104 protein-coding genes and 1 pseudogene (2 of these 105 running past the window's edge) are annotated in these 113,127 nt (G+C 62.5%); 67 read left to right on the top strand and 38 right to left on the bottom strand.

All coding sequences use genetic code 11. The annotated features are described in order from the left end of the window. The 6 genes in view from KYK29_RS08700 to KYK29_RS08675 are tightly spaced (at most 56 nt apart) and all read left to right on the top strand, a layout consistent with a single transcriptional unit that may run on beyond the window. Positions 1-501, top strand: the final stretch of a protein-coding gene (locus KYK29_RS08700; RefSeq protein ID WP_254690490.1) for an ABC transporter substrate-binding protein. 1,047 nt of this gene lie to the left of the window's left edge; 501 of the gene's 1,548 nt are visible here — the last part of the coding sequence; its start codon lies off the left edge, out of view; its stop codon occupies positions 499-501. After that, positions 502-1,482 (top strand): ABC transporter permease, encoded by a 981-nt coding sequence (locus tag KYK29_RS08695; protein ID WP_254690489.1) that lies wholly within the window; start codon positions 502-504, stop codon positions 1,480-1,482. Further along, positions 1,479-2,327, top strand: coding sequence for an ABC transporter permease (locus KYK29_RS08690; protein ID WP_254690488.1), 849 nt, complete (start codon positions 1,479-1,481; stop codon positions 2,325-2,327). The genes KYK29_RS08695 and KYK29_RS08690 overlap by 4 nt, the downstream gene beginning before the upstream one ends. Next, the gene (locus tag KYK29_RS08685) at positions 2,324-3,151 is read left to right on the top strand and encodes an ATP-binding cassette domain-containing protein (protein ID WP_254690487.1); all 828 of its coding nucleotides are present in this window, start codon (positions 2,324-2,326) and stop codon (positions 3,149-3,151) included. The genes KYK29_RS08690 and KYK29_RS08685 overlap by 4 nt, the downstream gene beginning before the upstream one ends. Next, on the top strand, positions 3,148-4,050 hold the full coding sequence (locus tag KYK29_RS08680; protein WP_254690486.1) for an ABC transporter ATP-binding protein: 903 nt from the start codon (positions 3,148-3,150) through the stop codon (positions 4,048-4,050). Before KYK29_RS08685 ends, KYK29_RS08680 begins: the two co-directional genes overlap by 4 nt. A 56-nt stretch (positions 4,051-4,106) precedes the next feature. Continuing rightward, the gene (locus KYK29_RS08675; protein ID WP_254690485.1) at positions 4,107-5,264 is read left to right on the top strand and encodes an amidohydrolase; all 1,158 of its coding nucleotides are present in this window, start codon (positions 4,107-4,109) and stop codon (positions 5,262-5,264) included. Between the two features lie 18 nt (positions 5,265-5,282). Here the strand turns inward: KYK29_RS08675 and KYK29_RS08670 are convergent, their stop codons facing one another. Further along, complete coding sequence (locus KYK29_RS08670; protein ID WP_254690484.1) at positions 5,283-6,032, bottom strand: putative outer membrane beta-barrel protein; 750 nt, start codon at positions 6,030-6,032, stop codon at positions 5,283-5,285. Positions 6,033-6,276: 244 nt separating this feature from the next. Here KYK29_RS08670 and KYK29_RS08665 point away from each other — a divergent pair, with 244 nt between their 5' ends. The 4 genes from KYK29_RS08665 (at position 6,277) to KYK29_RS08650 (ending at position 10,110) form a co-directional block, all read left to right on the top strand. Next, the gene (locus KYK29_RS08665; RefSeq protein WP_254690483.1) at positions 6,277-7,533 is read left to right on the top strand and encodes an MFS transporter; all 1,257 of its coding nucleotides are present in this window, start codon (positions 6,277-6,279) and stop codon (positions 7,531-7,533) included. A 65-nt stretch (positions 7,534-7,598) separates the two neighbouring features. Then, complete coding sequence (locus tag KYK29_RS08660) at positions 7,599-8,384, top strand: YggS family pyridoxal phosphate-dependent enzyme (RefSeq protein WP_254690482.1); 786 nt, start codon at positions 7,599-7,601, stop codon at positions 8,382-8,384. Further along, on the top strand, positions 8,381-9,217 hold the full coding sequence (gene pdxY, locus KYK29_RS08655) for a pyridoxal kinase (protein ID WP_254690481.1): 837 nt from the start codon (positions 8,381-8,383) through the stop codon (positions 9,215-9,217). The genes KYK29_RS08660 and pdxY overlap by 4 nt, the downstream gene beginning before the upstream one ends. After that, on the top strand, positions 9,214-10,110 hold the full coding sequence (locus tag KYK29_RS08650; protein WP_254690480.1) for a dihydrodipicolinate synthase family protein: 897 nt from the start codon (positions 9,214-9,216) through the stop codon (positions 10,108-10,110). Before pdxY ends, KYK29_RS08650 begins: the two co-directional genes overlap by 4 nt. Positions 10,111-10,115: 5 nt before the next feature. Here KYK29_RS08650 and KYK29_RS08645 read toward each other — a convergent pair whose 3' ends face one another. From KYK29_RS08645 to KYK29_RS08630, 4 genes are read right to left on the bottom strand one after another with little or no spacing between them, the layout of a single operon-like run. Next, entirely contained in the window at positions 10,116-11,987 is a 1,872-nt protein-coding gene (locus tag KYK29_RS08645) for a hypothetical protein (RefSeq protein WP_254690479.1), read from the bottom strand. Between the two features lie 3 nt (positions 11,988-11,990). Next, positions 11,991-14,531 carry a phosphotransferase gene (locus KYK29_RS08640; protein ID WP_254690478.1) on the bottom strand — a complete coding sequence of 847 codons (2,541 nt, stop codon included), beginning with the start codon at positions 14,529-14,531 and terminating at the stop codon, positions 11,991-11,993. After that, the gene (locus KYK29_RS08635; protein ID WP_254690477.1) at positions 14,528-15,373 is read right to left on the bottom strand and encodes a glycoside hydrolase family 16 protein; all 846 of its coding nucleotides are present in this window, start codon (positions 15,371-15,373) and stop codon (positions 14,528-14,530) included. Before KYK29_RS08635 ends, KYK29_RS08640 begins: the two co-directional genes overlap by 4 nt. After that, entirely contained in the window at positions 15,363-16,442 is a 1,080-nt protein-coding gene (locus KYK29_RS08630) for a GNAT family N-acetyltransferase (protein ID WP_254690476.1), read from the bottom strand. Before KYK29_RS08630 ends, KYK29_RS08635 begins: the two co-directional genes overlap by 11 nt. 415 nt (positions 16,443-16,857) lie before the next feature. On the opposite strand from KYK29_RS08630, the gene KYK29_RS08625 reads away from it, so the two are divergent. After that, positions 16,858-17,757 (top strand): POTRA domain-containing protein, encoded by a 900-nt coding sequence (locus KYK29_RS08625; protein WP_254690475.1) that lies wholly within the window; start codon positions 16,858-16,860, stop codon positions 17,755-17,757. Here KYK29_RS08625 and KYK29_RS08620 read toward each other — a convergent pair. Next, positions 17,741-18,040 carry a hypothetical protein gene (locus KYK29_RS08620; RefSeq protein WP_254690474.1) on the bottom strand — a complete coding sequence of 100 codons (300 nt, stop codon included), beginning with the start codon at positions 18,038-18,040 and terminating at the stop codon, positions 17,741-17,743. The two genes, KYK29_RS08625 and KYK29_RS08620, sit on opposite strands and share 17 nt — an antisense overlap. Positions 18,041-18,761: 721 nt before the next feature. Between KYK29_RS08620 and KYK29_RS08615 the strand changes: the two genes are divergently transcribed. From KYK29_RS08615 to KYK29_RS08585, 7 genes are all read left to right on the top strand, one after another. Further along, a complete protein-coding gene (locus KYK29_RS08615) occupies positions 18,762-19,550 on the top strand; it encodes a glycosyltransferase family 2 protein (RefSeq protein ID WP_254690473.1) in 789 nt (262 codons plus the stop codon). Positions 19,551-19,559: 9 nt separating this feature from the next. Further along, positions 19,560-20,492, top strand: a complete 933-nt coding sequence (locus KYK29_RS08610) for a glycosyltransferase family 2 protein (RefSeq protein ID WP_254690472.1) — start codon at positions 19,560-19,562, stop codon at positions 20,490-20,492. Beyond that, on the top strand, positions 20,489-21,742 hold the full coding sequence (locus KYK29_RS08605; protein WP_254690471.1) for a glycosyltransferase family 2 protein: 1,254 nt from the start codon (positions 20,489-20,491) through the stop codon (positions 21,740-21,742). Before KYK29_RS08610 ends, KYK29_RS08605 begins: the two co-directional genes overlap by 4 nt. Positions 21,743-21,744: 2 nt before the next feature. After that, positions 21,745-22,575 (top strand): polysaccharide deacetylase family protein, encoded by an 831-nt coding sequence (locus KYK29_RS08600; RefSeq protein WP_254690470.1) that lies wholly within the window; start codon positions 21,745-21,747, stop codon positions 22,573-22,575. Beyond that, on the top strand, positions 22,575-26,948 hold the full coding sequence (locus KYK29_RS08595; protein ID WP_254690469.1) for a tetratricopeptide repeat protein: 4,374 nt from the start codon (positions 22,575-22,577) through the stop codon (positions 26,946-26,948). The genes KYK29_RS08600 and KYK29_RS08595 overlap by 1 nt, the downstream gene beginning before the upstream one ends. A gap of 146 nt (positions 26,949-27,094) precedes the next feature. Continuing rightward, on the top strand, positions 27,095-27,874 hold the full coding sequence (locus KYK29_RS08590) for a GlxA family transcriptional regulator (RefSeq protein WP_367880987.1): 780 nt from the start codon (positions 27,095-27,097) through the stop codon (positions 27,872-27,874). Positions 27,875-28,157: 283 nt separating this feature from the next. Continuing rightward, positions 28,158-29,387 carry an MFS transporter gene (locus KYK29_RS08585; protein WP_254690468.1) on the top strand — a complete coding sequence of 410 codons (1,230 nt, stop codon included), beginning with the start codon at positions 28,158-28,160 and terminating at the stop codon, positions 29,385-29,387. A gap of 204 nt (positions 29,388-29,591) precedes the next feature. On the opposite strand, the gene KYK29_RS08580 is transcribed toward KYK29_RS08585, so the two are convergent. Beyond that, positions 29,592-29,744: a hypothetical protein gene (locus KYK29_RS08580; protein WP_254690467.1), complete on the bottom strand. Its 153-nt coding sequence runs from the start codon at positions 29,742-29,744 to the stop codon at positions 29,592-29,594. A gap of 369 nt (positions 29,745-30,113) precedes the next feature. On the opposite strand from KYK29_RS08580, the gene KYK29_RS08575 reads away from it, so the two are divergent. From KYK29_RS08575 to KYK29_RS08515, 13 genes are all read left to right on the top strand, one after another. After that, positions 30,114-30,869, top strand: coding sequence for an amino acid ABC transporter ATP-binding protein (locus KYK29_RS08575; RefSeq protein ID WP_254690867.1), 756 nt, complete (start codon positions 30,114-30,116; stop codon positions 30,867-30,869). Further along, the gene (locus KYK29_RS08570) at positions 30,869-31,510 is read left to right on the top strand and encodes an amino acid ABC transporter permease (protein WP_254690466.1); all 642 of its coding nucleotides are present in this window, start codon (positions 30,869-30,871) and stop codon (positions 31,508-31,510) included. Before KYK29_RS08575 ends, KYK29_RS08570 begins: the two co-directional genes overlap by 1 nt. After that, positions 31,507-32,157, top strand: a complete 651-nt coding sequence (locus KYK29_RS08565; protein ID WP_254690465.1) for an amino acid ABC transporter permease — start codon at positions 31,507-31,509, stop codon at positions 32,155-32,157. The genes KYK29_RS08570 and KYK29_RS08565 overlap by 4 nt, the downstream gene beginning before the upstream one ends. Positions 32,158-32,188: 31 nt before the next feature. Next, positions 32,189-33,031: a substrate-binding periplasmic protein gene (locus KYK29_RS08560; protein WP_254690464.1), complete on the top strand. Its 843-nt coding sequence runs from the start codon at positions 32,189-32,191 to the stop codon at positions 33,029-33,031. 159 nt (positions 33,032-33,190) lie between these two features. Next, a complete protein-coding gene (locus KYK29_RS08555) occupies positions 33,191-33,922 on the top strand; it encodes an aspartate/glutamate racemase family protein (protein WP_254690463.1) in 732 nt (243 codons plus the stop codon). Positions 33,923-34,041: 119 nt separating this feature from the next. Next, positions 34,042-34,650, top strand: coding sequence for an SDR family oxidoreductase (locus KYK29_RS08550; RefSeq protein WP_254690462.1), 609 nt, complete (start codon positions 34,042-34,044; stop codon positions 34,648-34,650). Continuing rightward, positions 34,640-36,316 (top strand): thiamine pyrophosphate-dependent enzyme, encoded by a 1,677-nt coding sequence (locus tag KYK29_RS08545; RefSeq protein WP_254690461.1) that lies wholly within the window; start codon positions 34,640-34,642, stop codon positions 36,314-36,316. The genes KYK29_RS08550 and KYK29_RS08545 overlap by 11 nt, the downstream gene beginning before the upstream one ends. Continuing rightward, on the top strand, positions 36,313-38,391 hold the full coding sequence (locus tag KYK29_RS08540) for a hydantoinase/oxoprolinase family protein (RefSeq protein WP_254690460.1): 2,079 nt from the start codon (positions 36,313-36,315) through the stop codon (positions 38,389-38,391). Before KYK29_RS08545 ends, KYK29_RS08540 begins: the two co-directional genes overlap by 4 nt. Before the next feature lie 2 nt (positions 38,392-38,393). Further along, positions 38,394-40,013 carry a hydantoinase B/oxoprolinase family protein gene (locus KYK29_RS08535; protein ID WP_254690459.1) on the top strand — a complete coding sequence of 540 codons (1,620 nt, stop codon included), beginning with the start codon at positions 38,394-38,396 and terminating at the stop codon, positions 40,011-40,013. Continuing rightward, positions 40,010-41,215, top strand: coding sequence for a pyridoxal phosphate-dependent aminotransferase (locus KYK29_RS08530; protein ID WP_254690458.1), 1,206 nt, complete (start codon positions 40,010-40,012; stop codon positions 41,213-41,215). Before KYK29_RS08535 ends, KYK29_RS08530 begins: the two co-directional genes overlap by 4 nt. Before the next feature lie 11 nt (positions 41,216-41,226). Continuing rightward, complete coding sequence (locus KYK29_RS08525; RefSeq protein ID WP_254690457.1) at positions 41,227-42,045, top strand: NAD-dependent epimerase/dehydratase family protein; 819 nt, start codon at positions 41,227-41,229, stop codon at positions 42,043-42,045. Continuing rightward, positions 42,042-43,247: an NAD(P)/FAD-dependent oxidoreductase gene (locus KYK29_RS08520; protein ID WP_254690456.1), complete on the top strand. Its 1,206-nt coding sequence runs from the start codon at positions 42,042-42,044 to the stop codon at positions 43,245-43,247. The genes KYK29_RS08525 and KYK29_RS08520 overlap by 4 nt, the downstream gene beginning before the upstream one ends. 65 nt (positions 43,248-43,312) lie before the next feature. Beyond that, the gene (locus KYK29_RS08515) at positions 43,313-44,236 is read left to right on the top strand and encodes a LysR substrate-binding domain-containing protein (protein ID WP_254690455.1); all 924 of its coding nucleotides are present in this window, start codon (positions 43,313-43,315) and stop codon (positions 44,234-44,236) included. 165 nt (positions 44,237-44,401) lie between these two features. Here KYK29_RS08515 and KYK29_RS08510 read toward each other — a convergent pair whose 3' ends face one another. Continuing rightward, positions 44,402-44,647, bottom strand: a complete 246-nt coding sequence (locus tag KYK29_RS08510) for a hypothetical protein (RefSeq protein WP_254688919.1) — start codon at positions 44,645-44,647, stop codon at positions 44,402-44,404. 164 nt (positions 44,648-44,811) lie between these two features. Between KYK29_RS08510 and KYK29_RS08505 the strand changes: the two genes are divergently transcribed. Further along, positions 44,812-45,048, top strand: coding sequence for a tautomerase family protein (locus KYK29_RS08505; RefSeq protein ID WP_367880978.1), 237 nt, complete (start codon positions 44,812-44,814; stop codon positions 45,046-45,048). 145 nt (positions 45,049-45,193) lie between these two features. Here the strand turns inward: KYK29_RS08505 and KYK29_RS08500 are convergent, their stop codons facing one another. From KYK29_RS08500 to KYK29_RS08455, 10 genes are all read right to left on the bottom strand, one after another. Then, on the bottom strand, positions 45,194-46,009 hold the full coding sequence (locus KYK29_RS08500) for an enoyl-CoA hydratase-related protein (RefSeq protein WP_254690454.1): 816 nt from the start codon (positions 46,007-46,009) through the stop codon (positions 45,194-45,196). 40 nt (positions 46,010-46,049) lie between these two features. After that, entirely contained in the window at positions 46,050-48,107 is a 2,058-nt protein-coding gene (locus KYK29_RS08495) for an acetate--CoA ligase family protein (RefSeq protein WP_254690453.1), read from the bottom strand. Beyond that, positions 48,107-49,222, bottom strand: coding sequence for an acyl-CoA dehydrogenase family protein (locus KYK29_RS08490; protein ID WP_254690452.1), 1,116 nt, complete (start codon positions 49,220-49,222; stop codon positions 48,107-48,109). The genes KYK29_RS08495 and KYK29_RS08490 overlap by 1 nt, the downstream gene beginning before the upstream one ends. Then, positions 49,219-50,415 carry an acyl-CoA dehydrogenase family protein gene (locus KYK29_RS08485; RefSeq protein WP_254690451.1) on the bottom strand — a complete coding sequence of 399 codons (1,197 nt, stop codon included), beginning with the start codon at positions 50,413-50,415 and terminating at the stop codon, positions 49,219-49,221. The genes KYK29_RS08490 and KYK29_RS08485 overlap by 4 nt, the downstream gene beginning before the upstream one ends. Before the next feature lie 213 nt (positions 50,416-50,628). After that, entirely contained in the window at positions 50,629-51,258 is a 630-nt protein-coding gene (locus tag KYK29_RS08480; protein WP_254690450.1) for a 3-oxoacid CoA-transferase subunit B, read from the bottom strand. 20 nt (positions 51,259-51,278) lie between these two features. Further along, positions 51,279-51,977 carry a CoA transferase subunit A gene (locus KYK29_RS08475; RefSeq protein ID WP_254690449.1) on the bottom strand — a complete coding sequence of 233 codons (699 nt, stop codon included), beginning with the start codon at positions 51,975-51,977 and terminating at the stop codon, positions 51,279-51,281. A 203-nt stretch (positions 51,978-52,180) separates the two neighbouring features. Further along, positions 52,181-52,891, bottom strand: coding sequence for an ABC transporter permease subunit (locus KYK29_RS08470; RefSeq protein ID WP_254690448.1), 711 nt, complete (start codon positions 52,889-52,891; stop codon positions 52,181-52,183). Continuing rightward, on the bottom strand, positions 52,891-53,568 hold the full coding sequence (locus KYK29_RS08465; protein WP_254690865.1) for an amino acid ABC transporter permease: 678 nt from the start codon (positions 53,566-53,568) through the stop codon (positions 52,891-52,893). Before KYK29_RS08465 ends, KYK29_RS08470 begins: the two co-directional genes overlap by 1 nt. Positions 53,569-53,607: 39 nt before the next feature. Continuing rightward, positions 53,608-54,387: a substrate-binding periplasmic protein gene (locus tag KYK29_RS08460; protein WP_254690447.1), complete on the bottom strand. Its 780-nt coding sequence runs from the start codon at positions 54,385-54,387 to the stop codon at positions 53,608-53,610. 131 nt (positions 54,388-54,518) lie between these two features. Beyond that, positions 54,519-55,325, bottom strand: coding sequence for an amino acid ABC transporter ATP-binding protein (locus tag KYK29_RS08455; protein ID WP_254690446.1), 807 nt, complete (start codon positions 55,323-55,325; stop codon positions 54,519-54,521). Between the two features lie 304 nt (positions 55,326-55,629). Here KYK29_RS08455 and KYK29_RS08450 point away from each other — a divergent pair, with 304 nt between their 5' ends. Further along, positions 55,630-56,427 carry a 3-hydroxybutyrate dehydrogenase gene (locus tag KYK29_RS08450; RefSeq protein ID WP_302795443.1) on the top strand — a complete coding sequence of 266 codons (798 nt, stop codon included), beginning with the start codon at positions 55,630-55,632 and terminating at the stop codon, positions 56,425-56,427. Between the two features lie 104 nt (positions 56,428-56,531). On the opposite strand, the gene KYK29_RS08445 is transcribed toward KYK29_RS08450, so the two are convergent. Together KYK29_RS08445 and KYK29_RS08440 are read right to left on the bottom strand one after the other, a co-directional pair. After that, the gene (locus KYK29_RS08445) at positions 56,532-57,419 is read right to left on the bottom strand and encodes a beta-keto acid cleavage family enzyme (protein WP_254690445.1); all 888 of its coding nucleotides are present in this window, start codon (positions 57,417-57,419) and stop codon (positions 56,532-56,534) included. Between the two features lie 193 nt (positions 57,420-57,612). After that, positions 57,613-58,533 carry a LysR substrate-binding domain-containing protein gene (locus KYK29_RS08440; RefSeq protein WP_254690444.1) on the bottom strand — a complete coding sequence of 307 codons (921 nt, stop codon included), beginning with the start codon at positions 58,531-58,533 and terminating at the stop codon, positions 57,613-57,615. Positions 58,534-58,677: 144 nt separating this feature from the next. Between KYK29_RS08440 and KYK29_RS08435 the strand changes: the two genes are divergently transcribed. The 12 genes and pseudogenes from KYK29_RS08435 (at position 58,678) to KYK29_RS08380 (ending at position 69,397) form a co-directional block, all read left to right on the top strand. After that, complete coding sequence (locus KYK29_RS08435) at positions 58,678-59,628, top strand: 3-hydroxyacyl-CoA dehydrogenase NAD-binding domain-containing protein (RefSeq protein WP_254690443.1); 951 nt, start codon at positions 58,678-58,680, stop codon at positions 59,626-59,628. Continuing rightward, positions 59,628-60,074, top strand: a complete 447-nt coding sequence (locus tag KYK29_RS08430; protein WP_254690442.1) for an acyl-CoA thioesterase — start codon at positions 59,628-59,630, stop codon at positions 60,072-60,074. The genes KYK29_RS08435 and KYK29_RS08430 overlap by 1 nt, the downstream gene beginning before the upstream one ends. A gap of 62 nt (positions 60,075-60,136) precedes the next feature. Next, a pseudogene (locus KYK29_RS08425) lies at positions 60,137-60,304 on the top strand (IS3 family transposase); the annotation flags it as partial. 108 nt (positions 60,305-60,412) lie between these two features. Next, entirely contained in the window at positions 60,413-61,543 is a 1,131-nt protein-coding gene (locus KYK29_RS08420) for a LacI family DNA-binding transcriptional regulator (RefSeq protein ID WP_254690441.1), read from the top strand. A 141-nt stretch (positions 61,544-61,684) separates the two neighbouring features. Beyond that, complete coding sequence (locus tag KYK29_RS08415) at positions 61,685-63,019, top strand: extracellular solute-binding protein (RefSeq protein ID WP_254690440.1); 1,335 nt, start codon at positions 61,685-61,687, stop codon at positions 63,017-63,019. Positions 63,020-63,080: 61 nt separating this feature from the next. After that, on the top strand, positions 63,081-64,013 hold the full coding sequence (locus tag KYK29_RS08410) for a carbohydrate ABC transporter permease (RefSeq protein ID WP_254690439.1): 933 nt from the start codon (positions 63,081-63,083) through the stop codon (positions 64,011-64,013). Next, positions 64,006-64,830: a carbohydrate ABC transporter permease gene (locus KYK29_RS08405; RefSeq protein ID WP_254690438.1), complete on the top strand. Its 825-nt coding sequence runs from the start codon at positions 64,006-64,008 to the stop codon at positions 64,828-64,830. The genes KYK29_RS08410 and KYK29_RS08405 overlap by 8 nt, the downstream gene beginning before the upstream one ends. 27 nt (positions 64,831-64,857) lie before the next feature. Next, on the top strand, positions 64,858-65,622 hold the full coding sequence (locus tag KYK29_RS08400) for an SDR family NAD(P)-dependent oxidoreductase (RefSeq protein WP_254690437.1): 765 nt from the start codon (positions 64,858-64,860) through the stop codon (positions 65,620-65,622). Between the two features lie 57 nt (positions 65,623-65,679). Continuing rightward, positions 65,680-66,798 carry an ABC transporter ATP-binding protein gene (locus KYK29_RS08395; protein WP_254690436.1) on the top strand — a complete coding sequence of 373 codons (1,119 nt, stop codon included), beginning with the start codon at positions 65,680-65,682 and terminating at the stop codon, positions 66,796-66,798. 30 nt (positions 66,799-66,828) lie between these two features. Continuing rightward, positions 66,829-67,599 carry an SDR family NAD(P)-dependent oxidoreductase gene (locus tag KYK29_RS08390; protein WP_254690435.1) on the top strand — a complete coding sequence of 257 codons (771 nt, stop codon included), beginning with the start codon at positions 66,829-66,831 and terminating at the stop codon, positions 67,597-67,599. 111 nt (positions 67,600-67,710) lie between these two features. Continuing rightward, the gene (locus KYK29_RS08385) at positions 67,711-68,580 is read left to right on the top strand and encodes a D-psicose 3-epimerase (RefSeq protein WP_254690434.1); all 870 of its coding nucleotides are present in this window, start codon (positions 67,711-67,713) and stop codon (positions 68,578-68,580) included. 169 nt (positions 68,581-68,749) lie between these two features. Next, positions 68,750-69,397: a nucleoside/nucleotide kinase family protein gene (locus KYK29_RS08380; protein ID WP_254690433.1), complete on the top strand. Its 648-nt coding sequence runs from the start codon at positions 68,750-68,752 to the stop codon at positions 69,395-69,397. A gap of 124 nt (positions 69,398-69,521) precedes the next feature. On the opposite strand, the gene KYK29_RS08375 is transcribed toward KYK29_RS08380, so the two are convergent. Continuing rightward, positions 69,522-70,214 carry a DUF899 domain-containing protein gene (locus tag KYK29_RS08375; protein WP_254690432.1) on the bottom strand — a complete coding sequence of 231 codons (693 nt, stop codon included), beginning with the start codon at positions 70,212-70,214 and terminating at the stop codon, positions 69,522-69,524. A 2-nt stretch (positions 70,215-70,216) separates the two neighbouring features. Then, positions 70,217-70,567, bottom strand: coding sequence for a hypothetical protein (locus KYK29_RS08370; RefSeq protein WP_254690431.1), 351 nt, complete (start codon positions 70,565-70,567; stop codon positions 70,217-70,219). A gap of 55 nt (positions 70,568-70,622) precedes the next feature. On the opposite strand from KYK29_RS08370, the gene KYK29_RS08365 reads away from it, so the two are divergent. Together KYK29_RS08365 and KYK29_RS08360 are read left to right on the top strand one after the other, a co-directional pair. Beyond that, positions 70,623-71,843, top strand: coding sequence for a helix-turn-helix domain-containing protein (locus tag KYK29_RS08365; RefSeq protein ID WP_254690430.1), 1,221 nt, complete (start codon positions 70,623-70,625; stop codon positions 71,841-71,843). Positions 71,844-71,927: 84 nt separating this feature from the next. Continuing rightward, on the top strand, positions 71,928-72,572 hold the full coding sequence (locus tag KYK29_RS08360) for a Vgb family protein (protein WP_254690429.1): 645 nt from the start codon (positions 71,928-71,930) through the stop codon (positions 72,570-72,572). A gap of 42 nt (positions 72,573-72,614) precedes the next feature. On the opposite strand, the gene KYK29_RS08355 is transcribed toward KYK29_RS08360, so the two are convergent. Beyond that, on the bottom strand, positions 72,615-73,337 hold the full coding sequence (locus KYK29_RS08355) for a FadR/GntR family transcriptional regulator (protein ID WP_254690863.1): 723 nt from the start codon (positions 73,335-73,337) through the stop codon (positions 72,615-72,617). 33 nt (positions 73,338-73,370) lie between these two features. Continuing rightward, positions 73,371-76,427, bottom strand: coding sequence for a D-2-hydroxyglutarate dehydrogenase YdiJ (gene ydiJ / locus KYK29_RS08350; RefSeq protein WP_254690428.1), 3,057 nt, complete (start codon positions 76,425-76,427; stop codon positions 73,371-73,373). 98 nt (positions 76,428-76,525) lie between these two features. Here ydiJ and KYK29_RS08345 point away from each other — a divergent pair, with 98 nt between their 5' ends. The 3 genes from KYK29_RS08345 to KYK29_RS08335 are packed head-to-tail and all read left to right on the top strand — an operon-like array spanning position 76,526 to position 78,809. Further along, a complete protein-coding gene (locus tag KYK29_RS08345) occupies positions 76,526-77,275 on the top strand; it encodes an SDR family NAD(P)-dependent oxidoreductase (protein ID WP_254690427.1) in 750 nt (249 codons plus the stop codon). Further along, positions 77,268-78,008 carry an SDR family oxidoreductase gene (locus KYK29_RS08340; protein ID WP_254690426.1) on the top strand — a complete coding sequence of 247 codons (741 nt, stop codon included), beginning with the start codon at positions 77,268-77,270 and terminating at the stop codon, positions 78,006-78,008. Before KYK29_RS08345 ends, KYK29_RS08340 begins: the two co-directional genes overlap by 8 nt. A 12-nt stretch (positions 78,009-78,020) precedes the next feature. Then, entirely contained in the window at positions 78,021-78,809 is a 789-nt protein-coding gene (locus tag KYK29_RS08335; RefSeq protein ID WP_254690425.1) for a pyrroline-5-carboxylate reductase, read from the top strand. Between the two features lie 163 nt (positions 78,810-78,972). On the opposite strand, the gene KYK29_RS08330 is transcribed toward KYK29_RS08335, so the two are convergent. The 7 genes from KYK29_RS08330 to KYK29_RS08300 form a co-directional block, all read right to left on the bottom strand. Beyond that, complete coding sequence (locus KYK29_RS08330; RefSeq protein WP_254690424.1) at positions 78,973-80,037, bottom strand: aldose epimerase family protein; 1,065 nt, start codon at positions 80,035-80,037, stop codon at positions 78,973-78,975. A 140-nt stretch (positions 80,038-80,177) separates the two neighbouring features. Further along, entirely contained in the window at positions 80,178-81,662 is a 1,485-nt protein-coding gene (locus KYK29_RS08325) for an MFS transporter (protein ID WP_254690423.1), read from the bottom strand. Positions 81,663-81,759: 97 nt separating this feature from the next. Next, complete coding sequence (locus tag KYK29_RS08320) at positions 81,760-81,885, bottom strand: hexameric tyrosine-coordinated heme protein (RefSeq protein WP_254690422.1); 126 nt, start codon at positions 81,883-81,885, stop codon at positions 81,760-81,762. 381 nt (positions 81,886-82,266) lie between these two features. Continuing rightward, on the bottom strand, positions 82,267-83,316 hold the full coding sequence (locus tag KYK29_RS08315) for a threonine aldolase family protein (RefSeq protein ID WP_254690421.1): 1,050 nt from the start codon (positions 83,314-83,316) through the stop codon (positions 82,267-82,269). Beyond that, positions 83,306-84,337: a succinylglutamate desuccinylase/aspartoacylase family protein gene (locus tag KYK29_RS08310; protein ID WP_254690420.1), complete on the bottom strand. Its 1,032-nt coding sequence runs from the start codon at positions 84,335-84,337 to the stop codon at positions 83,306-83,308. The genes KYK29_RS08315 and KYK29_RS08310 overlap by 11 nt, the downstream gene beginning before the upstream one ends. Positions 84,338-84,478: 141 nt before the next feature. Continuing rightward, complete coding sequence (locus KYK29_RS08305) at positions 84,479-86,041, bottom strand: ABC transporter substrate-binding protein (RefSeq protein WP_254690419.1); 1,563 nt, start codon at positions 86,039-86,041, stop codon at positions 84,479-84,481. Positions 86,042-86,085: 44 nt separating this feature from the next. Beyond that, a complete protein-coding gene (locus KYK29_RS08300; RefSeq protein WP_254690418.1) occupies positions 86,086-86,751 on the bottom strand; it encodes a GntR family transcriptional regulator in 666 nt (221 codons plus the stop codon). Between the two features lie 432 nt (positions 86,752-87,183). On the opposite strand from KYK29_RS08300, the gene KYK29_RS08295 reads away from it, so the two are divergent. From KYK29_RS08295 to KYK29_RS08270, 6 genes are all read left to right on the top strand, one after another. Beyond that, entirely contained in the window at positions 87,184-88,371 is a 1,188-nt protein-coding gene (locus KYK29_RS08295; RefSeq protein WP_254690417.1) for a sugar ABC transporter substrate-binding protein, read from the top strand. A gap of 147 nt (positions 88,372-88,518) precedes the next feature. Next, positions 88,519-90,003: a sugar ABC transporter ATP-binding protein gene (locus KYK29_RS08290; protein WP_254690416.1), complete on the top strand. Its 1,485-nt coding sequence runs from the start codon at positions 88,519-88,521 to the stop codon at positions 90,001-90,003. 108 nt (positions 90,004-90,111) lie between these two features. Next, positions 90,112-91,143 (top strand): ABC transporter permease, encoded by a 1,032-nt coding sequence (locus tag KYK29_RS08285; RefSeq protein ID WP_254690415.1) that lies wholly within the window; start codon positions 90,112-90,114, stop codon positions 91,141-91,143. Between the two features lie 16 nt (positions 91,144-91,159). Further along, positions 91,160-92,056 (top strand): sugar phosphate isomerase/epimerase family protein, encoded by an 897-nt coding sequence (locus tag KYK29_RS08280; protein WP_254690414.1) that lies wholly within the window; start codon positions 91,160-91,162, stop codon positions 92,054-92,056. Positions 92,057-92,442: 386 nt separating this feature from the next. Next, a complete protein-coding gene (locus KYK29_RS08275) occupies positions 92,443-93,033 on the top strand; it encodes a YqaA family protein (protein WP_254690413.1) in 591 nt (196 codons plus the stop codon). A gap of 90 nt (positions 93,034-93,123) precedes the next feature. Continuing rightward, positions 93,124-93,588, top strand: coding sequence for a nucleoside deaminase (locus KYK29_RS08270; RefSeq protein WP_254690412.1), 465 nt, complete (start codon positions 93,124-93,126; stop codon positions 93,586-93,588). A 156-nt stretch (positions 93,589-93,744) separates the two neighbouring features. Here the strand turns inward: KYK29_RS08270 and KYK29_RS08265 are convergent, their stop codons facing one another. Then, a complete protein-coding gene (locus tag KYK29_RS08265) occupies positions 93,745-95,076 on the bottom strand; it encodes an acetamidase/formamidase family protein (protein WP_254690411.1) in 1,332 nt (443 codons plus the stop codon). A gap of 246 nt (positions 95,077-95,322) precedes the next feature. On the opposite strand from KYK29_RS08265, the gene KYK29_RS08260 reads away from it, so the two are divergent. Together KYK29_RS08260 and KYK29_RS08255 are read left to right on the top strand one after the other, a co-directional pair. After that, a complete protein-coding gene (locus KYK29_RS08260) occupies positions 95,323-96,390 on the top strand; it encodes an AI-2E family transporter (protein ID WP_254690410.1) in 1,068 nt (355 codons plus the stop codon). A gap of 153 nt (positions 96,391-96,543) precedes the next feature. Beyond that, on the top strand, positions 96,544-98,631 hold the full coding sequence (locus KYK29_RS08255) for a putative bifunctional diguanylate cyclase/phosphodiesterase (RefSeq protein WP_254690409.1): 2,088 nt from the start codon (positions 96,544-96,546) through the stop codon (positions 98,629-98,631). A 97-nt stretch (positions 98,632-98,728) separates the two neighbouring features. On the opposite strand, the gene KYK29_RS08250 is transcribed toward KYK29_RS08255, so the two are convergent. The 6 genes from KYK29_RS08250 to KYK29_RS08225 all read right to left on the bottom strand — a co-directional run bounded on the left by KYK29_RS08250 (position 98,729) and on the right by KYK29_RS08225 (position 105,281). Continuing rightward, positions 98,729-100,090, bottom strand: coding sequence for an esterase-like activity of phytase family protein (locus KYK29_RS08250; protein ID WP_254690408.1), 1,362 nt, complete (start codon positions 100,088-100,090; stop codon positions 98,729-98,731). A gap of 101 nt (positions 100,091-100,191) precedes the next feature. Beyond that, positions 100,192-101,496: an ABC transporter permease gene (locus tag KYK29_RS08245; RefSeq protein ID WP_254690407.1), complete on the bottom strand. Its 1,305-nt coding sequence runs from the start codon at positions 101,494-101,496 to the stop codon at positions 100,192-100,194. Positions 101,497-101,509: 13 nt separating this feature from the next. Beyond that, positions 101,510-102,175 (bottom strand): ABC transporter ATP-binding protein, encoded by a 666-nt coding sequence (locus KYK29_RS08240; RefSeq protein WP_254690406.1) that lies wholly within the window; start codon positions 102,173-102,175, stop codon positions 101,510-101,512. Positions 102,176-102,177: 2 nt separating this feature from the next. Further along, the gene (locus KYK29_RS08235) at positions 102,178-102,636 is read right to left on the bottom strand and encodes a hypothetical protein (RefSeq protein ID WP_437437237.1); all 459 of its coding nucleotides are present in this window, start codon (positions 102,634-102,636) and stop codon (positions 102,178-102,180) included. Between the two features lie 79 nt (positions 102,637-102,715). Further along, the gene (locus KYK29_RS08230; RefSeq protein ID WP_254690405.1) at positions 102,716-104,467 is read right to left on the bottom strand and encodes an alkaline phosphatase; all 1,752 of its coding nucleotides are present in this window, start codon (positions 104,465-104,467) and stop codon (positions 102,716-102,718) included. Between the two features lie 151 nt (positions 104,468-104,618). Beyond that, entirely contained in the window at positions 104,619-105,281 is a 663-nt protein-coding gene (locus tag KYK29_RS08225) for a winged helix-turn-helix transcriptional regulator (RefSeq protein ID WP_254690404.1), read from the bottom strand. Between the two features lie 89 nt (positions 105,282-105,370). On the opposite strand from KYK29_RS08225, the gene KYK29_RS08220 reads away from it, so the two are divergent. From KYK29_RS08220 to KYK29_RS08180, 9 genes are all read left to right on the top strand, one after another. Continuing rightward, on the top strand, positions 105,371-106,099 hold the full coding sequence (locus KYK29_RS08220) for a DUF1428 domain-containing protein (protein WP_254690403.1): 729 nt from the start codon (positions 105,371-105,373) through the stop codon (positions 106,097-106,099). Then, complete coding sequence (locus KYK29_RS08215) at positions 106,096-106,770, top strand: glutathione S-transferase family protein (RefSeq protein ID WP_254690402.1); 675 nt, start codon at positions 106,096-106,098, stop codon at positions 106,768-106,770. The genes KYK29_RS08220 and KYK29_RS08215 overlap by 4 nt, the downstream gene beginning before the upstream one ends. 28 nt (positions 106,771-106,798) lie before the next feature. Continuing rightward, positions 106,799-107,596: a VOC family protein gene (locus tag KYK29_RS08210; RefSeq protein ID WP_254690401.1), complete on the top strand. Its 798-nt coding sequence runs from the start codon at positions 106,799-106,801 to the stop codon at positions 107,594-107,596. Between the two features lie 41 nt (positions 107,597-107,637). Next, entirely contained in the window at positions 107,638-108,117 is a 480-nt protein-coding gene (locus KYK29_RS08205) for a VOC family protein (RefSeq protein WP_254690400.1), read from the top strand. Positions 108,118-108,211: 94 nt separating this feature from the next. Further along, on the top strand, positions 108,212-109,369 hold the full coding sequence (locus KYK29_RS08200) for an ABC transporter ATP-binding protein (RefSeq protein ID WP_254690399.1): 1,158 nt from the start codon (positions 108,212-108,214) through the stop codon (positions 109,367-109,369). Positions 109,370-109,394: 25 nt separating this feature from the next. Next, positions 109,395-110,531 carry an ABC transporter substrate-binding protein gene (locus tag KYK29_RS08195; protein ID WP_254690398.1) on the top strand — a complete coding sequence of 379 codons (1,137 nt, stop codon included), beginning with the start codon at positions 109,395-109,397 and terminating at the stop codon, positions 110,529-110,531. 82 nt (positions 110,532-110,613) lie between these two features. Further along, positions 110,614-111,435, top strand: coding sequence for an ABC transporter permease (locus KYK29_RS08190; protein ID WP_254690397.1), 822 nt, complete (start codon positions 110,614-110,616; stop codon positions 111,433-111,435). Between the two features lie 38 nt (positions 111,436-111,473). Beyond that, positions 111,474-112,274: an ABC transporter permease gene (locus KYK29_RS08185; protein WP_254690861.1), complete on the top strand. Its 801-nt coding sequence runs from the start codon at positions 111,474-111,476 to the stop codon at positions 112,272-112,274. Positions 112,275-112,321: 47 nt separating this feature from the next. Further along, on the top strand, positions 112,322-113,127 hold the 5' portion of the coding sequence (locus tag KYK29_RS08180) for a LacI family DNA-binding transcriptional regulator (protein ID WP_437437236.1). The gene runs 184 nt beyond the window's last position; 806 of the gene's 990 nt are visible here — the first part of the coding sequence; its start codon is at positions 112,322-112,324; the stop codon falls past the right edge of the window.

Raw genomic sequence — 113,127 nt, 5'->3', positions numbered from 1 at the left:
GGCTATACGGCCGACAATCCGCTGAAGGTGAAGCTGCTCGTGCACAAGCTGCCGGGCTGGGACCAGATGCACCAGATCATGCAGCAGGACCTGCTGGCGATCAACGTGCAGGCGGAGATCGAGACGCGCGAGGTCGCGGCCTTCTTCGACCATATGTCCGTGGTCAACGAAAAGACGGATGGCGAACCCGCCGTCTGGACCATGGGCATGTCCGGCGTCGATCCCGATTATCTCTATTTTCTCTGGAAGCGCCCCGGCTTCGTCAACATGGGCCTCAACGAAGACCTCGACGCCTTGCTTGAAGAGCAGCGCAGGCTTTCGGGCGACGCCCGGGCGGCCAAAATCCATGAGGCCGAGAAGTATCTCATGGAAAATGCCTATGCTATCCCGCTTCTGTCGCCCGGCTGGGGCTGGCTGATGGCATCCGGCGCCAAGGTCGACGGCTTCAAGATGGGCTTCATGGTCTCTCTGCTCTTCAACGACGTCACCGTCGCGGAGTGAATGCAACTCCCGCTCCGCCGGAAGGTGGAGCGGGATTTCTGGGAAAATCGGCTCCTGATGCTGTTCTTGATCTTGAAAAGGGCGCTGGTCGCCTTTCTGACCGTCCTCGTGGTGATCGTCCTTTCGGGCGTGCTGATCCATGTCGTGCCGGGCGATCCGGTCACCGCCATGATGGCGCAGTCGGTGACGGCGACGCCGGAGGCGATGGCGGAAATGCGCGCGCGCCTCGGCCTCGACCTTCCCGTCTGGCAACAGGTGGGGCTCTACGCCTGGCATGTCCTGCAAGGCGATCTCGGCACCAGCATCCGCAGCAGCGAATCCGTCGCTCAACTGCTGCTCCAGCGCCTGCCCAACACCTTTTCGCTGGCCGTGTCCGGTCTGGTGATCGCGCTTGCGATCGGCATTCCGCTCGGCTTCCTGGCGGCCGTCAACCGCGGCCGGCTGGCCGATACCGCCGTCATGGTCATCGCGGTGCTCGGCGTATCGATCCCGGCCTTCTGGCTCGGGCTGATCCTGATGCAGGTCTTCTCGCTCAAGCTCGGCTGGCTTCCCGTCGCCGGCTCCGGCTGGCGCAACATCATCCTTCCGGCCTTCACGCTCGGGCTCACCTATTGCGCGCTCGTCGCCCGCATGACGCGGTCCGCGCTCATCGAAGTGCTGGCGGAGGACTATATCCGCACGGCGCGCGCCCGCGGCCTTCGCGAACGGCAGGTGCTTCTCGTGCATGCGCTCCGGCCGGCGCTCATCAGCATCGTCACGGTCGTCGGTCTCGTCTTCGCTTATCTGCTCGGAGGACAGGTCATCATCGAAAACGTCTTTTCATGGAACGGCATCGGCCGTCTTGCGGTACAGGCCATGCTGGAACGGGACTATCCCATGATCCAGGGTTTCATTGTCGTCTTCGCCACGTCCGTGGTCATCGTCTCGATGCTGATCGACATCCTCTACGGTTTCCTCGATCCGCGCATGAGGCAGAAATGACCAGCACGACCGTAACCGCCGCTACACTGCGTTCCCTGCCGTTCACCGTCATCCTTGGAACGGGGCTGGCGCTCCTCATCATCGCGGCTGCGCTGCTGGCGCCCTATCTGGCGCCCTTCGATCCGATGCGGATGGCAGCGGGGCCGCGGCTGGCCGCCCCGTCGGCGGCACATCTTTTCGGAACCGACGAATTCGGCCGCGATCTCCTGAGCCGTGTCCTGATGGGCGGCCGCCTGTCGCTCGGCATCGGTGTCGCCGCGGTCGTCAGCGGCCTTGCCATCGGCGGCCTGCTCGGCCTGCTGGCGGCCTTTTCCGGCCGCCTCGTCCAGGCCGTGCTGCTGCGCGTCATTGACGTGCTCTATTCGTTTCCCGATACGCTGATTGCGCTTGCGCTGGTGGCGTTCCTCGGACCGGGCATCGAGAATGCCACACTGGCGATCGCCATCAGCCTCGTGCCGTTCTATGCCCGCGTCACCTATGGCCTTGCCGCCGCCGAACGCGCCAAGCCCTATATCGAAGCCGCACAGCTGGCGGGCGTCCGCCCCGGACGGCTGGTGCGCGTGCATGTGATGCCGAACATCGGCCAGAGCCTGATCGTCATGGGCACGCTCGGCTTTTCCTCGGCGATCCTTTCGGCCGCCGGCCTCTCGTTTCTCGGTCTCGGCGTGCAGCCGCCGTCGCCGGAATGGGGCGCGATCCTTGCGTCAGGCCGCAACTACATCACCAAGGCGCCGTGGATCCTTCTCTTCCCGGGGGTTGCGATCTGCCTCACGGTCCTGTCCTTCAACCTTATCGGCGACAGTCTGCGCGACCTTGTCGATCCCCGTAGAAAGGGTCGCCCATGAGCAGCCCCTATCTCAGCGTTCGCGACCTTTCCATTTCCTTCGGAAGCGGCGAATTCCGCGCGGTGCGCAACGTCAGCTTCGATCTTGCAAGGGGTGAAATCCTTGCGCTGGTCGGGGAATCCGGTAGCGGCAAGAGCCTGACGTCGCTTTCCGTCATGCGGCTCCTGCCCGAAGCGGCTCGCATGACCGGGCGTATCGAGATCGAGGGCAGGGACATCGCGGTTCTGCCGCCCCGGCAAATGGAGGACGTTCGCGGCGCGAAGATCGGAATGATCTTTCAGGAGCCGATGACGTCGCTCAATCCGGTGCTGACGATCGCCCGCCAGATGACGGAAGGTCTCATCCGCCACAACGGCCTCTCCCGCCGGGAGGCGCTTGCGGCCGCAGCGACCTGTCTGGAGGACGTGGGCTTTGCGGAGCCGGACCGGGTGCTGCGGCAATATCCGCATCAGTTGTCCGGCGGGATGCGGCAGCGCGTGATGATCGCCGCGGCGCTGGCCCTCAAGCCCGGTATTCTCATCGCCGATGAACCGACGACGGCCCTCGATGTGACCGTGCAGGCGCAGGTGCTCGACCTTCTGGTCGACCTGAAGTCGAGATACGGATCCGGCATCCTGCTGATTACCCATGATATCGGCGTCGTTGCGGAAACGGCCGACCGCGTCGCGGTCATGCGCGGGGGCCAGATCCTCGAAACCGGAACGGTGGACGAGGTTCTGGGCGCACCCACGCACGAATACACCCGGGCGCTGCTCGCATCGCATCTGACCGTGGAGAAGAGCCTGCGCCTGCGGAAGGATGAAACCGGGGTAGCCACATCATGACGTCGACCGCCATCCTCGAAGTCCGGGACATCCGGAAGACGTTCACAGCGAGCGGACGCACGGTTCATGCGCTGAACGGCGTTTCCCTCAGCCTCGAAAAGGGCGAAACGCTGGGGATCATCGGCGAAAGCGGCTCGGGCAAGTCCACGCTGGGCCGCATCGCCGTTGGCCTCGATACGGCAACCAGCGGCAGCCTCCTCGTCGAGGGCGAGCGTCTCGACGTTCTTTCGCCGTCGCTTCGCCGCGAGAAGCTGCGCAAATGCCAGATGATCTTCCAGGATCCCTATTCCTCGCTTAATCCGCGCCTGACCGTCGGACGGCAGATCGGCGAGGGACTGTTTGCGTCGGGCGTTTCCGACTGGCGGGAGATCAGGGGCACGGTCGCCGACCTTCTGGAGAGGGTCGGCCTGAAACGGGAATTCGCCGAGCGTTATCCGCATGAATTTTCCGGCGGCCAGCGCCAGCGCATCGCCATTGCCCGCGCTCTTGCGCCCGGTCCCGAGATCGTCGTCGCGGACGAGCCCGTGTCGGCGCTCGACGTCAGCATCCAGGCGCAGATCCTCGATCTGCTTGCCGAGATCGGGCGGGAAAGCCTCCTGTCCTATCTCTTCATTTCCCATGACATGGCGGTTGTCGCCCGGCTGTGCGACCGTATCGCCGTCATGCATCGGGGGCGCGTGGTGGAAAGCGGGCCGGTCGCCGCGGTCATCGAGAATCCTCAGCATCCCTATACGCGCAACCTGCTGGATGCGGTTCCGCGGTTCGGTCGCCGGCGTGCCGGCGGAAAGCCAACGCCCGTCGAATTGCCGAGACATGAGGATGGCGATGCCTTCGTCGCTGTTTCGGAGGGGCATCTCGTGTTGCAGGCCGGCGGTTTGCGCGCGGCGAAAACGGTGTGAGATCCTGACGGATCGGCAACAGAATGATCGAACGGCAGGACAAAGGAGCAAGTCCCATGGTGACGGCGGATCTCGTCAAGAAGGCTGTCGCGTGGCGGCGCCATCTCCATTCCATTCCGGAACTGGCGTATGAGGAGCACGAGACCTCCGCCTTCGTCGCGGGGCTGCTGGTCGAATTCGGGCTGTCGGTGGAGACGGGATATGCCGGAACCGGCGTTGTCGGTTCCTTGAAAAAGGGCGTTTCGGAGCGCGCTATCGGCCTGCGCGCCGACATGGATGCGCTGCCGATCCTGGAGCGTGCGGAAATCGCCTATCGCTCCACGAAACCCGGCCGGATGCATGCCTGCGGCCACGATGGGCATATGGCCATGCTGCTGGCCGCCGCCGCCATGGCGCACAGCCTCGATTTCGACGGCACGGTTCGCTTCATCTTCCAGCCGGCCGAGGAGAATGAGGGCGGCGGCCGGCGCATGGTCGAGGAAGGCCTCTTCCGCAAGCTTCCGGTGGACATGGTGTTCGGCCTGCACAACTGGCCGCAGTTGCCCGTCGGGGCGTTCGTTGCCGGCGACGGGCCGATCATGGCCGCATTTTCCACATTCGACATCGAAATCACGGGAAAGGGCGCCCATGGCGCCATGCCGCATGAAGGCGTCGATCCGATCGTTGCGGGCTGCGCCGTCGTGTCGGCGCTGCAAAGCGTGGTGAGCCGCAACGTCTCGCCTCTCGACACGGCGGTGCTCTCCGTTACCCAGATTCACGCCGGCGACGCCTATAATGTCATTCCGGATCGCATCGTCATCCGGGGGACCGGACGGTGGTTTTCCGAAGAGGCGGGCGACAGTCTGGAGACGCGGTTGCGGAAGATCGCCCGCGACGTCGCGCAGGCCCACGATTGCCTGTGCGAGGTGCGCTATCAGCGCCGCTATCCCGCAACCGTCAACGATGCGGCGGCGGCCTCCCGGGCGCGGGCGGCGGCCGGTTATGCCGGGCTTGTCGTCCAGCCGTCATTGCCGAGCATGGCCTCCGAAGACTTCGCTTTCATGCTGGGCGCCGCCCCGGGCGCATACGGCTGGCTCGGAAGCGCCAAGGAAGACGAAAATCCCGGCCTCCATTCGCCCCATTTCGATTTCAACGACGCGGTCATCGAAAACGGCGTCAGATATTGGACGGGCCTTATCGACACCTGTCTGGCGCGGCCAACCGCCGGGGCGTGACGCTGCCGGATTGCCGCTTCAGAAGCGCAATCGTAGGGAAGCCTCCAGATTGGCGCGAAATACGTCATCGATCCTGTAGGGATTGATCGAGGTCACGCCGAGATTGCCGCTTCTCGTGTCGCCCGTTTCGAATCCATTGCTGTAGCTTGCCGTCGCATTGAGGCCCAGGATGGTATTCTGTGTGAGGTTGTGGTGGATTCCGGCGCCGATCTGCGCTGCGGGGCTGATCCGGGTGTGATCGGCCACATTGGCAAGGTACAGCCCGGACCCCTTGTCTGTTTCCACCACGCTGGACAGTGTGTTGACGGAGAATCCGAGCCCCGCGCTGGCCCTGAAGACGGTCGTGTCGGAAAGAGCGAAATCGTAGGCGAGGTTTCCCATCACCTCATGGCTGGTGGCGGTGCCCTTGAAGCCCGAGGAAATGCCGAACACCGGGAAATCCACATCCCAGCCGATGCCACCTCTGATGTGGTTATAGCTGACGAAGACAGACAGCGGAGAGGTGAACCTGTAGCCGGCATGCCCGCCAAAGCCCGCCGTTCCTCTGAATTTCACATTATCGACCACCCCGCCGCCGGCGAAGGGTGCTCCGCCATCGGTTGTGCTCGAGGAGCCGAACGCCTTTCCGCCGCTTGCGGCCAGCCCCGCGAAAAAGCCGCTATCGTCGGCAGATGCCGTTGCAGGCAACAGAAATCCGATGGTCGCTGTACAAACCCACAGCCTGAAAGACATGCCGCGCTCCTCATAGGTCAAGCCTTTCATGGTCATGCCCGACTATGGTTAACAAAGGCCTGCGCGCTGCCGTTGAGCCGCCAGCCGGTCGCGCTCGGGAAAAACGATGGCCGCTTCGGCTTCCCTGAGGGTCCGTTTTGCAAGGGTCGTGTAAATCGCCGCGTACCGATTTCCGCTCGACCGCACCAACCGGCTGTTTTTATGCTGGCCGGTGTGATTATAATCGCCGGCAGGATCATGCGGCGCCATTCCGCAGACAACCCCACGGGGCAAGCCAGAATTGAACCAGTCTCTTTCTTCCGCTACGCAGCCGCGCACCTATCTGGCGGTTCTTGTCGTTCTTGCGCTGACGCATCTGCTCAATGATCTGATCCAGTCGCTCATTCCGGCGGTCTATCCGATCATCAAGGATGCCTATGCGCTCGATTTCGTGCAGATCGGGATCATCACGTTCACATTCCAGATCGCCGGCTCGCTGTTGCAGCCGGTCATCGGCTATGTCACCGACCGGCGGCCGATGCCCTATTCGACCATCGTCGGAATGACGTTCACGCTCGTCGGCCTGGCCAGTCTCGGCTTCGCGTCAAGTTACGAGTTCATCCTCGTCTCCGTGGCTTTGATCGGCATCGGTTCGGCGATCTTCCACCCGGAGGCGACCCGCATGGCGCGCCATGCCTCCGGCGGCCGGCAGGGACTTGCCCAGGGGATCTTCCAGGTCGGTGGCCAGGCGGGCGGTGCGCTCGGCCCGCTGCTCGCGGCCTTCATCATCGTGCCGCATGGCCAGACGAGCCTTGCCTGGTTCACGCTGGCGGCGCTGCTCGCCATGGTCCTGATGACCTGGACGGCGGGCCAGCAGGCGGTGATCGCCAGGCATATCGCCGCCCTGAAGGCTTCTCTTTCCGAAAGTGCCGCGAAAACCCGGCGGCATTCCAAGGCGACCGTCCTGTTCGGATTGACCATCCTGACATTGCTGATGTTCTCGAAAATCGCCTACACCGAGAGCTTCCGGTCGTTTTATACCTTCTACCTGATCGAGCGGTTCGGGGTTTCGATCCCGACGTCCCAGATCATGCTCTTCGTCTTCCTCGTGGCGCAAGCCGTCGGAGTGCTGATCGGAGGCATCGCCGGCGACCGGATCGGCCGTTACCGCATCATCTGGATATCGGTGCTCGGCCCGCTGCCGTTCACTCTCCTGCTGCCCTATGCGGATTTCTTCTGGACCGGCGTGCTGACGGTGACGATCAGCCTGATCATCGCGAGCGCCTTTGCCTCGATCCTGATCTACGCCATCGAACTGATGCCGGAGCGGATCGGGCTGATCGGCGGGCTGTTCTACGGCCTCAATTTCGGGCTTGCGGGAATTGCAGCGGCCATTCTCGGCGGGCTCGCCGACAGCATCGGCATTGAAAATGTCTACTGGTTGTGCGCGTTCCTGCCGCTGGCGGGTCTTCTGACCTGGTTTCTGCCGCGCATAGAAGACGGCCCCGCCGCTAGACCTCCTCCCGCAACAGATGGCGAGCGACATGAAGTCCCCTGAAACCCACCGTCTACGCCGTGCCTCGCCGTTCCGGCGATCCCGGCTTCGCAATTTTGGCCTGCACGATGACCGTTGATGAGACGATGCTCTCGCCGGAGGATATTGCGCGCTTCGGCTCCGACCCGTCCGGCCTCTTTCGCGCCAATCTGGCTTCGGTCGAGGAGCGCATCGCGCGCGCCTGCGCGCGGGCCGGTCGTGAGCGTGATTCGGTCCGGCTGCTGCCGATCACCAAGACGGTGCCGGCCCATATCCTGCGTCATGCCCATGCGGTCGGCATAACCTCGTTTGGCGAAAACAAGATCCAGGAGGCGATGACCAAGCGTGAGGCGCTGAACGATCTCGCGATCGACTGGAACATCGTCGGGCACCTCCAGACCAACAAGGTCAAATATCTCACCCGTTTCGCCCGCGAATTCCATGCGCTCGACAGCCTGAAGCTTGCCGGGCTTCTCAATACGCGACTGGACCGCGAGGATCGTTTTCTCGACGTCTATGTGCAGGTCAATACCTCCGGGGAGGAAAGCAAGTTCGGCCTGCATCCCGACGCGCTCCTGCCCTTCGTCGATATGCTCACCCGGTTTCCGCGGCTGCGGCCGCGCGGACTGATGACGCTGGCCCTGTTTTCTTCCGATATGGCGAGGGTGCGGCCATGTTTCGTGCGGCTCCGCCGCTTGCGCGATCAGGCGGTCAGGCTTCATCCGGGACTGTCCGGCCTCTCCATGGGCATGACCGGCGACTTCGAGGAGGCAATCGAGGAAGGCGCGACCGTCGTGCGGGTCGGACAGGCGATCTTCGGCAAGCGTCCGACATCCGATGATTTTTACTGGCCGGGTGCGGGTGGCAAACCATGATCGATGTGATCTCGATCCAGAGTCAGGTCGTCTACGGCCATGTCGGCAACAGCGCCGCCGTCTTCCCGATGCAGGCCAATGGCCTGGACGTGGCCGCCGTGCCGACGGCGCTTTTGTCCAACCATCCACATTACCCCACCATGCATGGCCGGATTCTGGAGCCCGAATTGGTCGAAGGGCTGTTGCGCGGGATCGAGGAACGCGGGGTCATTGAAACCGCAAGGGTCATCGTGACAGGTTATCTCGGTTCTGTGGCGAATGCTGCGGTTGTCGCGGACTTCGTCGAACGGGCCAGGAAGCGGAATCCGGCGCTGATCTATGTCTGCGATCCGGTCATGGGCGACGACGATCTCGGCGTCTTCGTCGACGAAGGATTGATCGGGATCTTCCGCGACCGGCTGACGCCGATGGCCTCTGTCATCACGCCCAATCAGTTCGAACTCGAATTGCTGGCCGGAAAGAAAGCGCGTTCGGTCGAAGGGCTGGACGAAGCCATGCACGTCCTTGCCGGACGCGGCAGCGGAGCGGCAGCCGTCACCGGTTGCGTGCTTGACGATACGCCGGCCGGATCGGTCGAGACGGTGGCATGGACGCCCGGGCATCTTGCCCGTGCAGCGGTTGCCCGCCTTCCCATCCGCCCCTGCGGCACGGGAGATCTTTTCACCGCCCTGCTGATTGCAAGGCTTCTGAACGGTCTCGGATTGCAGGAGGCGAGCGCTGCGGCGACGCAGGAGATACGGGCGGTGCTTGCGCGCACCCATGCAGTCGATGCGCAGGAAATGCGGATTGTCGGCTTTCCCTTCGCTCCGGCAACGGGAGTGGTTTCCTCATGACGTTTCTGAGCGGGCTGTCCGCATTCCCGATCACCCCCGCCGACGATGCCGGCCGGGTCGATACCGCGGCCCTGCGCGGTCTGGTGCGCCGGCTCGTCTCGGCACGGGTGGATTCCATCGGCCTCCTGGGCAGCACGGGCATCTATATGTATCTGACCCGCGAAGAACGGCGACGGGCAATCGAGGCTGCGCAGGAAGAGGCCGCGGGCGCTATGCCGGTCATCGTCGGAGTGGGTGCGCTCAGAACCGACGACGCCATAAAACTCGCACAGGACGCCAGGGGTATCGGGGCGGCCGCCGGCCTGTTGTCGCCGGTCTCCTATACGCCGCTGAGCGACGAAGAGGTCTTCGAGCATTTCTCGGTCGTTACGCGTGAAAGCAGCCTGCCCATCATCATCTATGACAATCCGGGTACGACGCATTTCCGTTTCACGCCGGAACTGGTCGCCAGACTTGCCAGAGTCCCCGGCATCGCCGGCATCAAGAACCCTGCCGATGAGCCTGCAAGGACGGCGCAGCATCTGTCCGTGCAGCGGGCCGCCGTTCCGGCCGGCTTCTCCATCGGCTACAGCGCCGACTGGAACTGCACCGAGGCGATGCTTATGGGCGCGCATACGTGGTACAGCGTTCTCGGTGGGCTGTTTCCAAAAGCCTGCTTGCGGATCGTGCGCGCTGCACAGCGCGGCGAAACCGATGCGGCCCGTCGCCTCGACGATGAACTGGCGCCGATCTGGGATCTGTTCAAACGGTATTCGAGCCTGAGAACGATCTATGCCCTGATCGATATGCTGGATATCTGCCGGATAAATCCTCCCCGCCCCATCCTTGCGCTGTCTGAGGCGGCCCGTAAGGAGATCGCGGCTGTTCTGACGCGAATGCCCGGGCTTGAATAATGCGTTCAATGCGGCCGCAGGCCGAATGGATCAGTGATTTCCGGCAATAGCCTGAACACCTTTGCATTTGCCGAAGCGCGCACGAGCAGGAAACGGGGAGAAGTGAGCAACGCCTCCTCTATGGCTTCGATCTGTCCCGGCCGCATATTGCCACTGGCATCGAGATAGACTTTCTGGCTGCGGGTCAGGATCACATAAGCGTCGCTCCAGCGCGGATCGCCCATCCAGCGGGCGAGAACGCCATCGGGGTCGGCTGCGATCCGGTCCTTCGTATCGGTGCTTTCTTCGGAAAGCGGCAGATAGGAAAAATTCTCGTAGTTCATGAACTGGGAGGGATAGCTTCGGGCCCCTTCGATCAGCAGGGAGCCGGGCGGGGCAGTCGAATAGAGCCATTCGGCCGTCGCCACCTCGTCCGGCGTGAACCGGTATTCCCGATCCTTGCCGTTGTTGGCGAAGAGAAAGCCGACCGCCGACAGGAAGCAGGCGATCGCAAGAAGCGGCAGGACAACGGCGGGGCGGCCGTTTTTCGGGGAAGGGAAGAAGATCGCCGCGGCGAAGAACGCCAGGAACGGCGACGTAAAGAGATAGACGCGAAAGACCGCTTCCCCGCCATAGGCTACCGCCATCAACGGGGCAGGCACGATGAACAGGGAAAAGGCCGTCAGGTCCCAGAAGCCTGCAAGCAGGCGCCGGAGTCCGCCGCAAAGCGCGACAAGGACGATGGATGCCGACAATATGCGCCCGATCAGCACCACCCATGCGCGATCCGGGCTGACGACGGCGGTGCGGGCAAGCTTGGCGGTCGCCTCCGATAGCGCTCCGATCGCCGACAATTCATTCTGGATCTGCTCGTAGACGAAGGGGGCTGCACCCCACAGCAGCCACAGCAACTCCGCGACAAGGGCGAAGATAAGGTAGCCCGGCGCAAGCCAGCCGAGCGCGGTGAGTGCCGCGGCCGCGAGAATGACGACCAGCGGCGTCAACTGATGCGTGACGACGATGGCGAGGATGATCGCCAGCGCCAGCACGGCGGCGAACACCCGCGTGATGGCTGCGCTTCGGCCAATCCGTAGCCCGGCCGTCCCGGCGGCGGGGATGATCCGGTTCAGGAAGGCGGGCCGCCTTGCCGACCAGGGGATGTCGACCCGGCGCAGCGGGCCGAGGAACAGGGCGAGCAGGGCGAGATAACCCAGGAAAGTGAAGCCCTGTGGTGAGAAATAATCCTGTCCGATCCAGTTGGCGACGATGAAGAGCCAGCCGGCCGTGAACAGGTGCCGCCGGTCGCTTGTGAATTGCCGCATCAGCAGCAGAAAGACCGCCAGAAGCAGGAGCGTCAGCACGAAGGGCGTATATTGGACGACGGCGGCGATATCCGTCGCGCGCGCGCCGGCATGTTTGCCGATCCAGGCCGTGACGACGAAGAGCCCGGGCCAGTTGTGATAGGCCGCAAGGAACGGCGCTGTGGGGTCCACCGCACCGTGACGCTGGATGTAATCGACGATGCCGAGATGCTTCCAGGCCCAGGAATAACGCAGGATCCCATAGACGAGGGGCGGCGTCGCATGAAGGATGCCGACGAGCGCCACGAGATAGAGACAGGGCAGAACGCCGGTCGCGCGCCCATAGCTCATCTGCCAGGCGAAGCCTGCGCAGATCAGCGCCAGCGACAGATAGAAAAGCGGCGGCAGAACGGAAACCAGACCGAGATCTGTCATCCGGTCGGGATCGATCGCTGGAAGGGCGCTGCTCCATGCAAGCAGGGCAACGCAAAGGCCCGCGAGCAAGACGCCACTTTCCCATCGCGTCCGGCGCCGCGATACGGGGTCGATCTTCGAAGGAGCGATATGGTCGCGACCGGAGGACAGGCCCTCGTACATGTCTTACCCCTTGCTCGCACGGTTGGCGGAGATGCAATGCGCGGGCCCGGTTTGTGGCGCGCGCCGGTGGCTTTTCCGCGTCCTGTACCAGCGTATTGCGATAGCTTGCGGCCGGCTGTCGAGGCGCTCGCCATACCACGCCAGTACGAGATCGAGATTGATCGCGATCCAGAGTGTCTTCTCCGTGAAGCCTCCGGCCTTGCCGAGGTTGGTGACGACATGCCGCCACCACGCGAGCCCGCAGAGAGCTCGGATGACGCCGGCGTCCATGACGCCGCCATATGCCCCCTTCATCGCCTCCTGCAGCGGCCGCATTGCTTGCTCCTCCTCCGGCGACAGCCTCGGGTCCTCCAGCATCCGCCGTACGACAAACCCCAGTTCCTCGCCGCTGCGCATCGCCCGCGCGGTCAGCAGCAGGAACATTGCGTCGATCGCCGGTGGCGCATCGGGCGAGGCGGCCTCCCAGTCGATTATGGCGGCCAGCCGCACCTTCGGTTCCCTTGTGTCGGCGGTGTCTGCGGCAAAAAGCAGATTGCCGGGGAAAAGGTCGCCGTGGCCGAGCCCGAGGCGCAGGGTGCGGCCGGCCCAGAAGCGCCGCTGCCGATCGTAAAAGACGGCAAGCGCTTCGGTGCGGGCGGTGCGGTCCAGCAGGAGAAAGCGGGCTCCGCCGGCGTCGTCCATGCCTCGACCAATCCATCGCTGAAGCCAGCTTTCATCGATGGTCCGCAAGGTGGCGGTGCGCGCATGCATGTCGCCTGCCGTCTCGATCGCGCGTTGAAGCCCCTGAAAATGCCGTTTGGGATCGGCCAGAAATGCCCGCCCGTCCTCGCCGGGCCAGGCTTTCTCGGCAAGGCTGAGGCCGGAGCCGTCACGGGCGGCGGCGACGATCCGTGAAAGCGGGACCGGAAGGCCGGTAAGTGTGGGGTTTTCCGCCAGCGCCCGGCTGTGACGCATGTGCCGGGCGAGGGCCGCGCTTCCTTCCGGCGAGGTCGCGGTCTTGAAAATCAGGCGGGCCTTGTTTCCGGCGAGCCGGAAGATGCCGGTCCGTACATCGCTTTCGCGGGGAAACTCCCGAACGCTTCCCGGTTCGGCAGCGCCAAGCCCGGTCGTCGTGCAGAAACCGGCGATCTCTGTTTCGAGCGGCGGCAGGGCGGCGTCATGACGGGGCGCAAGATTGCCGCGAAGGCGCGCCAGCGCCGACAGGACATGCAAGGCAAGTTCGATCCGGCCGGAGCGGCCGAGCCGGAGTGACAGATCGACCAGCAGGCCCGTTGCGACGAAGCAATGGGCGACAAGCCAGGCAACCGCCATGCCGGTCGCGCCATGCGAGGCGACGAGAGGCGTGCCCAGACCGAGCACGATAGCCAGCGTCGTCACCTGCGCGACGGCGACGGCCTCCGTCCGCCCGGTCGCCCGGGCGACTGCGAGGATGAGCGTGACGAGGCTCCACGGCAGGCAGGAAAGGGCCAGCACGCGCAGCAAGGCAGGGCTCGCCTCGGAATACTGCGCGCCGAGAAGCATCAGCAGCAGGGGTGCGCCGATGAGCAGGATCAGCACCAGGCCGACCAGCGGCGCCATGGTATAGAGGAGGGCCTCGATGGCCAGCCGATGTAGCTTGGCACGATCGAAAGCGGCTTCGGCGAGCAGGGAAATGCCCATCGACCGGCTGATGAGATAGGCGCCATAGGCGATCTCCCAGCAGATGTAGTAGATGGCGAGACTTGCCGCGCCGCCCTGATGCAATACGACGAGCGGCGCAACGCCCATCGCCACCATGGAAGCAAGGGTGCCGGCATAATCCCAGCCGAAGAAATGCGCCATGGCGCGGCGGCCGGGCAGGCTGCCTTCTGCACCGGAGCGGTGCCGCGGCAGGAAGCGGAAGAAGATCAGCCAGTTGATTGCGGCCAGCAGGAGCGGAAGCGGCAGAATCCAGGCCGCGTAAAGGCCCGAACCCAAGAGGGACGAACCGGCAAACACGGCGAGTAACGCGAGCTTGGCCGCCGAATAGAACATGTTTTCGAGCGGCACCACCGTCGCCCTGCGCAGGCCGGCCAGCACGCTGTCCTGTAGCGCGAAAATTGTCCAGGCCATTGTCGCGACGATGAAAGCGGCGGCCGAGAGCGGCTTTTCCCGCAGGAAGTCGAGTTCAGCCACGAAATACGCAATGAAGATGACAGTGACGGTCGAGAAGATCGCGGCCGCGGTGGCCGCGAGGGCGTAGGCGGTCAGCACCAGCCGCAGGGCGCTCGCCCCCGCGGAGGGCAGGTAGCGATTGAGGAGATTTCCGAGATTGAGCTGCGCGATATTGCCGATCGTCAGCATGGTGGAAATCAGCGCCGCCCCGACCCCTACCTGTTCAGCGCTGTAAAAACGTGCCGCCAATCCCCAGAAGAAGAGGCCGAGCACCGATGTGAGGCCGGCGCTGGCAATCAGCGCATAGCCGTTGCGCAGCAGCGAAGAGTTCTCCGCGGCCAGCGTATTGTTCCATATCCGGCGGAGGAATGACGGCGGTCCGGCGGCGGCTTCCTGTCTGCGCGGCGTCATTGTCGATCGTCCCGCTGCCAGATGCGGATATAGTCGATGAGATATTCGGCGGGAAACGTTGTTTCCGTCGATGGCGCGCCGGGCCATTCTCCCCCGACGGCCAGATTGATGAGAACATACATGTCCTCGGCGGAAATAGTTGCGGCCTCGGCATGACGCCAGACCTCCTTGCCGTCGAGATACCAGACGATGCTGTCCGGATCCCAGGTAAGACTGTAGACACGCCAGTCCCGGGTCAGATCCTCCGTCTCGACGTCCTTGCCGATACTGAGTTTCTCGCCGAGGCCGTCGCGGTAGTGATAATGCATGCGAAGGGTCGTCGCCGTGTCGCCCAGGACCTCCATGATGTCGATCTCCGGTCGCGACTCCCGGGTTTCAGGCAGCAGCCAGATCGCCGACCACAGGCCCTTGCCGGCCGGCGCCTTCGCCCTGACCTCGATATGGCCGTAGCGGAACCGGACGCGGGAGGGCCGTGGCAGTTCCTCGTAGTCGCGGCCGGTGGTGACCATGCCGGACGTATAGTCGAATATACGGCCTTCGAAGCCGGTGACCGGTTGCGGCCTTGCGGTAAGACGCAGCATCCCGTCGGCAAGCGAGACGTTTTCCGGCCGATACCATTGTAGTTCGTTGTTGCCGAGATTGGTGCAGCCGTCCTTGTTCCACCAGTAGCATGTCGTCCATTTTTCCCGGTCGAGATCCGGTTCGTCGAACTCGTCGGCAAAAAGCAGCCGCCAGGAGCCATCCTCCGCGAGGGGAAGGGGATCGGCCGCCAGGACTTGAAGTGGCGGAGCGATCAGTGACAGTACGGCCGTTGCAACGGCCGCTGGCCAGTTAGGATGCATCACGGAACCCCAGAATGCGTTTGACGGCGCTGCGAGCGAAATCGTCGACCCGGGCGAGCGGGACCCGTTCGTAACGATATTCCGCGTAGGTGACGGGGACGGCTCCGAAACGGGATTTGAACTGGGCAAGCGAGGTGGAATTTCCCGTCTCTCCCATATGGTAATGGGTGCTGCCCTGACGACAGGCCTCTTCGATGGCGGTTGCCTGAAGCAGGTATGCGGCGCGGCTTTCACCGGCGATCGCTTCGTCGATCGCCCCCCGCGTATAGTGCGCCTGCCGCCCCGCCAGCACGAGGATTGCCGCGACCGGCTGCCGGTCGACACGGGCGACATAGAGCCGGAACCGTTCGCCCAGACGATCCGCCATGATCGCGAATTTCGATCGGGGGTCCCGCCGCCGGCCGCGGATGCGCGCAAGAACGACAGGCTCATGCTGCTTGCGTGCCCAACGGGCGAAGGAAAGCTCCAGCAGGCCCCGAAATTCGTCGATCAGGTGGCTGGCGTTGCCGGACTCGATCTCCACGCCGTATTTCTCGGCGCGGCGGATATTGGTTCCGGCATTGGAGCGAAACCGGCGGCGCACGGCATCGACGCCGCCTGAAAGGTCGACGACATGGGCCAGCCGGGCGATAGGGTCCCAGCCGGGCCTTGCGGCGGCGGCCCATAGATCGGCGGCAAGCGGATTAGGCCGGATCTTGATGCCGAGATAGGGCAATGTCTCGAGATGGGCGAGGATGGTTGCAAGCTTCTCCGGCGTGAGCGCGCCGCCGGCGAGCACGCCACCGAAGCCCCATGCCGGTGGCGGCGACCAGGCGTAACGCAAAGGCCCGAGACCTTTCGTGAACAGGGGAAGCAGCGCGGTGTCGTTTGCGTCGAACTCGTAGGCCTGCGGGCTGGCGTGAAAACCGCCGGCCTCGGCCACGGCTTTCGCCCAGTCGGGTGACTGGCTCGCCACGGACGAGGGGTCGTTGCGATGAAGATCACGCCAGATCGCGTCGATCGCCGACCCGTCGTCACCCGGGGGCGCGGCAAGGGCTTGTGTATAGGCTAATGTCGTATCCGGGGTCATGCAGCCGATCCAGTGTTTTTGTTTCTTGGTCAGGCATGAGGAGTCCCTGCATTCATAAGACGAATTGAAAGAAATTGAAATGCCATGTTTGAATTTTTGGAATAAGGATTAATATGCATTCATGTGGCGATATGGATATTATGTTATCTGTGGAAATATATTGTATATCTTATAGATATGTTATGTATAGTATATAATATATTAAAATCACACTGATGATTAATTATTGATTATTTTAGTATATATATGAATACAATAAGTGAATTTACGGGGTTTTTGTCTAAAAAAGGAAGTGATTCATGTCTCTTTATGGAGAAATGGAATGATAACCGTAAGAATTATTGCTATCCTGATATTGTTTTTCTCGGCGACCGTTTCTGTGGGCGCTTCGGTGAGGCTCGATACAAGCAGGGTGATGTCGCCTGACATCGCGTCTGCGCTGCGACAGGCCTATCAGCTGCCGACCCTGATCGGCGGAGGGGCGGCCGATGGAGCCTCCGAGATGGTGAGCGCTGCCGTGGAGCGGGAAAGGACGCGGCTGCAAAGACTTCTGGTGGACCTTGGCTATCTCGACGCGGAAATCCTCGTCACGCATACCGATGCGGCAATCGTCCTGCGACCGGTGCTCGGCCAGCGCTATCGGGTTACGGCCGTCGAATTGCGGGGGGTCCGCCAATCGGAGCTCGAACGCAAGGTGGTCGACGATCTCGCCGTGATCATCAGCGATTTCGTCGGGCAGCCGGCGACGGCTCGCATCGCCGGGCAATTCGGGCGGCGTATCGTCCAGACCGTCGGTGCGCGGGACTTTGCCCTGGCCGGGCTTGGATCGGTCGGCTGGTCGCGCTCCGATGGCGCGGGGGTTACCGCCGTCGTCGAGCTCGATATGGGGCTGCCTATGCGTTTTGGTTCCGTTGTCTTCAGCGGCTTGCAGCGGCTACAGGAAGAAGATCTTCACCGTCTCGTCCCCTTCAGGCCCGGCGACCGTTACGAACAGGCGCAGATCGAGGTGCTGCGCGATCGCCTGGAGGCGCTGAATGCCGTGAACCGGGTGAATATTTCCATCGAGGCGGGAGAGGGCGGCGTACTTGCCGTCGATACGCGATTGCGCGAGGCGCCGGCCGACCTCTCCGCTCTACGCAAGGCAGGGCCGTTCGGCCTTGCCAGCGGCATCGCAGCCCTGGCCGGGCTGGCGCTCGCCCGGATCGCGGCCGCGGCGGGAGCGCCGCGCTTGCGCCCGCTTGCCCGGGTCAATATCGCCTGTGTCCTGACGTTCGCGGCGCTGGCGGCGGAGCGGCTGGTCAGTTTCCTCGCTTGAAGAAGCCATCGCCTGCCGATGGCGGGGCTTTATCCGGGATCAAGGGTTGGCTATCGGAGAGAAGGGTCCCCATCACCAGGGAGCCTTTGACCGGCATGCGTTGACGGGACGCAGTATCGAGAAGGGCATCGATGCGAGCCTTGACCTGTTGCAGGCGGTCGAGCGCGGCCGCCTCCGCCTTCGCCAGTTGTGCTTTCTCGGTGTCCGACAGCAGGATCCCGGGCCGCTGCATCGCGGTTCGAGCTTCCTCCAGCGCGCGGGAGCGGGCCTCCCATTCGCTCATCAATTCCATCCACTCCCGAACGGGATCTTCGGACGGCAATCTTCCGGCTTGCTCTTTCGATTGCAAATCCGCCTCGCTTGTCTCTGGGCGACCGGTATGGCTCGGCAGGGTCGTGCCAGAGGTGGATAATATGCGATTTGAGGCTCGAACGCCATGGATCGCGCGCTTTGTTCACAGCGCTTTACGCCTGTTCGCCGCCGTGACGGAGGGCAGGAGACGGGGAGGGGCAGGCCGGCCCGGATGCGGGTGTAGGGATCGATTCTGGAGTGATTGGTTAAGGGTGCTGCAAAGAAAGAATAGTTACGAACGCGAGAGCCGGGATTGTACTGAAACCCTGAGGCGAATAGAAATAAATGTACAATCGCGCCTTCCTGAATGAGAAATCATATCAGTATAATAGTTTTATCAATCTTATTTTTAATGAAAATGGTATAAATATTCCTATATGAAGTTTTCACACAAACTAAAAATTTCTCAAATTTATTTGAAATTAATTGATTGGAAAGCCTGCAATGTATTTAAATAATACACTGTATATTAAGCACAGGATTTATTTGTTTGATATGGTATTTATGAATATTATTTTGTTTACAAATTCTTAATATTGTAATAAATCTGTGCTCCATCAAAAAACCAACCACTAACAGCTGGAGGCGTGCAATGCGCTCCGGGGCGGCAGCTATTACTGTCGTTTGGTTGGGGCGGGAGGAGTTAAAACAAAATGAGCCACCAGTCCCAATTTACCTTCAAGACTGCCCGTTCCGGGGCGAGCAACCGCGCCATGTCCGTGCCTCGTATCAGCGTCATCGTGCCGACGGTGAACGAGGCGAAGAACCTGCCGCATGTCCTGCCACGCATTCCGGGCTGGATCGACGAAGTCATCCTTGTCGACGGCAACTCCAACGACGGCACGATCGCCGTGGCGCGGGAGCTGATGCCGCAGATTATCGTCATAGAACAGCCCCGGCTCGGCAAGGGGGCGGCACTTGCCGCCGGCTTTGCCGCCGCCAACGGCGATATCCTGATCACGCTCGATGCCGACGGTTCGGCCGATCCGGAAGAGATGGCCGGTTTCGTGGGCGCCTTGCTGGCCGGCGCCGATTTCGTCAAGGGGTCGCGCTTTCTCCAGGGCGGTGATACGCGCGACATGGAATGGTATCGCCGGCTTGGAAACTGGGGTCTTCTGCAACTGGTGCGCCTGCGCTTCGGCGGCCGTTACAGTGATCTTTGCTATGGCTACAACGCCTTCTGGCGCGATGTCCTGCCGCATCTTCGAGTCGAATCCGCGACCGGTTTCGAAATCGAGACGCAGATGAACATTCGCGCGTTGCAGGCCGGGTTGTCCATCGCGGAACTTCCCAGCAGGGAGCGCCTGCGTATCCACGGCGTCAGCAATCTGCGAACCTTCCCCGATGGCTGGCGGGTTCTCAAGACAATTGTCCGGCTCGGGCTGAACCAGCCCGGGGCCACCCGTCCAACAGTCGGAAACCATCCACAGCAAGCCCGTTGAGGCCGCGTCATGCTTTCCACCACAGTCGTGATTTGCGCTTATTGCGATGAGCGTCGCCGTCAGCTCGATGATGCGATCCGCTCGGTTCTCGACCAGACGCGACGGCCCGACCGGGTCGTCGTCGTCATCGACCACAACCAGGGCCTGCTGCTGGATATCCGTGCCGCTTTTGCGGATATTTCCGTGGTTGCAAATACGGGCAAGCCGGGTCTCTCCGGCGCCCGCAACACGGGTATCCGCCATAGCGGCACCGATATTGTCGCCTTTCTCGACGACGATGCCGTCGCGGACCCCGATTGGCTCGAACGGCTGGCGGCTCATTATGCCGACGCCGCCGTCATCGGCGTCGGAGGCAAGGTGACGCCGCTCTGGCAAGCCGGCCGTCCGCGCTGGTTTCCGGAAGAATTCCAGTGGGTCGTCGGTTGCAGCTATCGTGGTTTGCCGGACGCTCTCAGGCCGGTGCGCAACCCCATCGGCTGCAACATGTCATTTCGTCGGGAGGTCTTCGCCAGCTTCGGCGGCTTTCGTGAAGGCATCGGCCGTACCGGTCAGGACGGTGCGGGCTGTGAGGAAACGGAGCTGTGTATCCGCCTGCGACAGCAGATGCCGGGTTCACATATCCTCTATGACCCGGCGGCCGTCGTCCATCATCATGTGACGGCGGGCCGGTCGCGCTGGACCTATTTTCGCAGGCGCTGCCTTGCGGAAGGGCGATCGAAGAGCGCGGTGGTGCGGGCCATTGGCAGCGGCGATGAACTGGGGGCGGAACAGGTCTATGTCCGGCGCATTCTGCCGGCCGGCATCCTGCGCGGCCTTTTCGATACCGCCGTGCGGCTCGATCCGTGGGGCCTGCTGCGGGCGCTTGGCATCGTCGCCGGCCTCGCCTTCACCACGGCTGGCTATGCGTCTGCAAAATTCAGCGGCGGAAGGAGATTGGCATGAGCGGCATGATCTTTCGCCCCATTAAGGTCCTCAGTCTCGATATCGACCGGCCGCTGTCTCCGATCGATCTGACGCGGGCGGGCGATATCGCCTATGGCGGCATCTTCTGTCTTGTGAGGTCCGGCGCGCAACCGTTGGCGATTGTCGAGATGGATCATCCCGGCCCGGCCGTAATGCCGGAAGAATTGCGCGCCGCCATCGGTTCCCTTCAGCCCTTGCCGTTCCCGCCGGCCGGCCGGGCGTCGGCGCGCGAGCACACCGCCGTCGTCATCGCGACCCGGGACCGGCCCGTCAGCCTCGACCGTTGCCTCGTCTCGCTTTTCGAACAGACGCGTATTCCTGACGAGATCGTCGTCGTCGACAACGCCCCGGCGTCGGCGGAGACCGCGGCGCTTCTGGCGACCCGTTATCCCGGCCGTGTGCGCCATGTGCTGGAACCGACGCCCGGCCTTGGTCGTGCCCACAACACGGGCATGCGGCATGTCTCCAGCGACCTTGTGCTCTTCACCGATGACGATGTGGTGCTCGACCGGCACTGGGTGGCCGCCATGACGGAACCGATGGAGGAGGACAAGGCGGTGGGCTGTGTCACCGGCCTGATCCTTCCGGCCGAACTCGAGACCCGGGCGCAGGTGTGGACGGAACGGCACGGCGGCTTCGGCAAGGGCCTGTACCGCCGGACCTACGATCTTCAGGCGAACCGCCCGGATGGACCGCTTTTTCCATTCACGGCCGGCCAGTTCGGATCGGGCGCCAATATGGCGTTCCGCACCAGCGCATTGCGCAGCGTGGGTTGTTTCGACCCCGCATTGGGCGCCGGAACGCGGGCACGCGGCGGCGACGATCTCGCAGCCTTCTTTTCCATCGTCAACGGCGGTTATCGTCTCGTCTATCAGCCGCAGGGCATCGTCTGGCATTATCATCGCCGCAGCGAGGACGGGATGCGTCGTCAGGCCTATTGCTATGGCATGGGACTTGGCGCCTATCTGATGAAGATCGCGATGGACGATCCGCGCCGTTTCCTCCGTCTTGCGGCCGCCTTTCCGGCTGGGCTCCTGCATATCGCCGGGCCTGCGTCGGAGAAAATCGCGCGTCTGCCTGCGGATTATCCGCGCCGTCTGGTCTGGATGGAGCGTCTCGGCATTCTCGCCGGCGGGCCGGGCTACCTGCGTAGCCTGGCGCAGCGCCGGCGGGACGATCGGCCGCTCGGCCGGCTTTCCGGCAGCATGCCGGCCAACAGGGGGGCCTGAGGATGTCGGCAATTCCTATCCTGCTTTATCATAGCGTCGGCGAGGAGTGCGCGTCGCCCTACCGACGCTGGCTGGTATCGCCCCGGGAATTCGCAGCGCATATGGATGTAGTGGCGGAGCGGGGATATCGTCCCATTACCGTTCACGAACTCGCGCTGTTGCGGCGAAGCGGTCAACCCGTCCCGGAACGGACCTGTCTCGTTACCTTCGACGATGGCTTGCAGGATTTCACCCAGGGCGCGCTGCCGATCCTTGTCGCCCTCGGTTTTTCCGCCACCCTTTTCGTGGTTTCCGGCCTGGTGGGCGAAACGGGCCGCTGGCTGAGCGGCCTGGGAGAGGGTGAGCGTCCCATGCTGGATTGGCAGGAATTGCGCGCCCTGCACGACGCCGGGATCGAGATCGGCGCCCATACGGTCGGCCATCTGGAACTCGACACGCTGTCGCGGGCGCGGGCGACCCGCGAGATTCGCGACAGCAAGCACATGCTCGAGGACGGTCTCGACCGGCCGGTCACGACCTTCGCCTATCCGTATGGCTACGCGTCACGGGTGACCCGCCGGATCGTCGAGGACGCGGGGTATCTGGCGGCCTGCCGGGTGCGTCATGCGCTCAGCGACGAGGCGGAGAACCTTTTCGCGCTGTCGCGCATCATCGTCACCAGCGATATCCTGCCGGACGATCTGATCGAACTCATGGAGGGGCCCGAACTTCCCGTCGCTCCCGCGACGGACCGGATCGTCGCCATCGGATGGCGGGCGGCCCGGCGCGTCAAAGCGCTTCGCCGCACGTTGCCCCGCTCGCGTCAACAGGCCGTTGCGGAAGAGGTCGACTGATGCGTGCGCGGAGGACGATGGGGCTTCTGGCTGCTGTCCTCCTCTGGAGCACGACGACACTCGCCATGCCGCTTGAAACCACGGCCTTCACGGACCCGTTGCACGGCGGCCTTTCGCAAAACCGACCGTTTCCGGCGTTGCAGCCGGCCCTGGGCCGCACCCTTTCGCAATTGGCCGATCTCTACGTCGACCGCCGGATCGACAAGGCGAAGGTCGCGCAACTGCTGGAGAGTTACGAACGCCGGCTGCGCGCCGCCGGGCCGGATACGATCATCGCCGTTTCCGCGCCGGGCATGGCGAGAGATAGCGGCGACCCCGTCCCGGAACGACCGGACGGCAATCGCGCGCGCGCGCTTTACGAACAGGCGATCGCCTATGGCTATCATGGCGCGCTGATCGGACTTGGCGAACTCTATCTGCAGGGGGATCTCCTGCGTAGGGACGAGGCCAGGGCCTTTGCGGCCTTCAGCGCGGCCGCGAAGGAAGGAAGCGCGGAAGGCGCGCTACACGTTGCGGAACTGACCATTCGGGGTGCCGGTACGACCCGTGACGTTGCGAAGGGGACAGCCATGCTGCATGCCCTTGCCGATAGTGACAGGATCGGCGTGCTGAACGCACTCGGCGAGCTTTGTCTTTCCGGCCGGGTGCCGGTGCAGCGCGAGCTTGCAGTCGGCGCATTGCAGAAGGCCGCGGCCCTCGGCTCCGACAGGGCGCATTTGCGGCTCGGCGATTTCTATTCCTCGCAGGACGCGCTGCCCGTCGATTATACGCTGGCGCTCGATCATTATCGCCAGGCGGCGGGCCAGGGGAATATCGAAGCGAGGATACGCCTTGCGGAAATGAGGGCGCGCGGGGAGGGAATGGCCCAGGACCTCCGGACCGCGACCGCGGAATTGCAGACCCTTGCCGATCGCGGCGAGGCCGCCGCCACAATCGCTCTCGGGGACATTTACGCGGCGGGGCCGCAAATGCAGTCCGATCCGGATCGCGCTGTCGCTTATTACCGGCAGGCCGTTGAACAGGGGAGCGTTCGCGGCATGCTGCGTCTTGGTGATTTCTATTCCGGAGGAGGCGCGGCACTGGCCGATTACGCCGTCGCGCTCGACTATTACCACCGTGCGGCGGAGAAGGGGGATATCGGGGCGAAGATACGGGTCGCGGAGATGCAGGCCTGGGGGCAGGGCGTCCGCCAGGACGCTGCCGCTGCGAAGACCGCGCTGAACATCCTCTCGGCGAAAGGGGAACCGGGCGCTTCGCTTGCGCTCGGCGATCTCTATCGGAAGGGCCCGGCGACCGTGCCGTCGGATTCGCAGCTCGCGCTTGCCTATTATCGCCAGGCCGTTTCGCAGGGCAGCGTCACTGCGCAGTTGCGTCTCGGTGACTTCTATTCCGAAGGAGAAACGGCAAAGACCGATTATCCGCTTGCACTTGCCCATTACCGCGACGCGGCGGAAAAGGGCAATATCGCCGCAAAGGTCCGCCTTGCCGAAATGAAGACGAAGGGGCAGGGAATGCCCCGGGACATCGCCGCCGCCACGGCCGAGCTGAATATCCTCTCCGCGCGCGGTGAAGCCTATGCCTCGCTGGTTCTGGGCGACCTTTACGCAAAGGGCGACGTGGTGCCGCCCGTTCTGCCGGTGGCGCTCGATTACTATCGTCAGGCCGTGGCGCAGGGCAGCGTCACCGCGATGCTGCGCCTTGGCGATTTCTTCTCCCGGCAGGAGACGGTTCTGGCCGATTATCGCCAGGCGATCGAATATTACCGTGCGGCGGGGGCGAGGGGAAATGTGATCGCCAAGGTCCGGCTTGCCGAGATGAAGGCTCGCGGCCACGGCTTCGCGCAGAATGCCGGTGGCGCGAAAATCGAGCTTGGAGAGCTTGCCGCGCTGGGCGAGGCGGATGCCTCTCTTGCGCTTGGAGACCTCTACGGCAGATGGGGAACCTTTTCCGCCGCCACGCCGGCGCTGGCGCAATATTATTATCGACAGGCTGCGACCCGGGGCAGTGTCACCGCGCTGCTGCGGCTTGGTGATTTTCATTCCGACAGCAGCCTGTCGTCCGTCGATTATCCGGGTGCGATCGAAAATTATCGCCGCGCGGCGGAGCGGGGGAATGTGGAAGCAAGGATCCGCCTTGGTGAAATGAAGTCGCGTGGCCAGGGTTTTGCGCAGGATGTAGCCGCCGCCCGGCGGGAACTGGAAACGCTGGCCATGGCGGGCGAAGGGGGAGCCTTTCTCGCCCTCGGCGATATGTACGGCAGGGGGGAGGTCGTTCCGGTCGACCGGGATCTGGCCCTGCGGTATTACGGAGAAGCCGCATCGCATGGAAGCGTCACGGCGCTGCTGCGGCTCGGCGATCTCCACCGCTCGGCCGCCCCCGGCGAGGCGTTCGCCGCCTATCGCACCGCGGCTGATCGGGGCAGCCTCGACGGGCGGCTGCGGGTCGCCGAACTCACGATCCGCGGTGAGGGCACGACGCGGGACATCGAGGCTGGAATGGCCGAGTTGCGCGCTCTTGCCGACAGCGACAGCACCGGTCTTCTCGAGACGTTGGCCGAGGTTTGTCTCTCCGGCCGGGTGACGATGCGTCCGGAACTGGCCGTCGCGGCGCTTGACAAGGCGGCGCGCCTCGGCTCGGTCAGGGCGCGTCTGCGGCTCGGCGATCTCTATTCCGAAGGCGAATTTCTGCCGGTCGATTATCCCCGGGCGCTGGATCATTATCGACAGGCCGCCGCTCTCGAAAACACCGAAGCGAAAATCCGTCTGGCGGAAATGCAGGCGGCCGGGCAGGGGATCGCGCAGGATGTGCCGGCCGCGCTTGCGGAACTGCGATCCCTTGCCGACCGTGGCGATGTCACGGCGGCACTTTCCCTCGGCGATCTCTATGGCAGGGGGCAGGTGCTGCCCGCCGACCCGGAGACCGCGCGACGGTATTACCGGCAGGCGGCCCGGGCGGGCAATGCCGTCGCGATGCTGCGCCTCGGCGATGGCGACCGCCGGACGGACCCGGCAAAGGCTTTCGCCGCCTATAGCGCGGCTGCGGAACGGGGAAATCTCGAAGGCAGGCTACGCGTCGCCGAACTGACTATTCGCGGGGAAGGCACAGAAAAAGACATCGATGCGGGGATAACGGCCCTTCGGGCGCTGGCCGGCAGCGAAAATCCCGGCTTTCTGGAAACGCTGGCCGATCTCAGCCTGTCGGGGCGGGTGCCGCTTCAAGTCAGGCTTGCGGTGGATGCGCTCGACAAGGCGTCACGGCTCGGCTCCAGCCGGGCGCATCGGCGTCTTGGCGATCTCTATTCGGCGGGTGAGGACGTGAAGGCCGATTACGCTGCGGCGATCGGCCATTATCGGCAAGCCGCCGGGGAGGGCGACATGGATGCCCGGGTCCGCCTTGCGGAAATGAAGGCCTATGGGCAGGGTCTGGAGCAGGATCCGGAGGCTGCGCTGGATGAATTGGCGGCACTCGCCGCCGCCGGAGCGATACGAGCCTCCCTGGCGCTCGGCGATCTCTACGGCAGGGCGCAGGTCATCCGCATCGATCCGGCGCGGGCCGAAAAATACTATCGCGAGGCGGCCTCGCAGGGCAGTATTTCTGCCATGCTGCGACTCGGCGACGCCTATGGTGACGGCCGTTTCGGCAAGCGCGACCGGGCGCAGGCCGCACGCTACTATCATATGGCCTGGGAGGCCGGCAGCTCCGGCGCGGTGCTGTCGCTGGGCCGTCTTGAGGCCTCGACCTTCCCCCGTCGGAGTGCTGCGGCCGGCGTCGAAAAACTGCAACACGCGCTGCGGGAAAACGTCGTCGGCGCACCCACCGCGCTTGCCGAAGCGCTGTTCTATGGCTACGGAATAGCACGTAATGGCAAAGAGGCTCTCGCGCTCCTCCACCGGGCGGCGACAGAATGGGACCGCAGTGCGCTGCTCGACCTCGTTGCGGCTTATCGTGACGGCAAGCGGGATGGCAGGGTGCGGCTCGTGCGCAAGGATATCGCCAAAGCGAAAGCGCTGTTGCTGACGTCTGCCGATATGCTCTCCGAACCGACTGCCAGTGTCCAGGGCTTCCTGCTGGAAGCCGCCGTTGCGAGGCTGAAGACTTTCCCGCGCCTTGAAAAGCGCCTTGCGGATCTGACGCAACCGGAGCGCCGGCGCGTCGTCCGGGCTTTGCCGAAGACCAACGCCAATCTGTTCGCCTATGTGACGAAAGTCCGTTTCCGCGAACAGGGCGTCAAGGCCGGCCGGCCCGACGGGCGGCTCGACCGGCAGCTCATCGCGGCGATTACACGGCACTGCCGAACGCTTCTGTCCGCCCGGCAGTGCGGCCGCGGCCCGTTCACACCCCGCGTCGTGGAAACCGTCTCGCAGATGTTTTAGGCCGGAACGGCGATCCGGCCATTACCGGCCGTCGGCGGATGACGACTGCGCGACATAAGCCTCGGTATCCGTGATCGTCGCATAGGCGAAGCCGAGCGCCGACATCATGGCAGCCTGGACGGAGGCCGCCGCAACGGCTCAATGATATCGGTTCCTCCACGCGCGCCGGGCCGGACGTCCTGATCCTGCCGCCCAGTCTGGATGGGCCGGCAACGGCCGGGACCGCCGCGCCCTATGTCGATTGGCTGCGCGGTCGCCACGCCGAAGGCGCCATTCTCGCTTCGGTCTGCGCCGGTGCGTTCCTGCTTGGAGAGACCGGCCTTCTCGACGGACGGCCATCGACGACGCACTGGATCCTCGAAGACCAGTTCCGCGATCGCTTTCCCCGCGTGCCGGTCGATGTGGACCGGCTGCTGATCGATGGCGGTCAGATCCTGACGGCCGGCGGGGTCATGTCCTGGACCGATCTGTGCCTGCGGCTGGTGGAACGCCTGCGCGGCGCGGAGGTGATGACCCAGACGGCAAGGTTCCTGCTGGTCGACCCGCCGGGGCGCGAGCAACGCTATTACAGCATCTTCCCGCCGCGGACGGGCCATGGCGACACAGCGGTTCTGGAGGTCCAGCGCTGGCTTCAGGAAACCGAAGCGAAAGATATTTCGCTGGAGACGCTGGCGACAAGAGCCGGGCTCGAACGGCGCACGTTCCTGCGCCGCTTCCGCAAGGCGACCGGCATGACGACCTCGGAATACGGGCAGCGGCTGCGCGTCAGCAGGGCCTGCGAACTGTTGCAGTTCAGCGGTCTCACGGTCGAACAGATCGCATGGGAAACTGGCTATGGCGATCCGGGGTCCTTCCGCAAGATCTTCGCCCGGTTCATCGGGCTGACACCGGGCGAGTATCGCCAACGCTTCGGCCACGCCTCCTGAGGGTGCGCGACGAATATCACCGCGCCCCGGCATGTTCACGCGGCCGTTGGCTGATCCCTGCGCTTCGCCGGATAGCCGGCTTCGCCGAGCGTCCTGACGGTCGTCGATACATTCTTGAACCGCGCCGGTGCTTGACCCGCACTCCAGCCGCTATCGGGAGGTAGCCCGAAAACTCCACCTTCCGGCGGCCCACGGAGTGTTGTCGGATCACCGCAACTTGATGAAAAGCTGAAAACAGGAGAAGCATCGGGATCATGTTTCTTGATAGAGCGACAAAAATCCCTTGAGAGCACTTCTTCCCACCGTCTCCGCGCTGTTGTTGTCCATTGGCATCTTAGTCACGGGGAATGGCCTTCAATGGACACTGATACCAGTCAGGGCAAGCATTCTGGCTTTCGATCCGATAGAGATCGGACTGCTCGGTTCCTCCTATTACCTTGGCTTCGCGCTCGGTTGCATCCTCGGCGGCCGCGTCATCCAGCGTGTGGGGCATATTCGTACGTTTACCGCGCTCACCGCGATTGCGTCGACGGTGGCGATGCTCCACGCGCTCACCAGCAACCCGATGGCGTGGTGGGCTTTGCGGTCGATAACCGGCTTCTGTTTCGCGGGGCTGTATCTCGTTATCGAGAGTTGGCTGAACGAGCGTGCGACCAACGATAATCGCGGTCTGGTCATGGGGATTTACACCATGATCAACCTGTCGGTGACGATCGTCGGACAAATGATGCTGACCCTTGGCGATCCGGCGGATTTTCCGCTCTTCGCATTGGCTTCGATCCTGATCTCGCTCGCCGCGGTTCCAGTCGCGCTTACCGCGGCCCGTCCACCTGCCCGCCTGATGGAGTCGCGGCTGCGACCTGTCAAATTATATACCGGATCGCCTGTCGGGGTGGTCGGCGTCTTGCTTGCCGGCGTTGCGACCGGTGCGTTCTGGTCGCTTGGCCCGGCCTATGCGATCGCATTCGGCGCGAACACGTCCGAGATCGCGATCTTCATGTCCATCACCGTTTTGGGCGGCGCGCTGGTGCAATGGCCAATCGGCCGGCTCTCGGACGCCTTCGATCGGCGGATCGTTGTCATCGGGCTCTGCGGAATAGGCGTGTTCGCCGCGTTGATTCTGGCATTGGCCAATATTGAGGAGCGAGTGGTCACCGCAATTCTGGTCGCCGCCTTCGGCGCCTCCGCCATGCCGCTCTATGCGATTTGCGCGGCCCACGCCTTCGATCATATCGAAACGCAGGATACGGTGGAAACCTCATCCGGCCTGCTCCTCGCCAACGGAATCGGCGCCATTGCCGGCCCGATTGCGGCGGCTTTCTTCATGGGACCCCTTGGGCCGGGCGGGCTGTTCATTGCCACGGCAGGCGCGCATCTCATGCTGGCCGCTTTCGTTATCTGGCGGATCAGGACAAGTCACCCGGTGCCGAGGGAAGAGCGCAGCGAATTCGACCTTTCGACTACCGCGCCGACGATGGTCGCACTGATGCCGCTGGAAAAAGAGAGCGACTGAACAAACCGCATTCTCCATTGAAGCCTATAGCGGTTCCGGTTTTCACAAAATCGGCAGAACCGCTCTATCTTATTGTTTTAGCCGCATTTCCGGACGCAAAGCCGTTTCACACTTTTGCTGGAAATGCTCCAGGTGGCCGGTTCCTATTCAGCGGCGGGGCTGACGCAGCCCGGCCCCATGCAAATCATTGAGACGGCCTGACCTTCATCGACTTTCCTCCGGCTCGTGGCGCAGGAGCACCTGGCGCGGTTCCTCCGCCCTCCTGATCGTGTCGCGGGAGATCAGGCTGCCGTTCCCGCCAACGAACCTGCCACCGATCATCGCGCCGCAGTCGACGAACGTGACGGCGTCTGGCAAGGGCCTTTGCCTTTCGACCCGTTGACGATGACAGGCGCATGGGGATGGCCGAGGCGACGACGCCCGGCAAGGACCTCGCGATCGTGGATTTTGCCACGGACGTCGCCATAGGGAGGCAAGAAATTCTTGCCGTTCTGCCAATTTTCTTGATTTGGGCCAGGCCCGCCTTCCTGCACAGTGACGCTGGAAAATAGGCGTTCATCGGTAACGGTCCCCCAACGGACTCCAGGGCTTGCGGGGCGTAGATCACGCGATCTCGTTTTGATCTGTCTGTGAATTTGCCGGTCCCGTCGATGTGGGCTGGCCACCGACCGTCGATGAGGCGTTGCGATGTCAGGGGAACAAGCATTGAGCACACTGAGCGAAAACATGCCGAAACAGCCTTTGGTTCACGTTTCGGAGCTGAAAAAGAGCTTCGGGTCGCTGACGGTGCTGGATCGGATCGATTTCGACGTTGCGCAGGGCGAGGTGCTTGCCATCATCGGTCCGAGCGGGTCGGGCAAGAGCACGCTGCTGCGTTGCATCAACTTCCTGGAGACCCCCGACGAAGGCCGAATCCGCCTGGCGGGCGTCGAAATCGATGCCGGGCGTCATCCGGGGCAGAAGCAGGTCCTGCAGCTTCGGCGTCTGGCCGGCATGGTCTTCCAGTCCTTCAATCTGTTTCCGCATATGACGGTCCTCGAAAATGTCAGCCTGGCGCAAAAGCGGGTGCTGACGCGCTCCCAGTCCGAAGCGGATGCCCGGTCGATGGAGCTTCTCGATCGGGTCGGTCTTTCCGACAAGGCCAGGGAATATCCGTACCGCTGTTCCGGCGGTCAGCAGCAGCGCATCGCGATTGCCCGCGCGCTGGCGCTCAATCCGAAAGTCATGTTGTTCGACGAGCCGACCTCGGCGCTCGACCCGGAGCTGGGTCTGGAGGTTCTCTCGGTCATGCGTGAACTGGCGCAGGACGGCATGACGATGATCGTCGTGACGCACGAAATGCACTTCGCTGAAAGCGTCTCGGACCATGTGATGATCATGGCGGACGGCCGCATCATCGAATATGGGCCGAGCGCCGAAATCATGCGCAACCCCCAATCCGCTCGCGCACAACGTTTTCTGCATGCAGTGAGGGATCGCTGATGGCCGAGATTGCCGCTCAGGTCCTTCTCGGGCTTCCCTGGACCATTGCCGTAACCGCCCTGGCATTGGCGATCGGACTGGTTCTGGGCATGCCGGTAATGCTTGCGCGCCGTAGCCGCTGGCCGTGGTTGAGGTTCCTTACCGGAAGTCTCATCACACTCGTGCGAAGCATTCCGCCCATTGTCTGGTTGTTCCTGATTTTCTTCGGTATCGGCAGCGGCTACTTCAAGATATCGCCCTTCGCTGCCGCCGTCGTCGGGATGGGCCTGATATCGTCCGCCTATATGGCCGAGATCTACCGGGGCGCCCTGCTGTCGATCCATTCGGGCCAGATGGAAGGCGCCTCGGCGCTTGGGCTGCATCCCGTTCGGGTCTGGATCGATGTCGTCGCGCCCCAGTTGTTCCGTGTGGCGCTGCCGGCAATGGCCACGTTTGCGATCGGGCTTCTGAAAGACAGCGCGGTCTCCTCGACGATCGGCGTGCCCGAACTCACCTTCCAGGCCAATGCGCAATCCATGGCGACCTACCGGGGCATGGAAGTCTTCAGTTTCGTCGCTGCCGTCTACATCGCGCTCAGCGTGCCGGTGGCATGGCTCTCGCGTATCCTCGACCGCCGCCTGCGCGCAAAGGTGTCAAGATGAACGTCCTTTTCGAACAAGCGGGAAACTGGCTGCCGCACCTCTGGAATGGTCTCAAGCTCAGCCTCGGCGTTACGGTCGCAAGTCTGCTGATCGGGTTGCCGCTTGGATTTCTGCTGTCGCTGGGCGTGATCTCGCGCAGCAGGGCGGTCCGCTATGGTGCGCTTGCCGTCGTTGAAATCGGGCGTGGGGCGCCGTCGCTGGTGCTGCTTCAATTCGCCTATTTCGGCCTGCCGTCGACGGGCCTGGTATTCTCGTCGTTTGCCGCAAGCGTCGCCGCCCTCAGTTGGTCGACGGCGGCCTATTCGAGCGAGATCATCCGCGCCGGGCTCCAGTCCGTCCCCGCGGGACAGAGCGAGGCGGCTCTGGCGACCGGGATGACGCGGCTCGACACGATGCGTTTCGTCGTCCTGCCCCAGGGACTGCGCATCGCGATCCCGGCGCTTCTTGGATTTGCGATCCTGATCTTCCAGACGACGTCGCTGTGTTTTGCAATCGCGCTGCCGGAGCTGACCAGCCGCGCCTACGAAATTGGGACGAACACGTTCCAATACCTGCCCGCATTGACACTTGCAGGCCTTCTCTATCTCGCGGTCTGTGTGCCCGCGACCCTGATCGTGAGCTGGGTCGAGGCACGGGCGGCGTCTTAATCGGCCATCACAAACGGAAAAGGGGAATTTCATGAACAATATCACCAGCCGCTCGGCGCTCTGCATGCTCGTCGCTGCTTCGGGCGTGGCGTTTGCAACCAGCTCGAATGCGCAGGAATGCACGCCCAAGCACGCTTTCAAGACGGTCGAGGAAGGATATCTCACCGTATCCGCACCGACATTCCCTCCCTTCTCGATCCCGAAGGGAGAAAACGAGGTCAGCGGTATCGACGGTGATATCGTCACTGCGATCGCTGAAATGGAATGCCTGAAGATCAAGGTCACGAAGGTGGAATATGCCACGGCTGTCCCCTACGTTTCCTCCGGCCGCACCGACGTCGCCATCGGCAACTACTATCGCACCGAGGCGCGTGCCGCAGTCGTTGCGATCTCCGACCCGCTGTATCTCGATGAAATGGGGATCTTCTCCAGGGACGGGATCAGCAAGATCGAAGACCTGAAGGGCCATTCCGTGGGCACGGTTCAGGGCTATCTCTGGGTGGATGAACTGAAAGCGATCCTCGGCGAGGACCTGAAGCTCTACAACAACTACGTCGCTCTCTACCAGGATCTCGATACCGGCCGTATCCAGGTCGCCATCGACGGCCTCGGCGTCGGCGCCGCGGCACAGCAGAGCGGCAGCGCGCTGAAGGGCATCCAGCTCAAAGTGGCGGAGAAGGACGAACGCGTTCAGGCTTCGGTGAATGCCGCACAGGCGGGTCTTCCGCTGTCGAAGGACAACGCCGATCTGCTTGCCGCGGTGAATGCGGACCTGGCGGAAATCCGGTCCTCCGGCAAGCTGGTCGAGATTCTCGAGAAGTCCGGGCTTCAAAGGAGTGCGGCCGACGTCGGCGAACCGCGCCTGATCAAGTAACCGCAAGGGGCGCTCGCTCACGTCAATCGGGCGAGCGCCCGCATCTGCACCGGCCAGTCCCGACATCGTGCGAGCGACAAATATCGCGCGCGCGGGACGGCGCATGCCGGAATTGCTCTTTCCCTTTTGTCAGGGCCGGTGGTCTCACAAGGCTGAACGATGATTTATACGACACGATCGAGAAGGCAGAACTGGACCGGTGAAACCGTTGGCATCATGGTGCTGGACTGCGAGTATCCCTATATTCCCGGCAACGTCGCCAATGCGACGACCTTCTCCTTTCCCGTTCGTTACGCCGTTGTGGAAGGGGCCGACAATCACCGCCTCATCTTTGACCGGGACCCGGCGCTTCTGGATCTGTTCATCGCCGCGGCCCGGAAGCTGGAGGCGGAGGGCGTGAGGGCGATTACCGGTGCTTGCGGGTTCATGGCGCTGTTCCAGAAGGAGATCGCCGCGGCCGTCGACATACCGGTCTTCATGTCCAGCCTGTTGCAGGTTCCCTTCATCCATACCATCACCGGAAAACGGGTCGGGATCATCTCGGCCGATAGCGCGAACCTCACGGAAGAGCATCTTGCTAAAAGCGGGATTGCGCGCGAAACGCCGCTGGCGGTCGGCGGAATGGAAAATTGCGAGGCCTTCAGGCAGGCAATATTCTTCCCGGATGGAACGCTCGACGATGATGCCGTGAGAGAAGGTGTCGTCGATGTCGCGACCGGCTTGCAACGCCGGCATCCCGACCTCGGCGCCATTCTCCTCGAATGCTCGGATCTTCCGCCCTATGCCCACGATGTCCAGAAGGCGACGGGTTTGCCGGTGTTCGATTTCATCACGATGATCGACTATGTCCACGCGTCGCTCGTCCGCAACCGCTATGCCGGATGGGTCTGAACGCGCCTGTCGACAGGGCCTGCGAGAAACAAGAAGAACTTGTCTAAGCGCACCAATTTCTTCGTTTCGTGCACGGGCATCCGCAGGCATCGTCTAACCCGCCTCATGGAGTTCGTGTGATGATGAAAGCACTGGTTACGGGGGCGACGCGTGCTCCCGGACGCGCGATCGCAACGACACTGGCAAAAGATGGTTGGGAAGTGCATGCGCTCGGCCGCGATCGTATCGCGCTTGACGAGATGCGTGGCGAGTACGGGATCGTGCCGCTGGCCATGGACCTGACGGATCGCGAATACGTTCGCGTCGTTACGGAAGGCCTGGAGCCGGATGTTCTCGTCCATGCAGCACTCCGATGGCCGGAGGAAACCCGTTTTCTCGCTCTAGCGGAAGCCGACGTCGACATGGCTCTCGAAGTCAATCTGTCCGCCACCGTGCATATCACGCGTGCCGTCCTGCCTTCGATGATCGAACGCGGTCGCGGAGTGCTCGTCATGCTCTCCGTGGATGACCGTGACGCGAAAAGCACAATCGAACGGACCGCAGCAGGGGCGCTCGACGGGTTCTCGCGGGCTCTTGCCGACGAACTCCGGGGCAGCGGGGTATCCGTTCATCGCCTCTCTTCGGGAAAGTCGCCATTCCAGCATTTGGGCGCACAGGTTCTTGGCCTGTTGTCGACATCCGGCTTTCAATCTCAAATCATGAAACAGGGACACGGAAATGGAACGTAACGGAGGGCAGTTGCTCGTCGAGTGCCTCTTGGCGCTGGGGGCGACGAAGAGCTTCGGGGTGCCGGGGGAAAGCTATCTCGCCGTGCTCGACGCACTGCACGACACCGGGGGGCGCCTCGACTATGTTCTGTGCCGCAATGAAGGGGGCGCGGCTTACATGGCGGCTGCCTATGGCAAGCTGACCGGCCAGCCCGGCATCTGCTTCGTGACCCGCGGCCCCGGCGCCACCAATGCCTCGATCGGCGTGCATACCGCCATGCAGGATTCCGCGCCGATGATCCTCTTTGTCGGCCAGGTCGGAACCGACATGAAGGGTCGCGAGGCGTTTCAGGAGGTCGATTACAAGGCGGTCTTCGGAACCATGGTCAAATGGGCCGTCGAGATCGATCAGGTCGAGCGCATCCCGGAAATCCTGTCGCGCGCCTGGACGCTTGCGGTTTCGGGCCGTCCCGGCCCGGTCGTGATCGCGCTGCCGGAGGATATGCTGACCTCGCTCACCGGGATGGCGTCGCTTTCCGGTCCCGTCGAGATCGCCGAGCCCGCGCCGTCGGCTACGGCCATGCTGCGCCTGCGTGAAATGCTGGCGGGCGCGGAACGTCCCGTCGTTCTCTACGGCGGCTGCAACTGGGCCGAAGGCTCGATGGCCGCCGTCCAGCGCTTTGCCGAAGCGTCCGACATCCCGGTCGTTTCCGTCTTCCGCTACCAGGACCAGTATGACAACGCCTCGCCGACCTTCTGCGGCGAAGCCGGCGTCGGCATGGTTGCGTCCGTGAAGGAACTGCTGCGCGAAGCCGATGTGATCCTCGCGATCAATAACCGCTTCGGAGAGAATTCCACGGACGGCTATACGCTGTTCGACGTGCCGCAGCCGCTCCAGCGGATCATCCATGTCCACGGCTCGGAACTGGAGATCGGCAAGGTCTACCGGCCGGCGCTCGGCATCCATGCCGGCCCGAATGCCTTCGCGCAGGCGCTGGGCACTTTCGAACCCGTCAAGGGCGGGTGGGCGGAATGGCGGGCCAGGGGACGCACGGCTTACGAAAAGGGCTTCGATCTTCCCGACCTGCCGTCACCGGTCGACATGGGCAAGGTCACGGCCCATCTGAACGATGTCCTGCCGGAGGATGTGATCCTGACCAACGGCGCGGGCAATTTCACGGTCTGGCCCAATAAATTCTTCAAATTCGGGCCGAAGGCGCGCCTTCTCGCCCCGCAATCGGGCGCGATGGGCTACGGCGTTCCGGCGGCCGTCGCCGCCAAGGTCGTCCATCCCGAGCGCACCGTCGTCTGCTTTGCCGGCGACGGCGACTTCCAGATGAACTGCCAGGAACTGGCGACCGCCCTTCAGCATGGGGCGCAGCCGATCATCCTGCTCGTCAACAACGGCATCTACGGCACGATCCGCGCCCATCAGGAGCGGCATTACCCGGAGCGCGTCTCCGGCACGACGATGGTCAATCCGGATTTCGTGGCGCTGGCGAAATCATACGGTTTCCATGCCGAGCGCGTGGAAGCCACAGCGGACTTTCCGGCCGCATTCGAGCGCGCCCGGGCGTCGAAGACCGGCGCTCTCCTCGACCTTGCCATTTCGCCTGAAGCGCTGAGCCCGCGCCAGACATTGAGCCAGATGCGCAAGGCCGCCCTTTCTGCAAAGGAAACCGCATGACACAGCGTCACGACATCCGCCTCGGCGCCGATATCGGCGGCACCTTTACCGACATCGCGCTCGATGTGCGCGGCAAGCTCTTCTCCACCAAGGTGCTGACCAATTATTCCGCCCCCGAGCAGGCGATCCTCGATGGTATCGGGATCGTCGTCCGGGATGCGGGCATCACACTGCGCGATATCGACATCGTTATCCACGGCACGACGCTCGCCACCAATGCGCTCATCGAGCGCCGTGGCGCCAGGACGGCGCTCGTGACCACGGAGGGTTTCCGCGACGTCATCGAGATGCGCACGGAAAACCGTTTCGAGCAGTACGATCTCAGCCTCGTCCTGCCGAAGCCGCTGATCCCGCGCGAGGACCGCTTCCCGGTCAAGGGCCGCATCGACGCGCAGGGCAGGGAGCTTCAGGCGCTCGATGAAGCGGCGCTGGAAGCGCTTGCCGACGTTATCGAGGAACGCGGCTTCAAGGCCGTCGCCATCGGTTTCATCCATTCCTACATGAATCCGGCGCATGAGCAGCGCGCCCGCGAGATCCTGTCGAAGAAACTCTCGATCCCGATCTCGATTTCGGCGGAAGTGTCGCCGCAGATGCGCGAATTCGAGCGTTTCAATACGGTTTGCGCCAATGCTTATGTGCGGCCGCAGATGGCGGACTACCTCTCGCGCCTACAGGTGCGGCTGAAGGAGATGGGCGCGGAATGCCCGGTCTTCATGATCCATTCCGGTGGCGGGCTCATCTCGGTGGAGACGGCCTCCGAATTCCCGGTCCGCCTCGTCGAATCGGGACCTGCCGGCGGAGCGATCTTCGCCGCCGACATCGCCCGTCGCTTCAGCCTCGACCGCGTGGTCTCCTACGATATGGGCGGCACGACGGCGAAGATCTGCCTGATCGAGGACTACCAACCCCAAACGGCGCGCACCTTCGAGGTCGCCCGCACCTATCGTTTCTGCAAGGGCTCGGGCATGCCGATCTCCATTCCGGTGATCGAGATGATCGAAATCGGCGCGGGCGGCGGGTCCATCGCCTGGGTCGATGCCATGGGCCGCATCCAGGCCGGTCCGGAATCGGCAGCCTCGGAGCCAGGTCCGGCCTGCTACCAGCGTGGCGGCGAACGGCCGGCGATCACCGATGCCGATCTCGTGCTCGGCAAGCTCGACCCCGATAATTTCGCCGGTGGCAAGATCAGGCTTTCGGTCGAAAACGCCAGTGCCGCGATCGCGCGCGATGTGGGCGAGAAGCTGAAGCTCGCCCCCGAGGCCGCGGCCTTCGGCATCGTCGAGGTGGTGGATGAGAACATGGCCAATGCGGCGCGCGTCCATGCGGTCGAAAACGGCAAGAATATTTCGGACAACATCATGATCGCCTTCGGCGGCGCTGCGCCTTTGCACGCGGCTCGTCTTTGCGAGAAGCTCGGTGTGAACCAGTGCCTCATTCCGCAAGGTGCGGGCGTCGGTTCGGCCATCGGCTTCCTCAAGGCGCCGTTCGGCTATGAAGCGCTTGCCTCCAAGATCATGCGTCTGTCGACGTTCGATGCCGCGGCGATCAACGTCATGCTCGACGACCTGAAGGCGACGGCCGAAGGCTTCGTGCGCGCCGGAACGGATGGCACGATCGTGCGTGAAGTCACCGTGTTCATGCGCTACGCAGGCCAGGGTTGGGAAATCCCCGTGCCGCTGCCCGACCGCGCCTTCACGGGTGCGGATACGGTGATGATCGAAGCGGCCTTCAAGGAGCGATACGCGCAGTTCTTCGGCCGTGCGGTCGAAGGTCCGGAAATCGAATTCGTCACCTGGTCCGTCAAGGCGCAGGACGTTCGCCCCGACGGTGAGCGCTTTGCCCTTGAAACGGGCGGCGCCCCGATGGCCGTACCCGCGACGAGAGCCGTCTTCGATCCGGCTTCGGGCAAAACACTGGAAACAGCGATCGTGCCGCGCGACACGCTGTCGCCCGGTGCATGCGTGACGGGTCCCGCCGTCATCGTCGAACGGGAAACTTCGACGATCGTCACGTCGCCGTTCGATGCCGTCATCCAGATCGACGGCACCATTCTTCTCGTGCGCAAGGATCAGTGATCATGAGCGATATCAATGAAATTCGCATGCAGGTCATGTGGAACCGCCTGATCTCGGTCGTCGAGGAACAGGCGCTGACGCTGCTGCGCACCGCGTTCTCCACGTCCGTCCGCGAGGCGGGTGACCTTTCGGCCGGCGTCTACAACGCGAAGGGTGAGATGCTGGCGCAGGCCGTCACCGGCACGCCGGGCCATGTCAACACCATGGCCGAGGCGGTTCTGCACTTCATCGCCGAAATCCCGCGCGAGGAGATGTATCCGGGCGATACCTACGTCACCAACGATCCGTGGAAAGGCACCGGCCACCTGCACGACATCACCATGGTCTCGCCCTCGTTCAGGGGCGACGAACTGATCGGTTTCTTCGCCTGCACGGCGCATGTGGTGGATGTCGGCGGGCGCGGCTTTGGGGCCGATGGCAAGTCGGTCTATGAGGAAGGCATCCAGATCCCGATCATGAAATTCGCCGAACGCGGCACGGTGAACCGGGATCTCCTGAAGATCCTGCGCCTCAATGTGCGCGAGCCGAACCAGGTGATCGGCGATTTCTATTCGCTCGCCGCCTGCAACGACGTCGGCCACAAGCGATTGATCGAGATGCTGGATGAGGTCGGCTACGACAATCTCGATACGCTCGGCGATTTCATCCTGTCGCGTACGCATGCGGCGACGATGGAGCGGATCGCCGGCCTGCCGAAGGGGTCATGGACGAACGACATGCTGACGGACGGCTATGACGAGCCGATCAGGCTTGCGGCCGAGGTCTCGATTACCGATACGGGCGTCAACGTCGATTTTTCCGGCACGGACGCCATGAGCCGCTGGGGCATCAACGTGCCGCTGATCTACACCAAGGCCTATGCCAGCTACGCGCTGAAATGCGTGGTGGCGCCCGATATTCCGAACAATGCGGCCTCTCTCGCCGTCTTCAATGTTTCCTCGCCGGTCAATATCCTCAACGCGGAGCGGCCGGCGCCGGTTTCGGTGCGCCATGTCATCGGCCACATGGTGCCGGATCTCGTGCTCGGCGCGCTGGCCAAGGCGCTGCCCGGCAAGATTCTCGCCGAGGGCGCGGCGGCCCTGTGGAATATTCATATTTCGGCCCGCCCGCTTGCCGGAACGTCCGGGCGGCGCGCGGAGGTGCTGATGTTCAATTCGGGCGGCATGGGTGCGCGGCCTTGTATTGACGGCCTGTCGTCGACGGCGTTTCCTTCGGGCGTGCATACCATGCCGATCGAGGCGACCGAGCATACCGGCCCCATCGTCGTCTGGCGCAAGGAACTGCGTCCCGATTCCGGCGGCGCGGGCAAGTATCGCGGCGGCCTCGGCCAGATTATCGAGATCGCGCCGGCGGAGGGCCATGAGTTCGACTTCTCGGCAATGTTCGACCGGATCGCGACACCGCCGCGCGGGCGCGATGGCGGCGAGGACGGCGCACCGGGTTCGGCAAGGCTCGACGATGGAACGACGGTGCGCTCCAAGGGCTGGCAACATGTGCCGACGGGCCGCCGGCTGGTGCTGGAACTGCCGGGCGGCGGCGGGTTCGGAAACCCGGCCGAGCGCTCGGCCGAAGCCAGGGCCGAAGACCTGTCCAAGGGTTACGTGACGGAGAAGAAACGATGAGCCATATCGCCAGCCGGCTTTCCGCCGTGAAACCTTCCGCCTCCATGGCCGTCTCGCAGGCCGCCAGGGATCTGGCGGCGACCGGGGTGGACGTGATCGACCTCGGCCTCGGCGAGCCGGACTTTCCCGCTCCCGCCCACGTCACCGAGGCCGCGTTCGAGGCGGCGCGCAAGGAGCGCATGCTCTACACCGCCTCGCTCGGCACGATGGAACTGCGCAAGGCGATCGCCGCCAAGTTCAGCCGAGAAAACGGCCTCGATTATGCCATCGACGAGATCGCGGTCGCCAACGGGGCCAAGCAGATCATCTTCAACGCGCTGATGGCGACCGTGGAGGAGGGCGACGAGGCGATCCTGCCCGCCCCCTATTTCGTCTCCTATCCGGAAATGGTGAAGCTCTTCGGCGGCGTGCCCGTCACCCCGGCCTGCGCGGCCGAGAACGGGTTTCGCCTGACGCCGGAGGTGCTGGCGGCGGCGCTTACCGAAAAGACCCGCTGGCTGTTCCTCAACATGCCGGGCAACCCGTCGGGCGCGGTCTATAGCGAGGCGCAGTTGAAGGCGCTGGGCGCGGTGCTCGCCCGGTATCCCAAGGTCATGATCCTCTCGGACGAGATCTACGAGCACATCATCTTCGACGGCCGCACGTTCGTTTCCTTCGGCGCGGCCTGCCCGGAATTGCGCGATCGCTCGTTGATCGTCAACGGCATGTCCAAGGCCTATGCCATGACCGGCTGGCGGGTCGGCTATGCCGCCGGCCCGAAGGACCTGATCAGGGCGATGGCGACGATCCAGAGCCAGTCCTGCACCTCCGTCTCCGCACCGGCGCAGATCGCCGCCAAGGCAGCACTGGAAGGCCCGCAGGATTGCGTCGCGGCGTTTCGCACGGCGTTCGAGCGCCGCCGCGATCTCGTCGTCGCGGGCATCGCGAAAATCAATGCGCTCAGCCTCGACCCGCCGGAGGGCGCCTTTTATGCCTATATCGGCTGCGCCGCGCTGATTGGCGCCCGGACTCCCGCCGGCCGGATCCTGGACGACGATGTCGCGGTCGCGAAATATCTTCTCGACGAGGGGCATGTGGCGGCCGTTCCGGGCACTGCCTACGGTCTGTCGCCCTTCTTCCGCATCTCCACCGCCACCTCCGAGGCGATCCTGAGCGAGGCGGTGCGGCGCATCGCTGCGGCCGTTGCCAAACTCGAATTCTGATGGAAGCAAGAATGTCCAAACCCTACAAGACCATTCTGATCACCGGAGCCGCCGGCCGTCTCGGCCGGGAACTGCGCCGCGGCCTGGCCCCGTTGGCCGACCGTCTGCGTCTGGCCGATATCGATGAAATCGGGGATTTGCAGCCGAACGAGGAGGCGATGGTCTTCGATCTCGCCGACGAAGCCGCCGTGATGAAGGCGGTGGAAGGCGTCGATGCCGTCGTGCATTTCGGCGGCATTCCGCTGGAACGGCCCTGGCAGGATATCCTCGACGCCAATATCCGCGGCAGCTACCACATCTACGAAGCCGCCCGGAAGCATGCCGTCAAGCGCGTCATCTACGCTTCATCGGTCCATGCGATCGGATATCACACGCTGGAAGCCCATATCGACACCGATGCGCCGGTCCGGCCCGATAGCCTCTACGGCGTTTCCAAATGCTTCGTCGAGGCGCTGAGCCGCTTCTACTGGGACAAGTTCGGGCTGGAGAGCGTGTGCCTGCGCATCTTCTCCTCCTTCCCCGAGCCGGCGGATCGCCGCATGCTCTGGTCCTGGCTGTCCTTCGAGGATTGCATCCGCCTCGTCACCGCCGGCCTGACGGCGCCGTATGTCGGCCACACGATCAGCTTCGGCCTCTCCGACAATGCGGTGAAGCCGGTCGACAATTCCAGGGCCGGCCATCTCGGCTATGTGCCGCAGGACAATACCGAGCGCTTCCGTGACAAGGTCGAGGCGGAGAAACCGCCGGCCGATCCGAAGGCGCCGTCCACCGTTCATCTCGGCGGATGGTTCGTCGATATCGGCCATCCCAATGACGAGGCATCGAAATGAAAGACCAGTACGACGTCGTTATCGTCGGCGGCGCGGTGATCGGTTCCGCCGTTGCCTATTATCTTGCGGCCAACCCCGACTTCGACGGGTCTGTACTCGTCGTCGAAAGGGACCCGAGCTATCTGACGGCGGCGACCGCGCTGTCGTCGTCCTCGATCCGTACGCAATTCTCCAACCCGATCAACGTGAGGATCAGCCAGTACGGTTCCGAAGTCATCCGCAATTTCGGCGAGATGATGCAGGTGGGCGATGACAGGCCGGATCTCGGCTTCCACCCCGGCGGCTACCTGTTCCTCGCCAATACGGCCGAGCAGGTGCAGATCCTGAAGGAAAACCATGAGGCGCAGATTTCCTGTGGCGCCGATGTCGTGCTCTGGGGCCGCGACGAACTGGCGAAGGCCTTCCCGCATCTGGCCGTGGGCGATATCGAACTGGCCTCCTACGGTCGTTCCGGCGAGGGCTGGTTCAACAATACCGGCCTGATGTACGGCTTCAGGAACAAGGCCCGCTCGCTGGGCGTCGATTATGTCACGGACGAAGCCGTGGCCATCGGCCGCGACGGCGACAGGGTGACGTCGGTGACGCTGAAATCGGGCGCGGTCGTCAAAGCCGGCACGGTCGTCAACGCCTCCGGTCCGCGCGCGGCGCTCACCGCGCGCATGGCCGGCCTCGATATTCCGGTCGAGCCACGCAAGCGTACCCTGTTCGTGTTCGATTGCGCCCGCACGCCCGAGGGAACCGCAAACGTCAATCAGGGACGCCTTCCGCTGATGATCGATCCGTCCGGCGTGTTCTGCCGGCCCGAAGGCCGCTTCTTCCTGGCGGGTTGCCCGCCGGTGGAGGATCCGGCCACCGATTGGGATGATTTCGAGCCGCGCTATGAGGAATTCGAGGAGATCATCTGGCCGGCTCTGGCCGAACGCTCGCCGGCTTTCGAGGCGATCAAGGTCGTGAACCAGTGGGCGGGCCACTACGATTTCAACACGCTGGACCATAATCTGGTCGTCGGCCGCCATCCCACGGTGCGCAATTTCGTCTTCGCAAACGGGTTTTCCGGCCATGGCCTGCAACAGGGGCCTGCGACGGGGCGGGGTGTGTCCGAATTGATCGCCTATGGCGAATATCGCACATTGGACCTGACGGAAGTCGGCTATGAGCGGATCGTGGAGAACCGACCCTTCCTCGAAAAGGCTGTGATATAACGGCCGCCGGCTCTTAATCGCGGGTGGGGCCGGTCGTCATCTGAAATCGCCTGCCGGAGAGCGCCTTGGCTGGACAACATACGCGGCTTCCCCCTCTCAACGCATTGCGCGCCTTCTGGGCGGTCATGCGGCAGGGGACGTTTCGCAGCGCGGCGGACGAGCTTCTCGTCACCCCGCAGGCCATCAGCCAGCAAATCAAGTTGCTGGAGGATACCTTGCATGTCTCCCTGTTCGAACGGAAGGCGCGGGTCATCGAGCCGACGGAACATGCGATCATCCTCTCGCATTTTGTCCAGGCGGGATTCGATGAATTTACGGAAGGTATCCGCCGCGTCACCAATTCGGCCTACCGCAACCGCATCAACATCAATGTCAGCCCATATTTCGCCACGCGCTACCTGATGGAACGGCTTGAGCGTTTTCGCCAGCGCATGCCCGGCGCCGATATCCGGATGACGACGATGGTCAACGTCCGGGACTTTGCGGCCGATGAGGTGGATGTTTCCATCCAGTGGGGTTTCGGCAACTGGAAGGAATATGACGTCAAGCTGCTGATGCATGACCCGAAAATCATCTGCTGCTCGCCGGAACTGGCCAGACAGATCCATTCGCCCGCCGACCTCGGCCGCATGACCCTCCTGCATCCCGTCATGGCGCGGGACCTCTGGCGCAAGGTGCTGGCGCATCTCGGCCTGCCATCGATGGAAATGGCGGGCGAGATCGAGTTCCAGGATGCGGCGACGATGCGCCGGGGCAGCATTTCCGGCATCGGCGTCGGGCTCGTCTCGAAGCTCGATGCGCTGGGCGATATCGAGGCGGGCACGCTCGTCGCGCCGCTCGGCATCGATATACTCGATACAATGGACAAGAAGGACATACCCGGTTTCTACCTTGTCGTTCCGAAAGCCCATAAACGGGTAAAGATCATCTCTGCCTTTTGCGACTGGATTTCGACCGAGGAGTGGTCGAATACGGGTGCGCTGGGTTAGTGGATCGCAGCGCAATCGCGTCAAAGACCTACGGCGCGCGAAATTGCACCCCCGGCGCATACGGCAAGCGTGCCAAGCCGCGACGCAAGACGCGTCATTAAAAAGACCCGCTATCCGAATGAGATAGCGGGCCTGAAAAAGTCAGGAAAGGAATTGCGGGGACTATCAGCGGCTGAGGACCACGATCCCGGCGTCACCGGCGTCGTTCATCTGCACCGTGGCATGGGAGCCGGCGCCGAGGTTTGCCGGAATGGCGACGTCGGAGGCGATGGCGACGGTCTTGCCGCTTGCGAACGTGATGACGCGGGCCGCGGGATCATAGGACTGGACCGCGCCGCTGACGGGCATGGCTGCGAAAGCGGAACCGGCGATCAGGGCGAAAGCGGCGGCGGAGAGAGCGATTTTTTTCATTTCAGTCACCTTGTTTGTTTGTTTGTCGCTCGAAGCGGTCTGTCCGTTTCGATGAGGAATAGATAGCCGCGCAGGATCGTTCAGAGAAGACATCGAATACCAACCATACCGTTCACTAAAAATGAACGATATGGTGTTATCCCGTCAGTGTGCGGTGAGGAGGAATGATGCCACATGTCATACTGAAGATGGTCGAAGGCCGATCTGAAAGCCAGAAGCAAGCGCTGGCCGAGGCCTTGACCAAAGCTGTGACGGCTTCGCTAGGCTGCGGCGAAGATCTGGTCTCCGTCGCCATCGAGGACGTTGCGGACGCCGACTGGATGGCCCGGGTCTACGAGCCGGACATCCATCAGCGCCGGGACACCATCTATCGGATGCCAGGATACGGTCCGAAAGACTGAAATCGCATGGGTGTCGATGGCAACGGTCCGTTCCTCCGCACGTATTGACGACGCGAAGGGTGACGAAAGGAACCGGCCAGCCGATCCATGAGGTTATGTCCGGTGCTCTTCGCTGCATTCATGCGAGATCGGCTCGCCTGGCAGCTTATTTGCCTTTCCAGACAGGAGCACGCTTTTCCACGAAGGCGCGGGGGCCTTCGATAAAGTCTTCCGAATGCGACATGCGCTCGTACATCTCAAGGCCGCTCCTGCCTGGCTTTGTCAACGCCATGGCGTCGGCGGTGGAAAGCGTCTCAATATGCGTTAAAACCTCTTTCATCGCCTGAAGCGCCAAAGGAGCCCCCTTGGCGATGCTCGTGGCTAGATCGAGCGCGGCCTGGCGGAGTTCGCCGCTTTCGTGAACGGAGGCTACCAAGCCCCATTCCTGCGCTTCCCGGGCAGGCATCCGCCGGCCTGTCAGTAGCATTTCTTTCGCAACGTTGTAGGGGATGCGTTTCGGAAGCCGCTGGATCGCCCCGCTATCCGCAAGGAACCCCCGCTGCATCTCCGGCAGTTCGAAGTAAGCATGTTCAGCAGCGATGATCACATCGCACGCGAGAGCCATTTCGAAACCGCCGCCCACGGCGACACCGTTGATCGCCGCGACCACGGGTTTCAGCAAACCGTGATACTCGGTAATGCCTGCAAACCCGCCGGCCCCGTGGCCCGTTTCGTTGTCTGCGTCAGACGTGGGGTCAAAACCAGCCGCCGCGACATCCTTGAGATCCCAACCTGCCGAGAAGATCCGCTCGCCCGATCCGATGATGACGCCGACACTGAGTTCGGGGTCTTCTTGAAGCGACCTGAGAGCCGCATGGATCGCCCTGCTCATCTCGCGGTTGATGGCGTTGACGGGTGGTCTGTTGAGAACAATCTCAAGAACGTTCCCGATCCGACTGGTTTTGATGATTGGCTCTGACATGAAAACTTCCTTGATTGAACGGTCTGACGGCCGGGCCGCGCTACTTCAAAGAGCGTGAAATCAGCGCATCTACGGCTACGACACCCTCTGGTGTCGCGATGATCGGATTGATGTCGATCGCGGCAATGGTCTGGGGATACTCGCCGATAAGCCGCGACAAGCTCGCAATCGCTTTGGCGATCGCCTGTCTGTTTATCCCCGGTTTGCCCCTGTATGGATCAAGGGTGGGACTTATTTGCAGCGATCGAAGCATATCGGCCGCTTCTTCCTCGCTGACTGGAGCCAGAGCGAACTGCCGGTCAGCCAGAATCTCTGCTTTGACGCCGCCCGCGGCGACCATCACCATGGGGCCTGCTATGGGATCGATGACTGCACCAAGAGCCAGTTCGACGCCGCCTTTCAGCATCGAGGCAATCAGGATTCTCGGCCCGATACGGCTCTCCAGGTCGCGGTATGCAGCTTCCAGCTTGGCGTCGTCCGTAATATCCAGGACTACGCCCGCGACCTCGGTCTTGTGAGCGACGGCTTCTGCGGTCTTCATGACAACGGGATAGCCTATCGCATGTGCGGCGTGTAAGGCAGCCTCCAGACTCTGGACTGTCTTGCGGGCGACCGTGGGTATCCCCGCCGCCTCGATGACATCCAGTGTACTGGTCTCATCGTTCTCCGACATCTTCTCAAGCGCGGCTTCGATGCTGGGCTTCAAGGTATCTTCAAGTCGAGCCGCAGCGGGGTAGTCCTGCCCGGAGCCGTACTGATGAAGCTGCGCAAGAGCCGTAAATGAGGTCTCAAGCCCATCAAGGACAGGAACGCCTGCGCGCTCCAGGGTCATGATGCGGTCCGAAACGAAATGGCGGGTCGAAAAACCGATTGCGAAAACCGGCTTTGAACCATTGGACAGCCTGGCGACACCCTCCGCAATCCTTGTAGAGAAGGTGTCGGCGGCCGGCACTCCGAATTCGGTAACGAACGCTCCGATCGTCACGTCGTCATCGGCCATCGCAGTCGAAAGGCAGTTTGCGACATGAGCCGAAACATCGTTCTCGCCGGCCCAGATGTCGATGGGATTGGATGTCGACAACTCGGGCGCCAGAATGTTCCGCAACGCATCTTCAGTTTCTTTCGAGAACCTCGCAAGCGGCAGCCTGGACCGGCTGGCCGCGTCCAGCGCCATGGCCCGCTGCGCCCCTGAATCGGTGATGACCGCGACGCCGCCACGATCGAACTTTATTCCGGTGGACAGTACATGAAGCGTGCACCAAAACTGATCGAGCGTAATGCACTCGATCAATCGGTAGCGACGGACGATGGCTTCCAGCGGCGCTTTGCCGCCCGCCATTCGACCTGCATGCGTCGCAATCGCTTCTGCGGCTTCAGCTGTCCTTCCCGGAGCGAGTACGACAACCGGGACGCCTTGAGACGCCGCCGCAGCGAGCGCCTCCCCAAGAAGCCGGCTGTCGCCTATGCTTTCGAGATAAACGCCTATCACACGCGTTTGCGCATCCGAGAGCGCACGGTAAATCATGTCGACCAGGTTCACGTCCAGTTCCCGGCCGAGATGAACGGTCATGCTGAACGTAAGACGCGGATCGATGGCGTTAGCGTAAGAAAATAGCGCGCCCGATTGCAGTATGAGTGCGATATTTCCTGCCGCGCGGTGATCTTCCGGGGGCATTGCCCAGGTTGAAGCGATGCCGCCCGTAAAGTCGACGTAACCGATGGAGTTCGGACCAAGCAGGACCGCGCCGGCATCCTTTGCGATTGCCGCAAGGCGCGTACTGTCTTCCTGTGCGAGATCACCGACGACATGAAGTGCGCGAGCGCCGGCGGAAATCGCGCTTCGGGCGTCATCGATGACCCGGGCGGCGCCGCTTGCGATAACCCCAAGGTCGATTTTTTCGGGAATGTCGTTGATGCTGGCGTAGCATTTGATCCCGTCAATGTCCTGGTAGACGGGCGTCACCGGATACAGACGCGGCCCCTTCGGAAAAGACTGCAACGCCTTGACGATTTCGTAGCCAGGGCGGCCTTCCCGGCCACTCGCCCCGAAAATTGCGACGGCAGACGGAGAAAATAGAGGCGTCAAATCGCGATTCATCAGTCAATTTCCTGCATGACGTTAGAAAGACGGCTCAGGTGCCAGTCACTGTCTCCGTAATCGAGGTCAATCGCGGTCAACCGCTGAAGATACCGGCCGAGCGGGTATTCCTCCGTCATCCCGATGGCGCCATGCATCTGGAGTGCCTCCTGGCCCACGAAACGCCCCATCCGGCCAATATAAGCTTTGGCCCGAGACACGGCGCACGCCCGAGACTTTGGCGGAACGTCCCTGGCGAGACTGGAGGCCGCCTCATGGGCCAGCGACCATGCGCATTCTGTCGATGCATACATCTCGACAAGCCGATGTTGTAGAACTTGCATTTTCGACAGGGCCGTACCGAATTGCTCGCGAGTTTTCAGGTAGTCGACCGTCATTTCGAGCGACCCGTCCATCAGGCCGACAGCTTCGGCGAGCGATAGCGCTGAACCGGCATCCAGGGCATATTCGATAACCTGCCGGGCGTTTCCGTCATCCATCCGGCTGTTGTTCGGAAGCTGGACATTGTGGAAGACGATGTCGCTCATCACCCGTCCGTCGCCTGACGGATAGCTTTTTATCTCCACGCCCTCCAAATCGGCAGCTACCAGAAATAGAGCTGGCTCATCATCGACTTTTGAAGTCACAATGAAAGCGGCGGCCTGATCTCCCCAGCGCACGAGGCTCTTTCTGCCTTCGAGACGCCAGGCGTCCGCCTCCCGCCTGGCGGTCGTCGATTTGGGGATTCTATTCCAGCCCCGCCCCGCCTCGACCCAGGCCATGACCGCGCCGGGGCCGGCATTTGCCGCTGATTCAAGATGTTTGCGTAGGTCTTCGTGTCCCGGATAAAACTCCGCCACGGCGGCTGGCACGCAGATCTTTTCAACGTAAGGGGTGACAAGGGCTTTGCGACCAAGCGGCTCAAGAACCAGCATCGCCGTGCCGAGGCCTTCACCCATCCCGCCCAGATTTTCGGATAGAGGCGCTGCCAGGACCCCCAGCTTGGCGAGCGAGGACAAGGCGCCGTGTCCCTGCGCCCGTGCGGTGCCTCCGGCACCCGCGATATCCGATACGCAGTCGGTAACGGAATCGCGTACCAAGCGCTCGGTTTCATTCAATCCCAAAGACTTGATCATAGACCCAAGGCCCCCTTGGCAAGAATGTTACGCTGCACTTCACTCGAGCCGCCGTAGATCATCGTTTTCCGATAGTTCATATGAGCCTTCAACGCGTGGCTCGCACTGGTGTATTCAGCCGATGCGCCCGGATGGTCCTCATCCAGCAGGAGCGATGCCGATGGCCCCCGAAGGTCGGTGGCAGCCGCGAGGATCGCGTTCTGCACCTCCGTTCCTCGCAGCTTGAGCAGCGCCGCCTCTGCCCCGAGTTCGTCGCCGGCATGAAAAAGGAACCGAAGCTCGGTCTGTTCAACGGCCTGAAGTGAAATTTCGAGTTCGACAAGACGTCTGGCGATGATCGGGTCTTGAATCAGCGGCCTTCCGTCAAGGCTGGTCGCGCGGCAGTAATCCTTCAAGCGCTCCAGCGATGCGATGGATCGCGAGACTTCGGCGTTGCCAAATCTTTCGGCGGTAAGCACCGACTTGGCGATATCCCATCCCGCGCCTTCATCGCCGATGCGCTGATCGACAGGAACCCTTACGTTGTCAAAGAATACCTGGTTGATTTCGATCCCGGTGCCGTCGAAGGTCTGGATGGGCTGAACGCTGACACCAGGGCTGCGCATATCGAGAAGCAGGAAGGTGATGCCCTGTTGCTTCCTTCCGGACGAATCCGTGCGGAAAATCCCGAACATCCAATCGGCGATGTGTCCCTCGCTGGTCCACATCTTGTGACCGTTTATGACATATTCGTCACCCTCACGCCGAACGGCGCACTTCAGACTGGCAAGGTCCGAGCCGGCGTTGGTTTCGGAGAAGCCCTGGCACCAGAAGGTGTCCCCTTCCAGAATACCTGGAAGGAATCGCTGCTGCTGCTCCGGCGTTCCATGGGCGATGAGGGCCGGGCCCAGCATCGTCACCCCGTAGATCATCGGACGGGGCGCGCCTCCGAGCGCAAACTCCCGCTCCAGTATGTAGAGTTCGTGATCTGCAAGCCCGGGACCGCCGTATTCGACGGGCCATGACGGGCAGGCCAGCCCGTGCGCTCGCAGTATTTTATGCCAGGTTCTCTGATCTTCCTTGGAAAGATCCATTTTTTCCTGCTCGACCTGGATCCGGATGTGTTTCGGCAAATGGTCGACGAGAAGCCGTTTCACGCGATCGCGAAACGCAATGGCGTCATGTGAGTTCAAGATGCTGTCAAGCCGTTCCATTTTCCGCCCTCCGCTACACCTAAAGCTAGAGTGCAGCACATCAATCGTCACTTTATTATTGCCGGAGAACATGTGAATAGGATCGACATGTTTTCCGGTATGACTAAGGTCTGTCGTGTAAATCAGCATCGCCTTGCGATCTGCGGCGGTGCGACCTCGCGACAAATTTCCAGGCTCCTGCGGCCTCGGAAGCATTAGCGAGACGCCGTCGGATCAGTTGATGATCGTCGCCTCGGTGGCGCGGCGGATTTCGCCGTCGGTGACGCCTTCGGCAAGCTCGACCAGCCTCAGTCCGCCATCGACGACGTCCAGCACACCAAGATTGGTGATGATCCGATCGACAACGCTCTTTCCTGTGAGCGGCAGGGTGCAGGCTCTCAGGACCTTGGATTCTCCCGCCTTGTTGGTGTGGTCCATCACGACCACCACTCGCTTGACGCCTGCCACGAGGTCCATCGCGCCGCCCATGCCCTTGACAAGCTTTCCGGGGATCATCCAGTTGGCGAGATCGCCATTCTCGGCCACCTCCATGGCGCCGAGGATCGCCATGGCGATCTTGCCGCCGCGGATCATTGCGAAGCTCTGGGCGGAATCAAAGAAGGCCGAATGCGGGAGCGCCGTCACCGTCTGCTTGCCGGCATTGATGAGATCGGCGTCGATCTGATCTTCGGTCGGGAAGGGACCGATGCCGAGGAGGCCGTTCTCCGATTGCAGCGTCACGTGAACGCCTTCCGGAATATAGTTGGCGACGAGCGTCGGAATGCCGATGCCGAGATTGACGTAGGTGCCGTCCTCGAGTTCGCGCGCCGCACGGGCCGCCATCTGGTTTCTGTCCCAGGCCATGTCTCCTGTCCCCCTGCCTTTCAAGCTGCCGCGCGCGTTGTGCGCTGTTCGATCCGTTTCTCATGTCGCCCCTGGATCAGACGATGCACGTAGATCCCCGGCACGTGGATATGATCGGGATCCAGGCTGCCGACGGGCACGATCTCTTCGACCTCGGCGATGCAGATCTTGCCGCAGGTCGCAGCCGGCGGATTGAAGTTGCGGGCCGTCTTGCGGAAGACGAGGTTGCCGGAGGTGTCGGCCTTCCACGCCTTGACGATCGACAAGTCGGCGACGATGCCTGTCTCGAGAACGAAGGTCTCGCCGTTGAAGACCTTCGTTTCCTTGCCCTCGGCCACGACCGTGCCAACCCCGGTCTTCGTATAAAAGCCGGCGATGCCGGCGCCACCCGCTCGCATGCGCTCCGCCAGCGTTCCCTGAGGGTTGAACTCCAGTTCCAGTTCTCCACTGAGATATTGCCGCATGAACTCGGCGTTCTCGCCGACATAGGAGGAGATCATCTTCCTGATCTGTTTCGTCTTCAGCAGCACGCCGAGCCCGAAATCGTCGGCGCCGCAATTGTTCGAAGCAATCGTCAGGTCCTTTGTGCCGGCTGCTTGAATGGCGTCGATCATGAGCTCCGGAATGCCGCAAAGACCAAACCCGCCCGCAGCAATAAACATGCCGTCGAACAAGAGCCCCTGTAGCGCTTCCTCGGGCCGTTCAAATACCTTGTTCACTGAAGCGATCCCCTTTTACGTGCGAATTGATGCAGGCCGTTGATTGGCCCGATGCTAACGAGGCTGCCGGTTACGAAATGGTGGCGTTTCGGTTGCGGCATGTGAATTTCAGACACATGTCATCCTGGATTTTGCCGGGATGCGACACCTGGCAGCCAAAAGGCGCGCGGAGAGAGGCGCGCCTTTCAAATGGCAATTGCCGATTATACGTGATGTGCCTGCACGGTTCCCGGATGAGATAAGCGTCTTCCGACCATCCTCGTCACGAGATCTATAAGCTGCACGATGACAACGTAGATCAGGCCGACCACAAGGAGCGGCGTCAACGGATCGAGATAAACCTTACCAAGAACAGTCGGTCCGCCCATGAGGTCGCGGACCGTAATGACGCTCGTGATCGCCGACGCCTTTACAACAGCAATGGTTTCGCTGCCGAGGTTCCCCAGGATCGAGCGAAGCGCCAGCGGGGCGTGGACCCTGAAGAATATGCGTGTTTTCGTCATTCCTACAGCGGCTGCGGCTTCGAGCAAACCGGCAGGAACCATCCTCAAGCCGCCACGGATCATTTCGCCGAGATAGGCCGCGTTATTGATCGTAAGAACGAATACGGCCGTTCGGAACGGGGACGTAAGGATCAGGTCCCAAAAATAGCTTCCTCGCAGCCAGGTCACCCGCGGAAGCCCGTAGTAGAATAGGTACAGGAGGATCAGAAGTGGCACGCCGCGGAAAACGAAGATGTAGATCTTCGCACCCATTCTGACCCCGGGCCCGCCATAAAAATTCATGGACGCGAGGATGCCGCCGGTGATGAAGCCAAAGATCATGCTCAGCACTGTGAGTGCCGCGGTCACTCCCAATCCGTTCAAGACCGCCCACCAGAAAGCGCTTGTTTCAAGGATCGCGAAATTGAGCATCAGATCGACCTTTCCATCGCGACTTCAAACCGGTGTTGAACGAAACCGGAAACCGCCGAGATGACGAGGTACATTCCTGCGGCGATCAAATAACATACGAGCGGCTCGCGCGTGGAGCCTGCGATGATGCTGGTTGTACGGCTGAGTTCCTCGACCCCTATCAACGATGCGAGCGCGGAAATCTTCAGCATGACGAGAAAGAGGTTGCCGAGCGCAGGTGTGGCCGACCTGAGCAGGAGCGGCACGACAATACGTCGGCGGATTTGCAGGCGCGTCATCCCGATCGCAAGACCGGCTTCGGTGTAGCCTCTGGGAAACACACCCATCCAGTCTTTAAAGATTACGGCTGCATAAGAACCAAACTGGATCGATAACGCGATCAACGCGGCGATAGCCGGATTCGTCCCGCCGATTTGAATGCCAAACGGCTGGGCCAGCATCGTGAGGACGATGTTGGAGCCGTAGAATATCAGGAAAATCACAATGATTTCCGGCAGGCCGCGAAACAGATTGATATACATGGCTGCCGCAAGAGCAGCCGGACGAGACGGGGAGACCGCTGCAAAAGCAACGATCAACCCGAGAAAGGCGCTAATGGGAAAGGACGCCGCAGACAGCCCGAGCGTGAGAGCCGCGCCCTTCAACCAGAAGCTAAAGTAGGGCGCGACGACTTCCATCACGGTATCTTCCCTTCCCTCGGTTCAAATTGGGCCGCATTACTTCGTGACGAGCTTCGTCTTGAAATACTTCATCCCAAGTTCGTCGACCTTTCCTGCGGCAATGACAGCATCCAGGCCCTTGTTGATCTTGCCGACAAGCTCCGGCGAACCTTTCTTGAAGAACCAGGCGCGTCCGTCGCCGACATATTTGGGGTCAAATGTCGGCTGCCCTACCAGCTTGTAGTTTCCGGTGCTCACATAGGATTGCTCAAGCTGAAGATTGTCGCTCTGGAACGCGGCGATACGTCCCGCGTCCAGATCGAGCACCGCAGCGTCTGCCGTGTCGTAGCCGCGTATATCGGTATCGGCGCCCAGTACGCTCTTGATGTAGTCGTAATAGGACTGTGTGCCTACGATCGTTCCGATAGCCTGTCCCTTGAGCCCTTCGATCCCCTTCGACGTGTCGGCGTCCTCGAGAACCATGAATGCGAAACCGACCCTGTAGATCATGCGGGACGCATCGTTTTTCTCCAGCCGCACCTTCGACATCGTGACGGTCGTGCCGATCATGTCGATCGTCCCTGTCTCCAGGGCTGTGAAAATCCCGTCCCATGGAACGTTCGACAGCTCGCAATTCGCTTTGATTTCGGAGCACACCGCCTCGATCAGCTCGATCTCGAAGCCCGCAAGCTGGCCATCCGGATCGACGTAGGCATAGGGCTTGTAGGATGCGTCGATCCCGATCTTGATCGTGTCCTCCGCCTGCGCGCAGGTGACCGAAACAAAAGATACCGCGGCTGCGAATACCGTAGCCGTGAGATTCTTGATCATTTTCATCGAAGTTCCCCTTTTTGGTTGGCGATGACGAGAGTATTTCCAGCCGGAGCGAGATCGTTTCGGCGTCGGATAACGCGGTAAAAGCACTATATGAGAGCGACCCCGGTGAGCCTGATTTCACCGGAATTGCGCTAGGACCTGTATCTCTGAAGGAATGAGGCCAGGGCCTCCGACTTCGGCGATCTAAGAATATCCGAGGGAGCGCCTCTCTCTTCGATATTACCCTTCGAGAGGAAGACGACCTCGGACGAGACCTCGAGCGCAAACTGCATCTCGTGGGTCACGATGATCATCGTTCTTCCCTCGGAGGCTAACCCCTGCATGACGCGAAGGACTTCGCCGACCAGTTCCGGATCCAGCGCCGATGTCGGCTCGTCGAAAAGCAGGATTTCAGGCTCCATCGCAAGAGCCCGAGCGATGGCTACGCGCTGCTGCTGCCCGCCCGAGAGTTGTGATGGATAGTGATCGGTTCGATCGCCGAGGCCCACCTTCTCAAGATAGCTATGAGCGCGTTCGCGAGCGTCCTTCCTGGGAACTCCGAGGGCCTGAACCGGACCCTCCATCACATTTTCAAGAGCGTTGCGATGCGGCCACAGATTGAAGGATTGAAACACCATCCCGACCTTGCGGCGCAGAGCAATCAGGTCAGCGTTATGCTTGCGCGTGCGGCGATGCTCCCCCAACGCGGGGAAAACCTGCCCGTCGAGCACGATTTCGCCAGCCGATGGCTCTTCCAGAAAATTGATGCACCGGATGAGCGTGCTTTTGCCCGAACCTGAGCTTCCGATCAGCGTGACGATGTCACCCTTGGCTGCCTTGACGTTCACGCCCTTCAATACTTCGAGCGATCCAAACGACTTGCGAAGGTTTCGGACTTCCAGCAGCGTCTTAGGAGAAGGCGATAAACTCGGGCCCACGGAGGTTTCCCTTTCAGCCATCGGGACTGTTCTCGTCCTGATGTTTTTATAATTCCACTCATAGTAAGTTCGCGGACAGCTCGGCGTCTATCAATTGATCTTTCACGCCAAACATGTGAATCGGATTCACACTGTAGGCATTGCGGCCCGCCCGTCTCGGCCCGCGTGCGAACGACGCGGATCGCGAACGCGCGAGGGCCACGCAATGATTGCGCTTCGTTAGGTGAATTGTAGTCACGGTCGGCTGCGTAGATTCACTTGTACCCGGCATATCGGCCGGTGTGTATCGGATGAAATCTGACGCTATTACCGGAAAGGTCGAAAGATGGACATCTCTGTGCCTCTGAAAGACAAAGTCGCTCTTGTAACGGGATCGACAAGCGGAATTGGTCTGGCAATTGCAAGAGCGCTCGTCGCGAATGGCGCTGACGTGGCGATAAACGGATTTGGTTCGGCTGAGGAAATCGATGAAGTAACAAAAGCCCTGGCTGCCGACTCCGGGCGCCGGGTGGCCCACTTCGGCCACGACCTTGCCGCTATCGACGAGGCGGGCCGCCTTGTAGAAGCGGTAACGGCTCAATTCGGCCGGGTCGACATCCTGGTCAACAACGCCGGCGCTCAACATATGGCTTCGGTGGATGAATTTCCCGATGAGCAGTGGAACCGGTTGATTGCCGTAAATCTTACGGCGGCCTTTGCTACGATAAGAGCAGTTTGGCCGCAGATGAGAGATCGCGGCTGGGGGCGCATCATCAACACGGCGTCCACCTTGGCCTTCACCGCCGAAACGCGAAAGTCAGCTTATGTCGCTACGAAACACGGAATTTTGGGATTGACCCGCGAGGTGGCGCTTGAAGGGGCGCAGCTCGGCATTACGTGCAACGCCGTTTGCCCGGCCTGGGTGCTGACCCCATTGGTCGCAAAGCAGGTGGAAGAAAAAGCCGCGGAACTCCAATACTCGTTCGAAGAAGCGGCAAGAAACTATTTCGTCACCGACATGCCGACCCGCCGCTTCGTTGAGACGCATGAGGTCGCCGCTGCCGTCCTGTTCCTGTGCAGCGAAGCTGCACGGTCCATTACCGGTATTGCCCTTCCTGTCGATGGCGGAAGCCTTATCGCCTGAACCCGGCACGACATGATCGATCAGTGCCGCCGATCCTGTAAGAGCCTGAGGGCGCATCATGGGAAGAAGGCGCTCCCGCGTCATGAGAGCGCCCTTGGGGACAATCATCCCCTCGGCTGAAGGCCGAGTAGCGTGCGGGTCTCGGCGGCGGTGCGAATTGTCGCGCCCATAGCCTCGACAACCTGTCGCGCCTTGGCAACGAGCTGCGCATTCGTGGCGAGAACGCCGCGTTCGAGATACAGATTATCTTCCAGCCCTACTCTGATGTTTCCGCCCAGCAGCACGGCTTGGGCGGCCATCGGAAGTTGCATGGCGCCGAGACCGAATGCGGCCCAGTTGGAGTTGGCGGGAAGAGCATTTCGCATGGCGATCATTGCATCCGGCGTTGCGGGCGCGCCATATTTGATGCCGAGGCACAATTGAAAAAGTGCCGGCTGAGGGATGTGGCCTTCCTTGATCAGCTGCTTTGCCAGTTCGATATGGCCAAGTTCAAAAACTTCGATTTCGGGAAGAACCTTTGCGCCCTTGTACGCTGATGCCATTTCCCGCAACCATGTTGGGGTCGTGGCATAAAGCGAATCGTCGAAATTCAGAGAGCCGGTGTCCAGGCTCGCCAGCTCGGGCTGAAGCTCCAGAATATGCTCCATTCGTTCGGCCGGACCAACGAAGTCGGTGCCCGGAGCGGGCGGCAACGGCGCCTGTGCGGAGCCAAAAAGTATTTCGCCGCCCATCCCGCCGGTCAGATTGATGATCACATCCGTGTTGCGTTCGCGAATGATGGTTACAAGCTCGCGGTAAAGCCCTGTATCCCTGCTCCCGATCCGGGTTTCGGGGTCGCGAACGTGTAGATGCACGATCGCCGCCCCCGCTTCATGCGCTTCGAGCGCGCTATCGGCTATTTCCAAAGGGGTGACGGGAACATGCGGGCTTTTGCCGGCGAAGTCGGCTCCGCCGGTCACGGCACATGTGATAAATGGTTCGCGGTTCATCATCGTCTCCAATCGTTGGCATGCGCTTTCCGCAGAAATTCCCCGGGAGTCCGGCGGAAGTAGCAGTCGACGCGATCCGGCCTGATTTGCCGATCCCGTTTCAAAGCGTATGCCAGCTAGCGGAGAAAAGGCGCGCCGCGACAAGTGAAAAGCGGCTGCGAGAGTTGACTCAGATAGACCGTTCGCGGAGGCGGGATCATTGGATCCCTTTTGGCACTCCGATTTTTATCGTTCCCGGAAGAGACTGCATCCAGTGCGCGAAGAGGAGGGCGCTTCTCGTAACCGGGCGGTTTTTGGGGGTCAGCAGGAGATATGATTTCTCTTCCTCTATCGCGACAGTGGACAGCGACACCAGGGTCTTTGCCCGCAACTGAGAGAGGACGACGCTTCGCGGTAGCAGGGCCACGCCCTCTCCGGCAAGACAGGCTGCCAACGTCAGATTGCCGTCGGGGAAGAGGAGGCCCGTCTCCGCCATGGCCAGATCCAGGTCGAAGTCGATGGACATCTTTTTCAGCCACAGATGCCAGAATTTACGTTCGGCGTCGTGAAGCAGAGACAAGCCTTTCAGGTCGGCTGGTGACTGATAATTGTTGCGCTGCAGGTAGTCTGGGGACGCGACGGGGACGGTCGTCCCGTCCAACAGCGGGATAGCTACGAAGTCAGGAAAATCACTTGGATTTCCGTGCTCGATCGCAACATCCACGGTATCGGGATCCAGGACTTTTGCCGCACGGGCGTATTGGATGGCGACCTGCACATCTGGAAACTTGCCCCAGAAATCGTGCATCTGCGGCATCAGCCAGGCGACTGCGAACATCGGAAGGCAAGACACCCGGACAAGGGGAGACGCGTTTCTTTTCCGAAGCAGCTCGGTCTCGGCGCTAATGCTTTCGAATGCTTCACAGACTTTGAACTTGTACCGCTCGCCAGCTTCCGTGAGGCGAATGCCTCGACCGTTGCGCTCGACCAGCTGGATCCCGATCCACTCCTCAAGCTTCCGGATTTGATGGCTAACGGCCGAGTGCGAAACGCATAGATCGTCCGCTGCGCGCGTGACGCTCAGAAGGCGCGCGACGGCTTCGAACGATCGAAGGGACTGCAAAGGGGGGAGCTTCATGGCGACTCGTCTATCATATTCACATATCGATGCGCAATACGAACGGATGATGACACAAATTCGGTTGTACCCATAGGTCGCAGAGGCGCCACCGGCCGGACCTCTGCCGACGATTGGCCACAGCAATAATTTTGGAGCCGCCCAATGAACCATCCGATTACGAGAGTTACCTGCGTGGGCGCCGGCCTTATCGGCTCCGGCTGGGCAGCGCATTTCATGCGCGCAGGCCTCGATGTGATCGTTCATGATCAGTCTGCCGATCGCGAAGGCTATCTCAGGGCCTCTTTGGAGCAAGCGATGCCTTCATTGGAGAAGCTTGGTCTTGCGGCCGGAGCGTCTCCGGATCGTGTCAGCTTCACGACCAATCTGGAAGAAGCGTTGGCGGCCTGCGATTTCGTGCAGGAAAGCGCCACGGAGAACGTCGACGCGAAAATTGGGCTTATCACCGAAATCGATCGTCTTGCCCCGCGCCACGCCGTCATTGCGTCGAGCTCATCAGGATTCCTGGCTGCGGACCTGCGCCGGAAAGCGCGTCATGGCGAGCGCATCATCATCGGCCATCCCTTCAACCCTCCATATCTGGTGCCGCTGGTCGAACTGGCGGGAGGAGATGTCGCCAGAGATGCCATTGCCATGGCGGCAGCGTTCTACACCAGCACAGGTTGCGAGGTTGTCGAGCTCAAGCGCGAGATTGACGGCTACATTGGCAACCGAATTCAATTCGCAGTTTTCCGTGAGATCCTGTATCTGCTGTCGCAGGGCGTGGCGGACCTCGAGGCAATCGACCGCGCTGTTGCCGCCGGACCGGCTATACGGTGGGCCGTGATGGGTCCGTCTTCCGTGTTCTACCTGGGCGCGCGCGATCCCTCCCTCTATCAGGAATTTGTGGATCTGCTCGTTCACGAGCTTGATAGCGGCTATACGGCTCCTGCCGATTTCGCGCCGGATAAGGCGCTGATGGCCGCCTATGCCGATGAGGTCACAAGGACCCTGGGATCTGAAGGTCAGGATCCGCTGATCGCACTTCGTAACGATGGTGTTGCCGAAATCAGGGTCCTTCTCGAAGCGCTGAGGCAGCGGAAGGGGCGTTCGTGATGGACGCCCTGGTGAGCTGGACGGGCCGGGTCGATCAAAGTTGGATCGATGAACTCGATCATGTGAATTTTCTTGAATATCAACGCGTGGCCGATCACGCCTCCCTCGCCATCTGGAAGCGGGTTAAAGGCGCTTCCGATAACAAGCTCGAGTTTGTGATGACGGAGACATATGTCCGTTATCTTCGGGAACTCAGGTTGGGGATGGCGGTGGAAGTCGAGACGCAGCTTGTCGCATATGACGACAAGCGTTTTCACCTGCTTCATAACATTAAAAGCGGGGCGGAACTCATGTGCACGGTGGAAACGCTTAATTTATGCTTTGATCCGGAGATCAGAAAGGTCGCGAAATTCTCGCCCGATATGATCGGGTGCCTTGCGTCGATCCCCGTATCGAAGTCCGGGTGCGAAACCAGGCTCGCGATTGCCCGCAAGCATATTTCCTAGGCGCCAGCGGGGCGGTTGATCGAGACACGCGTGGCCAGGCGGAAGAGCGATGGTCGGTATAGATCGAGGCCTTGAGCGGCCGCTTCCGGTCAGAATGTCCGAACGCGCACCGGTTGCGGTTACTTGCCGATCACGCCGAAAAATAGGGGGATTGGCGCAACGGTGCGATTGGCAACAAGACACCGATCTCACTGATGAATCCGGGAAGCGCCGCCAGCCCGCGTCCCTGAGATAGGCCGGAAAATTCTACCATCCGCCGGTCCAGAAACTTGGGGCGGTTCAAAGCCGACGAGGCTCTGATCGCCGCCGGATGAAAGCTCCGTGGCAGGCCACGGCTCTTGTTCCAGCCAAAAAAAATCGTGCTTGCACTCCGTTCGAAATTCTGTAAAACGATTTACGTAAATCGATTTTCTGAGGTTGTTCGACGGGAGTGGGCGGGCAATATGGTTGTAACCATCAAGGACGTGGCCAAGCTCGCCGGCGTTTCTCCCGGGACGGTTTCCAACGTTTTCAGCAGCAATCGCGCGGTCAAGGCGGAGCTTGTCGAGCGGGTTCGCAAGGCGGCGGCAGAGCTTGGATACGAGCCCGATCGTGCGGCCTCCCAGCTTCGGGCGGGGAAGGCGCGGGTTGTCGCTGTCCTGCTTCCCGATCTCGACAATCCTTTCTTCACCAGTCTTGTCGCGTCGATCGAAGCGAATGTGCGCGATGAGGGCTTCGACATCATCGTGGCGAGTTCGCATGGCGATGCCGTGGAGGAGGCCCGTCGCTTGTCGGCGCTTCTCGCATGGCGTCCTGCCGGTCTGGTGATCGTGCCCTGTAGCGACGCATTCGTCAGTCGCAAGCTTGTATCTGGCGGAGGCGTTCCGTTCGTCGTCGCGGACCGTGTTCCTTCGCATTTCGACGGGGAGGCCGTTACGGTCGACAACGTCGGCGCGGGCACACAGGCCGCCGAGCACCTCGTCCGCCTCGGTCATCGTCGGTTCGTTGTTGCCGCGTCCACGCTGAGGCTTCAGAACATTCGCGACCGCTGTGAGGGGATCGAGGCGGTTCTCGCGCGGGAAGGTCTGGCGTCGCCCACGCTGATAGAGGTGGGGCTCGATTTCGATACGGCATCCGAACGCCTCGGTGTCTTCATGGAGGGAGAGCAGCAGGCCACGGCGTTTATCGCGCTCACCAATTTCGCCACGCTTGGCATTCTCGCCTCCGCGAACCGTAGCGGGCTGTCGGTCCCCCGCGATCTCTCGGTCGTGGGTTTCGATGACTATTCCTGGATGCATGCCGTCTCGCCGCCGCTGACGGCCATTCGTCAGCCGGTGGATATGATGGGCCGCGTGATCTGGAGCCGCTTGCGGAGGCACATCGTCGGTCGGTCGGAGCCGGTGGCGGATGAAAGGCTTTCGTGTGATCTGGTCGTGAGGGCATCGACGGCGAGCCCTCCCTCGGTGGGAGATGCGCTGCGCATTGCGTGATGTAGGCTGCGGCTAGCGAGGAGTTCGATTTTTCAAGACCTGACGATGTGGTGGATGTCTTCACCGCACGGGAAGCCCTTTGTCGACGCGCGGGCGCCGTCGTCAGGGATTGTGATGGCGCGCCCGCAGGAGGAGCATGACATGAACAATGCACGATTGATCAGCTCGATTTCCATCGCGGCCCTGCTCGCGGCGTCGGCGGCGGCTGCACAGGAGACCGACTGGAAAAGCCAGCTCGGAGATCACGCGGACAAGACGCTGCGCGTCATGACCATCACGGATCCCTTCATCGACTCGATGAATGCGGTAAAGGACGGTTTCACGCAGGCCACCGGAGCCAAAGTCGAGATCGACGGCTATGGCTATGACGCCCTGCATGAAAAGCAGCTTCTTGCCTGCTCGCAAAACGACGGCGCCTATGACGTTCTGCTGATCGACGGCATCTGGATCGGTGAGTTTGCGGAAGCCGGCTGCCTTGACAGCGTCGAGGAAAAGCTCGCTGAGAACGCCGATGTTTTTGCCTGGGACGATTTCACTCCGGCGGGCGCGGGGCAGGCGAGCTGGGAAGGCCAGCGCATGTGCCTGCCGGTCGGCACGTACTATGAACTGATGTACTACCGCACGGATCTGTTCGAAAAGGCGGGCATCAAGGTGCCGGAAACCTTTGATGAACTGAAGGAAGCAGCGGCCACCTTCACCAACAATCCAGATTTCCCCGGCGTGTTCGGCTATGCCATGAACAACAAGCGCGGTGCTGCGGCTGGCCAGCAATGGTTCGAATGGATCTATAGCGCCGGCGGCAAGCCGTGGGTTTCCAACGAGGTCGGCTCGCAAGAGCCGTACAAGGATCAGACGCCGACACTGAACTCGCAGGAATCGATCGATCTCGTGCAGTTCTTCCGCGACATGGTTGCCTATGGACCGCCGGGCGTCGAAGCGTTCGCATGGGATGAGCGCGCCACGGCCTTTGCAGCCGGCAAGCTGGCTATGATCAACGACTGGTCGGTTCGCGCCCAGATCGCCAACGATCCGCAGCAGAGCCAGATCGCCGGAAAGTTCAAGGCAGCGCTGATGCCGCACAAGGCAGGCGGCAAGACCGTTTCGCCGGTCGGCGGCTGGATTGCTTGCGTCAACACGCATGGCGCCCAGAAGGATGCGGCATGGGACTACCTGAAGTGGTTCGCCAGCAAGGAAATCCATCGTGAATTCGTTCTTGAAGGCGGTCCGCCGAGCCGGCTCTCCGCCATGCAGGACAAGGACGTGCAGGCGAAGTATCCCTGGACCGAGGTCCTCTACGAGGCGCAGAAGGAATCCTGGTTCGAACTGCGTCCGCGTCATCCCCTTGCATTCCAGCTCATCGACACGGTCGGCGCGCAGGTCAACAAGGCGATCATCGGCGAGAAAAGCGCCAAGGAGGCGATGGACGGGGCACAGGACGACGTGACTAGGCTGCTGGAACAGAACGGCCTGCTCTAAACGCTCTCCGCCGGGGGAGGCACCCGTCTCCCCCGGCTCTTGCTTCACGGAGGATTTCCAGATGGCTCACGCCGTTTCAACGACGCGGGCGCCCCACGAGGCGAGCAGACGCTCCTTCCTTCAGGGCGATCGATTCCAGATGACGGCGTTCATCGCGCCGACCTGCATCTTCCTTGCGCTCCTGACCATCTGGCCGTTCGTCTACTCGGTCTATCTCAGCGTGCATTCGGTGAAGCTGACGGCGTTGCACCGCGCCGTCTTCGTGGGTTTCGACAATTACATCAATCTCCTGTCGGATTCGCTCTTCCTGCGCGCCATGCTGAACACCGGCTTGCTCGCGGTTACGTCGATCACCTTCGAGATCGTCATCGCCTTCGTGATCGCCAAGGCTTTTGTCAGCCTCAGCCATCTCAAATGGGTCAACGGCCTGCGTTCGCTGTTCATGATCCCGATGATGGCGACGCCGCTGATCGTCGGCATGGTCTTTTCCTATGTGTTCAACCCGGTTCTCGGCATTGCCAACTACCTCCTGAGCGGCATCGGCGCAGGCCCCGTCGCGTGGTTCGGGGATACCACCGCGGCGATGATTTCGATCCTGCTGATCAACATCTGGCAGTGGACGCCCTTCATGATGCTCCTGATCATGGCCGGCCTTCTGTCCATCCGTTCGGATCTCTACGAGGCAGCGCGCGTCGACGGAGCGAAGTGGCATCACGTGCTGCGCTTCCTTGAAATCCCTTCGATCAGGGGCATCGTGCTGCTGGGTATCATCCTGCGCATCATCGACACGCTGCGTTTCTTCGATGTTGTCTATGTGACCACCCGGGGAGGCCCCGGCGATTCCACCATGGTGCTGACGCTCTACGCTTACCAGCAGAACTTCCAGTTCTTCCAGGCGGGTGTCGGCTCGGCCGCCGCGGTGATCATCCTGGTCATCTCCATCGTCATCACCACCTTCGCCGTGAAGCTTCTCCGGAGGATCGAAGATGAATAATGCCTTCCGTCTTCGCGACGTCGTTCCGCTCGTCCTTGTCCTCGCCTTCGTCTTCATCTCGATCGCGCCGCTGCTCTGGCTGATGCTCGCCGCCTTCAAGCCGACGGCCGAGATCATCGCGGTCCCGCCGGTCTGGATCCCGGACTTCACCTATCTCCAGAATTTCCGGGATGTGCTGACACAGTTCTGGCCGTTCATCGTGAACTCGCTGGTCGCGACCCTCGGGGCGACGATCCTGGCGCTGATCCTGGCTGTCCCCACGGCCTTTGCGCTGGTTAATCACCGTTTCAGGGGAAGGGAGGCGCTCGCCGACTGGATCCTGTCCACCCGCATGATGCCGCCGATCGCCGCAGCCGTACCGCTTTTCGTGATCTTCCGTGGAGCCGGCCTGCTCGATTCCCTGTGGGGGCTCGTTATCGCCTATGCGGGCTTCAACCTGCCCTTCGCTGTCTGGATGACCATGTCGTTCATCCGTCGCGTGCCGAAGGAGCTTATCGAGGCCGCGCGGCTCGAAGGCTGCACCTGGTGGCAGGTGTTGAAGGATGTCGTCCTTCCGCTCAGCAAAAGCGGTCTGGCGGCGGTCGCGACCTTCGTCTTCATCTTCGCCTGGAATGAATTCATGCTCGCCCTGTTCCTGACGACACGCGAAGCCAAGACATTCCCGGTGGTGATCTCGTCTTTCGTCGGCACCGGACGGGTCTATTGGGAATACATCGCGGCGGCCTCCGTGATCCAATGCCTTCCTCCGGTGCTTTTCACCTTCTTCATGCAGAAACACATTGTCTCCGGCGTCACGATGGGCGCCGTAAAAGACTGATCAACGACACTTTCAAGGAAAACCGCAATGATTTACCGACGTGGAGAAAACAAGACGGCTCTGGTCACCGGCGCCTCGCGGGGCATCGGCCGGGCTATCGCCGAACGTCTGGCAGCCGAGGGCTACCGGGTGTTCGCCAATGATCTGAAAGCGCGCGAAGCCGAGCTTGACGATCTTGTCGCAACCGTACGCAAGGCCGGCGATCTCTGCGAGATCCTTTACTGCGACGTCAGCGACCCCGCCTCGGTAGAGACCATGGCGAAGGATCTTCTCGCCAAAAGCGGCGGTCTCGATCTGCTGGTCAACAATGCCGGCGTGCGTTCCGTCCATGAGGCGGGCGATATCGGGCCTGACGAATGGGATCGCATGTTCGCCGTCAACACCAAGGGCACGTTCCTTGTGACGAAGGCCTTCCTGCCCCACTTCCGGGCCAAGTCGGCCGGTCGCATCGTCAACATCGCCTCCATCGGCGGAAAGCGCGGCGGCCCGACCGAGACCCATTACTGCGCCTCCAAGGCCGCGGTGATCAATTTCACCCAAGGCCTGGCGGTCGAGGTTGCTAAGGAAGGCATCACCGTGAACGCCGTCTGCCCCGGCGTGATCGACACGGATATGGGCCGCACGCATCTGGAAGATGCCGAGACGCTCAGAAAGGTTCTCGAAAAGACGGCGATGGGTCGTGTGGGGAACCCGCAGGACGTGGTCGGCGCGGTTGCATTCTTCGCCTCCGACGACGCCGCCTTCATCACCGGCCAGTCGCTGAACGTCGACGGCGGAATTCTCTTCCACTGAGGCCGCGCCTGGACAAGGCGCGGCCGCCTGTCGCTGCGCGCAAGAGGAGATATTATCATGGGTGAAATAGCGCTCCAGAACATCGTCAAGCGCTTCGGCGACCACGATGTCATCCGGAATGTCAGCCTCACGGTGAAGGACGGCGAGTTCGTCGTGTTCGTCGGACCATCCGGTTGCGGCAAGTCTTCCCTGCTGCGGCTGATCACCGGCCTTGAGGATGTGACGGAGGGTCAGGTTCTCATTGACGGACGCAACGTGACGAGCCTTGCGCCCGCCGAGCGGCAACTCGCGATGGTCTTCCAGTCCTACGCATTGTTCCCGCACCTGACGGTCGCCGACAATATCGGCTTCGGCCTTCGCGTTTCGGGACGGCCGAAGGCGGAGATCCGCGAACGGGTTCTGACCGCCGCTCGCGCTTTGGAACTGGAGCCCTATCTCGACCGTTTTCCGCGCCAGCTCTCCGGCGGCCAGCGCCAGCGCGTCGCCATCGGCCGGGCGATCGTGCGCGCGCCCACCGCCTTCCTGTTCGACGAGCCTCTGTCGAACCTCGATGCCGCTCTGCGGGTTCAGATGCGGCTGGAGTTGATCCGTCTTCATGACGAACTGAAGACGACGATGATCTATGTAACGCATGATCAGGTGGAGGCCATGACCATGGCCGATCGGATCGTCGTTCTCAATGCAGGCCGGGTTGAGCAGTTCGACACGCCGATCGCCCTTTACGATGCGCCCGCAAACCGCTTCGTCGCAGGTTTTATCGGCTCGCCGAAAATGAACTTTATCGACGCGACGGCAGCCGGCCCCGCACGTATCGAGACGACCGCGGGCGGAGTGGATATTGCCAACCTCGAAGCGCCGCTTCCCGCCGGCAAGCTCACCTTCGGCATACGCCCCGAGCATCTGCACTATGACCGTCATATCGGTGTGTGGAGCGGCACGATCCTCGTGGAGGAGCAACTCGGGAGCGACGCCTATTTCACTGTCGACGTCAAGGCGCTCGGTATGCTGACCGTTCGTGCGGTCGGCGAACGGGGTTATCGTCGCGGCGACACCATCTTCCTGACGCCTGACCCGGACCGTTCTCACGTTTTCGATGAGGATGGCAACGCTCTCGCCCGGTCGAAAATCCCGGCTTCGGGAATGCGTGAACCGCAGGCGCAGGCAGACACCCCCTGACCGGCACCATACATCTCAAGGAAAATGACCATGTATATGGAAAAACTGAGGCTCGACGACAAACTCGCTGTCGTGACGGGCGGCAGCCGAGGCATCGGACTGGCCATTGCCGAGGCCCTCGGCGAGGCCGGCGCGCGTCTTGTCCTGCTCGACCGCGATGCGGCGTCGCTGGAAGAAGCGAAAAAGTCGTTGCAGGCCAAAGGCTTGAGCGCTGCGATCCATATCGTTGACGTGACCGTCTCTGCTGCCGTTCAGCAGGCGGCCGATGCGATTGCCGCCGAGCACGGCGCCGCCGACATCCTCGTTGCCAATGCCGGTATCGGGCGCCCGCCGGTTGCTGCCGAAGACATAGAGGACGCCGACTGGCTCGCCGTCAACGACGTCAACCTGAACGGGGTCTTCTGGTGCAACCGCGCCTTCGGGCGCCATATGCTGGCAAAGGGCGGCGGTGCGATCGTCAATATCGGCTCGATGTCCGGCCTCATCGTCAACCGCCCGCAGGGGCAGTCTCATTACAACGCCTCCAAGGCGGCCGTTCATCATCTGACCCACTCGCTGGCTGCCGAATGGGGCGCGCGCGGGGTACGCGTCAACGCCGTGGCGCCGACCTATATCGAAACCCCGCTCATCGCTCACGCGGAAGCCAGCGGCCTTGCCGCCGAATGGCGGCGGGACACCCCGATGGGCCGTTTCGGCCAGGCGCACGAAGTCGCCAGCGTTGTGCATTTCCTGGTCTCGGACGCCGCCAGTCTGATGACGGGAGCGGTCGTTCCGGTCGACGGCGGTTTCACCTGCTGGTGAGGGCGGCCGGCCCGACGCTCGAAGCAGTCAGCGCAATTTCCTTTTGTGGTCGTAACCGCCCGGGCGCCCGGCGCTGCGAGCACGCACAGCTGAAAACATGGAGAGGCTCCAATGAAGCATGGAATCTATTATTCGTATTGGGAACAGGAGTGGAGCGCCCCGTTCGCACCCTATATCGAGAAGATCGCCAGGCTTGGCTTCGATGTCGCCGAAGTCGCCGCGCATCATATCAACGAATACAGCGATGCGGATCTTGCCCTCATCAGGCAGGCCGCAAAGGATAATGGGATTATCCTGACGGCGGGAATCGGTCCTTCGAAGACGAAGAACCTGTCGTCGCCCGACAGCGCCGTCCGAAAGGCGGGCCGGATGTTCTTCGAACAGACACTGAGGAATGTCGCCAAGCTCGACATCCGGACGATCGGTGGCGCACTGCACTCCTACTGGCCGGTGGATTACTCCCAGCCGGTCGACAAGGAAGGCGACCGGGCGCGCGGGGTCGAAGGTATTCACGACATTGCGGACTTTGCCAACGATCTCGGTGTCGATCTCTGTATTGAAGTTCTCAATCGCTTCGAAAATCACGTCATCAATACGGCTGCCGAAGGCGTGGCCTTCGTGAAGGATGTCGGCAAGTCGAATGTCAAGGTGATGCTCGATACGTTCCATATGAACATCGAGGAAGACAGCTTCGGTGAGGCCATCCGCACCGCCGGGTCGTTGCTGGGTCACTTCCATACCGGCGAAAGCAATCGTCGTGTTCCGGGCAAGGGTAGAATTCCCTGGCACGAGATCGGTCTTGCCCTGCGCGAGATCGATTATACCGGCGCTGTCGTGATGGAGCCCTTCGTCAAGACCGGTGGAACGATCGGGTCGGATATCCGGGTCTGGCGCGATCTCAGCGATGGTGCGGACGAAGCGAAAATGGATGAGGATGCACGCGACGCGCTGGCATTTTCCCGCTTCGTGCTTGGGGGCTGATCGTCGCCGCGGCAATGCCGACGGAACGTGCGACTGCTCCGGCTGTCCTGCGCACTCGGCTGAATGGGAAGCGCCCGGTATGATGCCGGGCGCTTGTGATGAAGCATTCGTGAAACTCGGCCAGGGCCTCCGCGACGCGGAGCCCTGTCGATGACCTGAGGACGTTACCATGAGTAGCATGGAAGACAATGCACGCCGGATCGCCGAAGCGGCCCTGCAAAGGCTCGCCGAGGCCGGAAACCGTCGCGTTCTCATCGCCGTTGCCGGAGCGCCGGGGTCGGGAAAGTCGACGCTTGCGGAACGTGCCGTCGAAAGCCTCAACGCGCAGCATGGAGGGAGCGCGGCGCTCTTTCCCATGGATGGCTATCATTATGACGATATCGTGCTGGAGGCCTTGGGACGGCGCTCCTTCAAGGGGGCGATCGACACGTTCGATGCGCACGGCCTGAGGCATATGCTGCAACGCCTGAAAGCGAACACGGATGATGTTGTCGCTATTCCGCTCTTTGACCGTGCGATCGAGATCGCGCGCGCCGGCGGCAGGCTCATCCCGCAATCAACCAGCATCATCATCTGCGAGGGGAATTATCTTCTCGCAACACAATCGCCCTGGGATCGCCTCAAGCCGATCTTCGATTACACGATCTTCGTTGATGTCGGCGAAGATGAATTGCGTCGCCGCCTGCGGGAACGCTGGCGCGGTTTCGGCCTTGACGAGGCCGAGGTCACCCGGAAGGTCGAAGAAAACGACCTTCCGAACGGGCTGGCCATTATTTCCATGAGCGCCGAACCGGACCTGCGGCTGAAGAACTCTTGAGGGAGACGGTCGTTGTCGGATCCGGAGCCTGATGGTTCGATCTTTTCCTCCGTGTAGACGACGGGCCATGTAGATCGGGGCCCAAACAACCGGCAGGCTAACGCGCCACTGTTCTCCGGGGCGGTTATTCGTAGCGATCGTGGCGGCGCACCCAATCCATTCCCTCGGCCTCGTTGCGACCCTTCGGAGCCAGATCGAGCATGTCGTAGGCGCCCATCATCACCTCGACGCCGCGCCCGTAGGTGGAGTAGGTACGGAAGATCTCACCCGCGTCGTCCTTGTAGAAGGCGCTGACGCCGGGCCATTCCTCACCGGTTTCCCGCCATTCGCCAAAGTTGTAGTCGATACTTCCGGTGGCGACCTCTTCCGGGGTGAAGCTGACACGAAAATCGTAGTTGAAATCGTTGCCGAAGGACGACACCCATTTAAACTGCCAGCCCATGCGTTTGCGATAGCGCTCGATCTCGGCCAGCGGCGCGCGCGAGACAGCGATCATGGTGACGTCGTGATGCGCCAGATGCTTGTTCATGCCGTCGGTGTGATCGGCCATGTAGGAGCAGCTCGGGCAGCCTTCCTTCCATCCCGGCGCGAACATGAAATGCTGCACCAGAAGCTGTGACCGGCCGTCGAAGAGATCGGCCAGCTTGCGCGGCCCCTCCAGCGTGTCGAACACATATTCCTTGTCGATGCGCACCCAGGGCAGGGCGAGCCGCTCACGAGCGACTTCGTCGCGAAGACGCGTGAGTTCCTTCTCCGCTTTGAGAAGATCCCGGCGGGCGATCAGCCAGTCATGGTGTGAAACAACAGCGTGTTGCATTGTCAGTCTCCTTCGGTTTGGGTGACGGGGGTTTTGGAACGCTGCGCGTGGGCGGAAAGGAATTTCAGCCACGGCGACAGGTGAAAGAGGCTCATCAGTGCGTACATCAGGGCCATGTCGTTGATCGGCAGGAAAGCCGGGGCGGCGGAACACAGCGCCATGCCCGGCGAGCCGACGGCAGAAATCCAGGCCATCAGCGCGAGGGTCGGGGCGGCGGCGAGCCTTAACCGGCAAGCCGCATCGACCGGCGGCACGGGGGCGGCACGGGGGACGAAGCGACCTTTCCTGTTATTGTGCGCATTGTCATTTCCGCTCCTTTCACCGAATTTTCCGCTCCGGCGGTTGTGATACAAAGAGGCTAACGCGGGCAAAGGGCCGGATGAGAGTTACAAGTGTGACGGGATTTCTATGGATTCGCTGATCACGGCCGCCGCACGTGCGCTCTCGGCTGGCGATCCGCTAGCCGCGCTGAAGTGGATCGCCCTGCGCGACGACCCACCGGCGCTGGCGTTGCGCGGCATCGCGATGGCGCAACTCGGCGACCTTGCGCGCGCCCGGGAGCTTCTGCGAAATGCGGCACGTAGTTTCGGCCCGAATGAGCGCGTGGCCCGTGCGCGTTGTGCCGTTGCCGAAGCCGAAATCGCGCTTGTGTCGCGCGATCTGGGCCGATCCTTGCAAACGCTCAAGGCGGCGCGGGCGGTACTCGACGCGTCCGGCGACCGAAGGAACACCGCGCACGCCGGCTATCTCGAAGCCCGATATCTGCTCCTGATCGGCCGTCTCGATGAAGCCGAGGCGGTGCTCGATCGGTTCGATGCCGACACCCTGCCACCTGCTTCGCGGGTCGGACGCGAGTTGGTGGCAGCGGGCATAGCCATCCGTCGCATCAGGACGGAGCCGGCGGGACGCGCTCTGGAACGGGCAAGAGGGGCCGCGCAAGACGCGCGCATCCCGGCGCTTGCCGCCGAGGTCGACCGGGCCGCGCGGGCGTTCGCGGCGCCGGCGGCGCGTCTCGTCACCCGCGACGCCGAACGGCTGCTCCACCTGGAAGAAGTCGAAACGCTATTGGCTTCGGATACGCTGATTGTGGACGCCTGCCGCAACGTCGTGCGTGCGGGGAGGACGATCGTTCCGATCGCCACTCGTCCGGTGCTGCTCGCACTCATGCGTGCCCTTGCGGAAGCATGGCCGGAAGATGTGGCGCGTGAAACGCTTCTCCTGCGCGCTTTCCGGGCGCGGCAGGCCGACGAGTCCCACCGGGCGCGACTGCGTGTCGAAATCGCCCGGCTGCGCGAGGCGGTCAAACCGCTGGCGGCGCTGGGTGCGACCAAACATGGCTTTGTGCTGCGGCCTCGCACCACGGGCGACGTTGCGGTGCTGGCGCCGCCCGTCGAAGGAGACCATGCCGAAGTGCTCGCACTGCTCGGCGACGGCGAAGCCTGGTCGAGTTCCGCATTGGCGCTGGCATTGGGCGTGAGCCCGCGTACGGTGCAGCGGGCACTCGAAAATCTCGCCCGTGACAGCAAGGTCGAAGTCCTCGGGCGCGGGCGTGCCTGCCGCTGGGTCGCCCCGATCGTGCCCGGATTCCCGACAAGCTTGTTGCTCCCGGTCGAGCGCCTTTCCGGTTAAAGTCTTTCCAGCCGAAGCGAGATCGCTTCGGCATCGGATAATGCGGTGAGCCGGATTTCACCGGAATTTCTCCAGGGTGAGGACATGAAACATTCAGCCGCCGAAATCATCCGTGAGTATGGCCCCCTTGCCGATGTGGACGAGGTGGCCGGGGTCAGCTTCGACGGCGATCTGGTCTGGGTCGCAACCGGCGAAAGGCTGCATGCTCTCGATCCCGAAAGCGGAGAGATATCGAGATCGCTCGCCGTCGCCGCCCATGCGGGAACGGCATTCGACGGCAAGCACCTGTTCCAGATCGGGGATGCCGTGATCCGCAAGATCGATCCCCGGACCGGCGCGGTGGTCGCCACGATACCGGCACCCGGCGGCGGCGGCGACTCGGGGCTGGCCTGGGCGGAAGGTTCGCTCTGGGTCGGCCAGCATCGCGGCCGTAAGATCCATCAGGTGGATCCGGAGACCGGAGAAGTGCTGCGCACGGTAGAATCCGACCGGTTCGTCACCGGCGTCACCTGGGTTGACGGCGAGCTTTGGCACGGCACATGGGAAGACAGCGGGAGCGATCTCCGCCGCATCGACCCCGAGACGGGTGAAGTGCTCGAGCGACTGGACATGCCGCCCGGGGTCGGTGTCTCGGGGCTTGAAGCCGACGGCGGTGACCGCTTTTTCTGCGGAGGCGGGAGCAGCGGAAAGATCCGGGTTGTTCGACGGCCCGGGCAGGGCCTCAAATAAGCGTGAACCTCAGGACTGGCTGTTACCGGCAAGGCCGGGCGTTCATTTCAGGGTCGGCGGCTCGGCCAGCAAGGCACGGTAGCGGCTGAGGCTTTCCTCCAGATGCGCGGCAAGCGCCTGTTTTGCGGCCTTGGCGTCGCCTTGCGTGATGGCCGCGAGGATGGCGGCGTGCTCCTTGTTGATCTTCTTCAGATAGGCATTGTAGGAGCGGCCGGACTGGCTGTGCTTCAGCACGAGGTCGAAATTGATCTCGCCCATGACGGCTTCCAGAAAGCGCGGAAAATGCGGGTTGCGCGTCGCTCTGGCGATGGCGAGATGGAATTCGAAATCGGCGTGTGCCTCGATCTCGGCATTGTCGGTGTCGAGGTTTTCGATACGGTCGAAGGCGCGGGCGATTTCGGCAAGCGCTTCCGGCGTGCGGCGCAGGGCCGCAAGCGCCACCGACTGCATCTCGACGCCGAGGCGTAATTCCAGAATCTGCATGGCCGAGCGGATGTCGTCGATGCGGCTGATCTCGAAATTCAGCGTCTTTGCATCCCGTTCCGTCACATAGACGCCCGAACCCTGACGGGCGATGACGCGGCCCGCGACCTTCAGCGAGGTCAGCGCTTCGCGGATGACGGTGCGGGAAACGCCGAACTCCTCGCAGAGCCGCGCGCTCGACGGAATTTTTTCGCCCGGCGCATAGAGGCCGGAATCGATGCGTTCCACGAGTTTGGCGACGACGATTTCAGCAAGATTGCCGCGCTGCGTGATGATCGACATACCGATACAGCCCTGCGTTATTCCTGGCATTCATCATACATCATATGTGGTATCCATACCGGAAGGAAGGGCGGGATCGCCTTGTAGAAGCGCGCGGATGGCATGAAGCGGATGAGGAAGTCTGCGGCCGTCGATGATCCTGGCCTGCGAGCGGCAGGAATAGCCGGTTGCCATCACGATATCCTGCGGGCCGGTGGCGGCAAGCGCGGGCTGCCAGCTCATCGCGTAGAGCGTTTCTGAAATTTTGCGGTTGCGTACCTCATGGCCGAAGGTACCGGCCATGCCGCAGCAGCCGGTTTCGTCCGCAGCAAGGTTTACGCCCAGTTTTTCGAAGACGGCCTGCCACTGGCCAACGGCTGCCAGTGCGTTGGTGCGCTCCGTGCAATGGGCCATGAGCCGGTAGCTTCGTCGCTGCGGGCGGGCCGGCACAGGACGGCTGTCGAGCGCCATGGCCAGCCATTCCTGCGGCAGGAGAACGCGGGCCTGAAGGCCGGTGCCGGCATATTCGCTCCGAAAGGCGAGCGTCATGGACGGGTCGATGCCGACGAGCGTCACGCCCGTTTGCGCAATCCGGTCCAGAGCGGCGGCGGTGCGGCGCGCGGCCTTCCCGAAGGCGCCAAGGTAACCATGCACATGCAGTGCCTTGCCGTTGACCAACGGCGGCGTGATGAAGGGAGAATATCCGAGCAGTCGCGCCACCTCGACAGCATCCAGAAGGACCTGCGGATCGAAATGCTCGGTAAAGGCATCCGGCACGAAGACGATGGCGTTTTCCCGCGCCGCCGCATCGAGCCGCGCCAGCGCCGCCGGGGTGGCGAGAGGCACGTTTCGCCGGTGAAGTTCCCGGCGCGGCGACAGCGGTGGCAGGAGGGGCAGCGCCGTGAGGTCCACGCGGCGCATCGCGGCCTGTCCCGCCGCGGAGCCGGCGACGAGATTGTAGAGCGGTCGCATCCGCGCCATCAGCGGCAGGGTGGTTTCGATGGCGGCGACCAGCGGATCCTTCAGCGGCCGCAGATAACGCTGGTAATAGAGTGCAAGGAACTTGGCGCGGAACGCCGGCACGCTGACCTTGACGGGACATTGCCCGGCACAGGCCTTGCAGGCGAGGCAGGTATCCATCGCCGCGCGCACCTCATGCGAAAAATCGTCGCGATTGGCGGGATTGAGGCTGTTCCACAGACGGTGCACGAGGCCGAGCGGCTGCCGCCGTGCGGCCTCGCGGCGTGGATCGACGCCCTTTTCGGCAAGCCGCCGCAGCCATTCGCGCATCAGCGAGGCGCGGCCCTTCGGCGAGAAGCGTCGGTCGCGCGTCGCCTTGTAGGAGGGGCACATCAGCCCATCGGCATCGAAATCGAAGCAGGCGCCGTTGCCGTTGCAATAGGCGGCATTGTCGAAGGCGGCGCGGATCTCGTTGCCGATGTCGCGGTCGAAAGTGCCGCGTAGCGGAATCTCGTCGATTTTCGGCAACGCCTTGCCGGCGGGCGCGACGATCTTGCCGGGATTGAGCTGGCCGAGCGGATCGAAGGCCGCCTTGACCGCCTGCAAGCGTGGATAGAGCGGCCCGAAGAAGTCCGGCACATATTCCGAGCGCACGCCCTTGCCATGCTCGCCCCAGAGAACGCCGCCATATTTCTTCGTCAGCGCCACGACGGCGTCGCTGACCCGACGCACCAATGCCGCGTGCTCGGGGCGGGTGAGATCGAGTGCCGGGCGCACATGCAGCACGCCGGCATCGACATGGCCGAACATGCCGTAGGCAAGGCCTTCCCCGTCGAGCAACGCCCGGAACTCCCGGATATAGGCGGCGAGGTTTTCCGGCGGAACGGCCGTATCCTCGACGAAGGCGACCGGGCGGACCGGTCCTTCGACATTGCCAAGCAGGCCGACCGCGCGCTTCCTCATCGTCCAGACGGCGTCGATCTCGGCCGTGCCGTGGGTCGTCGTAAAACCCCTGCGGCCGGGAAAGGGGCTGTTCTCCAGCGCCGCCGTCACGGCCGAAAGCTTTTCCGCCAGTTCCTTCGGCGTATCCGCCAGGATTTCGGCGATGTTGATGCCGTTTGCGGGCCCGTTCGCATCGTCGGGAAAGAAGGCCGCGATGCGGGGCCAGACGATGTCGCTTTTCGCCAGCCGCAGCACCGTCTCGTCGATCGTCTCGACCGAAGCGACGTTCAGAGCCACGAGGTTGCGGGCGTCTTCCAGCGCTGCATCGAAATTGTCGTAGCGGATATTGACAAGCGCAGCGTGGGCCGGAAGCGGCAGCAGATTGAGTTCCGCTTCCGCAATCATCGCCAGCGTGCCTTCCGAGCCGCACAGCACGGCGTTGAGATCGAACGCGCCGTCCTCCCGGATCAGATGGGCGAGATTGTAGCCGGTCATGAAGCGGTTAAGTTTCGGAAAGATGCGCTCGATATCCTCGCGGTCATCGGTGGCGATGCGCGCAAGCGTGCGGTGGATGCTGCCGATGCGGTCGTCCCGTGCCTGCAATGCCCGCAATTCCTCCTCGCCTGCCGGTCGGGAGGAGAAATCGGTGCCGTCCGTCAGAACGACCCGCAAGCCGACAACATGATTGCTTGTCTTGCCGTAGAGACAGGAGCCCTGACCGCAGGCATCCGTCGAAATCATGCCGCCGATCGTCGCCCGGTTCGAGGTGGAAAGTTCGGGCGCGAAGAACAGGCCGTAGGGGGCGAGCGCCTTGTTGAGCTGGTCCTTGACGACGCCCGCTTCCACCCGGGCGATGCGGCGTACCGGATCGATCTCCAGAATGCGGTTCATATAGCGTGAACAATCGACGACGATGCCTGTCGTCAGCGACTGGCCGTTGGTGCCGGTGCCGCCGCCGCGCGGGGCAAGCGTGACGCCGGAAAATTCCGGACGGGCAAGCGCCCTGGCGATGCGCTTCAGGTCGTCGATATCTTTCGGGAATAGAATGCCGGCCGGCTCGACCTGATAGATCGAATTGTCGGTGGCAAAGACATTTCGATTCGCCGCCGCCTGCGCAATCGTGCCTTTAAAGCCGGAACCGGCGAGATGCCGCAGGAAAGCCGCGCTGAGGATGGAGGCATGCGCTGCGCAGGTGAGGCGAGGGATCATGGAGAGGCCAAAGAACGAACTTGCGCTTCCTAAAACTTATCATATAAGTGATAGCACACTAATGCAGTGGCACAACCCGAAATCACGAGGCAGGAAGCATGAAGAACCAGTCTGTTGTCATCGTCGGCGGCGCTTCGGGTCTGGGGCTCGTGACGGCCAAGCTGATGATCGCGCAGGGCGCGACGAAAATCGGCCTGATCGATCGTAACGAGGCGCTGCTGGCCTCTTCCGCCGCGGCCCTGGAAGCGCTTGGCGCGGAGGTCGCGACCACCGTTGCCGATATTTCCCGCGCCGAGACAGCCCATGGCGGCTTCGAGGCGGTCGCCGACCGGCTCGGCCGCATTCATACGCTCGTCAACAGCGCGGCGATCTATCCGCGCAAGCCCATCCTCGAGATCACCGACGAGGACTGGGACCTCGAAAACGCCGTCAACGTGAAGGGCACCTACCACATGATGGTGGCGGCGGTGCGCCATATGCGCCAGTTCGTCAATGCGCCGGAGGTAACCGGCCGCATCGTCAACGTGACCTCCGTCGATGCCTTCAAGGCCCATCCGCAGAATGCCCATTACGCCGCCACCAAGGCCGCCGTCGTCAGCCTCACCAAGTCCTTCGCGCAGGAATGCGCCGCAGACCAGATCCTGGTGAATTCGGTCGCGCCCGCCGGCTTTGCGACGGATCGCGCCAAGGAACTCGGCTTCCTGCCGGAGCTTGCCAGGGCAAGCGCGCTCGGCCGTGCGGCCGAACCCGTCGAAATGGCGGAATGGATCGTCATGATGGCATCGAGCCGCAACACCTATGCCACCGGCGAGAATGTCGTCATCAGCGGAGGCTACATCTATGTCTGAGGCCTATCGCGTCGCCGTCGTCACCGGCGCCACAAGCGGTATTGGCAAGGCCGTCGTGCCGGTGCTGCGTGCCCGTGGCCTCACGGTCTACGCCGTCGGCCGTAACGAGGCGCAGCTTGACGAACTTGCGGCTTCGACCGGCGCGATCCCGGTGCAGGCGGATGTGCGCGATACCGCCCGCATCGCTGAAGCGCTCGAGGGCGTCGAGGTCGACATTCTCGTCAACAATGCCGGCATCCTCTCGACCCGCGCGGCGTTCCAGGAAATCGATCCGGCCGAGATCGACGCGATGATCGACGTCAACCTCAAGGCGCCGCTGCATCTGACGCGTGCCGTGCTTCCGGGCATGGTGGCCCGCAAGCGCGGCCATCTGATCTATATCGGCTCCAGCGGCGGGCAGGCGCCCTATCCGAACATGGGGGCCTATGGCGCTTCCAAGGCCGGGATCAGCCTGTTCTGCGACAATCTCCGGCTCGACCTGCTCGGCACCTCCGTCCGGGTCAGCGAGATTGTCCCCGGCCGTGTCCAGACGGACCTTTACCGCACCTCGATCGCCGATGGTCAGGCGCAAGCCGTGCTTTATGACGGCTACCGGCCGATCCAGCCGGAACATGTCGCCCGCATTATCAGTGACGTGATCGCACTTCCTGTCTATGTTGACGTTGCCCGCGTCGAGGTCTTCCCGACCGATCAAGCGACGGGCGGCGGAACGATGGTGAAGTTCCCCATCTGAGAAGGAGAATGTATGGCCGAAGCGGTTCTGGGTTTTGTCGGGACCGGCACGATCACGCAGGCGATCGTCGAGGGGTTGCTGGCGGACGGACGAGCGACGCCCGATATCATCGTTTCCCCCCGCAGCGTATCGCGCGCGGCCCAGCTTGCCGCCGGTTATCCGAACGTCCGTATCGCCAGTGACAATCAGGCGGTGGTCGACGATGCTGAAATAGTCGTGCTCGCCATCCGCCCGCAGGTGGCGGAGGCTGTCGTGCGCGAGTTGCGTTTCCGCACCGGGCAGCGGGTGCTGAGCCTGATCGCCGCCGTCGACAGCGAGCGGCTGGGTAGATGGATCGATGCCGACGTGTCCATCGTGCGTGCCGTACCGCTCCCCTTCGTCGCCGAGCGGCATGGCGTGACGGCGATCTTCCCGCCCGACGCGGCCATGCGCGCGCTTTTCGAGCCGCTCGGAACGGTCGTAGAAAGCCCGACGGTGGAAGCGTTCGAGCTTCTGTGCGCCGCAAGCGCGCTCATGGGCACCTACTTCGGTCTTCTCGAACGGGCGGTGGGCTGGCTTTCGGAACAGGGTATCGCCGAGGTGGACGCCCGTGCCTATCTCGTTGCACTTTTCTCCAGCCTCGGCCGGACTGCGCAAGGCGCGCCGCAGGCCTCGCTTACAGACCTGCGTCACGAATTCTCGACCCGGGGCGGACTCAACGAGCAGATGTTCTCCGTCTTCGAGACGCAGGGCGGCACGGCGGCGTTGATAGAGGCTCTGGATAGCGTGCTTGCGCGCGTGCGCCAGCAAAACCAGGGATAGGGGACCTTCTCATGCCGGTCTGAAGGGTACGTCCCAAAAGCGGGACCCTATGGCTATGGCTCCGGATTCCGCCGAAATTCCAGCCGAAGTGGATCGCTTCGACGTCGGATAATGCGGTAAAACAATATATTAGAGCAATCCCGGCCGGATTCCGCCGGGCCTGCTATTCCACAAAGAATCGAACCTCCATGTCGTGGCGATATATTTCGCCGGGTTGAAGGCTGGTGGAAGGGAAATGCGCATAATTGGGAGAGCACGGGTATTTCTGGGTCTCGAACGCGACGCCGGAATACTTCTCATAGGGGTGGCCGCCTTTTCCAACGATCTTCGGATTGAGATAGCCGCCGGCATAAATCTGCACGCCGGGTTCGCTGGAACTTAGGCGCATAGCTCTTCCCGACGTCGGATCGCGCAGGGTCGCGACGGGACGCAGGCCCGGACCGAAGCCACGCAGAACCCAATTGTGATCGTAGCCGCTGCCGTCCTCGGTGCGGCGGCCAGATCCGGCATTGACGATCTGGTCCCGATCCTCGCCGAGCGTCTTTTCCTGCCGGAAATCGAAAGGTGTGCCGATGACGGTTCGAATTTCGCCGGTAGCCAGAAGCTCGTCATCGACGGGTGTGTAGAAATCCGCTTCGACCTGAAGAAGCTGGTTCTTCAGATCGCCGCCCGCATGGCCGGCCATGTTCCAGTAGGAATGGTTGACCATGTTCAGAACGGTGGCCTTGTCCGTCACGCCGGTCATGGTGATCGTAAGCCGGTCGTCGTCCGTCAAAGTGTATTTTACCGTCAGTATCAGGTTCCCTGGAAAACCTTCCTGGCCGTCGTTTGACACCAGCGTAAAAGTGACGGAGTTTTCCGCCTCATTGGCGTGAGCGTCCCAAACTTCCTGATCGAATGCCTTGTGTCCCCCATGCAGGTGGTTCGGGCCTTCGTTCGCCGTGACCTGAATTTCCTCGCCGGCGACAAGGAAGCGGCCCCCGGTGATCCTGTTGCCATAACGGCCGCAGGTCGCGCCGAAATAGGTGTCCGATCTGACGTAGTCATCGAGCGTGTCGAAGCCGAGAACAACGTCGGCCAGCGTGCCGGCCCGGTCGGGAGCGGTCATGGACACCAGCCGCGCGCCATAGCTGATCACGGCCGCTTCAAGCCCGTTGGCGTTCTTCAGGACAAATTTCACGATGGACTTGCCGCAAAGCGATCCATAGGGGGACTGGGTGATTGTCATCGATGGTTTCCTAGAGCATTTCCAGCCGAAGCGAGATCGTTTCTGCTCATTCATATCCCTGCGATCAGGGTGGCGGCAAGGGTGACCGCCGACAGGTGGTTGGCAGCCGGTCGATCATATCGAGTCACTGTGACCCGGATCTATCGACTGGGCCCGCGATCGATCAGGTCCTTGATGGCCACGCCAAGCGCAACGAGGATCACAAGGCCGATCAATCCAAACCCGACCGTTACGGCGGTCGACCATGACGACGCCGAAAGGGAAGCGAAGACCGCCGCCGTAATCATGGCGATGCCAACGGACGTCCCGATACGCTGGCCGGTCTGCATGATGGCGCCGGAACTTCCCGCATAATCCAGCGGCACATCGGCCAGTGTCAGCGTCTGGTTCGGGCTGATTACCGAGCCCTGCGCGAGACCGACGAGCGATAGCGACAGCAATAGCCACCACACGCTGAGATCGCCGCTCTCATGCAGTTGAACGACGGCAATACTTGCGGCGAGCCCGATGATGCCGAGAATCAATCCGCCGATGACGATTTTGCGGCCGTACCGCATCACGCGTTTTCCCGCCCAATCCGATGCATATGCGGAGAGCAGGGCGGCAGGAACGCCGAATAGTCCGGATTCGAGTGCGGTATTGCCGTTGCCTTCCTGAACATACAGCGCAACCAGCACCCAGATGCTCGTCATGCCCAGGAAATACAGCGTCATGATGATGGCGCCGTTGGTGAAGCTGCGGGTGGAGAATATCTCCAGATCGACCATCGGGCTGCCGCCTCGGCGCGCGTGGCGCTGCTCCCATCTTACCCAGAGATAGACGAGAAGGACGCCAAGCGGCAGCAACAGCCATATCAGGGCCGAGTTGTGCGATTCCACGAACGGGAACAGGATTGCGAGCACCGCCAGACCCAGAAGCGCCGCCCCGATCGGGTCCAGTGAACGCAGCCGCTGCATCGTGTTTCCCCAACTGCCCCGAGCCGAGTGCGGCGTGAGGCTGATGAGGGGCTTGGGGAACCATAGCCATCCCAGGGTGAGGGCGATGACGCCGATGGGAACATTCACCAGAAACGTCAGCCGCCATCCCAGGTCCGGACCGCCCATTTCGATCAGGAATCCGCCCAGGACGGGACCTATCGCGACGGAGACGCCCACGGCGGTTCCAAAGTAACCGAAGGCGCGTCCGCGCGCGTCGCCGCGGAAATATTGCTGGATCATGCCAAGCCCTTGCGGGTTCAACAGACCGGAGCCGAGGCCTTGAGCGAACCGGGCCATGTTGAGCCACATGGCGTTGGGGGCGAGACCGGCGGCCACCGAGGCGGCCGTGAAGATACCGACCCCGAAAAGGAAGATGCCGCCGCGGCCCATGATGTCGCCTGCGCGGCCGGCGGCGACCAGAACGATACCGAATGTCAGCGCATAGCCGGACAGCACCCATTGCATGTCGGATAGCGAAGCATTGAGGTCGCGCTGTATGGACGGGAGAGCCACGTTGACGATGCTCACGCCGACAAGCGACATGAAAATGACGGTAAGGAGCACCGCCAGAATGCGCCATCGTACCGCATCCGAGATCAGATCGGTATCGGGCAGTCCTGAAGGTTCCTGATTGTGTGTTGGCGACAATTCTTCCTACAGACCAATGACTTTGGCGAAACAGGGGGAGAGGGAACAAATACCGCATTGAGCCCTCGATGCGGTGGTTTGATATCGTAAAGACGGCTCATTCCAGAGCCGGACTCTTGCCGGGCATGACATGATCTGCGATTTTAATCCATCTTTTGGCCGCAAGTTCGAACCCTTCCTGCGGAGTTGCGGTCTTGAGCGAGGAAAGCGAGGTTGCGGCCACGATGTTTTCCTTTCGATCTGCGGTAACGGCCAGGAGCTTATCGGGAGAATCTCGCGGGGCAAGCCGTCAACGGATGAAATCGTTGCGCCGGGAGTTGCCGCACGCACGGTCCCCTCTGGATAAATAGAGCGGGTGCAGAAAGACGCGGTCCCGAAGCCTCCAAACAATGGACAGGATGCGCTATGCCGGGCGATGGTCGCTGACGGTCCAGTTTTCGGGGATCGGATCAGTCGGCAGGTGTCAGCTGCCCCCATCTGGCGAGCCTCGACACAAGAACACCGGCAGGGCTTCTTGCATCGATCTCACGCCGGTTTCACAGGACGGACCGTGTGACCCGGCTTGCAGGCGGTTCAGGCCGGGCGGGCGGCCATCCGGATTTTCTTAAGCGGATCCGCGCGCTATGCCGGTTATCGTCTCGGCCAACCGATCGACATCGTCCGGTTCGGTTGCATATGAGGTGACGAACCTTGCCAGCGGGCCTTCCTTCTCATCGTCTATCACATAGAATTTCACGCCGGAGGCTTGCAGCTTCTCATATGCGGAACCGGCCAATTTCAAGAAAACCATGTTGGTTTGCACTGGAAAATGCGGGGTCAGCGATGAATTTTGCCGGAGCGCCTCATCCAGTCTTTTTGCCATCGCATTTGCGTGATGCGCCGCGGTCGTCCAGAGGTCATCCCGGAAATAGGCGTCGAGCTGGCTTGCCAGAAACCATAGGCGCGAAGCGAGGTGGCCGGAACGCTTCATCAGCCGTTTGAAATCACGCGCCTTCTCACGATCGAAGAAGACGACGACTTCCGCGCCTATGGCTCCCCCTTTTGTCGCGCCGAGACACAAGACATCGACACCGGAGCGCCATGTAAGCTCGGCAGGGTCGGAGCCGGAGGCGGCGACAACATTGGCGAAGCGTGTGCCGTCCATATGGAGCCCAACGCCACGGCTTTTGGTCCAACTGCCGAGTTGCGCCACCTGCTCCACCGCATAATATGTTCCGAATTCGGTTGCCTGGCTTATGGAAACCGCCGTGGTGCGTAGTTGATGGATGTCGTCGCTGGTTCCAAAACCGCGCACGCATGTCGCGACATCCAGCTTCGCGCCCTCTCCCTCCAATGGCTTCAGCCTGTTGCCCTGCGTGTAGAACTCGACGGCGCCGCACTCGTCCATATTGATATGAGACGACCGATGGCAGAGGATTTGCCCGAAACGGCCGGATATCGTTGCAAGAGCCAGCGCATTCGCCGCCGTTCCCGTCAGGATCGGAAATGCCGCAACGTCGCATTCGAATATCGCCGCGAGCCGCTCTTCCACGCGCCCGGTGATCTGGTCATCGGAATAGGCATCCATCCAGGCGCGGGAGTCACGAAGCGCCGCATCCAGGATTTCAGGAGCCGGTGGCGACACATTGTCGGACCGGAAGTCTTTATTGTTCATTGTTTGCAACCAGGATTTCTTCGCGGGAGATATCGGTGAGAAGGTGGCCAAGGCAGTCGCCGCGGCGCACCCTGCCTATCGCTCTGGCGCAGATCCATATGCCAGAGCCGGGAAAGGTCACTTGCGTTGCCGGCCGTGCCGGTGTTTCCGGGTTGAAAATGGTCCCGGCCAGCTCGCCTTTGCGGACGTCGTCGCCGAGATCGGCCGCCGGCTCGAAAACCCCGTCATGGTCGGCATAGAAATAATGTGACTGGGATGCGGTCATCAGCCGGGCTTCGAGTGGCTCGCCCCATTCCGGCGGCAAGGGAGCAAGGTCCAGATGCGCCATCAAGCGATAAATCGCCCGTTCCGCGACCCATGTGGCGCGGCGTGAAATTCTTCCGCCGCCGCCGAACTCGCCGCTGAGATACATCACGTCCTGTCGATAGGCCGCGCGTCCGGCCTCCGGTCCTTGCGGAATGCCCTTGTGGATCCAGGCGATGGGCGCATTCATGAATTCGAGCGCCGCCAGCGTTTGCGCCACCGTCTGACTGTCACCGGAAACGCTTGCATAGGTGCAGGGCAGATAGTCCAGCGAACTGCCGCCGGAATGGAAATCGAAGACCACGTCACACATCGGAAGGATGACATTCGTGATGTAGTTCGCGATGCGCGACGTCGGGCTGTCGGAGAACATGTCGCCGAAACAGCGGTTGAGGTTGCCGGCGTCCAATGGCGAGGTTCTCGTTCCCTCCATGGCGGCTGGCAGGTTTGCGGCAGGCAACACGATGATACGGCCGGAAATCGCTCTGTAGTCGAGAGTCTGGATGAGCCGCGTGAGGATCGCCTGGCCCTCATATTCGTCGCCATGCGATCCCGCCATCAACAGCAGCGTCGGCCCGCTCCCGTTCTTGAAAAGGGAAACAGGGATCGAAACGAGACCATAGGCCGAGCGATGGACGGAGTGTTCCAGGTTCAGGAATGAACCCTGCCGCCCGTCGCGGTTCCATTCAATGTCCGTCCAAAGAGGCGACAGTGACAAGAGGTGTCTCCCAAAAGCCGCATTGCGGGTGCCGGGTCGGTCCCTTCACCCGCAATGTCGTGAATTTTATCAAGGTTCAGGTTATCAACATCGATCCTGTGGCGCCCGTCCGTCGAAATGGACGCAACGGGCGCCGACGGTTCAGTCGGCCAGCCAGACGCGTTCGGCGACCTTGTCGCCCGACAGGTCTGAAACAACACTCGGCTCGAAACCGCGCACGCGGCTTCCTTTCGCATCCAGATAGTCCGCGAAAACAGGAATGACGCTCGGCCCTTCGCCATGGAGGATTGCCTGCATCTCGCCGTAGATTTCCTTGCGCTTGTCGAAATCCAGCGTTGCCTGGCCTTCCGCAAGAAGTTTGTCGAACCTCTCGTTGGACCAGAAGGACTCGTTCCAGGCGGCCCCGGATTTGTAGATAAGCGAAAACGTCTGATCGATCGGGCGCGTGAACCAGACGGACATGCAGAATGGAACCTTCATCCAGGTATCCGCCCAATAGCCGTCGGCGGGCCGGCGGACGATATTGAGATTGACGTTTCCACCAGCCGCCGAACTCTGGAAGTGCGCGGCCATGTCGAGGGCTTCGGGATAGACGGCATCCGAGGTGAACAGATCGAGCGTCAGCTGGTCGAGGCCTGCTTTTTCCAGATAGAACTTCGACTTGTCCGGATCCAGCTCGTGCTGCGGCAAGTCCGCATTGTAATAGGGGTTCGAAGGCAGAATCGGATGGTCGTTGCCGATGCTTCCGAGGCCCGAAAAAACGGAATCCAGCACTTTCTGGCGGTCGAAAGCGTGCTTCAACGCCATCCGTACGTTGTTGTCCGAGGTCTGCTTTGCATTGGCGAGCGCGACGAATGTCCAATGCAATCCGCCCGGGCTGCGGACGATTTCGATATTGGGGTCGTTCGCCAGAAGCTTGACGATCTTCCTGTCCATGCGGTTCACGATGTCGGCCGCCCCGCTGCGAAGCGCCGTCACCCGCGCGGTGGCGTCGTTGACCACCGTGAATTCGACGCTATCGACATGCGCGCGATCCGATCGCCAGTAGTTCGGGTTTTTCCCGACCGTTGCGCGAAGGCCCGGTTGAAAGGTCTCCAGAGTATAGCCGCCCGTTCCCACCAGATTGTTGAAATCCGTGAACCCTTCCGGCACGATCAACGCATGCAGATCGGCGAAGGACGCCATGAAGTCGGCGTTTGGCTGCTCCAGTTCGAAGGTGATCTGGTTTTTGCTATCGGACCGGATGTCCTTTATGGCGCTGAAAATGCCTTTCGCGCCCGAGCTGCTTTCATCGCCGCGGTGAAGGTTGATCGAATAGATGACGTCGGCGGCCTCCAGCGTCTTGCCGTTGTGGAAGGTCACGTCCTTTCGCAAGGTGACGATCCAGGTCGAGCCGCCTTTGGTCTCCCAGCTTTCCGCAAGCTCGGGCGCCATTGTTCCATCCGGCAGGATTTCGACCAGCTTGTTGCAGATCGAAACGGCAATGTTGCGGACGACCGGCTCGGTGAAGGTTCGCGGGTCGAGCGTATCGTTGGAGCTTCCGCCAGCCAGCGCCAGGCGTAGCGTTCCGCCTTTCCGGGGTGTTTCGGCACGCGCGCCTCCAAATGCGGTCCCGGCGAAGGTCGCCGCAAGCCCCAGTTTGGCCGCGCCGGACAAAACCGCGCGGCGCGTCGGAGACCAACGCAAATCAGATGGAAATTTCATAGTTCCTCCCTTGGTGAATGGACAGTTCGCCCTGATGATCGGCGTTATGCGGACTGGCGGCGAAGTTCGGAAAAATCACGCAGGTCGTCAGCGAGGCTTGCTTCACCGTGAACCTGAACGGCCCTTTCGGCTGCAAACGGGTCTCGCGCCAGGATTGCCTCGACGATCGGGCGATGCCAGCTCGTCAGGTCAATTCGGCTTGGCCAATGGGTTTCCGACCAGCGATAGAGCCACTCCACCTTGTTGGAGAGGCCGAAGTACTGGCGGGTCAGACTGGCGTGTCCGGCAAGATTCACGATCGTTCGATGAAAATTGAGATCGGCATCGACCCGCTCGGCGCCGTCCTTGCCGGATTGCGCACTCTGGAGGCGCTCGAACGCAGCGGTGATGCCCGCCTCGATCGTTTCATCCACGGCGGCTGCAACCAGACGGGCGGCCAGGCCCTCGAGCGCCCCGCGAAGCGTATAGGTTTCCCAGAGTTCCTTCTCGGAAACGTCCCGCACCGACCATCCCGAATAGGGCTGCCTGACGATCAGGTCTTCCGACTCCAGGATCGAAAGGGCTGCGCGAACCGTGCCGCGGCCGGTGCCCAGCCGTTCCGACAGGACGATCTCGGTCAGGCGCTCGGCAGGCAGGAGCCTTCCGTGCACAATCTCGTTTCGAAGCTGCGCGGCCGCCCGATCCACAAAACTGAGCTTGTCGATTTTCATTTCATCCTCCGGCCATCATGTCTAGCGTAATAATCGATTGTCGACAATCGATAATCGACTCCGTTTCTCTCTAAAAGTCAGCTGCCCTGGAGCGGGTGTTTCCTCGCGGTGTCGTGTCGGAGGAATCATGGCGTTCATACAGCGTTCGTTCCGATTTTCAGCAGGGAAGGCCGTTTCGTTCAGGTAGTTTGGCTACATTATCCATCGGGTTTTGACGGAAGCGAATGCGTGAAATGGCGTGGCTCACGGGATTAAGTGGGCGCTTATGACGTGAAATATCATAAAAAAGCGGGGAGGATGCCGTCGAACAATGTGAAAATGTAGTTGAATTACATTTTCACATTGTCTAGCATCGATCTGCGCGACCAATCGAGGTGCTGTCGGGCACGCCGGAGGAGCGCGGGTGGAGATTTGCTTACCGGGAGGGGAGCTATGCTTAGGAAGCTTGTGAAGACGTCGCTGTTCGCTGCGACTGCTGCCGTCGCGCTTTGGCCGGCGGTTCATGCCGTTCCGGCCGCTGCGCAGGAAGGCGACAATATCGGTATCACCATCGGCTGGGTGCCGCCGGATATCACCGGTGTTTTCAAGACTGCGACCGACTTTTTCGAACTGGCTGCCGAAGACGCCAACAAGAACGGCTTCGACGTCAAGATCCTGACGAAGTCGCCCACCAGCCCCACGGCCTTCGCCGAACAGGTCAGCATCATCGAGGACATGATCCAGCGCAAGGTCGACCTGATCGCCGTGTCGCCGGCCGAGGTGGCGACCGTCAAGCCGGCGCTCGTCCGGGCGAGAGAGGCCGGCATTCCGGTTCTGGTCGTCAATCTGCTGGAGCCGATCGAAGGCGTCGACGTCTCGTCCTATATCGGCTTCGACAACACCCAGGGCGGCGAAGTGAGCGCCTATTCGGTCGTCGACTATTTCGGCGGGCCGGGGGTTCTCGGCGAGGGCGAGAAGGTCGATATCGCGCCCGGCACCTATCTCGACCTGAAGTTCTGGGAAGATCTGGCCGCCGGGCTTTCGCCTGAGGAAAAGGCGCAGATCAAGGCGCGCGGTGCGATTATCGAAGGTGTCGCGGGCGGTTTCTTCTCCACGGCCCGCCTCAACGGCTTCCGCAAGGTGCTGGAGCAGTTCCCGGGTATCGAGATCGTCGGGGGCACCTGCGCGGGAGACTGGAACCGCGAGAAGGGCACCCGCTGCGCCGAGGATATCCTTCAGGCCAATTCCGGCAATCTCGACTTCATCTGGGCGGCCTCCAACGAAATGGGGCTGGGCGCGATGCTGGTCGCCGGCTCGCAGGACCGTCTCGAAACCGCGCAGGATGGAGCGACCATCGGCGACGCAAAGGTCGCGATCTTCACCAATGACGTGACGCCGGAATCGGTCGACCGTATCGCCGAGGGCAAGATCATCGCGGAGACGACGCATGGTTTTGCGGACTGGGGCTGGTTCGGCACGAAGTTCGCGGTGGAACTGGCTTGCGGCATTGATGTGCCCGCGACCTTCGATATCCGGCCGCGCACCGTCTATGAGGCGAATGCCCGCAACTTCTACCCGGAGCCCAAGCTCGAGCCGATCGACTGGAAAAGCATCCGGGAAAATTGCAAGAAGGCCGGCTAGGTCCTCCCGAGGGTACGGGGCGCGCTCTTTTCCATCTGGAAGGAAGCGCGCGCCCCGTGCCGCCGTTCCACTCTTTATCATGGATGAGCGGCGCCGGAGACCGGGACACCCCTTTCGGGGCCGGTTGCCGGTGGCGGTCTTGACGGCATGAACCAACACGAAATTCTACTGAAACTCGAAAATGTCGAGAAGCGCTTTCCGGGCGTCGTGGCGCTGAAGTCGATCTCGCTCGACGTCCGGGCGGGCGAGGTGCTGGTCCTGCTCGGCGAGAACGGCGCGGGCAAGTCGACGCTGATGAAGATCCTCGCTGGCGAACAGGCGCCGACCAGCGGCGACATTACCATCGGCGACCGGAAGGTTTCCGCGCTGACGCCGACGCTGGCCACCGAACTCGGCATCGGCCTCGTTCATCAGGAGCTAAGCCTGATCCCCGCTCTGAGCGTGGCCGAGAACATCTTTCTCGGCCGGTTGCCGCGCAATGCCTTCGGCAAGATCGACTGGAAGAAGGCGCGGAAGGAGGCCGGGCACGCGCTCGAAGCGCTCGGCGTTTCCATCGATCCGGCCGTGGAAGTGCGCAGCCTGGAGGTGGCCGAGCAGCAGCTGATCGAGATCACCCGGGTGCTTGCGCGCGGCCCGCGCATCCTGCTACTCGACGAGCCGACCTCGGCGCTCTCCGATAGCGAGCGCAGCCGCCTTTTCGACGTCATCCGCCGGCTGAAACAGCGCGGCCACGGCATCATCTACATTTCGCACCATCTGTCGGAAATCCCGATGATCGCCGATCGCGTCACCGTGCTGCGTGACGGCGTCGTCGTTGACACATTGCCTGCCGAAAAGGCGGATGAGAATACGGTGATCGGCCTGATGGTCGGGCGCAGGCTTGAGGAACAGTTCCCGAAGGAAGTGGTTCCGCTCGGCGAACCGGTCCTGAAAGTGGCGGAACTTGCCGCGGGAAAGACGCTGAAAGACCTGTCCTTTTCCCTCCGGCGGGGCGAGATCCTGGGGATCTACGGCCTGATGGGCGCGGGACAGGCCGAGATCGCCGGCGCCCTGTTCGGCTTGCAGCCGGTCCGTTCCGGAGCAATCGAGGTCGAGGGCAGGCCAGCGCATTTCAAGCACTCCTCCGACGCGATCGCCGCCGGCCTCGGGTTGATTTCCCGCGATCGCCGCGAAAGTCTGGTGCCGATGCAGCCGGTCGGGCCGAACCTCAGCCTGTCATGGCTGGCCGGCAGGTCGCTGTTTTCGCGGCTTGACCTCGCCCGCGAGCGTGACGAAGGCAAGCGCTATGTCTCGGACCTGCGTATCCGCCCGGCCTCGACCAGCCAGAAGCTGTTCTTCTTCAGCGGCGGCAACCAGCAGAAGGTCATTCTGGCGCGCTGGATGTCCAGCGGCGCGCGGATCCTGATCTTTGACGAGCCCACGCGCGGCATCGATGTCGGCGCCAAGGCGGAAGTGTTCGCGGTGATGAGCCGGCTGGTGTCCGAAGGCGCCTCCATCCTGATGATCTCGTCGGAACTCAATGAACTGATCGGCATGACCGACCGTGTTCTCGTCATGAGGGGCGGGCGCGTTTCCGCCGAACTGCCGAGAGAAGACGTGTCGCAGCAGAATCTGCTGCACTATGCCAGCTAGAGCATTTTCAGCCGAAGCGAGATCGCTTCGGCGTCGGATAATGCGGTAAAAACAATATATTATAGCAACTCCGGTCAGCCGGAATTGCTCTGGAGAGTGGGGAGCAGCATGAGCGCGAAATCGAAACCGGAGGCGACGGGCACACGCGGGGCGCAGATCAAGGCGATCGTCTTCCAGGCCGGCCCCCTGATCGCCCTGGTGCTGCTGATGGCCTACCTCTCCTTCGCCACCTCCAACTTCCTGACGTTCGACAATATATCCAACGTCGCGCGGCAGTCGGCCTTCGTGGCAATCCTGGCGGTGGGCCAGACCTTCGTCATCCTGACGGGTGGCATCGATCTTTCCGTGGCGGCCATCGCTGCGCTCGCCGCGTCGATCACCGCCGTGCTGCTGACGCAGCCGCTGGTGCTGTTCGGCATCGATTTCGGCTATGTGCCGCCGGTGGTGGCGATCCTGATCGGGCTTCTCGTCGGCGTCGTGGCCGGCGCGATCAACGGCTGGCTCATTTCCAAGTTCAAGATCCCCGATTTTATCGCGACGCTCGGTACGATGACGGCGTTTCGCGGCGCAGCGCTCCTGACCACCGACGGTCTGCCGGTTCCCTCGTTCAATGCCGGGCGCCAGCTTCCCGAAACCCTGATCTGGTTCGGTGGCGGCCAGATTTTCGGCGTTCCGGTCAGCGCCCTGGTCGCGCTGCTCTGCGCCGTCGCCGGCTGGTATGTGCTGCGCTACACGACGCTCGGCCGCGCCATCTACGCGGTCGGCGGCAACCGGGCGGCCGCCCATTCCTCCGGGATCAGCATTTCCCGCACCAAGATCATGACCTATGCGATCTCCGGTTTGCTGGCGGCGATCGCAGGCATCATTCTGGTCGGCCGGCTGAACTCGGCCAATGCGTTGATGGCGGAGGGCGAGGAATTGCGTTCCATCGCCTCGGTCGTCATCGGCGGCACCAATCTGTTCGGCGGCGAGGGCGGCGTGTGGGGATCGATCATCGGCGCGGCGATCATCGGTGTGCTCGGCAACGGCCTCAACCTCCTCGATGTCAGTCCGTTCTGGCAACGTATCGCGCAGGGCGTCGTGATCGTGGTGGTGGTGATTTTCGACCAGTGGCGCCGTCGCAGCATGACGCGCGTATAGGGAAAGGCAAAAAGGAATGAACAAGCTTGGCCTCCACGCCAACGTATGGGTGCGTGACTGGGGACGGGACGACTGTGTCCTTGCGGTCAACAAGACCGCGGAACTCGGGTTCGACATCATCGAGATCTCTGCTCCCGATCCCAAGGCGCTCGATATCGCCTTCACCGCCAGGCAGCTCGACAAGGCCGGGATTCGGGCCAACCTGTCGCTGGGCCTCGATGCGGAAAGCGATATTTCGAGCGGCGATCCGGCGCGCGTGCGGGCGGGAGAGGCCCGCCTGCGGGACGTCATCGCGGCCGCCGGCGACCTCGGGGCGTCACATGTCTGCGGTATCCTCTATTCCGCCTTCCAGAAATATGCCGAGCCGCCGACGGCCGCCGGTATCGCGGGTGCGGTCGAAGTCCTCTCGCGGGTCGGCGAGGAGGCCGCAAGGCACGGCATCACGCTCGGTCTGGAAGTCGTGAACCGTTACGAGACGAATGTCCTCAATACCGCCGTGCAAGGTGTCGAATTGTGCCGGATGATCGGTTTGCCGAACGTCCGGATCCACCTCGATTCCTATCATATGAATATCGAGGAAGCGGATATGGAACTGGCGATCGTCGACGCCGGCGAACATCTGGGCTATTTCCATATCGGGGAGTCGAACCGGGGCTATCTGGGTGCCGGATCGGTCGATTTTCCCCGCATTTTCAATGGCCTCGCGCGGATCGACTATAGCGGCCCCATCGTGTTCGAATCCTTCTCATCCACGGTCGTCGGTCAGCCGCTTTGCGGCATCCTCGGCATCTGGCGCAACCTTTGGGACGACGGGGAGGATCTGGCGCGTCACGCGAAGACCTTCATGCTCGCGCATCTTCAGGCGGCGCGGGAAGGAAAGGCGGAACCGCGCCGGTCGGCCCTGCCGGCCTGACATCCGGCGATCCTTTCCCATGACGGGCATGGCCCCTAGGGTTCCGGTATGCGCCGGCGCATGGCTGCCTTGCAGCAATAGGGCTTCTACCCCGCGCAAAAGAGGCGCATAAGGATAACAGCTCTGGCAGCGATGGTTCCTCCCAGTCCATCGCATGAGCTGTTCCCCTCTGGAGATGAAAATCTCCATACCTTTCAAGGGCCGTGGCTTTCGCCGCTGGCCCTTTCTTTTTGCCCGGCGGGCGAAGATCGCGCCGCCCGTTCTCAGGAGGCAGACCGGACGCCATTCGGACGGGCGCCGGCTTGAGTTCGCTGGGGCTGCCGTATATCGGTGACGCGACGATACCCAGGCCCCTAGGTCTGTGACCGCGGGAAGGCGGAAGAAGCATGCTGCGCAAACTTTATGACTGGACGTTGTCGCTTGCGGCGCGAAAGTCCGCGGAAGTCTGGCTTGCCTTCATAGCCTTTATCGAAAGCTCCGTTTTCCTCGTGCCCGCCGATGTCCTGTTCCTGCCGATGGCGCTGGCGCGGCGCGAGCGCGCTTACCGCTACGCGCTTATCGCTACCTCGGCTTCCGTCGCCGGCGGTATCGCCGGCTGGTTTCTTGGATATTACGCCTATGAAAGCGTCGCCAAACCCGTCCTTGCCCTTTATGGCAAGCTGGACGCCTTCGAGGCGCTGAAATCCCGCGTCGGCGACGAGCAGCTGATCCTGCTGCTGGTGACCTCCGGCCTTGCCCATCTGCCGCCGATCAAGGTGGTGACGATCCTTGCGGGCGCCGCACATGTCAATCTCTGGCACTTCGTCCTGTCGGCCATCCTCGCCCGTGGCGCGCGCTTCTATCTGCTCGCTTTCCTGCTGCGGCGCTACGGCGAGACGATCCAGGCGTTCGTCGAGAAACGCATGGGTCAGATCTTCGGCGTCGTGGCTGTCGGGCTGGTCGCCGCTTATGCCGGATACCGTTGGGTAGGCGGCTGAGGGCTCACCTCGGGACGGCCGATCGGGACAGGCCATGGAAAACAGCCGGCCAACCGCTATATGTCGTTCCGGACGGTTGAGGAGATGACGATGGATGATGAAAGCGCCTTCCTTCGCGAGGCCATCGAACTGGCGCATGCCAATATGGAAAAGGGTGGCCGGCCCTTCGGCGCGGTCGTCGTCAGGGACGGGGCGATCATCGCAACGGGCGTGAACGAGATCGCCGCCACCAACGATCCGACCGCCCATGCGGAACTGATGGCGATCCGCGCGGCGAGCGCCACCCTCAACTCCCCGGATCTGGATGGCTGCGCCGTCTATGCCAGCGGACATCCATGTCCTATGTGCATGGCGGCCATGCGGCTTTCCGGCGTGCGGCGTGTTGCCTATGCTTATTCCAATGACGAGGGTGCGCCCTTCGGCCTTTCCACCGCCGCCATCTATGCCGATCTGGCGAAACCTTTCGCCGAACAGTCGATGCGCATCGAACACCTGCCCGTTCGCCTTCCAACGCGGCCGGATCTTTACGCCAGCTGGAAGAAGCGGCAGGGTTGAGCGATACGCCACAGCGGGCAACGCCGTCGGCCGGATTTACGGCCGAGCCCTGCCGTCCTGCCAGTCCGGTGACGGCACATGCCCGGGCCGGGCCGGGCCGGAACGCCCGGTTCAGATAGCGTTCCTGCGTGGCCCGGCGCAGGCCTTCTGTCCCGTTCAGCGGGCCGGAAGGTTATATTGCTCCCGCGCATAGTCGCCGAGGCCGACGGCGTCGAGACGATCGAGCGGCGCGAGGAAGGTCACCTGGATGACGCCCGGCGCGCGGCCGATCTCGATGGCGCCGTTGATGGTCGCCCGGTTGCGGACCTCCGGCACGCTGATGCCGAGAAGGCGGGCGGCCCTTTCCAATCCGTTGTCTATGGCGGCGTTCATGTTGGCCGCCGTGCCGATGACGGAGACCGGCGCCAGTTCCTCGACCGCCTCCATGCCCCAGGTTCTAGCAAGGCGCTCCGCCCGGGCGCGCTCCTGCGCAGAAAAGGGCCGGGCAAGCGGCGGAAGATCCTCCAGCAGCGGAAACAGCACCGGGCCGTCGATCGGATAGTTCTTCACCACTTCGACCTGCAAGGTGACGCTGCCGGCGACATCCATCGTATGCCCGGCGATCTCTCCGTCTCCCTGGGCCGCATGCATGTCGCCCATATAGACGCCCGCGCCCTTGACCTTGACCGGGGCGATCAGGATCGCGCCCGGACGCACCGCGTCGATATCCATATGGCCGTCGGTCTTGTGGGCGGCCAGTTCTTCGGCGGTGATGCCATAGGCATGGGGAGCGCCCACGAGGAAAGCGCCGAAGTCGCCGGCATTGTGCGAATCCGGCATGGCCCGCGACGGGGTCGTGCCGAGCTGGCCGAGGAAGGGGCGCATGCGCACCATCACGCCCGCCATATCCGCCGGTGCGTAGGTGAGGATCGGATGCTGGACGGATTCGTCCGGCAGGGCGGCGTAGTGATGCGCGTCGCGGGCGATCTTCTCGGCGGCCTCCTTCGGAAGGGTCACCCCGACCTGGCGGGTGTCGTCGAAGACGACGGTATAGCCGTGGACGACCTCGAAGGGCTTGACCGGGTTGCCGCATTTGTCGCAACGAACCGCATCCTGGCCGATCCCCTCGATATGGGTTTTCGGCCAGACCTCGTCGCAGGTCGGGCAGCGGGCCGCGACATAGGGGTCGCCGAGGCAGAAGCCGTCCGGTGACGAATCGTGGCCGGATGCGGTCGCTAGCGCGGTGACGGTTATGTCGCGGATGCGGATCGCGATGCCGTCGCCGGGTTCCGCTCCGTCGACATGGACCGGCTGGGTGACCTCGTGGCCGCCGCGCAGGCGCGGCGTAATCATTGGTCCCCAGCAGCCGGGAGCGGTGTTGGCGATGATCGTGCCGCCGTTCTCGACGGGTCCCAGCATCGGGGCCTGCGGGTCCAGCACGCTGTTGGTGAACCCCTGAACGACGACGCTGCGACGCGGCGCGGTGGAAATCCGGGCATTCTTGTTCATGGCCGTTTCCTCTTCAATTCGAGCATGATCCGGATGGCCGCGACATCGCCGTTGCGAAACTCCCGGCCGTTATGTTCCGTCAATGCTACGCCAGGAGCGCCGAACTGGCCAGCGCTCGTCAGGCAGGGATGTATCCGGGGGCAGGGAAGGGATGTCCGGGTCTCTGCCGTGCGGCTTAACCATTTGCCGTGGAATGATGTATGAAGGTCCGGAGGCTGCGTCTCGGCGCGGACAATGGAGACCGGCATGCGCGCGATAGAAGACCATGCGTTCCTGTGGCTGCTCGTCGGAACGTCGATTGCTTTCGGCCTGATCGTATGGCCCTATTTCGGGGCGGTGCTCTGGGGCGTGGTGGCGGCGATCGTCTTTGCGCCGCTCTACCGCCATTTGTTTCGGCTGACGGGCCAGCGTGCAGGCTTGGCCGCAAGCATCACGGTGCTGCTCGTCATTCTGCTGGTTATCGTCCCGCTGATGCTGATCGCATCCTCGTTGGTGATCGAGGCGACCAGCCTCTACAATAGTCTCCAGTCCGGAAAACTGGATGCGAACCGCTACTTCCGGGAGGTCGGCGACATGCTGCCGGACTGGCTCCGGGGCCTGCTGGATCGCCTCGACCTGATGAACCTCGATGCGGTTCGCGACCGCCTGTCGCAACTGTTCTCCCAGTTCCTCCAGATGCTCGCCTCGCGTGCCGTCACCGTCGGACAGAGCACGTTCGAATTCATCGTGGCCCTTGGCGTCATGCTGTATCTGACGTTCTTCCTGTTGCGGGACGGTTCGAGTCTGACCCGGCGGATCAAGGACGCCATTCCCCTGCGCGCTTCGCAGCGGGACGCGCTTTTGGAAAAATTTACCGTCGTCGTGCGCGCCACCGTGAAGGGCTCGGTCTTCGTGGCGGCCTTGCAAGGTGCGCTCGGTGGCCTGATCTTCTGGCTTCTCGGGATCAATGCGCCGGTGCTGTGGGCCGTGGTGATGGCGTTCTTCGCGCTGCTGCCCGCCGTGGGTGCGAGTATCGTATGGTTGCCGGTCGCAATCTATCTGCTCGTTTCCGGGGCGGTCTGGAAGGCGATCGTCCTGATCGCTTTCGGCATGCTGGTCATCGGGCTTGTCGATAATCTGCTGCGGCCTGTTCTCGTCGGTAAATCCACCAAGATGCCGGATTATCTTGTCCTGATCTCCACGCTCGGCGGCATTTCGGCGGCCGGTCTCAACGGCTTCGTCATCGGCCCGATCATCGCGGCGATGTTCATTGCGGTCTGGGACATATTCACGGCTACGCGCGGCGCGGCAGAGCCAGGCCCATCGGCAGATTAGGTGGGCGCTTCCCGCGCCATGTCGACGCTGCGGGACCTCACTTGCGAAAAGCGCCGTATCGCCGTCTGGTGATTAAGATCGTTTCAACCACATTTCGCCTAGACCGGGATGAACCGCACTTTTGGCAGGCGGGTGCCCGGGAGGCATCTTTCGATGATGACAATAGTTGAATGTGTTCTGGACGAGCATGACGGATGGCTGGTGCTGCTTGCGGCGCTGCTTTGCGTCACCGGGTCATGGGTGACGGCGCGGCTCTTCCAGCGGATGGCCAGCACGGACGGCGCACAACGTTACGGCTGGCTGTTCATGACCGCACTTGCGGCCGGGGTCGGGATCTGGTGCACCCATTTCATCGGCATGCTCGGTTATGACGCCGGCGTGCCGGTCGGCTTCGACCTGGCCATGACGGTTGTTTCGCTGCTTGTCTCGGTTATCGGCAGCACGATCGGCTTCATCGTCGCAGCAAGCCGTCTCGCACGCTTCACGCCGGCTCTCGGCGGCGCGATCGTCGGCCTTGCGATCGCGGCCATGCATTATACCGGCATGATGGCTTACAGGGTGCAGGGAATCGTGTCCTGGAACCCGACCTATCTCATCGTTTCCATCGTGCTTTCGGTCGGCCTGTCCGCCGTGGCGCTGCATTTGGCCATGCGGCCCGGCCCGCGGTCCACCAATTTCATGGCGGGCGTTCTCGCCCTGGCGATCGTCATGCTGCATTTCACCGGCATGACCGCGTTTCGTGTCGAACCGCTGCTGGTCGATGGTTCGTTCTCGAACCCGGCGGCCTTTCAGGCGCTGGCTTTTGCTGTCGCCGCCATGTCTTTCGTCATCGTCGGGGCGGGTGCTGTCAGCTATATGATAGACGACAGCGCCCGGGCGGCGTCGATGGAAAAGCTGCGTCGGCTGGCATTGAGCGATACGCTCACCGGCCTTCCGAACCGCGCCAGCTTCAATGAGCGCCTCAATGCCGAAATGGCGCTGGCGCGCGAAAACAACGGCAGGCTCGTGCTCGTCGGCATCGATCTCAACCGCTTCAAGGAGGTCAACGACCTGCGGGGCCACAGCGCCGGTGACGAGGTGCTGCGTATCCTTGGCCGGCGCATCCGCGAATTGCTGCACGAGGAAGCGTCCGAGTTCGTCGCGAGAACCGGCGGAGACGAGTTCTCGGGCCTCTACCGTATGCACGATGTGCACGCTCTTTCCGATTTCCTCGCCCGGCTGGAGGCTGCCCTGTTCAAGCCGATCCACTTCGATGGCGCGGAGATCGTGCCGGGCGCAAGCTTCGGTGTCGCGATCTTCCCGGACGATGCCGCCGACGCGGAAAATCTCGTCAACCATGCGGACCTCGCCATGTATCGGGCGAAGGCCGATCCGCTACGCAACGTCTGCTTTTACGAAGCGGGCATGGACGAGAAGATCAGGGCGCGCCGGACCCTTGCCGCCGATTTGCGCCAGGCGCTCGAACGCCATGAATTCTCGCTGCACTATCAGGTGCAAACGGCCGTCTCGACAGGCGACATCCTGGGATATGAGGTGCTGTTGCGGTGGGAACATCCGCAATTCGGTCCGATTGGTCCGGACGAGTTCATTCCGCTGGCGGAAGAAAACGGCCTTATCCTGCCGATTGGAGAATGGGTGCTGCGAACGGCCTGCGCGGAAGCCGCGACATGGGCGGAGCCCTACAAGGTCGCCGTGAACCTCTCGGCCGTTCAGTTCATCCGCGCCGATCTGCCGCGCGTCATCATGGAAACCCTGATTGAAACCGGCCTTGCGCCCGAACGGCTGGAACTGGAACTGACGGAATCGGCGATCTTCGCCGACCGGGAACGCGCGCTGCTCATGTTGCGCCAGATCAAGAATCTCGGTGTTTCCATCGCGCTCGACGATTTCGGCACGGGTTACTCCTCCCTTGAGACGTTGCGCGCGTTTCCCTTCGACCGGATCAAGATCGACCGTTCGTTCTTCACCATGGCTGCCGATCATCCCCAGACGATCGCGATCGTCCGGGCCGTGCTCGCGCTCGGCAAGACTTTCGGCATTCCGGTCCTGGCGGAAGGGATCGAGACCGAGGACCAGCTTTCCATGTTGAATGCCGAAGGCTGCGAGGAAGCGCAGGGCTTTCTTCTCGGCCGGCCGGCTCCCCTTGTCGAGATTATCGGCAGGGGTGAGCTTACGCTGAACGCCGGTCGGGACGGAGACGATGCCGGTCCCGCCCTCAAGGTCGCCGGCGCCGGTAACTGACGACATCTGCCATTGCGAACCGCAATCCGGTCCGTTTCGGAGGGTCGTCGGCGGATGGTCGAAGACCGCCCGCCGACGATGGTTGTTATCCGGGGTCTTACCTGGCGGCGAGCAGGTCGCCGACCTCCAGAAGAATGAACTCGTTATTGGCGGCAACGCCGATCTCGCGTCCGGCGGAGAACGGCAGGTTGTTGTCGTTGGCGACGAGGATATGCGTTTCATCCACGCGCATCACGTCCTCGATGGTGAAGAAGGGGAACGTGAACTTGCCGGCCAGATCGCGCGCGGCCTCGGATTTCACGATGGCCTTGCCGTCCGGGTCTTGAATGTCCATCAGGTCGACATGACCGATGCGATGGATGAAACCCTCCTCGTCGATCTTCGCGGTATCGACCAGGACGATGTGCTTGACCTTCGCCGGGATCGGATAGCAGGCCGATGCGTCGGTCGCCCCTTCGGCGCAGGCAAGGCTCGGATCACCCTCGCCGTTGTCGCGTTCGATGACCAGCGCGCGGGTATCGTCGATGAAGTTGAAGTCGCCGATGGCCGTGGCACCTTCCGCAAGGCGGAATTTGAAGCTGTCGCCGGTCCATTCGCCCTTGCCGGTGTCGAAGGTGATGACCCGGAGGAAATTGCCTTCCGGCTCGCCCTCGTCGCCGAGGATCGGCTTTTCGAGCATGGCCCAGAGCAGGTTCGTTTGCGGCTGCAAGGCCATGCCTTCGTAGCCGCCTGAACGCTGAACGCGGAAATCCTTGCCGGCAGCGGCGGGAACCACGGTGCCGGGCGTATCCGGACCCGTGAGCTGCTTGCCGTCCAGCATCGTCGGATAGACGTCGACGATGCGGCCATCGACGGTCGCGCGGATGATATAGGGCCCGAATTCGTCACCGATCCAGACTTCATCGTTCAGATACTGGATGCTCTCGGGGTCGAAGTCGGCGCCCGTGAGGTAACGGTTCTCGGTTCCCTCGTAGGCGATACGGAACGGAACCTTGCGATCGGGATCGTGCAGGAAGACGGATTCCACGCGCTCGACCTTGCCGGTTTCGAAATCCGGTTTCATGCGATGGAAGAACAGCAGCGCGTCGCCACTGTTGGCCTTCGTCCCGAAGCCGTTGTCGGTCAGGGTGAAGATGCTGCCGTCTTCGCCGCGGTTCATGGCGAAGCCCGACATGCCTTGCACCGGCTGGCCGATGAAAGGCAGGGATATGCCGGTCGGATGACTGCCATAGGCGGCGCCGACGTCACCCATGACGCTCATCGGGGCGTCGTTGCGGGCCTTGCCGGTGAACTTCCCCGATACCAGGGCATCGCGAGGGGCGTCGGCGGGCGGTGCGATAAGGGTGAGTGCGGGCAGGACAGCATGTCCGGCAAGTGTCGCCTTGAACGTTTCTTCCGCGGCCGCCGGCAGGCAGGCGCCCACCAGAACGACTGTCGTCAACAGGGCATGTTTGAGCATGGAGATTTCCTTTGGGAGGGAGGTCGATGATTGCGCCTGATTGATAGCTTTCGTCCATGACACGGATGTTGCAGAAAGCCGGAATCCGTGAAGAGCCTGTCCTATGGACGCAGCGCCTGCGCCGGCGACTGGCGGTAGGCGATCAGGGCCGGAAGCAGCGTCAGGAGCACGGTCGCGCCGAACATCGCGGCGAGTGTCCAGAGATCGGCGCTATGGAATTCCACCGGCATGGCCACGCCGCTGGCCGCGCCGAGGCGATGCGCAAGCGCTTTCGTGACGCCGTAGCCGATGGCGAATCCGGCTATCACCCCGCCGGCCAGAACGGCGAAGGTTTCCAGCCAGACGATCGCCAGCACGACCGGGCGCGAGGCCCCGAAGGCCCGAAGCGCGCCGATCTGGCGGCGACGCTGCAAGACCTGCAGGGCGATCACCAGCAGGATCGCCGCGGCGACCAGCGCCTGCACGGCGACGGCGATGATGCCGAGCACATGGCGCGCGTCGCCGAGCGTGCCGTAAAGCCGTGTCAGAACCTCGCCTGGAAACACCGCTATGGTGGCGTCCCGCCGGTATTCCTGGCGGAGATTATAGGCGTCGGCGATCGAGCGCGGCTTGACGACGACGGCGGGCACGCCGGGATTGCGTCCGTCGAGCAATGCGGTGTCATCGATCGGGGTGGCCGTATGGCCCGCCTCGTCATGGCGATGCGTTTCGTGGTCATGGTCATGGTCATGGCCGCCATGAGCGTTGTCCGCATCGTGGTGAGCCTGCGGCATCTGTTCTTCCGGCCCGAGGCTCTGATGTCCTTCGTCATGCGAATGGACGTTCCAGACGGATTGTATCGGCACCAGGATCGCCCGGTCCCAGGGCGTTCCGTTTGCAGCCATGCGTCCGACGACAAGATAGTCGACATCGGCATGGACCTCGCCGGCCTGACCGGCGGAGCCGTGAACCGGATGGAACGTGCTGCCGATCTTCCATTTGACCTGCGCGCCGACCACCGCGTCGCCGAGATGCTCGAAGGTCTCTCCGTCCGCGATACCGCCCAGCGCTTCCAGTGCTTCCCGCGTGGTTCCGATGATCGGATGGTTGCCCACGAAATCGCCGAAGCCGACGGGAATCGCGGTCTCGACGCGCGGATCGGTGCGCAGCCGGGCAAGAACGTCCGGCTTCAACAGCGGCAGGGGGGCGGCCTGAAGGAACACCGAGGACAGGACAAGCTGGGTTTCGCTGCCGGCCGCGCCGACGACCAGATCGAAGGCCGCGGCGGCGCGCGCGCTTCCAAGGCGCAGCGCCCTTTCCTGCAAGGTGACCGCAACGCCGAGCGCCGTCGACAAGGCCACCAGAAGCAGGACGATCGAGACGCCGATCCAGTTGCGCCGCAGATCGGCGAGGATGAAGGAAAACATATCGCCTCCGATGTCAGGAAAGGAGCCGGCCGTTTTCAAGCCGCAACGTGCGGCCGAGCCGGTCTATGAGGCGGGAATCGTGGCTGGCGACGAGGAGTGTCGCGCCGGTCTCGCCGCTGAGTTCGAGCAACAGGTCGGCGACGGCCTCACCGGCTTCTGCATCGAGGCTGGCGGTCGGTTCGTCGGCGACGATCAGCCCGGGCCGGCCGACAAGGGCCCGTGCGACGGCGACCCGCTGCATCTGACCGCGCGACATGGTTTCGATCGGCTGATCGAGGCGTTCGATGCCGACGCGGGCGAGCAGCGACCGCGCGCTTTCCTTCATGCCCGCCGGCAGCGAATATCGCGCCAGCTTTTGCGGCAGAAGCACATTGTCCAGCGCGGACAGGCCGGGAAACAGGTGGAATTCCTGCATCACCAGACCGACATTGTGCGCGCGCCATCTGTCGCGCTGTGTCTCCGTCATGGCCGTCAGTTCATCTGCGCCCCAGGCGACGCGCCCGCCGGAGGGGCGCTCCATGCCGGTCAAGACGTTCATCAGGGTGGTCTTGCCGCTTCCCGATGGCCCGGTGACCGCGATATGGTCGCCGGCCGCAAGCGCCAGCGAAGCGATGTCGAGGGCGGCGACCGGAAGGCCGGGGAAGCGAACGTCCAGTTTCTCGACGGAGAGCGCCAGCATCCTCATACCGCCGAGAAGTTCGCGCCGACGATGCGCAGCAGGCTGACGAAGCCGGTTTCCGGATCTGTCCAGGAGCCGACCTCCAGTGTCCCGGAGACCTCGATGATGCCGTTCGCCTGTTCGAATGTCTGGGCGCGGTCGAGATAGACCACGATGATGTCGTCGGGCCAGTCCGCGTCGGATGAGCAGAACGGGCATAGCGCCATCGGGATTTCGGTCAGAACGAAGAAATCGGCTTCCGCCTTGAGGGGCGGCGCCATGAAACCGCGCATGGCCACCCGCTCGCCCTTGAGCGCAAGCACCTTGTCGGAGAAGGTGAGCCCGAGGACGCTGATCTTTCCGTAAAGCTCGTCGAAGGCGATGGTCTGAGCGGCGGCGCGTGTCGGATGCAGGGTGAGCGAAAGCGCCGCGCCGCCCATGACGGTCAGTGCCTGTCGGCGGCTGAACCCGGTCGAGATCATTGGAGCCTCCTTGGCGAAGGTATGGGAAAAATAGGGGCAGGCCCGGAACGATCCCGGGCCTGCCCGTTTGTCGTCAGGCTTACTGGGTCTGCTTGACGCCAAGCGCCAGCGTTTCGGCGATCACGCGATAGACGTCGCTTTGCTCCATATAGCCCTTGAACCGCTCGGAACCGGGGCCGGTCGCCTGAAGAACCACGTCGTCCACGGCGTGGACGCCGGTGTCGCCGTCGCGCGGGATATTGCCCTCGACCAGGACGGCGCCCGGCACGTCCTTATAGGCTTCGTTGGCGATATATTTCTTGTTCTCGTCCTGGATAGCCGGCACGAAGGGGCCGTCGAGCTTCGGACGGAAGGTCTCATAGTGATCCGGGCCGTTGTTGGCGGCCAGGAACAGGCGGCGCGAAACATCGACGCGGTCGGGATAGCCGTCGCCGTTTTCATCGACATAGTTGGGGAAGCCGGCGTCGGCGTAGGTGCCGACCTTCTCGCGCATGTCCATGCCTTCCTTCTCGTCGTCGACGGTGCCGATGATCGAGACGCCATGGGTGTGGTCGCCGGTCACGACGATCAGCGTATCGGGGTTCTTTTCCGCGAACTCACGCGCGACGCCGACGGCCTTGTCGAACTCGATCGTGTCGACGACGGCGCGGTCCCAGTCGAGCGGATGGGACATCTTGTCCACATTGGCCGCCTCGACGACAAGCACGAAGCCCTCGGCGTTCTTTGCGAGCTGGCCAAGTGCCGCTTCCGTCATGGCGACGAGACCGGGCTGTTCGGGGAACTTGTCGACGGTGCCTTTCTTCAGGAATTCACGGTCGAGCGTCGTATCCAGATTGCCCGTATGGAACAGGCCGAGCAGCTTGCCGGTGTTGGAACCGGATGCCGCTGCAAGTTCGCCCGCCGTGGTGGCGAAAGTGTAGCCGGCGTCCTGATAGAGCTTGATGTGGTCGATATCGTCCTTGCGCTTGGACCCGGGCGTCGCCTGCGGCAGGAAATAGGCCGAACCGCCGCCGAGGATCACCTCCGGCTTGAGGTCGTAGATCATGGTGTTGATCTCGGCCTTGTCGGCGCGGCGGCGGGTGTGCGCAAACAGCGCCGCGGGCGTTGCATCCTGCAACTCCGAAGTCGTGACGATGCCGACGGATTTGCCGGTCTGGCGGCGCAGCGCTTCGACCAGCGTTTCGAATTTCGGATCGTCCAGCGAGTCCTTCGTGCGGTCGGCATAGACGCCGAGCGCGTTCACGGCGGTCTTGTGGCCGGTCATATAGGCCGACATCGTGTTGGCGCTGTCGGTGGCGACGGCTTCCGTCGATGACGTGCCGATGAACGCCATCCGGTCGAGGTCGTCCATATTGAGGCGGCCGTTGGCCTTACCCTCGGTCATGCCCTTCGACATGATGCGCGCCGCCGTGCGATGGGCGACCGAAAGGCCGTCGGCGATCAGGAAGATGACGTTCTTCGCCTGTGCCGTCTCCGGCGTGCCGTAGACTTCCCAGGTCACGGACTTTTCTTCCGCGCCGGCCTTGGCGACCACGGTGTAGGTGCCGGGCTCGGCGATGAGGACGCCGTCGATGCGCACCGCGGAGGCTTCGACGCCGTCCTCGCGTTCGATGAAGCGTACGTCCTTGCCCAAGGCTTCGGCGGCGGGCTTGCCATTGACGGTGACACTCACGTCGTCGGCCGAAACGACGCCATCGAACTCGACCTTCACGTCGAAGGGCGAGGAGGTGAGGATCGTGGCGCGATCGAGCGGAAAGATGGTGGTGGCGCTGGCGGTCATCGAGGTGGCCAGTACCGTGGTTGCTGTCAGGATGGCGAGCAGTCCGCGCATGTCGGTTCTCCAGAATTGAATAGGACACGCGGTAGCTAGCCCCCGCAGGTTACGGGCTGATGACAGAGCCTTTGCGAACGGAAATGCGGATGCGGACATGTCGCCGCCGAGGCCGGGATGCCGGTTTTGTCGCGGGTGCGCCGATTTGGCTCTATGCTTGCGGCCGGGCTTCCAGCCGGAACAGGTCGACGAAATCCTGTGCCGCCGGAATATTTCCGTGTGCGCCGATGATCCCTTTGGCGATCAGCAGGGATAGCGGCGCTGTCCCATAGATTGCGGCGGCCATCGCATTGCCGTTTCCCGTCAGGACGAAGGGCGTATCGGGCCTTGCGACCAGTTCCGTCGCCAGCCGGCCATCGACCAGCCGCGTCTCGAAGGCTTCCGTTCCGAAGTCGAAGCCGGCAAGCGCTGTGCGGCCTGCGGCCTTGTCCGGCATCAGGTTGACGCCCATCGAGATCATCAGCGCCGAGGGGCTGATGAAGCGGGAGGGATCGTGGCCGGGGATGGTCAGCGCCCATCGGCACAGTGCCTCCAGCACCGGCAGCAGGCCGCGTCCCGCGTCCGTCAGCGAATAGGCGCCCAGCCGCTCGTCATGCGCGACGACGCCGGCCGCTCGCAATTGCGCCAGCCGGCCGGTCAGGACGCCCGCGGTGATGCCGGGCAGGCCGGCGCGGATCATCTGAAACCGCTTGGGAGCGAACATCAGTTCGCGAACCACCAGCAGCGCCCAGCGGTCGCCGATCAGGTTGAGCGCATGGGCCGCCAGACAGCCTTCGTCGTAACGGATCCGCGGAAATTCATCGTGCTTCGTCATTTTTTGATGCTATCAGTTGCTTTTTCATACTACAAGAGTCATGCTGGCTTCCGCTGGGGTGCTGAAGTTCTGTCTGGAGGAGACGTGACATGGCTTACTATACCGGTTCCCTTGCGGCCGTTCCGACGGCGAAAAAACAGGAATATATCCAGCATATACAGGCCGCCTGGCCGCTGTTTCGAAAGCATGGCGCCACCCGCATGATCGAGAGCTGGGGCGTCGATGTTCAACGGGGCAAGGTCAACGATCTCTACGGCGCAGTGAACGCCAGGGACGATGAAACCGTCGTCTATGCGTGGATCGAATGGCCGGACAGGGCGACGGCGGATACGGCCTGGCAGAACATGCAGGACGATCCCGCCATGAAGGAAATGCCGGAAATGCCTTACGACGGCAGCCGCATGATCTTCGGCGGTTTTGCGCCGATCTTCGAGGAAGGAACGGACAAGGGCGCCGGCTACATCCAGGGCTTTGTGCTGGCGGTGCCGCAGAACAACAAGGCGGCCTATGCCGGAATGGCCGCCAGCGCCTGGGAGGACGCCTTCAAGCCCCATGGCTGCCTCGGAACGGTCGAGGCCTGGGGGGTGGATGTGCCGCACGGCAAGCAGACCGACTTCTATCGCGCCACCAGGTCCGAGGCGGGTGAAGTCCCGATGTTCAGCTGGACCGCATGGCCCGACAGGGCGACCTGCGATGCGGCGGCCAAGGCGATGGAAGCCGGCATGGAGGGGCAGGAATTCCCGGAAATGCCCTTCGACGGCATGCGCATGATGTGGGGCGGCTTCGAACCGATCTTCGATTCGGATGCAGCCCGATGAGCGTGGTTCTATACACCTACGACTGGCTGCCCGATTTTCCGCGCGGTTTCGTGCGCGATCTTCGGGTCCGCTGGGCGCTTGAGGAAACCGGACGCGCTTATGCGGTCGCGACGGTTCCGGCGCGCCCGAAAAGCGATGGCCACCGCGCCATGCAGCCTTTCGCGCAGGTGCCGATCATCCGGGATGGGGATCTGACGCTTTTCGAAAGCGGCGCCATAGCGCTTTATCTGGCCGAGGGAACGCCGCTGCTGCCGGAAGACCGTCGCGCCGAAGTGACGCAATGGCTGATCGCCGCGCTCAACTCCGTCGAGGCCGCAAGCGGCGGATGGATGGGCCTGGTTCTGGCCGAACGGATGCCCGAATTCTTCGGGCCTCCTTCGACGCCCGACGTGGTCGAGCGGGCCCGCCGCAATATGAAGGCAAAGCTCGACGCATTGGAAACACTGATGTCCGGCCGTGAGTGGATCGCCGGCGCGTTCAGCGTGGCCGATATCATGATGGTCGACGTGCTGCGCATCCCGGACGTCGAGGGTCAGTTGAGCGGCTATCCGGCGCTGGCGGATTACGTCGCGCGGGCTACCGCGCGCCCGGCGTTCAGGAAGGCGATGGACGATCACATGGCCCACTGGCGCGCTGCCGATGAGGCGCGCCAGATGAGCCGGTTCGCCTGAACCGCAATCAGCAATGAGGAGAAGGACGATGAAGTATCATGGCAATCCGTGCTGGTACGAATTGGGAACCGGCGATCTCGAGGCCGCGAGCGACTTCTATGCCGGGATTTTCGGCTGGCGGATCGCAGATAGCGGAATGGAGGGTTTCGATTATCGGCTCGCCAAATCCGATGGCGACATGGTGGCCGGAATGATGTCCAGCGCCGGCCAGACGGGAAACCCGCCGCCCCACTGGCTGATCTATTTCGCCGTGGATGACTGCGACCGGACCGTTGCCGATGTCGAAGCGGCCGGCGGCAGAGTCTACAAGGCGCCGGCCGACATTCCCGATACCGGTCGCTTTGCGGTCGTCGCGGACCCTCAGGGGGCGGTCTTCGGCCTGCTGCAACCCGATATGAGCCGGATGAGCGAGGCCGATCGCGCCAGGGCTGAAGCGGGGGAGGGTGCTTTCAACCAGAAAAAAGCCGGTCACGGCAACTGGAACGAATTGATGTCGAGCGATCCCCAGGCCGGCTTCGCCTTCTATTCCGGGCTGTTCGGCTGGACGAAGGGCGAGGCCATGGACATGGGCGACATGGGAACCTACCAGCTGTTCCGCCATAAGGACGTCGATATCGGGGCGGTGATGGGTCTCGGTAATGCACCGGCCTCGGCCTGGCTTGCCTATTTCGGTGTCGACGGCGCGGTGACGAAAACCGTGGAGGCCATCACCGCGGCGGGAGGCAAGGTTCATCATGGTCCGATGGAGGTTCCCGGCCCGGCCTATATCGCGGTGGCGCAGGACCCGCAGGGCGCATGGTTCGCGGTGGTCGGCGGCAAGATGTGAACCGGCGTCAAACCATAGCCTCGAAGCGAGAGGAGCCCGTGATGGCGAAAAACACGATCTGCATCTGGTACGACAGGGAGGCCGAAGCCGCCGCCCGCTTTTATGCCGGGATTTTTCCCGACAGCACCGTCACCGCCGTCCGCCGTGCGCCCGCCGATTTCCCCTCGGGCAAGAAGGGCGACGTGCTGACGGTCGAATTCACGGTGGCAGGCGTCCCTTGTCTCGGTCTCAATGGCGGGCCGACCTTCCGGCATAGCGAAGCCTTCTCGTTCCAGATCGCCACCGACGATCAGGAGGAAACCGACCGTTACTGGAACGCCATCGTCGGCAATGGCGGGCAGGAAAGTGTGTGCGGCTGGTGCAAGGACAGATGGGGCATCTCCTGGCAGATCACGCCGCGCGTGCTCACCGAGGCGTTGGCGGTCGGCGGTGAGGAGGCCAGGCGCGCGTTTGAAGCGATGATGACCATGAAGAAAATCGATGTGGCCGCCATTGAGGCGGCGCGGCGCGGTGACGGCTGAAGTCTGTCATCCCGCCGTTATGAAAGCCGCTTAATGCTCATTGCCGGAAAGACGGTGCTGGAACCGTCGATGCACAGCTGTGCAAGGGTAGAAAATGAGCAAGAACGGCTTTCTCGGCATCGAGGGCATTACGGTTGGCTATGGCCGGACGCCGGTGCTGAATGCGCTGGACCTGTCCATCCGCCAGGGCGAATTCGTGGCTCTTCTCGGATCGTCCGGTTGCGGTAAGACCACTCTGCTGCGGGCGATCGCAGGCTTCGTCAAACCATCGGCCGGCAGCATCCGGGTCGACGGCCGCGATGTTTCCCGGCTGCCGCCCGACAAGCGTGGCATGGCGCTGGTCTTCCAGTCCTACGCGCTGTGGCCGCATATGACGGTGGCGCAGAATATCGGTTACGGCCCCAGGCTGCGCGGCATGGCGCGCGCCGACATCGTGCGCCGCGTCGATGAATTGCAGGAACTTCTCGGCCTGGCGGGTCTCGGCCAGCGCAAGCCCGCCGCCCTTTCGGGCGGACAGCGCCAGCGCGTCGCGCTCGGCCGTGCATTGGCCGTCGATCCGGCGATCCTGCTTCTGGACGAACCGCTGTCCAATCTGGACGCACGGATCCGCCTCAAGGTCCGGCACGATATCAGCGCCCTTCAGAAGCGTCTCGGCATAACCGCCGTACACGTCACCCACGACCGCGAGGAGGCCATGGTGATGGCCGATCGCATCGTCATCATGAATGCCGGAGGCATCGCCCAGCAGGGCGCACCGGAAGAGGTTTTCAACCGGCCGTCCTCGCCCTTCGTCGCCGCCTTCATGGGTGCCGAGAATATGCTGACGCTTCCCGGTGCGCTGCGGAACGCGAGGATCGTGATCGAGGCGGGCAGCACGAATGCGCGGGCGGTGCTGCCGCTCGACGGCCGGCTGCTTCAGGACGGTCCGTTCGAAATACGCTTCCGGGCGGAGGGGGCGGAGCTTCTGGACGGACACCTTCCTCCTGCGGAAACCACCGATGCGCTGGAACTCTTCGGCCATGTCGAAGCGGCGAGCTATCCCGGCGGGACGTGGCGTCACGCCGTTCGCGTCGGCGACGACATCCTTCTCGTGGATGCAGCGCTGCCCTTCGCGCCGGGCCAGCCGGTGCGGATCCGCATCCCGGCCCGAAATCTCTTTCTTTTCCATTCGCAGGCCGACGTCACGCGGCCGCACACAGGTTCCCTGCACGACGGCCGGAAGGCCGACGTCCTGGAAACATCAGAAGCGTAATCCTACCCAACGGAGACGTCATCCCATGAAGAAAGTTCTTCAGGCAACGCTGGTTCTCGGCTTTGCGGCCCAGCCGGCCTTCGCGGCGGAACTCACCGTCCTGACGGCGGGCGACCAGAACATGGTCGACTATATCAATGAATATCTCGGGCCTCTTTTCGAGGAGCAGAATCCGGGCAATACGGTGCGCGTCGTGGGCACCGGCCCGGGCGATTCCGGCTCGCAGAAGATCGTCGAGCGTTTCGAGGCCCAGAAGCAGGCGGGCGTCGAGGCCTGGGATGCCGATGTCGCCGTCGTGCATGAGAAGTTCGTCGGCCCCATGGTGACGGGCGAATATCTCGAAGCCTATCGCGACCGGATCAGCACCGGAAAGCTGGTGACCCGCGCAAACGCCGATATGGCGCTCGGTTCGCCGGTCAAGGGCTACGTCATGCCGATGTTCAACAGCCAGACGGCTCTCGCCTACAATCCGGCGCTTCTGCAAGATCCGCCGAAGAGCTACGAGGAACTGGCCGAATGGGCCAAGGCCAACCCGAAGCAGTTCGGTTACAACGGCATCAAGGGCGGCGCTTCCGGCGTCAGCTTCGTCATGGGCTGGGTCTACGCTTTTGGCGAAGGCGAGGCCGACAAGCTGATGAACGGCCCGTTCGAGGAAGGCGAGACCAGCAAGTGGAACAGCGCCTTCGACAGTCTGGCGGACTTCACCACAAACGCCACGCTGACCCCCGGCAACGCCGGCACCCTCGACCTGCTTTCGCGCGGTGAGATCGCCATGGGCCCGGTATGGGTGGACATGTTCTATTCCTGGCAGGCCAACGGCCAGTTGCCGCCCGAATTCAAGCTGGTTCTCCCGGCCCCGGGCATGCCCGGCCAGCCGATGCACTATGTGATGCCCGCCAAGGCGGCCAACAAGGAACTGGCCGAGAAGTTCATCGAACTGGCGACCAGCCCGAAGGTGCAGGCCGAAGGCATCGTCAAGCGCTTCAACTGGTATCCGGGCATCGATGCCCAGCATGTCCAGTCCGAGCTTGACGAGGCCACATGGTCGAAGCTGTTCACCGACGTGACGCCGGAGGATCTCGCCAGCTACGGCAAGCCGTTCCCGATCGCGCCCTACAATGACGCGATCCTGGAGGCCTACGAGCGCCACGTCACCAACTAGCCTCGGCTCAAGCCCCGAGGAAGTCGCCCGGTCACGGGCGGCTTCCGCGCCCTTCGTCCCCATTCGCGCCTGCGGACATGCCATGCCCATACGTCTTTTCGGATTGTTTCTCGTCCTGCCCGCGCTTGCCGTCATCGCGCTGCTGTTCGTGGTGCCGCTGACCAGTTCCGTGATCGGCGCCTTCGCGGTCGGCAGCGGATACGGACTGGGCAATTTCATCAAGGCTTTCGAGCTTTATACGTCCGACATCGTCTTCACCGTCGTCATCGTTTCCCTTTCGACGACCATCATCGGCTTTCTGTCGATCGCGATCGGCGGTTATCTGGTTCTTGGCGAAAATCCGCGCGCGGTCGCGCTTCTGCGCTGGCTCTATCGCTGGCCGCTGTTCATTCCGTTCATCGTGGTTGGCCAGATCCTGCGCACGTTTCTTGCGCGGAACGGGCTCATGAACAACGTGCTGATCGGCGTCGGCGTGATTACGCCCATGCAGGCCATGAGTTTTCTCGACTGGCGCGGCATCGTCATCGCCTTCGTCTGGAAACAGACGCCTTTCGTGGCGATGCTCGTCGCCGGTGCGATGGCGTCCGTCGACCGCAGCACCATAGAGGCGGCGCGTAACCTCGGCGCCTCGCGCCTGCGTATCCTCATCGGCATCGTCGTGCCGCAGGTGGCGACCACGCTGATGGTCGGGCTCGTGCTGTCCTTCGTCACCATGATGTCGGTGCTGTCGGTGCCGCTGATGATCAATGCGCAATCCCCCACCATGATCACCGCCGATATCGCCTTCCGCATCAACGCCTATGGCGACTATGGGGTCGCCAATGCGCTGGGCCTGATTTCCCTTGTCGCCAGCGCCTGCGTCGGCTGGTTCTATCTGCGTCAGAGCATGAGGAAACGCTCGTGAGCCTCGCCGTTCATACCGCCGCCCGCCCCGACTTCACGGTGGATCTTTGGTGGATCCCCCGCGCCGTCATTCTCGGCCTGCTTGCCTTCGCCATTTTCGGACCGTTGATGAACCTGCTGCTATGGACCGTTGCCGAGCGCTGGTATTTCCCGCACACCCTGCCGCTGGAATACGGGTTCAGCTATTGGGCGCGCGTTTTCTCGCCGCGCGGCGTCGCGATGGAATCGCTGGCCAACAGCATCGTCGTGGCGGGGCTGACGGTGATCGTCGCCATGGCGCTGGCCGTGCCGGCGGGATATGCGCTGGCGCGCCTGAAACTGCCGTTCCGCGCCCTGATCCTGCTCGCTTTCCTGATTCCCCAGGCCTTTCCGAGCCTGCCCGTCTATGTGAACATCGCCCGGCTCTTCTACCAGATCGGCCTCAACGGCACGGTGACGGGCGTCGTTCTGGTGCATGTGACCCACGGGCTCGTCTATGCGGTGTGGATCGCCACGGCCGCCTTCTCCGCCGTGGATGTCGAACTGGAGGAGGCCGCCCGCTCCATGGGTGCCGGAGCCATGCGTACATTCCGCGACGTGACGCTGCCGCTTGCGGCGCCGGGCCTGCTGGCCAGCGCGATCTTCGTCTTCCTCGAATCGCTGGATGAGTTCACGGGCAGCTATTTCATCGGCGCGCCGGATGTGAACACGCTGCCGCTGCTGCTCTACACGGCCAGCGCCGGGGGAAACTATCAGGTCGCCTCGATCACCGCGCTCCTGCTCCTCATCCCTTCCGTGGCTTTCATGCTGATCGTCGAGCGCTTCCTGAGGTCCGACGTGCTTTCGAAGGTCGGACATTGAGGCGCGGAAACTGTCCCCGGACGCCGGGCTTCGTCAGTGCGCAACAGGTGGCGGATCTGGCAGGCGTTTCGCGCTCGGCGGTCTCCCGCACGTTCACGCCGGGCGCAAGCGTCGCGCTGGAAACCCGTGAAAAGGTTCTGGAGGCGGCGACTACGCTCGGCTATCAGGTCAACGACCTTGCCCGCGGGCTGCTTGCCAATCGCAGCCGTCTTGTCGGCCTTGTCGTCACCAAGCCGGAAGTCGGATTCCGGGCGCATCTCGTGGCTTCGCTCTCGCGCGCGCTCATCCGGCGCGGCAATATTCCGTTCCTCATCGACACCGGCAGTTCCGAACAGGAGATGCAGGCGGCACAGGCCGCCCTCTTCGGCTACCGCGCCGAGGCGACGATCATCCTGTCGGGCTCTCCGCCGGCTTCCTTCGCCGAACTGGCGCGGCGAAACGGCCAGCCGCTCGTGATGATCGGTCGTGCCGAAGCGGATCGGGATCATGTGCGCACCGACAATCGCCGCGCCGCCGCAAGGGCTGCCGCCATCTTCGTGCGAAGCGGTATGAATCGTCTTGCCGTGGCCGGGTCGGCCTCCGGCACACCGAGCATCGTGGAACGCGAGGACGCTTTTGTCGAAGCGGCGGAACGTCTGGGCGCGGCGGTTCGAATCGCGCGCGGAAGCGACACCGACTATGCCGGCGGGCAGGAGGCGGCGGCTGTCCTTCTCGGCTTGCGACCGCGGCCGGAGGCGATCTTCTGCGTCAACGATCTGATGGCGCTCGGCCTCATGGACGCCGCGCGCAGCCGTTTCGGCTGCCGCATCCCGCAGGACCTCTCGGTCATCGGTTTCGACGATATCCCGGAGGC

It is taken from the genome of Shinella daejeonensis (assembly GCF_024281235.1).
Classification (GTDB): Bacteria; Pseudomonadota; Alphaproteobacteria; order Rhizobiales; family Rhizobiaceae; genus Shinella; species Shinella daejeonensis.
Note: the sequence above shows the minus strand (reverse complement) of the source record. Positions and strands in the feature narration are given on the sequence as shown.

What these genes read in the sequence shown, in the direction of transcription:
- KYK29_RS08340 (WP_254690426.1), top strand. Translation starts at nt 77,268, where the DNA reads ATGTCTGAGGCCTATCGCGTCGCCGTCGTCACCGGCGCCACAAGCGGT.
- KYK29_RS08195 (WP_254690398.1), top strand. Translation starts at nt 109,395, where the DNA reads ATGAAGAAAGTTCTTCAGGCAACGCTGGTTCTCGGCTTTGCGGCCCAG.
- KYK29_RS08440 (WP_254690444.1), bottom strand. Translation starts at nt 58,533, where the DNA reads ATGAAGCTCCCCCCTTTGCAGTCCCTTCGATCGTTCGAAGCCGTCGCG.
- KYK29_RS08540 (WP_254690460.1), top strand. Translation starts at nt 36,313, where the DNA reads ATGACACAGCGTCACGACATCCGCCTCGGCGCCGATATCGGCGGCACC.
- KYK29_RS08210 (WP_254690401.1), top strand. Translation starts at nt 106,799, where the DNA reads ATGAAGTATCATGGCAATCCGTGCTGGTACGAATTGGGAACCGGCGAT.
- KYK29_RS08230 (WP_254690405.1), bottom strand. Translation starts at nt 104,467, where the DNA reads ATGCGCGGACTGCTCGCCATCCTGACAGCAACCACGGTACTGGCCACC.
- KYK29_RS08675 (WP_254690485.1), top strand. Translation starts at nt 4,107, where the DNA reads ATGGTGACGGCGGATCTCGTCAAGAAGGCTGTCGCGTGGCGGCGCCAT.
- KYK29_RS08200 (WP_254690399.1), top strand. Translation starts at nt 108,212, where the DNA reads ATGAGCAAGAACGGCTTTCTCGGCATCGAGGGCATTACGGTTGGCTAT.
- KYK29_RS08615 (WP_254690473.1), top strand. Translation starts at nt 18,762, where the DNA reads ATGAGCCACCAGTCCCAATTTACCTTCAAGACTGCCCGTTCCGGGGCG.
- KYK29_RS08380 (WP_254690433.1), top strand. Translation starts at nt 68,750, where the DNA reads ATGAGTAGCATGGAAGACAATGCACGCCGGATCGCCGAAGCGGCCCTG.
- KYK29_RS08680 (WP_254690486.1), top strand. Translation starts at nt 3,148, where the DNA reads ATGACGTCGACCGCCATCCTCGAAGTCCGGGACATCCGGAAGACGTTC.
- KYK29_RS08275 (WP_254690413.1), top strand. Translation starts at nt 92,443, where the DNA reads ATGCTGCGCAAACTTTATGACTGGACGTTGTCGCTTGCGGCGCGAAAG.
- KYK29_RS08355 (WP_254690863.1), bottom strand. Translation starts at nt 73,337, where the DNA reads ATGTCGATCATCACGCAGCGCGGCAATCTTGCTGAAATCGTCGTCGCC.
- KYK29_RS08460 (WP_254690447.1), bottom strand. Translation starts at nt 54,387, where the DNA reads ATGAAAATGATCAAGAATCTCACGGCTACGGTATTCGCAGCCGCGGTA.
- KYK29_RS08235 (WP_437437237.1), bottom strand. Translation starts at nt 102,636, where the DNA reads ATGATCTCGACCGGGTTCAGCCGCCGACAGGCACTGACCGTCATGGGC.
- KYK29_RS08565 (WP_254690465.1), top strand. Translation starts at nt 31,507, where the DNA reads ATGAACGTCCTTTTCGAACAAGCGGGAAACTGGCTGCCGCACCTCTGG.
- KYK29_RS08345 (WP_254690427.1), top strand. Translation starts at nt 76,526, where the DNA reads ATGAAGAACCAGTCTGTTGTCATCGTCGGCGGCGCTTCGGGTCTGGGG.
- KYK29_RS08550 (WP_254690462.1), top strand. Translation starts at nt 34,042, where the DNA reads ATGATGAAAGCACTGGTTACGGGGGCGACGCGTGCTCCCGGACGCGCG.
- KYK29_RS08315 (WP_254690421.1), bottom strand. Translation starts at nt 83,316, where the DNA reads ATGAACAATAAAGACTTCCGGTCCGACAATGTGTCGCCACCGGCTCCT.
- KYK29_RS08335 (WP_254690425.1), top strand. Translation starts at nt 78,021, where the DNA reads ATGGCCGAAGCGGTTCTGGGTTTTGTCGGGACCGGCACGATCACGCAG.
- KYK29_RS08205 (WP_254690400.1), top strand. Translation starts at nt 107,638, where the DNA reads ATGGCGAAAAACACGATCTGCATCTGGTACGACAGGGAGGCCGAAGCC.
- KYK29_RS08330 (WP_254690424.1), bottom strand. Translation starts at nt 80,037, where the DNA reads ATGACAATCACCCAGTCCCCCTATGGATCGCTTTGCGGCAAGTCCATC.
- KYK29_RS08300 (WP_254690418.1), bottom strand. Translation starts at nt 86,751, where the DNA reads ATGAAAATCGACAAGCTCAGTTTTGTGGATCGGGCGGCCGCGCAGCTT.
- KYK29_RS08215 (WP_254690402.1), top strand. Translation starts at nt 106,096, where the DNA reads ATGAGCGTGGTTCTATACACCTACGACTGGCTGCCCGATTTTCCGCGC.
- KYK29_RS08435 (WP_254690443.1), top strand. Translation starts at nt 58,678, where the DNA reads ATGAACCATCCGATTACGAGAGTTACCTGCGTGGGCGCCGGCCTTATC.
- KYK29_RS08280 (WP_254690414.1), top strand. Translation starts at nt 91,160, where the DNA reads ATGAACAAGCTTGGCCTCCACGCCAACGTATGGGTGCGTGACTGGGGA.
- KYK29_RS08480 (WP_254690450.1), bottom strand. Translation starts at nt 51,258, where the DNA reads ATGGCCTGGGACAGAAACCAGATGGCGGCCCGTGCGGCGCGCGAACTC.
- KYK29_RS08630 (WP_254690476.1), bottom strand. Translation starts at nt 16,442, where the DNA reads ATGACCCCGGATACGACATTAGCCTATACACAAGCCCTTGCCGCGCCC.
- KYK29_RS08225 (WP_254690404.1), bottom strand. Translation starts at nt 105,281, where the DNA reads ATGACGAAGCACGATGAATTTCCGCGGATCCGTTACGACGAAGGCTGT.
- KYK29_RS08305 (WP_254690419.1), bottom strand. Translation starts at nt 86,041, where the DNA reads ATGAAATTTCCATCTGATTTGCGTTGGTCTCCGACGCGCCGCGCGGTT.
- KYK29_RS08190 (WP_254690397.1), top strand. Translation starts at nt 110,614, where the DNA reads ATGCCCATACGTCTTTTCGGATTGTTTCTCGTCCTGCCCGCGCTTGCC.
- KYK29_RS08605 (WP_254690471.1), top strand. Translation starts at nt 20,489, where the DNA reads ATGAGCGGCATGATCTTTCGCCCCATTAAGGTCCTCAGTCTCGATATC.
- KYK29_RS08360 (WP_254690429.1), top strand. Translation starts at nt 71,928, where the DNA reads ATGAAACATTCAGCCGCCGAAATCATCCGTGAGTATGGCCCCCTTGCC.
- KYK29_RS08240 (WP_254690406.1), bottom strand. Translation starts at nt 102,175, where the DNA reads ATGCTGGCGCTCTCCGTCGAGAAACTGGACGTTCGCTTCCCCGGCCTT.
- KYK29_RS08485 (WP_254690451.1), bottom strand. Translation starts at nt 50,415, where the DNA reads ATGGAACGGCTTGACAGCATCTTGAACTCACATGACGCCATTGCGTTT.
- KYK29_RS08670 (WP_254690484.1), bottom strand. Translation starts at nt 6,032, where the DNA reads ATGACCATGAAAGGCTTGACCTATGAGGAGCGCGGCATGTCTTTCAGG.
- KYK29_RS08570 (WP_254690466.1), top strand. Translation starts at nt 30,869, where the DNA reads ATGGCCGAGATTGCCGCTCAGGTCCTTCTCGGGCTTCCCTGGACCATT.
- KYK29_RS08390 (WP_254690435.1), top strand. Translation starts at nt 66,829, where the DNA reads ATGTATATGGAAAAACTGAGGCTCGACGACAAACTCGCTGTCGTGACG.
- KYK29_RS08560 (WP_254690464.1), top strand. Translation starts at nt 32,189, where the DNA reads ATGAACAATATCACCAGCCGCTCGGCGCTCTGCATGCTCGTCGCTGCT.
- KYK29_RS08505 (WP_367880978.1), top strand. Translation starts at nt 44,812, where the DNA reads ATGATGCCACATGTCATACTGAAGATGGTCGAAGGCCGATCTGAAAGC.
- KYK29_RS08220 (WP_254690403.1), top strand. Translation starts at nt 105,371, where the DNA reads ATGGCTTACTATACCGGTTCCCTTGCGGCCGTTCCGACGGCGAAAAAA.
- KYK29_RS08260 (WP_254690410.1), top strand. Translation starts at nt 95,323, where the DNA reads ATGCGCGCGATAGAAGACCATGCGTTCCTGTGGCTGCTCGTCGGAACG.
- KYK29_RS08660 (WP_254690482.1), top strand. Translation starts at nt 7,599, where the DNA reads ATGACCGTTGATGAGACGATGCTCTCGCCGGAGGATATTGCGCGCTTC.
- KYK29_RS08445 (WP_254690445.1), bottom strand. Translation starts at nt 57,419, where the DNA reads ATGATGAACCGCGAACCATTTATCACATGTGCCGTGACCGGCGGAGCC.
- KYK29_RS08410 (WP_254690439.1), top strand. Translation starts at nt 63,081, where the DNA reads ATGGCTCACGCCGTTTCAACGACGCGGGCGCCCCACGAGGCGAGCAGA.
- KYK29_RS08575 (WP_254690867.1), top strand. Translation starts at nt 30,114, where the DNA reads ATGCCGAAACAGCCTTTGGTTCACGTTTCGGAGCTGAAAAAGAGCTTC.
- KYK29_RS08295 (WP_254690417.1), top strand. Translation starts at nt 87,184, where the DNA reads ATGCTTAGGAAGCTTGTGAAGACGTCGCTGTTCGCTGCGACTGCTGCC.
- KYK29_RS08635 (WP_254690477.1), bottom strand. Translation starts at nt 15,373, where the DNA reads ATGCATCCTAACTGGCCAGCGGCCGTTGCAACGGCCGTACTGTCACTG.
- KYK29_RS08600 (WP_254690470.1), top strand. Translation starts at nt 21,745, where the DNA reads ATGTCGGCAATTCCTATCCTGCTTTATCATAGCGTCGGCGAGGAGTGC.
- KYK29_RS08250 (WP_254690408.1), bottom strand. Translation starts at nt 100,090, where the DNA reads ATGCTCAAACATGCCCTGTTGACGACAGTCGTTCTGGTGGGCGCCTGC.
- KYK29_RS08285 (WP_254690415.1), top strand. Translation starts at nt 90,112, where the DNA reads ATGAGCGCGAAATCGAAACCGGAGGCGACGGGCACACGCGGGGCGCAG.
- KYK29_RS08450 (WP_302795443.1), top strand. Translation starts at nt 55,630, where the DNA reads ATGGACATCTCTGTGCCTCTGAAAGACAAAGTCGCTCTTGTAACGGGA.
- KYK29_RS08510 (WP_254688919.1), bottom strand. Translation starts at nt 44,647, where the DNA reads ATGAAAAAAATCGCTCTCTCCGCCGCCGCTTTCGCCCTGATCGCCGGT.
- KYK29_RS08555 (WP_254690463.1), top strand. Translation starts at nt 33,191, where the DNA reads ATGATTTATACGACACGATCGAGAAGGCAGAACTGGACCGGTGAAACC.
- KYK29_RS08545 (WP_254690461.1), top strand. Translation starts at nt 34,640, where the DNA reads ATGGAACGTAACGGAGGGCAGTTGCTCGTCGAGTGCCTCTTGGCGCTG.
- KYK29_RS08625 (WP_254690475.1), top strand. Translation starts at nt 16,858, where the DNA reads ATGTCGCCTGACATCGCGTCTGCGCTGCGACAGGCCTATCAGCTGCCG.
- KYK29_RS08430 (WP_254690442.1), top strand. Translation starts at nt 59,628, where the DNA reads ATGGACGCCCTGGTGAGCTGGACGGGCCGGGTCGATCAAAGTTGGATC.
- KYK29_RS08290 (WP_254690416.1), top strand. Translation starts at nt 88,519, where the DNA reads ATGAACCAACACGAAATTCTACTGAAACTCGAAAATGTCGAGAAGCGC.
- KYK29_RS08400 (WP_254690437.1), top strand. Translation starts at nt 64,858, where the DNA reads ATGATTTACCGACGTGGAGAAAACAAGACGGCTCTGGTCACCGGCGCC.
- KYK29_RS08685 (WP_254690487.1), top strand. Translation starts at nt 2,324, where the DNA reads ATGAGCAGCCCCTATCTCAGCGTTCGCGACCTTTCCATTTCCTTCGGA.
- KYK29_RS08650 (WP_254690480.1), top strand. Translation starts at nt 9,214, where the DNA reads ATGACGTTTCTGAGCGGGCTGTCCGCATTCCCGATCACCCCCGCCGAC.
- KYK29_RS08465 (WP_254690865.1), bottom strand. Translation starts at nt 53,568, where the DNA reads ATGGAAGTCGTCGCGCCCTACTTTAGCTTCTGGTTGAAGGGCGCGGCT.
- KYK29_RS08365 (WP_254690430.1), top strand. Translation starts at nt 70,623, where the DNA reads ATGGATTCGCTGATCACGGCCGCCGCACGTGCGCTCTCGGCTGGCGAT.
- KYK29_RS08405 (WP_254690438.1), top strand. Translation starts at nt 64,006, where the DNA reads ATGAATAATGCCTTCCGTCTTCGCGACGTCGTTCCGCTCGTCCTTGTC.
- KYK29_RS08620 (WP_254690474.1), bottom strand. Translation starts at nt 18,040, where the DNA reads ATGAGCGAATGGGAGGCCCGCTCCCGCGCGCTGGAGGAAGCTCGAACC.
- KYK29_RS08395 (WP_254690436.1), top strand. Translation starts at nt 65,680, where the DNA reads ATGGGTGAAATAGCGCTCCAGAACATCGTCAAGCGCTTCGGCGACCAC.
- KYK29_RS08265 (WP_254690411.1), bottom strand. Translation starts at nt 95,076, where the DNA reads ATGAACAAGAATGCCCGGATTTCCACCGCGCCGCGTCGCAGCGTCGTC.
- KYK29_RS08270 (WP_254690412.1), top strand. Translation starts at nt 93,124, where the DNA reads ATGGATGATGAAAGCGCCTTCCTTCGCGAGGCCATCGAACTGGCGCAT.
- KYK29_RS08245 (WP_254690407.1), bottom strand. Translation starts at nt 101,496, where the DNA reads ATGTTTTCCTTCATCCTCGCCGATCTGCGGCGCAACTGGATCGGCGTC.
- KYK29_RS08385 (WP_254690434.1), top strand. Translation starts at nt 67,711, where the DNA reads ATGAAGCATGGAATCTATTATTCGTATTGGGAACAGGAGTGGAGCGCC.
- KYK29_RS08375 (WP_254690432.1), bottom strand. Translation starts at nt 70,214, where the DNA reads ATGCAACACGCTGTTGTTTCACACCATGACTGGCTGATCGCCCGCCGG.
- KYK29_RS08415 (WP_254690440.1), top strand. Translation starts at nt 61,685, where the DNA reads ATGAACAATGCACGATTGATCAGCTCGATTTCCATCGCGGCCCTGCTC.
- ydiJ (WP_254690428.1), bottom strand. Translation starts at nt 76,427, where the DNA reads ATGATCCCTCGCCTCACCTGCGCAGCGCATGCCTCCATCCTCAGCGCG.
- KYK29_RS08495 (WP_254690453.1), bottom strand. Translation starts at nt 48,107, where the DNA reads ATGAATCGCGATTTGACGCCTCTATTTTCTCCGTCTGCCGTCGCAATT.
- KYK29_RS08645 (WP_254690479.1), bottom strand. Translation starts at nt 11,987, where the DNA reads ATGTACGAGGGCCTGTCCTCCGGTCGCGACCATATCGCTCCTTCGAAG.
- KYK29_RS08595 (WP_254690469.1), top strand. Translation starts at nt 22,575, where the DNA reads ATGCGTGCGCGGAGGACGATGGGGCTTCTGGCTGCTGTCCTCCTCTGG.
- KYK29_RS08525 (WP_254690457.1), top strand. Translation starts at nt 41,227, where the DNA reads ATGTCCAAACCCTACAAGACCATTCTGATCACCGGAGCCGCCGGCCGT.
- KYK29_RS08500 (WP_254690454.1), bottom strand. Translation starts at nt 46,009, where the DNA reads ATGTCAGAGCCAATCATCAAAACCAGTCGGATCGGGAACGTTCTTGAG.
- KYK29_RS08530 (WP_254690458.1), top strand. Translation starts at nt 40,010, where the DNA reads ATGAGCCATATCGCCAGCCGGCTTTCCGCCGTGAAACCTTCCGCCTCC.
- KYK29_RS08535 (WP_254690459.1), top strand. Translation starts at nt 38,394, where the DNA reads ATGAGCGATATCAATGAAATTCGCATGCAGGTCATGTGGAACCGCCTG.
- KYK29_RS08490 (WP_254690452.1), bottom strand. Translation starts at nt 49,222, where the DNA reads ATGATCAAGTCTTTGGGATTGAATGAAACCGAGCGCTTGGTACGCGAT.
- KYK29_RS08640 (WP_254690478.1), bottom strand. Translation starts at nt 14,531, where the DNA reads ATGACGCCGCGCAGACAGGAAGCCGCCGCCGGACCGCCGTCATTCCTC.
- KYK29_RS08255 (WP_254690409.1), top strand. Translation starts at nt 96,544, where the DNA reads ATGATGACAATAGTTGAATGTGTTCTGGACGAGCATGACGGATGGCTG.
- pdxY (WP_254690481.1), top strand. Translation starts at nt 8,381, where the DNA reads ATGATCGATGTGATCTCGATCCAGAGTCAGGTCGTCTACGGCCATGTC.
- KYK29_RS08610 (WP_254690472.1), top strand. Translation starts at nt 19,560, where the DNA reads ATGCTTTCCACCACAGTCGTGATTTGCGCTTATTGCGATGAGCGTCGC.
- KYK29_RS08455 (WP_254690446.1), bottom strand. Translation starts at nt 55,325, where the DNA reads ATGGCTGAAAGGGAAACCTCCGTGGGCCCGAGTTTATCGCCTTCTCCT.
- KYK29_RS08690 (WP_254690488.1), top strand. Translation starts at nt 1,479, where the DNA reads ATGACCAGCACGACCGTAACCGCCGCTACACTGCGTTCCCTGCCGTTC.
- KYK29_RS08520 (WP_254690456.1), top strand. Translation starts at nt 42,042, where the DNA reads ATGAAAGACCAGTACGACGTCGTTATCGTCGGCGGCGCGGTGATCGGT.
- KYK29_RS08470 (WP_254690448.1), bottom strand. Translation starts at nt 52,891, where the DNA reads ATGCTCAATTTCGCGATCCTTGAAACAAGCGCTTTCTGGTGGGCGGTC.
- KYK29_RS08695 (WP_254690489.1), top strand. Translation starts at nt 502, where the DNA reads ATGCAACTCCCGCTCCGCCGGAAGGTGGAGCGGGATTTCTGGGAAAAT.